Raw genomic sequence first — 114,734 nt, forward strand, 5'->3', positions numbered from 1 at the left:
TCGGGTTTGTGGGGGATCGGTTGGCGCCGCATATGGTTCCGGCGGCGGTGGTGGTGGTTGATGGGGTGCCGGTGACGCCGAACGGGAAGGTTGATCGGGCTGCGTTGCCGGCGCCGGACTTCGCGGCCAGGGCGGGATTTCGGGCACCGAAGGAAGGCCGTGAATCCGCCGTGGCGGCCGCGTTCGCGGCCCAGCTCGGTGTCGAGAGCGTCGGCGCGGACGACAACTTCTTCGCCCTGGGCGGCAACTCGTTGACGGCCACCGGGGTGGCCGCGCGACTGCGGGAATCGATCTCCACGGAGGTGCCGGTCGAGTGGATCTTCACAAATTCGACGCCCGAGTCGCTGGCACACCGGATCGAGGCGCGTGAGGCGGACACCGTCGAGAACGACGGCGCCGGTTCAGCGGTCGCCGTTCTACTTCCCCTGCGTGCCAACGGAAGTAGGACTCCGCTTTTCTGTATCCACCCGGCCATCGGCCTCGCCTGGTGTTTCAGCGGCTTGGTGCAGTACCTCGACGACGACCGGCCGGTCTACGGAATCAACTCACCCGCGCTGACCGATCCGAATGTACGTTTCGAGTCGCTCGACGATCTTGCGCACCGCTACGTCCGGGAGATCCGGGCGGTGCAGCCACACGGTCCGTATCACCTGCTCGGCTACTCGGTCGGCGGCCAGATTGCGCACGCGATGGCGGTCCAACTTCGCCGAGACGGCGACGACGTGCGCACCCTGTCGATGATGGACACCCGCGTGCCGACCGATGCGCCGTTCGACGATGCGATGCCTACTGTTGCAAGCCTCCTCGCCGAGTTCGGCGGCGTGGAGGCGGTCGATGAGGGGGAGTCGACCATCACGGCCGAACAGGCAGCTCGGCTGCTGCGTGCGAAGGGAGGACTGTTCGCATCACTGACCCCCGATCACCTCGAGACCCTTTACCGGGAATACCGCGAGCTCGTCCATGCCGCTCGCGCGCATCGGCCGTCGACCCTCGAGGGTGCCGCGGTCGCCTACTTCAGCGCGGCGACGGATTCGCTCGACGATCACGACCGTGGGACCTGGGCGGCCGACTGGACCAAGTACAACATCGGTGAAATACACGAGTACCGCATCCCGACGCGGCACGAGCAAATGACAAGTCCGGAAGGCCTTTCGGTCGTGGGCCCACTCCTGAACCGGCACGTGAACCTAGCCGATAGAGAGCGCGCGCCCGAGTAGTGTGCCGCAGAACACAGACCGCGCATTCGTTGCTCGACTCCTCGGCGCGGACTACCGTGGAGACGTCGAGCGGGCCTGAACGGACGTCAGGTCGCGCTCGCCGATCCCCCGGCTGCCCCGGACCCGGTAGTCCCATTGGAGGACAGCGCTTCCGAGAGGGTTCCCTCAGGACTTCAGCTACTCGCGGCACTCGTCGACCACCGCGCTTCTGGTGTGACGTGGGGCGCCGTCGCCCTCTCCCTCTCGCCGGCACCTTCCCGCGTCGGATGAGCGTGCGATGCGAAACGGGCAGGAGGAGAAGTGACCGCTATCCCACTCGAGAAACTGTTCGGTACGGGCACGGGCACGGGCACGGGCGCCGAGCACCGGTGCTCCGAGGTGCTCCGGAGGTGGGTGTGTGACTATCTGATCCGACCGCACGCAGATCTCGGCAGATCGGGTCCGGTCTGCCCGTTCACGCGTCCGTCGATCTCGCGGGGATTGTTCTGGGTCGGATTCATCGATGGCCGCGACGTCGATCGCCAGCAGATGACGGAGGCCGTGGACGAGGTATTCGGCGCCTTTCCCGAGTTGCCGCCGGTTGACGGCGACGACGCGCTCCTGAAGGCCGTACTCCTCGTGTTTCCCGACGTCTCCGACTACTCGCTGATCGAGGAGGCGCAACGAGAAGGCAAGTCCAAGTTTGTGCGGGAAGGACTCATGCTCGGCCAGTTCTATCCGGGATGTACGACGCCCGGGTTGCGGAACACGGCGTTCCCGGCACTGGATGCGCCCCTGCCGATTCTGGCGGTGCGCAATATGGTCGGCTCCGATTTTCCGTTCCTGGCGCAGGAGAGCGAATGGGTCGACGCCTACCTGAAGAAGTTTGCGAACCGGATCCCCGGTCCGGTCAGGAGCAGCATCACGGAGATGATTGCCGGGGAGTTCGCCACGGACCCGAGTCGGGAGCAGTAGACAGAACAGTTCGGGTGCGACGGTCACTGCCGCGACGCGGTGACCGGGCGGCACGGCCTCGCATTACCGCACAGGATGCTGCGGCAGCGATGCATCGATTCGGAAGCGTTCGTCATCGACGTGCTCGACGCGCGGTGTCAAGCTCACCAAGCGGGTCACCACGACGACCGCCATCCGCTGACCCTGGCCCGAGGGCCAGCCCTTCGGGGGCTCGGGGGATCAGCAGTCGTCGGGGGCGAGCTTGTCGAGGATGCGGCCCAGCTCGGCGCGGTCGCGGTCGTCGAGCGGGGAGAAGAAGTCGGCGGCCTGGGCGTCGCGGGCGGCGGACATCTCGTCGAGGAGCTTGCGGCCGGTGTCGGTGAGCCGGACGCACACGGCGCGGCGGTCGACGCCGTCGGCGACACGTTCGACGAGGCCGTGCTTCTGCAGACGGTCCACCACCTCGGTGGCCGAGCGGGGAGCGATGCGCAGGGCCTTGGCGACGTCGCCGAGGCGGGGGCGTCCGTCGGCCTCGCGGTCGATGACGCGCAGCGCACGGAACTCGTGCGGGGACAGCCCCCACGGTTCGAGGGCTGCGAACCAGCGTCGGCGCAGCCCTCGCGACGTGGACATCACGAGGTCGCGTAGCTGCTCGGCCGATACGTCCGTCATACGGCGGAGCCTACCTCACTTGACAGCTACCTCATGTTGAGGCAACCTCAGTAAAGGCTTGCCCCGACATCTGAGAGGGGTGGTGCAATGACAAGCCCTCCATTCGGCGGACCCGGCGGTGGTCCGATGCGTACCCGCAAGGTCGATCCCGCCGACCGTGCCCAGCTCGAGGAATCGCCCGTCAGCCTGCGCCGGATCGGCGCGCTGTTCGCGCCGTACCGGTGGCAGATCGCCGTGGTCGTCGCGCTGATCGCGGCGTCGTCGACGATCTCGCTGGCCAACCCGTTCCTGGTCCGCGAGGTCATCGACCGGGCGATCCCCGAACAGGACGTGACACTGCTCGTGTGGGCCGTGCTCGGCATGCTCGCGATCACCGTCGCGGGTTCGGTGTTCGGGGTGATCCAGACGTGGATCTCGACGACCGTCGGGCAGCGGATCATGCACAACCTGCGCACCCGTGTCTTCACGCACCTGCAGCGCCAGTCGCTCGGGTTCTTCACCCGCACGCGCGGCGGCGAGATCCAGTCGCGGCTCACCAACGACATCGGCGGCATGCAGACCGTGGTGACGTCGACCGCGACGTCGATCGCGTCCAACGTGACCACGGTGATCGGCACCGCGATCGCGATGGCGGTGCTGAGTTGGCGGCTGTCGCTGCTGTCGCTCATCGTGCTGCCGCCGGCGATCTGGCTCACCCGCAAGGTCGCGCTGATGCGGCGCGAGATCACCGCGCAGCGTCAGAAGGCGCTGGCGGACATGCAGACCCAGATCGAGGAGAGCCTGTCGATCAGCGGCATCCAGCTGGGGAAGACGCTGGGTGCCGGGCCGGCGATGTCGGAGCGCTTCGCCGAGACGTCCACGCGGCTGGTCGATCTCGAGGTCCGCTCGCAGCTGTCCGGGCGGTGGCGGATGGCGACGATGAGCATCATCTTCTCGGCGATCCCCGCGCTGCTCTACCTCGCGGCGGGGCTGCCGGCCACGTCGGGCGGGATGACGATCGGCACCCTGGTGGCGTTCACCGGACTGCAGACGACGTTGTTCCGGCCGCTGATGGGCCTGCTCGACGTCGGGGTGTCCGTGACGAGTTCGCTGGCCCTGTTCAGCCGGATCTTCCAGTACCTGGACCTGCCGGTGCAGATCGACGACCCCGAGAAGCCGACGCCGATGCCGCGCGAGCGGGTCGACGGTGCGGTGCGGTTCGAGCGCGTCGGCTTCCGCTACGAGAACGCCGACCGGGACGCCCTGTCGGACGTCACGATCGACGTGCCGGCCGGGTCGTCGCTCGCCCTGGTCGGCGAAACCGGCTCCGGCAAGACCACTCTGGCGTCGCTCGTCGCGCGTCTGCACGACCCGACGTCCGGCCGGGTGACGATCGACGGGGTGGACCTGCGCGACATCCGGCTCGCGGAGCTGTCCGAACTGGTCGGCGTCGTCTCGCAGGAGACGTACCTGCTGCACGCGACGATCCGGGAAAACCTACGGCACGCCCGCCCGGCGGCGTCGGACGCCGAGATCGAGGCGGCGGCGAAGGCCGCACAGGTGCACGAGCTGATCTCGTCGCTGCCCGACGGCTACGACACCGTCGTCGGCGCGCGGGGGCATCGGTTCTCCGGTGGCGAGAAGCAGCGCATCGCGATCGCGCGAACCCTGTTGCGGGACCCGCGGATCCTGGTGCTCGACGAGGCCACCAGCGCCCTCGACAACGAGACCGAGCGGGCCGTGCAGTCCGCGCTCGACGTCGTCAGCCGCGGCCGGACCACGATCACGATCGCGCACCGTCTCTCCACGATCCGGGACGCGGATCAGATCGCGGTCCTCGACCACGGCCGGGTCGCCGAGCGCGGCACCCACGAGGAGTTGCGCGCGCTCGGCGGTCGCTACGCCGCGCTACTCGCCCGAGGCGGCGACACCCGCGCGGCGGCCGAAGAAGGTGCCGTCACCGAGCGAGGTGCCGCTGATGTAGCCCCACGAGTGCAGGCCCGACGTCGCGCGACCGGCAGCGAAGAGGCCGGGGATCGCGTTCCCGTCGAGGTCTAGGACACGGCCGTCGACGGTGGTGCGCAGGCCGCCGATGGTGAACACCTCGGCGCCACCACCACCGGTGCCGCCGTCGCCGTACTCCGGCGGGGCCATGCCACGCTGGACGTCGATCGCGGCGAACGGCGACTGCAGCGGACGCAGCCAGCGCGAGGACTTGTGGAAGTACGGGTCCTCGCCGTGCTCGGCGAATCGGTTGTACTCGCCGACCGTGTTCTGCAGCGCGCCCTCGGGCATGCCGATCTCGCGCTCGAGTTCCTGGAGCGTCTCGGCGACGAAATGTGGTTGCACGCCCCAGCGTTCGTCGACCGGAACCTCCTCGTACGCCTGCTCGTCGAGGATCACCCAGACCTTCAGGTTGTGCTTGAACAGCGCCGCCTGCCCGACCAGGCCGGGGTAGACGTCCTCGTTGATGAACCGCTGGCCGACGCTGTTGACGATCATGCCGCGCACCATCATTCCGGGCACCAGCGAGATGCCGACCTGGCCCGCCGACATGTGCTTGACCGCCGCGCCGACGGCCTGCGCCATCACGATGCCCCGGCCGTCGTCGCCGCCGTCGCTGTTGACGCCCAGTCCGACGAGTTGCGGTGCGTGCTGTGCGAGCATCTCCTTGTTGTCCGCGAACCCGCCGGTCGTGATGATCACGCCACGCCGGGCGCGGTAGCTGACGGTGTCGTTGAAGTGCCGTGCCACGACGCCGACGACACGGCCGTCCTCGACGATCAGACGCAGCGCGGTGGTGTCGGCGTGGACCGCGATGTCGGTCTTCGCGACGGCCTCGCTCAGCACCGCCATGAGCACCTTGCCGCCGAAGCCGTCGGAGGTGACGCGGTGCCCGCGCGGGGCCGGTTCGGCGATCTCGTAGAACGGATAGGCGTTCTCGCCCATCCACATCAGGCCGTCGTCGGTGGGCGGAACCCAGGTGGGGGAGTCCCACAGCGACGGCTTGAACGGCACGCCGTGGTCGACGAGCCACTGGTAGTGGTCGACGCTCTCGCGGCTGTAGAGGCCCACCTTCTCCTGGTCGGCATCCGGGCCGAGCGCGGCCAGGAGGAACTTCTCCATCGCGTCGGCGCTGTCGGTGAACCCGCACGCCTCCTGGATCGGGGTGCCGCCACCGAGGTACATCTCGCCGCCGGACAGCGCCGACGATCCGCCGCCGCCGCTCTGACGCTCGAGCAGGATCACCTCGGCGCCCGCGGCGTTCGCCTCGAGCGCGGCCGAGGCGCCGGCACAGCCGTAGCCGATGATCAGCACGTCGGTCTCGTGGTCGTAGGTGGCGATCTCCGCGGCGTCGATCGGGGTGACGGGTACGCGTGCGCTCATCCGGTTCTCCTGTCGTGACACTGGGCATGACTGTGGTGCCGGTCACAGTAGGATCGCGATGCCGGGCCGAGAAGACGGTTTTCCGGTCAGCGGGAACACGGCCGGACCGGACCTCCAATCCTCCTGGGCGGTACCGCTACCGGGGGTTCAACCGCAGCGGCAGGGATCGGTGCCGGCGCACGAGCAGGCTCGGTACCCACGCGGCGCCGTCGGCCATCGTGAACGACGTCGTGCGCTCGAGCAGCACGGTGAGGGCGGCGAGGGCCTCCATCCGCGCGAGCGCCGACCCGATGCAGAAGTGCAGACCCTTGCCGAACGCGAGGTGACCTTTGAGGTTCGGGCGGTCCAGCACGACGTCGTCCGGGTTCTCGAACGCGGCCGGGTCGCGGTTGGCGGCGCCCCACAGCAGCAGGACGTGGCTGCCGGCGGGCAGGTGGACTCCGCCGAGGGTGGTGTCGGCGACGACGTGCCGGTGGTGTCCGCGGAACGGCGATTCCAGCCGGAGGGCCTCGTCGAGGAACGGATCGACCAGTGTCGGGTCGCGGCGCAGCCGGTCCTGCAACTCCGGTCGGGTGGCGAGGATGCGCGCCCCGCCGGCGATCAGGCCGGCCGTCGACTCGCCGCCCGCACCGACCAATTGCACCAGGACGAGGACCGCGACGTCGTCGGTGAGTGCACCCTCGTTGCACGCGTGGGCGAGCACTCCCAGCAGATCGGTCTGCGGATCCCGCTTGGCGGCGGTGAATTTCGCCTGCAGGTAGCCGGCGAGCTCGGCCGCGGACGTCACGACCCTGCCGAGTCGGTCCTCGGTGACGACGCCGCCGACCAGTTCGGTGCTGTCGTATGCCCACGCCAGCAACCGCGGGACGTCCTCTCGCGGCAGCCCGATCAGGCTCGCGACGAGCGCGAGCGGCAGCTTGTCGGCCAGGTCGCCGGCCCACTCGAACGAGCCGTCCGGTCCCAGCCCGGCTTCCCAGAGTTCGTCGACGAGCGCGTCGACGGTGGGGCCGAGCGTGCGGATGCGCTTGGCGAGCGTGGCGAGGACGAGTTTGCGATGCAGCGCGTGTGCGGGGTCGTCGGCGGTAGCGAGGACGTGGACGGCTCGGCCGCCGCCGTCCATGTCGAACGTGACGGGCGGACCATCGGGTTGCCGAACCATCACGCCGGTCAGGTTCGACGAGAAGTCGTCGGGTCGGCCCAACGCCTCGGTCACCAGTGCCCACGACGACACCAGGTGGAAGTCGGTGCCGGGCACCCGGTACACGGGGGCGTGCTCGCACAGCGCGGCGTACAGCCGGTACGGGTCGTCGATGTGCTCCGGATCGAAGACGTCGAGGCCGTCCAGTGGTGTCGTGCTCACGGGCACATCCCTTCCCAGTGGTGGAACGCGTTGCAGTCCGCTCACGGTCCCCGGCGCCACCGGCGGGTGTCAAGGGCGCGGCGGGAAGTGAGAATCCGCGATTCACCTGCGGGTTCCTGGTGTCTCGGCGCCCTGCGCGGCGGTACCCGTCCGTGCTGGTGGCGGCCGATTCTCGACTCGATCCGTTGTAGACGAATCGGCGACGGTGTCTCACACTGAGACGGACTCGGAAGCGTGATCGGAGGGCCCATGGCCGGGGGAGCGGACGACTGGTTGGCGGGCGGGAGTCGCCGCGCGCTCGCGGTCGAGCGGATCACAGCGGCGGCGACCGACCTGTTTCTCGAGCGCGGGTTCGATCGGGTGAGTGTCCTCGACGTCGCCGAGTGCGCGGGGTGTTCACGGGCGACCCTGTATCGCTACGTCGGCGGCAAGCCGGCGTTGGTGGGGGCGGTCGTCTCCGCAGCCGCGGCGGGGGTCGCCGACCGTGTGGTGCAGGCGGTCGACGGGTTGGACGGCGCCGATCGGGTCGTCGAGGCGATCCTGACGTCGGTGGCCGCGGTTCGCGCCGATCCGACGCTGTCCTACTGGTTCACCCACACGCGCACCGGCGCGGCCGACGGCTACCTCGCCGCGTCACCCGACCTGACCAGGCTCGCAACGACGCTGACCGGGATCACGGCGGACGATCAGGCGGGCCAGTGGATCGTCCGTTCGGTGCTGACGCTGCTCTCCTGGCCCGGCCCGGACGCGGACGCGGAGCGACACATGGTGCGGCGCTTCGTCGCTCCGGCGTTCGCCACATAACATCGTCCAACATGAGCCACTGCGTCTTCTGCGCCATCATCGCGGGCGAGGCCGAGTCCAGCGTCGTCTACGACGACGAGCACACGATCGTGTTCATGGACATCCGGCCGTTCACGCCCGGTCATCTGCTCGTGGTGCCCAAGACGCACGCCGCGAACCTGGCCGAGCTCGATCCCGCCGACGGCGGTCGCCTCTTCCAGGTGGGGCAGCGGGTGGCCGCGGCGGTGCGGGAGAGCACGGTGGCTGCGGACGGGATCAACTTCTTCCTCGCCGACGGTGTGGCGGCCGGCCAGGAAGTGTTCCACGTACACCTGCACGTGGTGCCGCGGACCGCCGGCGACGGGTTCGGTCTGCGTGGGCGACCCGGCGCGGCGCCGCGGCCCGACCTCGACTACCTGGCGGGCTCGATCCGCGGACGGCTCGGTGCCCAGGATGCGTGACGTGACCACCACACCACCCCAACTGCATCGACGCTTCCCGGAACTCGTCGACTCCCTTCCGCACGTCCGCCTCGGGGAATCGCCCACCCCGGTCCGGAGGCTCGAGGGACTCGGAACCCGAAACCGGATCTGGCTCAAGGACGACAGCGTGTACGGGTTCGGCGGCTGGGGCGGCAACAAGGTGCGCAAGCTCGAGTGGATCATCCCGGACGTGATCGCCCGCAAGTCCAAGCGCATCATCACCGTCGGCGGCCTCGGCACCAACTGGGGCCTGGCGACGGCGGTGTACGCCAAGCAGTTCGGTATCGAGACCGCCGTGGCCCTGATCGACCAGCCGGTGGACGACCATGTCCGTGCTCAGCTCGGGCGGTTGGAGCGATCCGGCGCCGCGCTGCACTTCACCAGGAACAAGTTCCGCACCTTCGCGGCCGCGCCGTTCCTGATGCTCCGCAACGTCCGTGGTGGCCGGCTGCCGTACTACCTGCCACCGGGCGGGTCCTCGCCACTGGGCGCGCTCGGCTATGTCGAGGTGGGACTGGAGTTGGGTGCGCAGGTGGAGGCCGGCGAGATCCCGGAGCCGGCCCAGATCGTCGCCCCGGTCGGGTCCGGCGGAACCGTCGCGGGGCTGTTGCTCGGTCTGCAACTGGCCGGCCTGCGCACCGGTGTCGTCGCGGTCGTCGTCAACGACACCCTGCCGCTCGGTCCACGCGAGATCCGCGACCTCGCCGGTCGCACCGAATCGCTGCTGCGTCGACGGGGCGCGAAGTTCGACGACATCGATCTCGACGAGGCCGAGCTCACGGTGACCCGTGAATACCTCGGTCCCGGATACGGGTACGCCACCGCGGAGGGGCGAGCGGCACAGCGCGTCGGCACCGAGTACGACGTCCCCCTCGACCCGGTCTACACCGCGAAGACGTTCGCGGGCCTGCTCGAGATCGAGGCCAAGTCGAGGGGAGACGACCGGCCGATAGTCATGCTCGACACCTTCGGTCCGCGCCCGGACTGACCACCGCGCACTACCGCCTCGGCGGACGCGGTTGGTGGACACCTGTACAGAAATCGCCGCCGAAACCGCCCGGACATGCGGCACCGCGTGGTAGAACACGTTCCAGTTAGTTGCATGTCCGTGGTGGGCGCGGCCGAGTGGCCAGTGCTGTGCCGACCGCGCCCACCGAAGGATTTCGATGCACTGGTACACCGGTAACACCGTCTACGACTCCGTCCTGACCTGCGCGTTCGCCTTCGCGGCGTTCGTGATCATCGGCGGGTTCTTTGCGCAGAGTTCGTACGGCCGCTTCTCGTCGACGAATCTCGGCTTCAACCTGAACCCGAAGCTCGGGTGGTGGCTCATGGAGATCCCCGCGACCGTCGTGTTCGCGATCTTCTACCTCACCGGCCCGAACCGGTTCGAGCCCACGTCGATGGTGCTCGCCGCGGTGTGGCTGCTGCACTACGCCAACCGGGGATGGTTCTTCCCGCTGTCGATCCGGCAGGTTCCGGGCAAGCGCAGCACTTTCAACATCTCGGTGATCGCGATGGGCGTGATCGTCACTTCGATGCACGGCTACCTCAACGGTGCGTTCTTCAGCCACGACTACATGAACCAGTACGACACCGCGTGGCTCACCGATCCGCGGTTCCTCGTCGGCCTGGTGGTCTACCTGTGCGGCTTCGCTCTGTTGGTGAACTCCGAGTCGATCGTCCGCAACCTGCGGGACAAGAAGAATCCGGGTGCCACCGAGTACCGCGTCCCCATGGGTGGCGGATTCCGATTCGTCTCCAGCCCTGCATATCTCGGCGAGCTGATCGCCTGGGCCGGGTTCGCGCTGCTCACCTGGTCGCTCGCCGGCGTCGTCATTTTCCTCATCACCGCGGGCAACCTCATCCCGCGAGCACTCGCCACGCACAAGTGGTACCAGGAGAAGTTCGACGAGTACCCGAGCGACCGCAAGGCGCTCGTCCCCGGCGTCGTCTGAACCGGGCCGCTCCCGCGTCCACGTTGACCTCCCGCCCCCGTAATCGCGCGGGCGGGAAGTCGGTCGGGAGCGGGAGGGCTGGCGGGCCGTTTGGTCGTCAGGCCCGGTACAGCCGCCGGATCAGCTTCCGCGCCCGGTCGGTGTAGGGCGGGTAGACGAATCGGGGATCGGGCTTGAACGGCTTGAGCAGCACAGCCTTTCGGTGACTCGCTTCCTCGAATCCGGACCTGCCCTTGTAGCGCCCCATCCCGCTGGCTCCTACACCGCCGAACGGTAACTGGGACGCCAGGTGGTGGTAGACGAGGTGGTTGACCACCGCTCCGCCGGAGCTGACCTCGGCGAGCACTCGGTGGCGGGTCCGCGCCGATTTCGTGAAGACATAGGCGGCCAGGGGTTTCGGTCGCGCGTTGACGAAGCGGATCGCCTCGTCCAGTGAGTCGACGGTGAGCACCGGCAGGATCGGTCCGAATGTCTCCTCCCGCATGAGGGGTTCGTCGGGGCTCGGGTCGACCAGCACGGTGGGCTCGATCGTCAGCGTGGCCGGATCGGAACCGCCCCCGAGCGCAACCGTCGCCTCGGTGCTTTCGAGATACCCGGCCAGCCTCTCGAACTGGCGCTCGTCGATGATTCGGAGGCCCCGCGGAGATCCGTCCGAGCGGAACTCCTCGAGACTGTGGACCAGTCGATCGACCAGCTCGTCCCGGACGGTGCGGGCTGCCAATACGTAGTCCGCCGCCAGGCAGGTCTGTCCCGAATTGAGCACCTTCGTCCATGCGATGCGACGAGCGGTGGCGGCGAGGTCCGCGTCCTCCATCACGATCGCAGGGTTCCTGCCGCCGAGTTCGAGGGTCACCGGGGTCAGGTGCGGTGCCGCCCCGGCGAGTATCTTCCGGCCGATTTCGGTGCCGCCGGTGAAGAACGCGTGGTCGAAACCCTGTGCGAGCAGGGCTTGGGTGGTGTGGCCGTCGCCCTCGACCACCGCGACGGCCTCGGCGTCGAGGTACTCGGGGATGAGTCGTGCCAGCAGCCGCGACGACGCGGGGGCCAGCTCCGACGGCTTGACGACGGCGCAGTTCCCCGCCGACACGGCGGCGACCAGCGGTTCCAGGGTGACCGAGAGCGGAGCGTTCCAGGCCCCGATGACGAGTACCAGTCCCAGCGGCTCGTACTGCACCCACCCCAGCGCGGGCATCTGCGTCAACGACAGTAGACGCGGGCGATTGCGCATCCATCGGCGCACCCGCTTGCGTGCGTGGGCGGCCTCGATCTTGGTGGGGAGGATGTCGAGCAACCAGGATTCGAAGGCGTCGCGTCCGAGATCCTTTGCGAGGGCGCGGGTGATCTCGTCCTCGCGCTCGTCCAACATGCGCTCGATACCGCGCAACTGCTCGATCCGCCACTGCGCGGGCCGGGTTCGTCCACTGGCGTGTACCCGTCGCAGTCTGGCGACGACGCCGGCGATCGCGTCGGCGGGGGTGGTGTCCGAATCGATTGCACCGGTTTCTACCTGATGGGTGGTCATGGCTGTCAGCTCCGTTGCAGTTGCACGGCTGTCTCAGTGCGTGCCGACACGTGACGTGGGTCGGCCCGTTGACGGGTAGCGAGCCTCCTCGATGTCGTCGAGCCGGGCCCTATCAAGGTCGGTACAGCCGTCGCATCAGCTTCCGTGCGCGGTCGGTGTAGGGCGGGTAGGCGATCCGGAAATCGGGCGTGAACGGCTTGACCAGCACCGCCTTTCGATGGCTGAGTTCGTCGAACCCCCACTTGCCGTGGTACCGCCCCATCCCGCTGGCTCCGACACCTCCGAACGGCAGCTGGGGCGCAACGCGCTGGTAGACGAGATGATTGACCACCGCGCCGCCGGAGCTGACTTCGGACAGGACCCTGCGGGCGGTCCGGGTGGACTTCGTGAAGACATGGGCGGCCAGGGGTTTCGGTCGCGCGTTGACGAAGGCGATCGCCTCGTCCAGCGAGTCGACGGCGAGCACCGGCAGGATCGGCCCGAAGATCTCCTCCCGCATGACCGGTTCGTCGAGGCTCGGGTCCACCAGCACGGTGGGCTCGATCGTCAGCGAGGCTCGATCGGAGCCGCCACCGCGCGCAACCGTCGCCTCGGTGCTCTCGAGGTACCCGGCGAGACGGTCGAACTGACGCTCGTTGATGATTCGCACGCCCCGTCCTGGTGGATCCGCCTGGAACTCGTTGATGCTGCGGACTATTCGATCGACCAGCTCGTCCCGGACGGTCCGCTCGACCAGCACGTAGTCCGCCGCGATGCAGGACTGGCCGGAGTTGAACATCTTTGTCCACGCGATGCGACGAGCGGTGACGGCGAGGTTCGCGTCCTTCATCACGATCGCCGGATTCTTGCCTCCGAGTTCGAGGGTCAACGGCGTCAGATGCGGCGCCGCCCCCGCCATGATCTTCCGGCCGATCTCGGTCCCGCCGGTGAAGACCGCGTGATCGAGGCCCTGCGCGAGCAGGGTCTGGGTGGCGCGCCCGTCTCCCTCGACCACGGCGACGGCCTCGGCGTCGAGGTACTCGGGCAGGAGCCGGGCCAGCACGCGCGACGATGCGGGCACCAGCTCCGACGGTTTGATCACTGCACAGTTTCCCGCCGCCACGGCGGCGATCAGCGGTCCGAGCGTGATTGTCAGCGGAACGTTCCACGCCCCGATGATCAGCACCACCCCGAGTGGTTCGTACTGCACCCATCCCAGTGCCGGCATCTGGTGCAGTGGCAGTGGCCGCGGCCTGCTGCGCATCCACCGGCGCACGTGTTTGCGTGCGTAGGCGGCCTCGAGCTTGGTGTCGAGGATGTCGAGCATCCAGGACTCGAAGGCGTCTCGCCCGAGATCCTCGGCGAGGGCGCGGGTGATCTCACCCTCGCGTTCGTCGAGCATTCGTTCGATGCCGCGCAGTTGTTCGATCCGCCACTGCGCGGGTCTGGTGCGTCCGCTCGCGTGGACCTCTCGTAACCCGGCGACGACGGCAGCTACGCCGTCGGTGGTGTCCGAATCGATGGCACCGGTTTCTACCTGATCGGTGGTCATGGCTGTCAGCTCCGTCGTGCAGTTGCACAGCTGTCTCACTGCGGCCGACGCGTGATGTGGGTCGGCCGGTTCACGGGATGTGGTGCACCCGAACATGCCTGTGATCAAGCCTGGTCGCTGGTCGGGCGACCGTCAAGCCCCCCGAACTCAGTCGTTACGTGCCCGGTCCGCGTGCCCCAGATCGCGGTCCGGTACGACGGCGTCGCGCACCAGCTTCTTGAGCGTCACGATGTCGGGAAAACCGCCGTCACGCTTGCGATCCCACACCACGTCCTCACCGGCGGTGACGTGGAAGATGCCGCCGGTGCCGGGGATCAGGGCCACCTCGCCGAGATCGGTTCCGAAGGTGTTCAGCAGTTCCTGGGCCATCCAGCCGGCGCGGAGCAGCCAGTTGCACTGTGTGCAATACGTGATGGTGACGCGGGGCACGGTGGTCGTCATGACTCCATGGTCGCAGACGCTTCGGTGTCTGCAATTCCGATCGCATTCAGCCAGAGGATGGTCAACTCCTCCGCAGCGTCGTGCAGGTCTGGCGCCTCGCCGAACACGAACCAGATGTAGGCGCACCGTTCGGTCATGGCGCCGAGCATCGACGCGGTCGCGTCGATGTCGAGGTTCGCGTCGATGAGCCCCTCGTCCTGCCAACGGGCGAAGGCGCGTCGGGTCCGGCCGTGGTAGTACCGCCGTCGGTCGGTCAGGGCGCGGCGCGCCTCCGGGCTGGACAGTGCCGCCTCGCCGAGAACCTTCCAGAAGTCGGCGTTACGTTGAAACGCTTCGAGATACAGGAGGTTGGTCTCCGCAATGCGGGCTCGCGGTCGATCCGCGCCGACTCCGGGGGAGGACAGCTCGCCGTAAACCTCGTCCTCGACTTCGACGATCAGATCCTTGAACAGTTCGTTCTTGTCCGTGAAGTAGCGATAGAACGTGCCTACGGAGACACCGGCTTCGGTGGTGACGTCCGCGACCCGCGTCTGGTGGAATCCTCGATCCGAGAAGACGCGGCGAGCCGCGCGCAGGAGCGTGCGACGGGTACGCATTCCTTGGCGAGTGATTGCCGTCCTGTCGCTCACTGTGCCTGTCCTTCGGTGCGGGAACTGCGGAGCACTCGGCACCACAGGTCTGTCAGTTGGTCCACCGCGGCGTCGATCGCGGGCGTGCCTTCCTCGAGCACGAACCACTGGAAGGCGCATTGCTCGGTCGTGGCGACAAGCGCCAGCGCGGTGACGTCCGCGGAGACACCGGGGCTGACCAGCCCGGCGTCGACCCAGGTACAGACCGTGTCCTGCACCTGCGCGACGTAGACCTCTCGACGTGCGGCGAGCATCCGACTGATGCCGCGATTACCGAGAGCCGCCTGCTCGACGCGTCTCCAGAACGGCGCGTGGCTCCCGAATTGCTCGAGGTAGTGCCTCGCATTCGTGCACACCCACTCCCGGACGCCGTCCGTCGGGGACCAAGGCGCCGGCATGATCGCGGCATCCAACTCGTCGAGCATCGCTTCGAAGACGAGTTCCTTCGAATCGAAGTACGTGTAGAAGCTCCCCGATGCGACCCCCGCAGCCTCGGTGATGTCGGTGATCCGAGTGTCGAAGAAGCCGCGCTCGATGAAGACGTCTCGGGCAGCCGTCACGATGAGAGTTCTCGTCGGCGTCGATCCTGCGGATTCGACCGCCCGGGAGCTGCGCTTGTTTTCCATTCCCCGCCCTGGGTTTGCGCCCCTCGTAGCGGGGCGTGGTCTGTTGCCGGAGCCCGATATTACTCGGTGGTTGCCTCCGTGGCGCGCAGCCGGGTTGGCTGTAGGTGAGCGACTATTCAGTGTCGACCGCGACCTCCGTTCAAACCCTGTTCGGGACGCTTTCTCCCTCGAACATCGATGTTTAGCACAGTAATTCGTAGAAGAGCGCGGGATCTGCTCGAATCCGCCAAGTCGTTGACAACGATCGAATCCAGGTGGATAGTCGCCTCACCTGAATGGTTCTTCAATCGCTTGGTGGCACTGGATGTGAGGGTTCAATTGAGAGATCTAGAGGGGTCCATCGCGGTGGTGACGGGCGGAGCCCGCGGTATCGGTGCGGCCATTGCGATGCGCCTGGCCTCGGCCGGCGCGGATATCGCCATCTGGGACGCGCCCGAGTGGTCCGACCCACCACTCGACTACGCGCTGTCCGACGAGGGAAATCTGCGCGAGACAGAAGCCGAGATCCGCAGGCTCGGACGTCGCGTACACGTGATCGCGGTCGATGTCCGTGACCCGGCGGCGGTCGACGCGGCGGTCGCCGAGACCGTGTCCGAACTGGGCGCGATCGACACCCTCGTGTGCGCTGCGGGGATCCGAAGCGCGGTGCCGGCGGCGGAGATGACCGATGAGCAGTGGGACTCGGTGATCGACGTCAATCTGCACGGCACCTACCACTGCGTTCGGTCCGCACTCGGGTGTCTCGAGTCGTCGGGCACCGGCCGCGTGGTGATCGTGGCTGCGGAGGAAGGCCGGCGGGGAGCCGCAGGTCTGTCCCACTACGCGGCGGCGGCGTGGGGGTTGATCGGCCTCGCGAAGTCCTTGGCACTCGAGTCGGCGCAGTTCGGGCTGGGGGTCAACGTCATCACCCCCGGCCCCGTCGACACCGCGATGTCGCGCAGCCTCGGCTACTGGGCGCTGGTTCAGGCGGGACGCGCCGGTGGCAACCCCGTGGGAGACGTGGGCGAAACCTCCGCGCGCCGAGCTCTCGAGGCGATCCACCCCAGCGGTGCCGCATACGTCTCGATCGAATCTGTGTGTGATGCAGCAATGTTCGCGATCGGATCGACAAATCTCGACATGACGGGCTCGGTTCTCGATGTCTCGGCCGGTCTGGCCGCGACGAATACGGCGTGAGGAGTGGTGATGAGGAGCTTCGAAGGACAGGTCGTCGTCGTAACCGGGGCCGGCAAGGGTCAGGGTCGATCGCATGCGCTCTCCTTCGCGCAGCAGGGCGCGTCGCTGGTGCTGTGCGATCTAGGACGCCAGATCCCCTGCGCGTCCCCGATGTCGACCCCCGAGCAGCTGGCGGAGACGGCGCGAATGGTCGGGTCGATAGGCGCTCAGTGCACCACGATGCTGGCGGACACGCGTTCGAGCGCGGACATGGACAAGCTCGTCGGAGCGGCCGTCGAACGCTTCGGCAAGGTCGACGTCTTCGTGGCGAACGCGGGCCTCGCCTCGTTCGGGCCGCTGCGTGACATGCCGTACGACGTCTGGCGTGACGTGGTCGACGTCAATCTCACCGGCGTCGCCACCAGTATTCGGGCCGTCGTCCCGCACATGATCGAGCGAGGGTGCGGACGGATCATCGCCACGTCCTCGTCGGTCGCTCGGGAAGGCGGTCCGAACAACGCCAACTATGCCGCTTCGAAGTGGGGCGTCATCGGATTCGTCAAGTCGTTGGCGATCGAACTCGCACCGCACAACATCACGGTCAACGCGTTCTCGCCGATGTCGGTCTCGACGGACATGTGCCACAACCAGTTGACCTACCGACTGTTCCGGCCGGACCTGCCCGAGCCGACAGCCGACGACGTGCGCGACGTGTTCGCCGGGCTCAATCCCATGGGCGTTCCGTGGCTCGAGGTAGCCGACGCGAGCGCCGCGGTCCTCTTCCTGGCCTCGGACGACGCACGATACGTCACCGGCAATGCCTTCGACGTCGCGGCCGGCTGGAACGCCTTCCACGTCGCCTGATCTGCACCCGGACCACTCATTTCACCCATGCACCCCCACAACGAAGGAGTTCTACGATGACAATCGACCCGACGCATCTCCTGTCGGATCTGGCTCAGGATGGTCCGGCGCTGTTCTTCCCGGACCCGCCCGCCGCGGTCACGTTCAATTTCGACCAGGGAATCGCCGCCGAGGAAACATTCCCCATCGACGACTTCAAGCAGATGATGGGCGATGTCCTCGACCGTGACGGCGGGCTGGCACTGGAGTACATCTCGTTCGACTACGACAAGTCGAACGACCAGATCGTCTACCTGCCCTCCTACATCGAGCTGATGCTCGGTCACACCGGACTGCGCGCGGAGCTGGCGTCGTGGTTGCGGAGCACGCAGGGCATTGGCGGTCTGACCGCCGACAACTTCATCCTGACCTCGGGATCGGTCCAGGCGATCGCACTGGCGGTCAACGCGTTCGTCAACCCGGGCGACGGTGTTCTGGTCGAGGCCGCAACCTTCCCGTACGCGATGCGGTTCATGCAGATGCGTGGTGCCGACATCCGCACTGTGGACATCGATCAGGACGGGCTCGTCATCGAATCGCTGGAAGCGCGCCTCGAGGAGCTCCGTCGAGACGGTGTCAAACCCAAACTGCTGTATGTCATTCCGACGTTCCAGCTCCCCACGTGTGTCGTGATGCCGGAGGAGCGTCGCCGCCGACTGCTCGAGATCGCGGAGAAGTGGGAACTGATCGTCCTCGAAGACTCGATCTATGCCGACCTCCGCTACAGCGGGGAGACGGTGCCATCCCTGCGGAGCATGGATACGTCGGGGCTTGTCATCCAGTCGCACGGGTTCTCGAAGGTCTTGGCGCCCGCGTTGCGACTCGGGTGGATGTGCGCTTCGGAAAAGATGATTCACGCGTTGGCGTCGGTCCGGCAGGACCTCGGCGTCAGCCAGTGGATGTGCCGCATGATGGCCGACTACCTCGCCCAGGGCAAGCTCGATCCACACATCGAGAAGGTCAACGCGGTCTATCGACGCAAGCGTGACATCGCGGTGGCGGCAGTGCACGCCCACTGCGGCGGTCTCGTCGACTTCGAGGTACCCGACGGCGGCTTCTACCTCTGGTTGCGGATCGACGAATCCGTGGACTGGGACAGAGCCCAGCATGCAGCGGCCATGAGTGGTGTCTTCTGCCGACCGGGGGAGAAGTTCCTCGGGAAGGAGGCCGGACAGGGGTATCTGCGCCTGGCCTACAGCCATGCCCCGGACCACGAGATCGAACGCGGGATCAAGGCGCTCGGTGACGCCATCACATCAAACGTCCGGGTGACCACGTAGATCGCAACCGGCGCAGAGTGCCCGGTTCGCCTCGAGCACGTCTCGAAACCGAGTGGAAAGGGGAAGACATGACCAAATCGACAACACGTGGATCCGCGCGAGGTCGACTGGCGAGGGTGGGTCTCGGCGTGCTCGCGGTGATCACCGCGAGTGTCGTGGTCGTCGGTTGCGCTGGTGCCGGAGGCGATTCCGCGAGCCCTTCGGGCACCGATCCAGCAGGCAGTGCCTGGTTGACCGCCGCGGAAAGTGCCGCCGAGGCCGCCACCACCGTGCCCACCGTCATTCGTGCGGCGGAGCTCGGGCCGGTGACGCCGCCGTCGACACGCACGATCTTCTTCGTCGGCTGCGACCAGTCGATTCCTGGTTGCGTTGCGCAGGTGACGGGTGTCCAGGAGGCGGCCGCCGCTCTGGGATACACCGTGAAGATCTGTGATGCGAAAGCCGACGTCGCGTCGTTCCAGAACTGCATGAGTCAGGCGGTGAACGCCAAGCCCGATGTGATCGTCAACAACGCGCGACCCGCGGCGGACGCCGCCGAGGCCTACGCGGATGCACATGCCGCCGGAATTCCGGTCATCGGTCAGTTCACTTCGGAGATGCCGGACCCTGCCAAGGGGAACACCGTCGAGGTCGGCAACGTCTGTCGCCAGGAAGGTGAGATGCTCGGCAACTTCATCGTCGCCGAGAGCGGAGGCAGGGCAGAAGTGGCGGTGTTCGCCGACACCGTCTACGGATGCAACGGACAGCGGGCAGAAGGAATCGAGGCAGCTCTCGACAAGTGCGACTCCTGCAAGGCCACGGTCAAGCGATTCTCCGCAGCCACGGCACAGACGGACCTGCCACCGGCGCTGCAAGCAGCGATCCAGTCGAATCCGAAGTTGAACTGGATCGTCGGGACTCCGGGCTTCTCCGGATTGATGGCATCGGATGCTGTCCGGCAGGCCGGCAAGGTGGACTCGATCTCGGTCGGAACCTTCGACGGTGACGAACCGTCGCTCGCACTGGTGCGAAAGGGCGACATCATCAAGGCCGACGTGGCGTCGGGCGTTTACGAGAACGGCTGGACCGTGGTCGATGCTGCAGTGCGGCTCGCCGCCGGCCAGACCATCCCGGACGGGATCTCCAACCCGACCCAGCTTCTGATGACCGAGTCCAGCGTTCCCCAGAGCGGAACCTACGAGGGTGCAACGGGTTTCCGTGACCAGTTCAAGCAGCTGTGGGGTGTCGCATGAACGTGACCGCGCCCTACCAGGGTGTGTGAGCGATGACCACACTCGAACTCTCCGCCATCTCCAAGACCTATCCGGGGCAACGTGCACTCGACAGCGTGGACTTTGCAGTCGCCGCCGGCGAGATCCACGCGTTGCTCGGTCACAACGGCTCGGGAAAGTCGACTCTCATCAAGGTAATGTCGGGCTACCACACGCCGGACGCGGGATCCGGAGCGTTCTCGGTTGCCGGCAGAGCAATCAGATTCGGTGACGTCGCGGGCATTCACAATGCGGGAATGCGGTTCATCCATCAGGACATCGGGATGATCGAAGGGCTGACGGTTCTCGAGAACCTACGGCTCGGCGTCGGCAACTACGACGCCCGTCGACTCGGGCGCATCAGGTGGGGTCGCGAACGAGAACTGGCGAGGCGCAGTCTCGCGGAACTGGGACTGGACCATATCGATCTCGATGCCCCGCTCGCGGATCTGTCCGCTGTGGAACGAACCGAGGTCGCGGTGGCGCGAGCCCTCGGAGATCAAAGTGCCGTGACGGTACTGGTGCTGGACGAGGCGACTGCGGCGATGCCCGCGGAACAGGTTGGCAATCTGTTCCACCTGATCCGCCGCCTGGTGGAACGTGGCGTGGGCGTCGTCTACGTGACTCACCGGCTCGAGGAGGTGCTCGACATCGCCGATCAGGTGACCGTGCTCAGGGACGGCGAAGTCGCGCTGCGATCGAAGGTCGCCGATCTGACCGGTCCGGAACTCGCGCGCGTGATCGCGGGAACCGAGATATCGCCCGTGCGAACTCGGGAAGCCGCTGGGAAGCGCGACGGTGAGACTCGGCTCGAGTTCGTGGACGTTGTCGCGGGGCGGGAACTCAAGGGTGCCAGCTTCAGTCTGCGGGCCGGCGAGGTCGTCGGGATCGCCGGACTCACTGGATCGGGAGTGCACGAGGTCGTGCGGTTGTTGCAGGGCGCCGCACCCGTGACATCGGGCGAGGTCAGGGTCGAGGGACGAGTTGTGCAGCGGTTCGGTACGCGGCCGATGCGTGAGCGCGGTGTGGCCGTGCTGCCCGGAGAGAGGCGCCTGAAGGCGATCTTCACGATGTCGGTGGCCGAGAACATGACGATCTCGAAGCTCGGAACGCTCCGACGTCGCGGGATCCTCAGCCGTCGGGTCGAGACGAAGGAGGTGCTGGGCGGGATCGATCGTTTCGATATCCGACCTCGGGACCCCGACCGCCCGATCGAACTCCTCAGCGGAGGCAACGCACAGAAGGTGTTCGTGCTCAGATGGCTGCGAATCGAGCCGCGCGTCCTGGTGCTCGAGGAACCCACGCACGGCGTCGACGTCGGAGGATCTGCCGAAATCCTCCGGGTCATAGCCGAATCCGCTGCCCGGGACAACGTTGCGGTCCTGCTCTGTTCGTCTGACACCGACGATCTTGCTGCAGCATGCGACCGCGTCCTCGTATTCCGGGACGGCGTTGTCCAAGCCGAGTTACAGGAGGAGGAGATCACCCGTGAAAGAATCGTTGGACTCTGCTACGCCGCGTCCTGACCTGTCGGAGCCGAACGCCGGCCCTCCGCTTGCCCGGCGGGCGTCCGTCAACTCTCTCGCCTCGAAATGGGCGGGGCCGCTGTTGCTGCTCGCCATGATCATCGGATTCACGATCGCCCTCCCCGGTGTTTTCCTGACCAGCAGCAACCTCGTCGCGGTGGTGAACAACCAGGCGATTGCCGCGATCGTCGCTCTGGGCCTCCTGTTCCCCCTCGCAGCGGGCGTCTTCGACATCTCGATCGGCGGTGTGATCACGCTGTCGGTCATCTCGTCCGCGTCGATGTTCCAGGCAACCTCTGGCCGGATGCCTGTCATCGCCGTCATCGTCATCACTTTGCTGGCCGGGTCGTTGGCGGGCTTCGTGAACGGAATTCTCGTTGTTCGACTCCAGATCGACCCGTTCATCGTGACTCTCGGCACGGGCTCTGTCTTTCTGGGGATCTCACAGCTCATCGCGAACGGAAAGGCTGTCTCCGAGGACATTCCGACAGCCTTCACCGACCTCGGACGGGGCGAGGTGTTCGGCATACCCAACCCCATCGTGTGTGTCGTCGTCCTGGCCGTTGTCGTCTACTACGTCCTCGAACACACGCCGCTCGGACGGATGATCTATGCGACCGGAGCCGGGCGGGAGGCATCGAGGCTGGCGGGAGTCCCCACGGAACGCATTCTCTACCTGGCATTCTGTGCGTCGGCCTTCTGCGCTGCGCTCGCCGGTCTGGTCTACACGGCACGCATCGGAACCGGTCAACCCGATGTCGGTGGGCAGTACCTGCTGCCTTGCTATGCGGCGGCCTTTCTCGGATCGACCATGATCAAGCCGGGGCGATTCAACGTCGCGGGACTACTCGTCGGACTCGCAATCATCGCGGTCGGAATCAACGGTCTGCAGCTCTGGGGAATCCCGTTCTGGGTGATCTCCACGTTCCAGGGTGGGGCTCTCGTCCTGGCCGTGGTCCTGACCAAGATCCGCAAGACCTCGAAGTCGACCTGACTCGGAGCGCGGAACCAACCAAGGAGAACGCCATGGCCAATTTGGCCGGCAAGGTTGCATTCGTTACGGGAGCTGCACGCGGGCAAGGGCGTTCGCATGCGCTCACCCTGGCGCGGGCAGGTGCCGACGTTGTCGTGACGGACATCTGCCGCGACGTACCTTCGATCCGATACCCCCTCGCCACACCCGACGATCTCCAGGAGACCGTCCGCCTGATCAAGGATCTCGGTCGAGAATGTCTTCCGTTCGTTCTCGATGTGCGAGACAGCGCCGCGCTCGACGACGCGGTCGCGAACACGGTCGACCGGTTCGGCGCGCTCGACATCTGCGTCGCGAACGCGGGAGTGTGCGGGCACGGAAAGTTCTGGGAAATAACCGATTCGATGTGGGACGAGATGATCGGCATCGATCTGACGGGCGTATTCAAGACGCTGCGCGCCGTGACGCCCACGATGACGACGCAGGGCAGTGGTCGGATCGTGGCGACTGCGTCGATGGGCGGTCGTATGGGTAACCCGAACCTCGCGCACTACGTCGCTGCCAAGTGGGGCGTGATCGGACTGGTCAAGTCCCTCGCGCTCGAAGTGGCGCGATACGGGATCACTGTGAACGCGGTCTGTCCGGCCACGGTCGACACGGAGATGGTGCACAACGCATCGATGTACGAATTGTTCTGTCCGGAACACGATTCGCCGACTCGGTACGATGTCGAGCAGGTCTATGCGCAGATGAGTCCGATGCGGGTTCCCTGGGTGGACCCGCAGGACGTCGCGGACGCGGTGCTGTATCTGGTGTCGGAGCGGGCGCGCTACGTCACCGGATCCACGTTGGATGTCTGCACGGGTGCGACGGCGGGAATGCCCTGATGGCAAAGGTATCCGACGCTCACCAGGCAGTCTATCGCGGGTTCAACCCACCGCATCTGACGTTTCCGGGAATGTCTCAGGCCGTGCGCTGCGGCGAACTCGTTCTGGTTTCCGGTCAGGTCGCACTCGGCGAACACGGACACGTGATCTCCGCCGATCCCCGCGAGCAGGCTGAGCAATGCCTAGCCAACCTCGAATCGGCACTCCAACTCGCCGGCGCGGGTGTCCGCGATGTCGTCAAGCTGGTCTGCTACCTCACCGATGCCTCACAGTTCGGCGCCTACAGCGCGGCGAGGGCGCAGCGTTTCGGTGACCTTGCACCTACCGGTACGACCGTCGTCGTGGCAGGTCTGCTGGATCCGGCGATGCTGATGGAGGTGGAGGCATGGGCCGTGGTGCGGCCACCCGGGGGATAGCCGGGATGCGCTCACCCGCGGCGTGCGCACTGTCGTCGCGTCCCGGCCCACTCGGCGATCGGCCGACCAGCTACGAGATGCTCGTCGACGAACCGCTCGACGCGGTCGGCGCGCATCCCGGCGTACCAGGTGTCGTCCGGGTACACGGCGACGACGGGCGCCTGCGAGCACGGGAACATGCAGCCGGTCTGGGTGACGAGGACGTCGTCGTCACCGAGACCGCGTGCCTCGAGCGCGTCGTCGAGGGCCGCCGCGGTTTCCGGGCCGCCGCGGGCCGAGCAGCGCGGGCCGCGGCACACCAGCACGTGGCGGGCGAAGCCGGGCACCTCGTCCCAGGCGGGGGAGGTGAGGGGAGCGGTGGTGGTGCGGGCGGGCGTCGTCGGCCCGTTGACCGCGGCGGCCAGCAGGTCCGCGTAGTTCGCGGTGTCGGTGAGCGGGCCCGCGATCCGGACGTCCGGCGCACCGGTTCCCCTCTCGCGCAGCCAGTGTCCGATCACGCGGCGGAACCACGCGTCGATCTTGCGGTCGAGCACGGTCTGTGCGCTGATCACGACGACCTCGGTCGCGCCCGCGTCGGCCGCCTCGTCGAGGACCACGGCGATCGCGGGACCGGATCCGCCCAGGACCGCGGTGCGGAACTCGGTGTCGGGGTGACGCGCCCGCAGGGCCGCCAGTGCGCCTCCCAGTTGGTCGCGGGGATCGTCTCCACGGTCGGTGGGCGCGGTGAGAATCACCCATCGGTCGGGTCGGATCGTGTTCATGACAAAGACCTTTCGGTGTCCGTGGCGGGACTGCACAGCACCACCAGGGGGCGCCCGGTTCGGGGGTGCGTCTGCACCAGCGCATCGAGTCCGTAGACGTCCGCGAGCAGTTCCTCGGTGAGCACGGCCCCGGGCGTGCCTTCGGTGACGACCCGGCCGTGTTGGAGGACCACCAGGTGGTCGCAGTACATCGCCGCCAGGTTCAGGTCGTGCATCGCCGCGACGGTGGTGAGGCCACGGTGACGAATCAGGTCGAGCAGGTCGAGCGACGCGGAGACGTCCAGGTGGTTGGTGGGCTCGTCGAGCAGCACGACACAGGGGCGCTGCGCGAAGGCCCGGGCGAGCTGTGTCTTCTGCTTCTCGCCCCCGGACAGGCTCTGCCACAACCGGTGTCGCAGTTCGGTGATCCCGGCCATCGCCAGGCTCTCGGTGACCACGTCGGCGGTGCCGATCGCGGCCGGTCGGGCCCAGCCACCACGGTGCGGGATCACGCCGAGTTCGACGATCTGCTCCACCGTCAGTTCCAGTTCGGTCGCCGAATGCTGTTCCACCAGTGCAACGGTCCGGGCGAACTCGCGACGATTCATCTCGGTCGCAGGCTCGTCGCCGATCATCACGCGCCCGCTGTCGGGGCGGGTGAGGCGGGCCATCGCCGACAGCAGCGACGTCTTGCCGGAGCCGTTGGGGCCGATGAGTCCGGTGACCCGTCTGGACGGGGCGTGGCACGTCACGTGGTCGAGGATGGTGGTGCCGTCCACCGACCACGACACGTCCTCGACACGGATCTCGGGCGAGTGGTGACTCACGAGCGTGCCCCCCGGCGTCGCAGCAACACCACGAACACCGGCACGCCGACGACGGCGGTGACGATGCTGATCGGCAGTTCGCGGCCCGGCATGACGGTGCGGGCCGCGATGTCGGCCCACACCAGCAGCACCGCGCCGACGAGTGCGACGACGGGTAGCAGGCGAGCGTGCAACGGGCCGACGAGCATTCGGGCGGCGTGGGGGACGACGAGTCCGACGAACCCGATCACGCCGGCCTGCGCCACGAGGGCCGCCGTGCACAGCGACGCCACGCCGTAGAGCACCCAGCGGGACCGTTCGACGTCGGTGCCCAGGCTCGCGGCGACTCGCTCGCCGAATGCGAACGAGTCCAGCACCCGGGCGTGCGCCAGCATCACGACGGTGGTCACCGCGACCACCACGGCGAGGGTGACCAACCCCGGCCAGCGCACCCCGGCGACGGATCCGAGTGTCCATTGCAGGACGCGGTGCGCGGCGTCCCGGTCACCCAGCAGCACCAGCGCCGAGGTCACGGCCGCCGCGAACTGGCCGACCGCGATGCCGGCGAGAACGAGGCGTCCGGGCAGGAGGGCGCCCGAGCGGGACGTCGAGATGAGGAACACCAGCAGCAGGCTGGCCAGGGCGGCGACGAACGCCGCCGCCGACACCGCGCTCAGTCCGAGGAAGCCGATCGTCCCGACCCCGGCGGTCAGCGCGAGCACCGCACCCAGCGACGCGCCGCCCGACATGCCCAGCAGATAGGGGTCGGCCAGCGCATTGCCGGTGAGCGACTGGAGGACGGCGCCGCACAACGCCAGGCCGGCGCCGACGAGCGCCGCCGCGAGCACCCGCGGAAGCCGCAGGTCGACGACGATGTGCGTCGTCAGCAGGTCGGTGCCGGGGCCGATGCCGAGACGTCCGGCGATGGCGTCGACGACGGTGCCGATCGACAGGTCGGCCGCGCCGATCGCGACGCCGGCCGCGCAGCTCACCAGGAGCAGCGCGGCCAGCGCCACCGACCAGGCGGTGGCGGTCGTCGACCGTACCCGGGCGGGAACCCGGGTGCTCACGCTCATGCCCGGCCGCCGCCCAGCTGCTCGCTGACGAGGGTCGCACCCTCGATCAGGCGCGGACCGGGAGTGCTCGCCGAGAACGGGACGACGACGAACGCGTTGTCGCGCACCGCCTTCAGATCCTTCAGTGCGGGATCGTTGCGGAGGTAGTTCTTCTTCTCCTCTGCGGTGTCCCACGACGCGTCGGCCAGGACGATGACGTCCGGGTTCGCGGCCAGTACCGTCTCCCAGCTGCCGTCCAGCCAGGCGCCATTGGAGTTCGCGAAGACGTTGGTGCCGCCGACCGCGTCGATGATCAGCTGCGGGCCGCCCGCGTTGCCGCCGACGTACGGGGTGTCGGTGTTGCTGTCGTACCAGAAGATCGTCTTGCCCTTCGCCGGAGCGGCGGACTCGATGCCGGCGAGGGTGGTCCGCATCTGCGCGACGACGGCGTCGGCCTCGGTCTCGCGGCCGAACAGGGTGCCGTAGTCGGTGATCTCGGTGGCGATGGAATCCCACGCGACCGGCGGGCGCGTCGACTTGTCCTTGCAGCCGAACGGCGAGACGTACGTGGCGATGCCCAGTTCGTCGAACGACTCGTGCGAGCCGACGGCCTTGTCGTCGAACGCGCTCGAGTACGACGCCAGCACCAGGTCCGGCTTGGTCTCGAGCAGCGCCTCGCGGCTCGGGTAGTCCTTCTCGTCCAGCGCCGGAATCTGCGCGTACGTGGCCTGCCACTGCGGGGCGACGGTGTCGTCGAGGTACGCGGTGCCGACCATCTGCCCCTCGGCACCGATCGACAGCGCCGACTCGGTGGCGCCCTGGTTGAGGGTGACGGCCCGCTCGGCCGGACCGTCGAGCGTGACGGTGCGGCCACAGTTCTGCAGGAAGATCGACGCGGCGTCGGCGTCGGAGTCCGACGATCCGCCACACGCGGAGAGAGTGAGCGCGGCAACGATCGACACCGCCGCGGAGGAGATGACTCGGCGAGATACAAGGGTGCGCAAAGCGACCCGCCTTCCATGACTCGTGGAAAACGTGCAGTTCTGCGTCACGGCCGGTCTCCTGGCTCGGCAGGGATGACCGCCGACTACGCCTTCCCGGATGCGCGTGCATCCAGTGGCTGGGGTCGAGCCCCTAGTAGTCGACGTACCTGCCCACAGTGGCGAGTACCGCGCCGGCTTCAACCGGACTTCCCGAACACCGTGACGACATCGTGAAGAATAGACGACCGGTCAGGCGGCGCTGCCCGCCTTGTCTGCTTTCGCGGACCGCGGCATCAGCGCCGACGACAGTGTCAGCAGCACCGCGACGCCGACGATGCCGATGAAGACGAGGTGGATCGCGTCGGCGAGATCCGTCGGATCCGGCTCCGCGGCGTCGCCGACACGTGAGTTGACGAGGGCGCCGAACACCGCGATCCCGATGGCGCTGCCGATCGAGCGGGCGAACATGTTCGTCGACGTCACCACCCCGCGTTCGCTCCAGTCGACGCTGGACTGCGCCGCGATGAGCGTCGGCGTGGCGATCAGGCCGAGGCCCGATCCGATGACGAAGCTGACGGCACCGACGTGCCACACGGCGGACGCGGACGACAGCAGCGTCAGCAGCACCGAACCGACGACCACCAGGGCGCTGCCGATCAGCGGGGTGGTGCGGAAGCCGACTCGCAGGTACAGCCGCCCGGCCTGGGACGCCGCCAGCGGCCAGCCGATGCTGAGCACCGCCAGCGCGAACCCCGCGACCAATGCGCCCGTGCCGAGCGCACCCTGCACGAAGGTGGGCACGTAGGACGTCAGACCCGTGACGATCGCGCCGACCGCCATCGACGCCAGGCTGCTCGCGACGACGACCCGGCGGGTGAGCATGTGCAGCGGCAGGATCGGATCCGCCGCGCGGCGCTCGACGAGGACGAACGCGCCGAGGAGAACAGCGCCGACGACGAAGACACCGATTCCGGCCGGGGACACCCACGCCCACGCCTGGCCGCCCTCGAGGAGTCCGAGGATCACCAGCGTCGCGCCCGTCGTGAGCAGCACCGCGCCCGCGTAGTCGGTGCGCCGGCGGGTGCCGGTCCCGGTTCTCCTCGTCGTGGTCTCGGAGAACCGGCGCTGCAGCATCCACGCCGCCAGCGCACACAGCGGGAGATTGACCAGGAAGATCCAGCGCCACGACAGGTATTCGGAGAACACACCGCCGAGCGTCGGGCCCAGCACCGCGGACATGGCCCACACGCTGGCGATGTACGCCTGGACCTTCGCGCGTTCGGCCACGGTGTAGATGTCGCCGGCGATCGTCATGCTCATCGGCTGTACCGCGCCGGCGCCCAGACCCTGGATCGCCCGGAACACGATCAGTGCGGGCATGCTCCAGGCCACGCCGCACAGCAGCGACCCGACCGCGAACAGCGCGATACCCAGGTGCATGATCGGCTTGCGGCCGAAGACGTCGGCGAGTTTGCCGTAGACCGGCACCGACACGGCCTGCGCGAGCAGATAGATCGAGAACAGCCACGGGAACTGCGTGAAGCCGCCCAGGTCGCTGACGATCGTGAGCACCGCGGTCGCGATGATCGTGCTGTCGAGCGCGACGAGGGACGTGCTGAGCATCAGCGACAGCAGGATCGGGCCGCGCTCCGAACGCAGTCCCACCGATGCCCTGGCTGCGACGGTCGTGCCGGTCATCCACCCTCCCGCCGATCGATCGCTAGGTCTGGAACAAGACTAATGATCTCCGGCCGGGACCATTTCCCGCCTCCACCCACCCCGCGTTTTGCGCACTTGCCGCGCTTTCCCGGGCCGATTCCGGGCGACAAGTGCGCAAAACGCGGGAGCGGGGGTAATAGAGCAGTCACGTGCTGTGGGGTGCGCCGATCGGGGCGACCGATAGGGTTGAGGACGTGCGTCCTTCACTCGAGTCCTACACCCACCTGGCCGGCGGCAAGGTCCGCGATCTGTACACGATCGACGACGAGCACCTGCTGCTGGTCGCCAGTGACCGGATCTCGGCCTACGACCACGTGCTCAGCACGCCCATCCCGGACAAGGGTCGCGTGCTCACCGCGATGAGCGTGTTCTTCTTCGAGAAGCTCGGCGGCACCAACCACCTCGCCGGCGACCCGCTCGACGAGCGCATCCCCGAGGAGGTTCTCGGCCGCGCGCTGGTGGTGCGCAAGCTGAACATGCTCCCGGTCGAGTGCGTGGCCCGCGGCTACCTCACCGGGTCGGGCCTGGCGGACTACAACAGCACCGGCGCGGTGTGCGGTGTCGCGTTGCCGGAGGGTCTGGTCGAGGCCAGCCAGCTGCCCGAGCCGATCTTCACCCCCGCCAGCAAGGCCGACCTCGGCGACCACGACGAGAACATCGACTTCCAGACGGTCGTCGACAAGGTCGGCCAGGATCTCGCGGTCAAGCTGCGGGACGACACGCTCGACATCTACTTCCGGGCCGCCAGCTTCGCGCGGGACCGCGGGATCATCCTCGCCGACACCAAGTTCGAATTCGGGCTCGACGCCGACGGCAACCTGGTCCTCGCCGACGAGGTCCTCACGCCCGACTCATCGCGCTACTGGCCGGCCGACGGCTACGAGCCCGGCAAGGTGCAGCCCAGCTTCGACAAGCAGTTCGTGCGCAACTGGCTCACCAGCCCGGAGTCCGGCTGGGACCGCGCGTCGGACACGCCGCCCCCGCCGCTGCCGCAGGACATCGTCGACGCGACCCGTGCGCGCTACATCGAGGCGTACGAGCGCATCTCCGGTCTGTCGTTCGAGGATTGGGTGGGCTGAGATGACCGTGCCCCCGATGCTGACTCCGCCCGTCGCCAAGCGGGTGCCGTTCGAGCGGACCCATCACGGGGACACGTTCGTCGATCACTACGAGTGGTTGCGGGCCAAGGAGGACCCGGAGGTCATCGAGTACCTCGAGGCCGAGAACGCCTACACCGCTCAGCAGCTCGAGCACCTGGAGCCGTTGCGGGAGAAGGTCTTCCAGGAGATCAAGTCGCGCACGCAGGAGACCGACATGTCGGTGCCGACGCGACTGGGTGACTGGTGGTACTACGCGCGCACCATCGAGGGCAAGCAGTACGGCGTCAACTGCCGGTGCCCGATCTCCGGGCCCGACGACTGGACGCCGCCCGAGCTGTCGGCCGACACCGCGATCGAGGGCGAGCAGGTGCTGCTCGACGGCAACGTCGAGGCGGAGGGACACGAGTTCTTCTCCGTCGGAGCGTTCTCGGTGAGCCACGACGGCACACTGCTGGCGTACTCGGTCGACGTCGTCGGCGACGAGCGCTACACGCTGCGGTTCAAGAACCTCGCCACCGGTGAACTGCTGGCCGACGAGATCCCGAACACCGCGCCGGGCGCGACGTGGGCCGTCGACCACCGGCACATCTTCTACCTCACGGTCGACGAGTCGTGGCGGCCCGACACGGTGTGGCGGCACAAGCTCGGCACCGGGCAGGACGAGGACGTCCAGGTCTTCCACGAGCCGGACGACCGCTACTGGGTGGCGGTCGGCTCGACGCGCAGCGAGAAGTACCTGATGATCTGGCTCGGCTCGAAGGTGACCACCGAGGGCTGGATCCTCGAGTCGGCGAACCCCGAGGGCGAGTTCCGGGTGATCCTGCCGCGCCGCGAGGGCGTCGAGTACTCGGCCGAGCACGCCGTGATCGCCGGTGAGGACCGCTTCCTGATCCTGCACAACGACGTGGTCGACGGCGAGAAGGCCGAGAACTTCGTGCTCGCGCAGGCCCCCGTCGCCGATCCGAGCGCGATGGAAATCCTTGTCCCGCACCGCCACGACGTGCGGCTCGAGGACATCGACACCTTCGCCGATCACCTCGTGCTCAGCTACCGCCGGGACGTGCTCACCCGGGTGGCGATCTGGCCGCTCACCCCCGAGGGCTACGGCGAGCTCACCGAGATGGAGTTCGACGAGGAACTGTTCTCGGTCGGCCTCGGGTCCAACCCGGAATGGGAGCAGCCGACGCTGCGGATCGGCTACACGTCGTTCATCACGCCCTCGCGCGTGTACGACTACCGCCTGGCGACCGGCGAACTGCTGCTGCGCAAGTCGCAGCCCGTGCTCGGCGGGTTCGACCCGGCCGACTACGAGCAGCACCGCGAGTGGGCCGTCGCCGACGACGGCACCCGCATCCCGCTCTCGATCGTGCGGCGCAAGGGACTCGGCGGCGATCCGGCCCCGACCCTGCTGTACGGGTACGGCTCGTACGAGGCCAGCATGGATCCCGCGTTCTCGGTCGCACGCCTGTCGCTGCTCGACCGCGGCATGGTCTTCGCCGTCGCGCACGTCCGCGGCGGCGGTGAGATGGGCCGGCACTGGTACGAGAACGGCAAGACCCTCACCAAGAAGAACACCTTCACCGACTTCGTTGCGTGTGCACGGCATCTCGTCGACGAGGGGCGTACGACGCCAGATCAGTTGGTGGCCGACGGCGGCAGCGCGGGCGGTCTGCTGATGGGTGCGGTCGCGAACCTCGCCCCCGAACTGTTCGCGGGCATCCTCGCGAACGTGCCGTTCGTGGATCCGCTCACGTCGATCCTCGACCCGGATCTGCCGCTGACGGTGATCGAGTGGGACGAGTGGGGCAATCCGCTCGCGGACCCGCACGTGTACGAGTACATGCGCTCGTACAGCCCGTACGAGAACGTCGAGGCCAAGGACTACCCGGCGATCCTCGCGATCACGAGCATCAACGACACCCGGGTCCTCTACGTCGAACCCGCGAAGTGGGTTGCGGCCCTGCGGTCGACGAAGACCGGCGACGCGCCGCTGCTGCTCAAGACCGAGATGAGCGCCGGTCACGGCGGCGTCAGCGGGCGGTACGAGAAGTGGAAGGAAGTCGCGTTCGAGTACGCGTGGGTGCTCGACACGGCCGGCGCCGTGTAACGACGCCGGCTCAGCGTGACGGGGAGGCCGCCCAGGTGTAGCGCACCTGCGGGCGGCCCGCCCGACCGTACTGCGTCTCCCGAGCCAGCGCGCCGTCGTCGGCGAGGCGTTCCAGGTAGCGCCACGCGGTCACCCGGGACACCCCGACGGCGGCGGCCACCTCGGCCGCCGTCACCGGTCGGTCGGCGTCGCGCACGCACGCCCCGATCAGGTCCGCAGTCTGCGGGGCAACGCCTTTCGGGGTGGTGGCCCGTTCGTCGGCGCTGCGCAGCACCGCCATCGCCCGATCGATGTCACGCTGGCTCGCCGCGGACCCGCCCGCGGACAGCGCGTCCCGGAACTCGCGGTAGTGCTCGAGTTTGTCGCGCAGCGCCGCGAACGTGAACGGCTTGAGCAGATACAGCACCACCCCGCGGGTGACGGCCGTCCGCACGACGTCGAGGTCGCGGTCCGACGTGACGGCGATGATGCCGGGAGTGGGGCGCAGGCCGCTCAGCGCACCCGCGAGGTCCAGTCCGCTCGCGTCGGGGAGGCCGATGTCGAGCAGGACCAGGTCGATCGGTGCGTCGGACGTGGCGGCCTCGGCCACTGCCCGCAACGCGTCGCCGGCGGTGTGCGCGACCGCGTGCACCGAGAAGCCCTCGATGCGTTCGACATACGAGCGGTGCGCCTCGGCGATCAACGGTTCGTCCTCGACGATCAGCACGCGGATCATCGGTCGCCGTCCTTCCCGGTATCGTCCCGCCCCGTCGCAGTCGACAGTGGAATCTCGATCACCAGCATGCCCGCCAGCGAGGGTTCGGTGCGAAGTCGCCCACCGTGCCGGGCCACCACCTGGGCCACGAGCGCGAGACCGAGGCCGCGCTGGCGGGCCGGGCGCCCGTCCACCGGTTTGGTCGAGTAGCCGTGGGTCGTCGCCCGCGCGAGCGTCTCGGGATCCATGCCGGGTCCGCTGTCGGCCACGCGGATGACGAGTTTCGAATCCTCCTCCGCCACGGTCACTTCCACCCACGGGTTGTCCTCGTCCGAGGCGCGTGCCGCCTCGATCGCGTTGTCGATCAGATTTCCGACCACGGTCACGAGCTCGAGCGGGCTGAGCGCACGGGTGGGGCCGAGCGCGGTGTCCTCGGTGACCGTCAGCTCGACGCCCTGCTGGGCCGCCTCGGTCGCCTTGCCCAGCAACAGCGCCGCGAGCGCGGGCTCGTGCACGGCGGCGGTCAGGCGGTCGATCAGCTGCTGCGACGTCGCCAGTTCGGCCGTGGTGAACGCGACCGCCTCGTCGCTGCGGCCCAGTTCGACCATCGTCACGATCGTGTGCAGCCGGTTCGCGTACTCGTGGGCCTGCGCGCGCAGCGACTCGGCGACGCTGCGCGCGGAATCGAGTTCGCCCAGCGCGCTCTGCAGTTCGGTGTGGTCCCGCAGCGTCACGACCGTGCCGATGCGTCGACCCTCCCACAGCACGGGCGCGCGTCCGACGATCAGCACCCGGTCCGCCGTGACGTGCACCTCGTCGTGTTCCTCGTCGGCGTCCGGCCCGATGCGGCGCAGGGTCTCCGGCAGCTGGTCCGGGATGATCGGGCCGTCCGGCAGCCACAGCAGCCGGCGGGCCTCGTCGTTGATCACGTCCACCCGGACCCGGCCGTCCCGGTCCCGGCCGAACACGATCAGTCCCTCGGAGATCGATCGCAGCACCGCGTCGTGGTGCTCGTAGAGGCGGCGCAGCTGATCCGGGTCGAGGCCGAGCGTCTGCCGCCGCAGCCGGTTGCTCACCAGGACCGAGCCGAGTGCGGCGATCCCCACCGCGATCCCGAAGACCCCGATCAGCGGTGGCAGCCCGTCGGCGAACTGCTCACCGATGCGTTCCCGGGTCACCCCGACCGACACGAGACCGAGCAGTTGCCCGTCGGCCTGCACCGGCGTGACCGCGCGGATCGACGGACCGAGCGAACCCGAGTACGTCTCCGTGAACGTCTCGCCAGCCAGCGCCCGCTCGATGTGCCCCTCGAAGCGCTGCCCGATCAGCGCCGGGTCGGGGTGCGTGTAGCGCGTCCGGTCGGGCGCCATGACGACGATGAAGTCGGTGCCCGTCGCCTGCCGGATTCGTTCGACCTCCGGTTGCAGGGCGGCAGTGGGGTCGGGGGAGCGCAGTGCCGCGATCGTGGAACCCGACAGCGCGAGGGTCTCTGCGATGCCGGTCACTTCCCGCCGGGTCGCCTCGTCGGAGTCACGGCGCTCGTCGACGATCGTCAGCGCGGACAGCGCCGTCACGACCAGCGTCAACACCACCAACTGGAGAATCAGCAGTTGCCGCGCGACGCTCAGCGGTTTGCGGGACACGGCCCGAGCCATGCCAGTCCTTCCGTGAAACTTATGAACACAAACTTCTCCGGTGCCTGGATCGGTACCAGCATTCTCCCGGGCGGTACGGCGTGATCGCAGTCACTCGACGATCACGCGCTCCGCCTCCGAGAATCCCCCGAGCCAGAGGACACCTCATGAGCACGAGTGCAACAGGGACGCTGGGCGCGGCGCAACCCGCCCAGCGCGGGAAACCGCGGGACAAGACGCACTGGCTGTACGTCGGCGTCATCGTCGCCGTGATCGCCGGCGTGCTCGTCGGGTGGCTCGCGCCCGAGGCCGGCAAGTCGCTCGGCGTGCTCGGCACGATGTTCGTGGACCTGATCAAGATGATGATCAGCCCCGTCATCTTCTGCACCATCGTCCTCGGCATCGGATCGGTGCGCGCGGCCGCGAGTGTCGGCAAGGTGGGCGGGCTCGCGCTCGCGTACTTCATCGGCATGTCGACTGTCGCGCTCGGGATCGGCCTGGTCGTCGGCAACCTGCTCGATCCCGGCAGCGGACTCGAGATCAGCGCCGACACCGCGAACACCGGTGCGGCGCTTGCCGAGAAGGCCCACGCCGCCGGCGGCACCATGGACTTCATCGCGTCGATCATCCCCACGACGATGCTGTCGTCGCTCACCTCCGGCAGTGTCCTGCAGACCCTGTTCGTCGCGCTCCTCGTCGGTTTCGGCCTGCAGGCGATGGGCAAGCAGGGCGAGCCGGTCCTGCGCGGCATCGGACACGTGCAGAAGCTCGTGTTCAAGGTGCTCTCGATGATCCTGTGGCTCGCCCCGATCGGCGCCTTCGGCGCGATCGCCAACGTCGTCGGCCAGACGGGGCTCGGCGCCGTCGTCCAACTCGGCGCGCTCATGCTCGGCTTCTACCTGACCTGCCTGATCTTCGTGTTCGGCGTGCTCGGCAGCATCCTGCGTGCGGTCGCCGGGGTCTCGATCTTCAAGCTCGTGCGCTACCTCGCCCGCGAATACCTGCTGATCTTCGCGACGTCGTCGTCCGAGTCGGCCCTGCCGCGGCTCATCGCGAAGATGGAACACATCGGCGTCGAGCGCACCACGGTCGGCGTCGTCGTGCCCACCGGCTACTCGTTCAACCTCGACGGCACCGCGATCTACCTGACGATGGCGTCGATCTTCATCGCCGACGCGATGGGGCAGCCGCTGTCGCTGCCCGAGCAGGCGTCGCTGCTGGTCTTCATGATCATCGCGTCCAAGGGCGCGGCCGGTGTCAGCGGTGCCGGACTCGCGACGCTCGCGGGCGGCCTGCAGAGCCACCGCCCCGAACTGCTCGACGGCGTCGGCCTGATCGTCGGTATCGACCGCTTCATGTCCGAGGCGCGTGCGGTCACCAACTTCTCCGGCAACGCGGTCGCCACGCTGCTCGTCGGGACCTGGACCAAGTCCGTGGACACCGAGCGGGTCCAGGCGGTCCTCTCCGGTGAACTGCCGTTCGACGAGACGACCATGGTCGACGACCACGACGCGCCGAGCGAGGCGGACCGGCCGAAACCGGCGCCCGCGACGACCGTCGAGCGAGAATTGGTGGACGCCTGATGTTCGTGGGGCGGATGGCATTTCCGACGCACGGGGCCCGCGCGTGGGACAAGCACGAGTCCGACGGCTTCGCTAGGTTGGTGCGCATGACGACCCCGCTGCAAGACATCACGATCAACACCCTCGGCGGCGTGCCGACCAGCCTGGGCGAGTACGGCGGCCGCGCCGTCCTCGTGGTGAACGTGGCCTCCAAGTGCGGCCTGACCCCGCAGTACACGGCGCTCGAGAAGCTGGCCTCCGAGTACGCCGAGAGTGGGCTGAGCGTCATCGGCGTCCCCTGCAACCAGTTCATGGGCCAGGAACCGGGCACGCCGGAGGAGATCCAGACCTTCTGCTCCACCACGTACGGCGTCACCTTCCCGCTCATGGAGAAGGTCGAGGTCAACGGCGAGAACCGGCATCCGCTGTACGCCGAGCTCACCCAGGTCGCCGACGCCGACGGCGAGGCGGGCGACATCCAGTGGAACTTCGAGAAGTTCCTCGTCGCGCCCGACGGCACGGTCGCGAACCGCTTCCGTCCGCGCACCGAACCCGACGCCCCCGAGGTCATCGCGGCCATCGAGGCCGTGCTGCCCCGCTAGGAACGCACCACCCGGCGGCGCCCGCAGCGCATTCGTCCATCGAATGTGCGTGCGGGCGCCGTCTGCCGTTCACCTGCGGCTGCCACCCTCGAAGCCATGACCGGACAGGTGATCGTGTCGGTGTCGGGGATCAGGGACGAGACGGTCCAGGTGGTCGCGGACTTCGCGGCCGAGATGGACCGCAGATCCGTCCCGCTCTCGCTGCTGGTCGCGCCGCGCCTCAAGGACAAGTACCGACTGGTCTCGGATCCCGTCACGCAGGACTGGCTGCGCGAGCGGCGCGACCGCGGCGACGCGATCGTCCTGCACGGCTACGACCAGGCGGCCACGAAGCGCCGCCGCGCCGAGTTCGCGGTGCTGCCCGAGCACGAGGCCCGGCTGCGCCTGCTCGCCGCCGACCGTGTCCTCGAGGAGGTGGGCCTGCGGACGCGACTGTTCGCGGCACCGCGCTGGGTCGCGTCCCCGGGCGCCGTCTCGGTGCTGCCGAGCAGTGGGTTCCGCCTGCTCGCCGGCATGACCGCGATCCGCGATCTCGCCCACGACACCAGCGTGCGCAGCCACCTACTGGGACTCGGCGACGGCTTCCGCGCCGAGCCGTGGCGCTGCCGGGCGATGGTGCTCGGCGCGTCCCGCGGCGCCCGCCGCGGACGACTGGTGCGCCTGGCGATCTCCGCGAAGCAACTCGGGCGGACCGGGCCCCGCCAGGCGCTGCTCGACGCCGTCGACCTCACGCTGCACCACGGGGCGCAGCCGACCGTCTACCGGTGGCCGCTTCAGGAGGGCGCGCGCGAGGTGGCGTGAGGCGGCGCGTCTACTCGTCCGCCGCGCTGCTCTCCGTTGCCTGGACCAGGGACTCCAGAGCGTCCAGCACGCGGTCCAGTCCGAACGCCCAGGCGGCCGCGGGGCTGTACGTCGTGTTCATGGCCTGACCGGCGGCGCCGCCGACGCGCTGCGCGAGCGGGAAGTCGTCGCCGAGATACGCGGCCAACCGTTCACTCGAGGTCGCCCAGATCTCCGCCATGTCGGCGGCGCGTGGGTCGGGGCGGCGTGCCCGCGCAGAGGCGCGGACGAAGTCCGTGACGAACGTCAGCGCGGCGTCGCGCTCCACGTCGTTGATGCCCGTCCCGTCGAAGGCGTGCAGTTCGTGGTCGTACTTCGCGATCGTTCCCGGGCCGAACGCCACGCGCTGGTCGGCCACGTCCAGTAGCCACCAATGCTTCGCGCAGAGCGCCATCTCCGCCTCGGCGACCTGGCGGACACGCTCCCGCCAGTCGTCACCGGCGTATGCCGCGCGGGCCCGACTGCCGTGCACTTCGTCGACCATGAGGACCAGCAGGTCGTCGCGGGAGCCGACGTGTGTGTACAGCGCCATCGCGGAAGTGCCCAGGTCGGCGGCCAGGCGCCGCACCGTCACGGCGTCCAGTCCCTCGGCGTCGGCGATCGCCACCGCGGCGCGGACGGCCTGGGTCGTGGTGACCTTCGCGCGCGGCCCGCGAGTGCCGCCCCGCGGCGCGTCGGGGTGGTCGCGCCACAACAGGTCGATCAGCTGACGGGCCACCGGATGCCTCCGAGGGTGGGAACAAAGGAGCGACTGCTGTACTTTATACAGTGCATAAGGTTTCTCTCGATCGTGGAGGTGCGTATGAAGATCACCGGTACGGCCCTGTCCCTGAACGTCGCCGACACCGACGCCTCGGCCGAGTTCGCCAAGACCCACTTCGGCTTCACCGAGGCGATGTCGGACGACGGCTTCGTGTCCCTCTCGCACCCGGACGCCGGGATCAACGTGGTGTTCCTGCGGACCGGTCTGGGGACCTTCAAGCCCGCCGCCATCGCCGGCCCGGCCGGTCAGGGCTTGTTGATCGCGTTCGTCGTCGAGGACGTCGATGCCGAGTTCGCGCGCATCGCGGCCGGCGGGGCCGCCGTGGTCACCGCTCCGGAGACCGAACCGTGGGGAGAGCGCTACTGCCAGTTCGCCGACCCCAACGGCATCGTGTGGCAGCTCGTGCAGTGGGTGTGAGCCGCGGAACGGCTCAGGACACCTCGACGCTCGACTCCTCCGGGAGGACGCGGAATTCCGTTCCGCCCGGGCCCATTTCGGTGAGTCGCCCGTAGTAGATGCCGCGGGCCTCCTTCGCCACCACGCCCTGGTGGATCGGGACCGCGACCCGGGGGTGCACGGCGCGCAGGTAGTCGACGGACTCGGAGATCTTCAGCCACGGTGCCGCGGCCGGGATCGCGAGGACGTCGACTTTCTGCTCCGGCACGAACAGCGAGTCGCCCGGGTGCATCAGCTTGGCCGGGTTCTCGGCGTCGCCGAGCAGGTAGGCGGTGTTGTCGATCAGCGGGATCTCCGGGTGGATCACCGCGTGCGTGCCACCCGTGCCGGTCACCTGCACCTCGCCGACGTTGAACACGTCGCCCGGGTACACCGCCGTCCACGCCTCACCGAGCAGCGCCGTCGTCTGCGGATCCGCGTACAGGCCGGCCCCGGGGTTGGCCTCGACCAGTGCCGGCAGCCGCGCGGGGTCGGCGTGATCGGGATGCTGATGGGTGATCAGGATGGCGTCGAGACCGGTGATGCCCTCGAACCCGTGGGAGAAATTTCCCGGGTCGAACAGGATCTTTGCACCGTCGAGTTCCACCAGGACACAGGAATGGCCGAAGTGCGTCAGTCGCATGAGACGAGTATGCGGGATCACACCCGGCGGTGGGGGTGGCGTCCGACGTCACTCGGTGCGGGAGCAGGGCAGGCAGCCCGGTAAACTCCTGGATGCCCGGTGCGATCCCGGGCGGAAACCAGCCATAGCGAGGAGCAGCACGTGGCCCGTGTCGTTGTCGATGTCATGCCCAAGGCCGAAATTCTCGACCCGCAGGGGCAGGCCATTGTCGGGGCGCTGTCCCGACTCGGTCATGCCGGTGTGTCGGAGGTCCGCCAGGGTAAGCGATTCGAGCTCGAGGTCGACGACACCGTCAGCGACGACGAGCTCGCCACCATCGCCGAGTCGCTGCTGGCGAACACGGTGATCGAGGACTGGAAGGTCACCCGAGTCCAGTGAGTGCACGCATCGGAGTCATCACGTTCCCGGGCACGCTCGACGACGTCGACGCGGCCCGCGCGGTTCGTCTCGCCGGCGGCGAGGCCGTCAGCCTGTGGCACGGCGACGCCGACCTCAAGGGCGTCGACGCGGTCATCGTTCCCGGTGGCTTCTCCTACGGCGACTACCTGCGTTGCGGTGCCATCGCCCGCTTCGCGCCCGTCATGGGTGAGGTCGTCAAGGCCGCCGAGGGCGGCATGCCGGTCCTCGGCATCTGCAACGGCTTCCAGGTCCTGTGCGAGGCCGGTCTGCTGCCGGGTGCACTGACCCGCAACGCCGGCCTGCACTTCATCTGCCGCGACCAGTGGCTCAAGGTGGAGTCCACCAGCACGGCGTGGTCGTCGCGCTACGAGGCGGGCGCCGAGATCCTGGTCCCGCTCAAGTCCGGCGAGGGCCGCTACCAGGCGTCCGAGCAGGTGCTCGACGAGCTCGAGGGCGAGGGCCGCGTGGTGTTCCGCTACGCCGGCGACAACCCGAACGGCTCGCAGCGCGGCATCGCCGGCATCGCGTCGGCCAACGGCCGCGTCGTCGGCCTCATGCCGCACCCCGAGCACGCCACCGAGGCCCTCACCGGCCCGAGCGACGACGGGCTCGGCATGTTCTACTCCGTTCTCGAGAGCGTCCTGACGGCCTGATCCGTCGGTACCCACCGAGACCCGAAGGGACCCTTCGGTCGCCGCGAGCGACCGGAGGGTCCCTTCGTCTGTCTGAATCGTCTGTGCGGAAGTGGGTACGCGAACCCCGAACGTTCGCTAGCGTGCCGCGCATGATCACCACCGTCGTCTGGGGCACCGGCAACGTCGGACGCGCGGCGATCCGCGCGGTGCACGCCAACCCCCGGCTGGAACTGTCCGCGGTCCTCGTCCACGATCCCGCGAAGGTGGGCCGCGATGCGGGCGACCTGGGCGACGTCGGCACGGACGTCGGCGTGCGGGCGACCGACGACGTCGACGCGGTCCTCGCCGCCCGCCCCGGCGCAGTCGTGTACGCGGCGTCCGGTGAGATCCGCCCCGACGAGGCCGTCGCCGACATCGTGCGGATCCTGCGCACCGGGGCCGTGGTGGTGACGCCGTCGGTGTACGCGCTGTACGACCACCGCAGCGCCCCGCCCGACATGCGCGCACCGATCGTCGACGCGATCAAGGCGGCGGGCGGGTCGCTGTTCGTGTCCGGCGTCGATCCGGGTTGGGGGAACGACGTCCTGCCGCTGCTGATGAGCGGGCTCGGCTCCACCGTCGACGCGATCCGCTGCCAGGAGATCTTCGACTACTCCACCTACGACCAGCCGGATTCGGTGCGCTACCTCGTCGGCATGGGGCAGCCGATGGACTACGAGCCACCGATGATCGCGCCCACCGTGCCGACGATGGTGTGGGGTGGGCAGATTCGGCTGATGGCGCGGGCGCTCGGCGTCGACCTCGACGAGATCCGGGAGACCGTGCAGCGCCGTCCGCTCGACGCCGACGTGACCACCGCGACGATGGGCGACTTCGCGGCCGGGACCCAGGGCGCGCTGCGCTTCGAGGTGCAGGGCATCGTCGGGGGAGTGCCGCGGATCGTCGTCGAGCACGTCACCCGCATCCACCCGGCGTGTGCGCCGGACTGGCCGACGCCGCCCGACGGTGGCGCCGGGGCGCACCGGGTGATCATCGAGGGGCGCCCGCGCATCGAGGTGTCCGTCGAGGCCACCGACGAGGGCGGCAGCCGGGCCGCCGGCGGCAACGCGACCGCGGTCGGACGGCTGGTCAACGCGATCGACTGGCTCGTCGCGGCCGAACCGGGACTGTACGACGCCCTCGACGTTCCGCTGCGGCCCTCGCCGTCACTGGGATTTTCGGCCCCAGGCGCGGTCGCGGCGGGCACACTGGGGGAGACCGGAAGGATCCAGCAATGAGAATCGACATCCCCGAGGGCAAGGACCCCGTCGGCTACGTGTGGGGCGAACTGGTGCCCGCCATCGGCATCCCCGCATCCAAGCTGTCGCTGGCCGTCTACTCCGAGTCCACGCTGGGGCTGCGCGAGTTCGAGGCCGCGCGGTTGCGGATCGCCCAGATCAACGGCTGCATCGTCTGCATGGACTGGCGCACCGAACGCGACGGCGAGAAGGTCGAGGACACGTTCTTCGAGGCTGTCGAGAACTGGCGCACCACAGACGCTTTCGATGACCGGACCCGTCTGGCCGCCGAGTACGCGGAGCGGTACGCGCTGGACCACCACAACCTCGACGACGAGTTCTGGGAGCGGATGGCCGCGCAGTACAGCCAGCGCGAGATCGTCGAGCTGAGCATGTGCATCGGGTCGTGGATCGCCTCCGGGCGCCTCAACCACGTCCTCGGTCTCGACTCGGTGTGTGCGCTGCCCGCGCTGCCGGAACGCTGACGTCTGTCGGACCCCCGCGCTAGCGTCCGGGCATGGCACTGACACTCGGCATGATCACGATCGACTCGACCGACCCGGGCCCGCTCGCGAAGTGGTGGGCGGAGCAGACCGGCGGCGTCGTCGAGCAGGAGAACGACGGCTGGTTCTACATGGTCGGGGTCCCCGGCTGGGGGCAGAAACTCGGCTTCCAGAAGGTTGACGACCCGACGCCCGGCAAGAACCGTCAGCACATGGATCTGGCGTCGCCGGACCTCGACGGCGAGGTCGCGCGGCTGGTCGCGGCGGGGGCGAGCGAGGTGCATCGGGAGGACATGGACGGCTTCCGCTGGGTGGTGCTCGCCGACCCGCAGGGCAACCAGTTCTGCGTCTCCGGAGCGCACTGAACCCGGTGCTGCATGATGGTTCCATGCCATCGATTACGCAGGCCGACGCCCAGGGATTGTGTGCTTTCGTCGACGCGTCGCCGTCCCCGTTCCACGTGTGCGCGACGGTCGCGGCCGAGCTCGCCGAGAACGGGTTCACCGAACTGCGGGAGACGGACGCATGGCCGTCGGCGCCGGGCCGGTACTACCTGGTCCGGGGCGGATCGCTGATCGCGTGGAGCACCGAGGGCCCGGCGGGGGACGGTCCGTCCGCACCATTCCGGATCGTCGGCGGCCACACCGACAGCCCCAACCTGCGAGTCAAGCAGCGCCCCGACCTGGTCTCCGCCGGTTGGCAGCTGGTCGGTCTCGAGCCGTACGGCGGCGCGTGGCTCAATTCGTGGCTCGACCGCGACCTGGGCGTCTCCGGGCGGCTCAGCGTCCGATCCGGTGACGCGGTCGAGGAGGTGCTGGTGCGGGTCGACCGTCCGATCCTGCGGGTGCCGCAACTGGCGATCCACCTGTCCGAGGACCGCAAGGGCGTGCAGTTGGACCCGCAGCGGCACGTCAACGCCGTGTGGGGGAGCGGCGGCGAGCCGCGCTCGTTCATCGGGTTCCTCGCCGGCGAGGCCGGGGTGGACGCGGGCGCGGTGCTCGGTTGGGAACTGATGACGCACGACCTGGCGCCGTCCGCGGTGGTGGGTGTCGACTCGTCGCTGGTGAGCGCCCCGCGCCTCGACAACCAGGGCACCTGCTACGCCGGCACCCAGGCGCTGCTCGCGGCCGTCGCTGAACCCGGTGACGGCACGCCGGTGCTCGCACTGTTCGACCACGAGGAGGTGGGCAGCATGTCCGACCGCGGTGCCTTCTCGGACCTGCTCAATTCGGTGCTCGAACGCATCGTCCTGCTGCGCGGCGGCGGGCGCGAGGACTTCCTGCGCGCGATGTCGGGTTCGGTGTGTGCGTCCGGCGACATGGCGCACGCGACCCACCCGAACTACCCGGACCGACACGAGCCCGCACACCGCATCGAGATCAACGGCGGGCCGGTACTCAAGGTCAACCAGAACCTGCGCTACGCGACCGACGCCAGCGGGACCGCCGAGTTCGCCCTGGCCTGCGACCGCGCGGGGGTTCCGCTGCAGCGGTACGTACACCGCGCCGACCTGCCCTGCGGAACGACGATCGGGCCGATCACCGCGTCGCGGACCGGGCTGTCGACCGTCGATGTCGGCGCGCCGCAGTTGGCCATGCATTCCGCTCGGGAACTGATGGGCGCACAGGACGTTCGCATGTACGCGGACGCGCTGGCGGCCTTCCTGACGCCGGTCCGGTAGCGCGGGTTTTCCCGTTCTCCTGCGGAATTGGACGGCAGTCCAGTAGAAAGGTTCGCGGCTGTACTCGCGTCGACTCGCACGGGTCGACCAGGGCTGCGCTTGCGCTGACTGCGGGGATGTTCGGCACACGGCCGCGGCTCTTCACGGATCGAATGGAGAACTCTGCATGTCTCGTACTTCCCTGCGCCGCACCGCGGCGGTTGTCGCCTCCGCGGCACTCGTCGCCGGCGGTGTCACCGTCGGGGTCGGCCTCAGCGCCGGAACCGCCTCCGCCGCGCCCGTCTGCCAGCAGTCGTCGAACACGACCAAGCAGGACCTGTCGACTGTGGGTGTCACCCACACATACAGCAAGACCGTCGACGTCACGGAGGCGGCCGCCGGCAACGAGGTGACCTACACGACGGTCGTGGGCACCACCGGCATCGGCAACCCCTACGTCCAGTCGATCACCGACTACCCGCCGGCCGGATTCGGCGATCCGGTGAAGGCAAAGGTGACCGCCTACCATGCGGTCGGGGGACAGATCGCGGAGACGGTGACGCCGATCAAGAGCGGTGCCGGGTGGAAGGTCTCGAGCACCGGGTGGTTCGTCAACGCCGGTAACCCCGTCACCCTCGAGATCACCTACACGGTCCCGGACGGCGTGAAGGGCGGCAACCCGGTCACCAGCGGCGGCATCTCCACCATCGGCACTGTCGGCGTGGGCGCCGACTTCCCGAGCCTGACGTCCTGCTTCACCGCCCGCGGCAAGAACGCCGGTGAGGCCGTGATCGGCAGCCTCGACGTTGCCGGCCTCGGCTCGGCCGACGGTCAGCTGTCCGCGACCGGATCGATCAGCGACGTCCTCGGTGACTCGATCACCCGGGTTCTGGAGAACGGCAGCTAGCACGTCCGTCGAGCGCGCCCTCGGGCCGCGCGTCGGTTCGTGACGACAAGGACCTCCGGTTCGATGGTCGTGTCTGGGACACGATCATCGAACCGGAGGTTTTCTCGTTCCTGCGCGGTGTCTCGATCTCCCGGCGAGCGGGCCCTACGGATCACAGTTGGCTGCGAAGCAGCTTTCCCGTGACGGTTCTCGGCAGCGCGGACACGAACTGAACCTCACGCGGGTACTTGAAGGCGGCCATCGAACGGCGGCCGTAGTCGATGAGGTCGAGCTCGCTGATGTCCGCACCGTCCCGGATCACGACGAGGGCCTTCACCGACTCTCCCCTGTAGTCGTCCGGAATGCCCACCACCGCGGCTTCCTTCACGTCGGGGTGGGTCAGCAGCACCTCTTCGACCTCGCGCGGCCAGATCTTGTACCCCGACGCGTTGATGACGTCGTTCTTCCGGTCCAGCACGTAGAACCAGCCGTCCCGGTCCATGAACCCGACGTCGCCGGTCGGGAAAGTGGTTGTGCCGAGGTCTGTTTCGCTGTCGATCGTGCTCGGCCAGTAGCCGGGCACGACCTGCGGCCCGGTGGTCACGAGTTCACCGACGTCGCCCACGGGGACGTCACGACCCGACTCGTCGACGACGCGTACGTCCGTGTTGTACACCGGTATTCCCACCGACAGCACCCCAGTCTCGGGGTCCACGGGTGCGCGGCGGCCGAGCGGTACGGCGTGCGACGGCGAACTCGTCTCGGTCTGGCCGTACATGTTGTGGACGTACTTGCCGAACGCGGATTCGAGTCGGGTCAGCACGGTGGGGGAGACCGGCGCCCCGCCGGAGTAGAGCACGGACAGCGAGGCGAGATCGGCGGCGTCCGCCCCGGCGTCGGCCAGCGCAATGTAGGCGGTGACGGCGGCCATCGCGAACGTCGGCCGGTGCTCGCGAACCGAATCGAGCATCACCTCCGGGTGGAACCGGTGCGAGAGCACCAGCGGCGCGCCCAGCAGGAAGCCCACCATCACGTGCCCGACCAGTCCGGAGATGTGGAACAGCGGCGAGAGTCCCAGCACGCTGTCGCGGGGACCCAGTTGCGCCCAGTCCCGGTACACCTGCGCGCTGAACGCGAGGTTGCGATGAGACAGCATGGCGCCCTTCGGAACACCGGTGGTTCCGGAGGTGTACATGATCATCGCCAGGTCGCCCGGAGCGGGGCTACCGGTGGCGGCCGGCCGGCGCCTGCGGTCATGCGCGGCAACCAGTTCGTACAGGTCCGTGGCACCCGTCGGGACCCGGTTACCGGAGGCGAACAGGCGCGGATCGTTGCGGCTCTGGCCGTCGAGCGCCGACACGGTGACGATGCTGCCGATGGGGATCTCGCGCAGAGCCGCCGGCGCGACCGCCTCGAACACGTCCTCGAGGATGAGCAGTGCCCGAGGGCGGCAGTCGGCGACGAAATGCGCGAACTCGCGTTCCTTGCACATGGGGCTGAGCGCGACGGCCGTGCCGCCCGCCCGCCACGCCGCCACGACACCCATCAGGAAGGCAGGGTTGTTCTGCGTGCACAGCGCCAGTCGGTCGCCGGGGCCGAAGCCCACTCCTTGGAGGTGGCAGGCCAGGGCGTCGGCCGCGGCGCTCAACTCGCGATAGGTGACGCTGCCGTCGAAGTAGCGGATGGCGACCTGCTCGGGTGCCCGCTGTACGGCGGCATCGAACATCGCCAGCGCATCGTCGAAGTCGGGAGTGATCGAATCGGGCTGCCCGACGGGGAAACTGGCCAGCCACGGCCTCTTCGGGGACGTCACCTTCTCACCTCTCTCGATCCCGCGCCGCGTGCCGCCCCGGAGGGCGCTCGGCGAAACGGAGTAAACCCTACGACACGAGGCGTGATCGAACTCGGCGGTCGGGTCGCTACGATGTTCAGTATGGCTGAACAAGCTGCCGTCACGGTGGGCCCGAACGTGAGGCGCGAGCGAAACCTCGCGGGCCTGACCCTGCGCGATCTGGCGGCGGGTATCGGTGTGAGCGTGGGAACGATGAGCGCGATCGAGAACGACAAGGTCTCGCCCACGCTGGCGCGCCTGCAGGAGATCGCCGACGAACTCCGGATTCCGATCAAACGGTTGCTCAGCGCGCCGGTCGGTGACTTGTCGCCGACCGCCGGGGGCCCGGTTGTCATAGCCGAGGGCACGTGGCGCGAGTTCGCACCGTTGTCGGTGGATCCGGTGTTGCGTTCGGCGATAGACGTATTCACCGAGACCGGCTACCACGCCGCGACGATGCGGATGATCGCCGACGGCGCCGGTATCAGCGTGGCGGGCGTCTACCACCACTACCGCAGCAAGCAGAGCCTGCTGGTCGCCATCATCGACCTGATCGTCGAGGAATTGCGGGCCCGGTTGATCCGGGCCCGCGACGACGGCGGATCGGATCCGGTCGCCCGCTACTCGAACATGGTGGAGGCGTTGTCGCTCTACTACGTGGTGCGCAGCGACATGGCGGTGGCCGGCACCAACGAGACCCGCAGCCTGGAGGAACCGGCGGCGGGTCGCATCCGCGCGGAGCGCCGCGCGTTGCAGGGACTGATGGACACCGAACTGGACCGGGCGGCCGCCGCGGGAGCGATAACCCATCCCCGGCCGTACACCACCGCCCGGGCCATCACGACGATGTGCACGGCGCTGCCCCAGTGGTTCGACCCGAACGGACCGCTGTCCCCGGAGCAGATCGCGCAGGAGTACGCCAGCCATGCCCGCGCGATGCTCGGCATGCGACCGGCGTACTCCTAGCCCCGATCAGTCGACAGCGGCGTCGGTGGCGCGCCGGTGTCGCTGCATGCCGGAGATCCAGCGATCGATGTCCGCGGACTTCCGGGCACGGAAGTCGGCCACCTCGGCGTGGGGGAGGACCAGGAACTGATCGCGGGCGACCCCGTCGATCGCCTGGCGGGCAACCTCTTCCGCAGTCATCACGTCCCCCGCGCGGGTGATCGTGGCGGCGGCCGAGCGCATCTGCCGGTCCGACGACTCGGCGGCGTCCCCGATCATCGCGGTCGCGATGCCCATCGGACACACGCAGGTCACCGACACGCCCAGGTCCCCGTAGGTCACGGCGAGCCACTCGGCGAAGCCCACGGTGGCGTGCTTGGTCACCGAGTACGTCGGCGACCCCAACTGTGTGAGCAGGCCCGCCGCCGACGCGATGGCCACGAAGCGCCCGCCGCCCCGCTCCAGCCACGACGGGACGAGCAGGCGCGCGGCGCGCACGTGGGCCTGCACGTTGACCTCCCACGACGTGGCCCACTGCTCCTCCGAGGCGTCCAGTCCGAAGCCCTGGAACACACCGGCATTCGCGACGTACAGGTCCACCGGCCCGAATGCCGACTCCGCGAGCGCCACCGATCGCTCGATGTCGCGTGCGTCGGACGCGTCGCCGGCGACCCACCTGACCCGATCACCGTGTTCCCCGCGCAGCGTCTCGCCGGCCGCGCGCACGCCGTCCTCGTCCCGGTCGGCCAGCACCACGCGGCATCCGCGGCCCAGCAACTCGCGGCCGAGTGCGAACCCGAGTCCGTGGGCGGCGCCGGTGACGACGGCCACCGATCCTGACAGTTCGGCTCCCATCACTGCGCTCCCGCCGCCGGAATCCCGTTGTCGCGCATCGCCCGACGCAGGATCTTCCCGGTCGCGGTCTTCGGCAGGTCGGAGACCACCACGATCGAGCGGGGGTACTTGTACGCGGCCATGCGCTCGCGACAGAACTCGATCAATTCCTCCTCGGTCGCCGACGTGCCGGGGGCCAACGACACGAACGCCTTGACGGTCTCGCCCCGGTACTCGTCGGGGACGCCCACGACCGCGGCCTCCCGCACGGCGGGGTGCCCGTACAGCACGTCCTCGACCTCGCGCGGCCACACCTTGTAGCCGGACGCGTTGATCATGTCCTTCTTGCGGTCGACCAGATAGAACCAGCCGTCCGCGTCCATGAAACCGACGTCCCCGGTGCGCAACTCGCCGCCCGGCATGGACTCCGCGGTCGCTTCCGGGTTTTTCCAGTAGCCGGGTGCGACCTGCGGCCCGGTCGAGGCGAACTCCCCGACCTCGCCGACGGCGACCTCGTTGCCCTGCTCGTCGAGCACCCGGACGACGGTGTTGAACACCGGCACCCCGACCGAAAGCGCCCCGGAGTCGGCGTCGACCGGGGCGCGCATCCCCGCGGGCACCGCGTGCGTGGGGGAACTGGTCTCGGTCAGCCCGTAGATGTTGTGGATGTACGTCCCGAACATCGATTCCAGGCGGTCCGCGACCGCCGGCGCCACCGGTGCGCCGCCCGAATAGACCGCGCGCAGCGACGAGAAGTCGTCGGGGCAGGCGCCGTCCGCGCCGGCCAGCGCGATGAACGCGGTGATCGCGCCGATGGTGAACACCGGACGGTGCTCACGGATCGAGTCGCGCATGACCTCCGGTTGGAAGCGGTGCGACAGCACGACCGGCGACGCCGTCAGGAACGCCACCATGATGTGCCCGACGAGTCCGGAGATGTGGAACAGCGGGGCGATCCCGAGCACCGGTTCGCCGTCCCGCAGATGCGCCCAGTCCCGGTACGTCTGGGCATTGAACGCGAAGTTCGCGTGAGTGTTGATCGCGCCCTTCGGCTTACCGGTCGTTCCCGACGTGTAGGTGAGGATCGCGAGGTCGTCACCCGCCAGGACCACCGGGTCGGGCTTGCGCCCGTCGTGGTCGCCGATGATGGTGTACAGGTCGTCGGTGGCCAGGCCCCGTCGGGTCAGTCCACCGAACACGCGATCGTCGTCGCGTCGCTGCCCGTCGAGCGCGGATGTCGTCACGACCAGTTCGACCGACGTCTGCTCCTGTCCCAGCACGGGTTCCGCCACCGACTCGTACAGGTCGTCGAGGACGAGCAGCGCTCGCGCGCCCGAGTCCTGCAGCAGATACGTGACCTCGCGTTGCTTGTTCATCGGATTGACGGCGACGCCGGCACCGCCGCACTTCCATGCCGCCAGCAGGCCGATGACGAACGCCGGGTTGTTCTGGACGAACAGCGCCAGACGGTCGCCGCGGCCGAAGCCGCCGCGCTGCAGATGGTTCGCCAGCGCGTCCGAGGCGGCGTCGAGGTCGCCGTAGGTCATCGTCCCGTCGAAGTACCTGATGGCGGGCATGTCCGCGGCGCGCCGCACCGCCGACGCGAACACGTCGAGACAGTTCCGGAACTCGGGGGTGATGTCGGGGCCGAGTCCCTCCGGGTAGAGACGCAGCCACGGGCGGTCCCGGTAGGTCATTTGATCACCACCGGGTTCACCGGGGCGCCGGTGGCCTGATGGATCTTCAGCGGGGCCGCGACGTAGAAGAACTCGTAGGTTCCGTCCTCGGCGCAGTCTGCGGCGAGGGCCTCGAGATCGCAGATCTCGGTGAAGGCGACGCCGAGGTTGCGCATCAGGGCGTTGTGCAGGACCAGCGCCATCCCGTTGTCGGGATCGGTGGTCACCTCGTTCGCGATGGTGTCGGTGACCAGGTTGGGAATCTCCTTGTCCTGGAACCACTGAACCAGTTCGGGGGAGTAGGCCAGGCCGGGCTCGCAGAAGTCCGCGTAGAAGGCCTCCCGGTCGCGGAAGAACATCTCGAGATGGTTGGTGCGGATGATGATGATGTCGCGGTTGCGGATCTCGATTCCCTGGCGTTCCGCGCAGGCCTCGAGGTCCTCGTGGTCGAACGTCTCGCGCTGGCCGAGGTACTCCTTGTCGAAGTGTCGCGCCATGTCGAGCAGGATCGCCCGACCGACGACGCCGCGCTGGGCGATCGGTTCCACGCTGGCCTTGGACATGCCGCCGACCGTGCTGCGGGCGTCGTAGCCGTTCCAGATCTTGCCGTCGTACCAGACATGGCCGAGGGCGTCGTACTGCGTCGAACCCTGCAGGAAGGCCTCGATCTTGTCGTCGGCGTAGTGGAGTCCGCCCGGGAAGCAGGGGCCCGAACCACCTTCGTCCCAATCCGATTCGTCGTAGATCATCTCGCGCTCGGCCGGCTCGCGGCCGGGCCACACCGGATCGCCCTTCGGGTCGCCGATCAGTCGCTGCAGGGTGAAGACCGACCCTCGCCGGATCAAGGCCGCACCGGCGAGGACCTGCTCCGCGGTCAGGTAGTTGAGGCTGCCGACTTCGTCGTCGGCCCCCCACTTGCCCCAGTTGCTGGGCGATGCCGCCAGCAGATCCGTGAGATCTGACAGTTCGATGTCGGTGGACATGCGCTTCCCTTCCTCCCAATGAACTGAACCGAGCGAGCGTTCAGGTGGTTCAGTGAGAGGGTGGCAGGCGGAAGGTGGCGTAGTCAACCCCCAAATGGGTGTACGGACCGACCGGGTCGGGTGGCGTGTTCAGTCAGAATGAACAAGAGGGGGCCGCCTGCTCGCTTCGGAAGGGGCGGAACCGTGCAGTCGCCCGGGCGGTCAGGGCCGCTCCTGGTTCGATTCTGCTTCAGGGTGACGAGAATCGTTGCAGCAGGGGAGATCCGCATCCGTGCCGCATTTCGTGTCGTGCCACGATGGCCGCCGTGCCCGGCGCAACGGCCGGCCATTCCGCGCGACTCCTTTAACGCGAGCGGGTCCTGAGCGCACAGGTCACCGGGACGACGCCTTCAGCGCAGCGCTACGCCTCGCGGACCGTGACACGCGCGAGGAGCCGATCGCCCCCGGCGCCGAAACGGTCACGGAATTCGCGGGCGAGTTCGGGGCCCTGCAGGGCGGCAAAGCTGCGCGCGTCGAGTTCGGGGTCGGCGTCGTCCGCGGAGTGCAGCCAGATCCACACGTCGTTCCCCGCGGCATCGCGAAGCTCGCCATCGGCCTGCATTCGCTGGATCGCACGCACGATCCGGTTCTCGTAGTGCAGCCGGAGGGCATCGTAGGCATCTGCCTCGAGCTGTTTGCCCGTCCCGTCGATCATTGCCTGGGTGCCGGAGAGCGCCCAGATTGCGCTCGTCACCCGCCCTGGCGCGGCATCGTCCGGATCTTCAGCGCCGAGCGGCCACTCCGAGGGACACCAGGCCCACTGCGCCTTGTCCGCGCTCGGCCCCTCGAGCCCAGCGGCCCAGGTCGCACCGGCCCCGGCAACGAAGAACCCGGTGAGGTCTTCGACCATGCCGCAGGCCACCATCGCGAGCGAGTCGTCGGCATCGCGGAGTTCCGCGACGCACGCGCGGAGCGTAGTGAGGATCGCCGCGTCGAGGCTGGCAAAGTCGAACACGGGCCCACCGTAACACCGGGAGACGGCGCCGAGCCTGACGCCGGCCCCGCCGCTGCGAACGGCGCTCCCCGACTGCAGGCCGGCAGCGGGACAACCACCGCGGGCACTCGGCACCCACGTGAAAATCTGCCGACTCGCCTGACGATTCGCAGTTGCGCGCCGTCTCCGGCTGTGAATCGCCATCGTAGTTGGCATTTCCCGGAGCTCTGACCTGCGGTGTGACATTCGCGGACGACGTATCCGGTGTCCTTGGCGACCGATCGACGCACTGGCCACTGTGCGAGCCTGCGTTGTATCCTTCTGAACCATGCAGGGACACCTCCACTCCACGACGACGCCGGACACTGCCGGCGCCTTCGTGATGGACTGACAGCCCTCAGACATCTCAAGCCCCGGAGCAGATCCGGGGCTTTTCTCTTTCCCGTCTGCTCTGGCACGAAACAGCAGGAGTAGACACCCATGATCATCGACCACCGAGATCTCAACCACGACATGGCGATCTTTGCCACCGATCCGCTCGCCGGATCCGGTCTTCCGATGTGGCTTCCAGCCGGCGCCGTCGTCCGGGACGAGTTGCAGAAGTTAGCCAAGGAGCTGGCGTCGACCGATGGATGCCTCGGAGTGTTCTCACCGGTACTCGGGAAACGAGCGCTGTACGAGCGCTCCGGCCATCTGAGCAAGTTCAGTCAGGACATGTTCCCCGCCATGCGCATTGGCGAGGACGAGGTGATGCTGCGGCCGGCGAATTGCCCCCATCACGCCCTGATCTACGCCTCCAGCAAACGCTCATACCGAGAGCTGCCGCTTCGATTCAACGAACTCGCCTCCATGTTCCGGGCCGAGCGCTCTGGGGTCCTGTCCGGTCTGAGTCGCGTCCGGCAGATCAACCTCGACGACACCCACGTCTTCTGCCGACCGGACCAGGTCCTGCACGAAGCCGAGCTGGGGTTGCGGGCTGCGCTGCGCGCGCAGGAGATTCTGGGACTGCCCGTTGATCACGTCCGACTGTCGATGCGCGACGGTTCCGACGCGTGGCTGGGCACCGAAGCGCAGTGGGAGCGCGCCGAGGAGCAACTGCGCGCTGCCGGGCAGTCGGTGCTGGACGAGCAGGGGCTGAAGCTGGTCGAAGCCCCGGGCGAGGCCGCGTTCTACGGTCCCAAGTTCGATCTGCAAGTTCGGGATGGGCGTGGTCACGAGGAGACCATCGCCACGGTGCAGCTCGACTTCAACCAGCCCGAACGATTCGACCTCACCTATGTCGGCGCCGATGGCCGCGAACATCGACCGGTGATGATTCATCGGGGGACCGTCGGGTCGATGGAGCGCGTGACCGCGGCACTGCTCGAACGCTATTCGGGTCGCCTGCCGTTCTGGCTGGCTCCCGTCCAGATCGCAGTCCTGCCTGTCACTGCAGACCAGGATGCTGCGGCGCGCGCGTTCGCGGACGAAGCACGCCAGCGGGGACTTCGCAGCCGAGTCGATCATGACGGATCACTGGGGGCACGCGTTCGGAACGCCCGCAGAACCAGAGACCATCTGATCGCGGTCATCGGACAGTCCGAGGTCACGCAGAAGAGCGTTCAGGTCACCGACGTCGCCAGCGGTGTCCGAACCCAAATCGCTCGAGAAGAGCTTCTCGGGTTGATGGGAGACGCTTACCAGCACCGTAGAGCAACCCTTGATTGGCGCCCTTGACGCAGGAGAGGACCGTCCTGCGTCAAGAAGTTTGGCAGGATCTGTGTCCTGGCTTAGCGCGTGGATCTGAATACTGCGGGTGAATAGTATTGACAGACAGTTACATTGACGTCCTCATCGGTGATGAGGGTTGCGTACTGCGTATGCCAGTCGCGGTCGTAGTCTGCGACGAATTGTGCGGATCTCGCGGAGATCGTCGTCGATGGTCGGCGAAACTGTGGTCGTGAGTTCGAGCGGCGGGTAGGTCGGCGGCTGTGCCATCGTTGTCGGAGGTTGCGGGGAGGGCGTCGGAGCCTGTCTCTCGCGTTGTGCACGCCGCCGACAGGAGCAGTGCGGTCAGGAGTCGCAAGGATGGCCGACTTACGCCTATCGCCAACGCAGTTATCCGAATGTCTTGGCACGTCATCGTTCAGCGGTTGGGGCGGGGGGGTCGGTGAGAAACGGGTCGGGCGCGTAAGGAGCGCAGGCCTGGTCGCGTTCGGCTGTGTACTGGGGAAGGTTGAGGGGGAGTCCATGACCGGTGCGGAGCCAGCGTGGATCAGTGGTGATGGTGCCGTTGGCGTCAGGTGCGGTGGTCCACGCGAGTTCGTAAACGTATGCCGCGTACCTGATTTCAGGGTCGGCGGGAAAGCGCTCGAGTGTGCCGTCATCTCTGGGGGTGTAGATGCCGGGTGAGTAGTACTCGCAGACGGTGACATCGACGGTGCCGGGTCCGGTGGGTTCGACAGCGGTTGCAGTGTAGATGGCCGCGCCCGTTTCAGGTGTCGGCGGGACGGGCTCGGTGGGCCAATCGGCGTAGACGTTTTCGCGAGTCATCCGGGTGTACATGCTGGCGACGACTGCTGGGTCGCGTAGGGCGAATATCTCGTCTCGTTCGAGCTCGACAGCGAATTGTGCGGCAGATCTGAGGTGCTCGTCCAGCTCGACAGCAATCGAAGTGGTTCGCTCCGCGGGCGGGTAGGGAAACGGGGCGGGTCGTGCACTGGTCGGCTCTTCGATGGAAGTTGTGGAGCACCCTGTCGCAGCTGCGATGATTGCGAGGACTGCTGCGGCGGTGTGTCGTTTCGGTGACGGTATGCTCATCGGGTCCCCTCGGAGTCATATGCATCGCGCTGATCCGACACGTAGCGGTTGATGTACTCGGTAAGCCCACGGTCCTCGATGAATACCCTCAGGGCCTTCGCGGCATCACTATTGGGTTCAATGTCTTTCGAATTCAGTGGAATCCCCTCCGGCATGAGGCGCGGATCGAGGGTGCCGGACTGGTAAGCCGCCTGGATGAGCCGGTCCTTGACCTCGGTACGCTCGTTAGCGGCCAACTGGTATTCATCGGGCATCTGCACGGTCCGATACTCGGGCTGATCGAGGTACGACTTGACCGTGAGGTCCAGCAGCGACTGCCCCGCGGACTTCACGCCGTCGCCGGGAACGGCTCCGAGGCCGGCTGCCGGGGCCAACAGCATGTCGCCGGCGACTTTGATGCCGATGGTCTTGGCCTGGTAAATCGCAGCGGCCGAGTCGTTGTACTCGGTGACTCCCAGTTGATCGGTGTAGGTGACCGCGTTGACCATCTGGCGTTCGAGGCGCCCGGCGAACAAACCGTCGGACACTTGCGCGAGAGCACTGGAAAGGTCACCGGGCCGGCCGTCCGCCGCGTCCTCCGCGAACAGCGCGGCCAGGTCGTCATTGGCACGCTGGGTGACGGTTGCTGTCAGCGTTGACCGACCCTCCGCCGACAGGCTGGCGAGTTCCAACAAGTGATTCGAGTCAGTGACATTCAGCAACGGACCGCCCTCTAGATACCGCGTCGACCCTGTCCATCCGTCCGGGGACCCGGCCGGGTCGATTGCGTCCATGTTCGCGGAGAGTGCGCGGCTGAGCGCGGAAGCGAGTTCGGGACTGCGAGCGAAGCCTTCGCGGTGGATATCGAAGACGTCGCGACCGCCTTCCTCGGCGAACCTTCTGCCACCCTCTGTGTTGTAGTCCGGCGCAGCGTCGGTGGGGGCCAGCAGCTCGGGCAGATATGTGAGGGCCCTGCGGGCCTGCTCCCCGTCAGGATCGCCCGCCGGGTAAGCCGAGTCGTCGGCGATCCACTGGAACAGCGATGCCGCGCCGAGTCCTCCGTCGGTTGCCGACCAGTCGTGCCTGACCAGGCTGCTGACCGTGTACGAGGGGTCGTAGCCCTCGTGCATCCCGTCGCCGGTGAGGATCGCGTTGGCGGCATCGTGGTTCCGGCCTGCGGCATCGGCGAAGCTCGCCGCGGCCCAGTCGTACGCCGACAGGTCCTCGCTCTGCGAGTACCGCATGGCGTCCACCGGTGTCTGCATCATGTCGCCGGCCTTCTGGTACAGCTCCGTGCCGAACTGCGTTCCCGGGGCGAAGGCCGGATTCGCTTCCCGCACAAGGCTGCCGAATTTCGAAAGGTCCGAGATGTAGTCGGGATCGGTCTCCGTCGAGAACGGGTCGTCACCGACTCGTGGCCGTGACGACAGCAGATCGCGGAAGGAGTCCGGGACGTGGTCGTAGCCGCCCGCGCCGATCAGTGTGCCGTCGGCGCCCAGGTCGGTGCCGACCTTCTCGTTCGAGATCACCATCAGCCCGTTGGCGAGCGTGTCCAACGAGGCGGCCGCGGCCGGGTCCCCGCCCGACTCCCGGTCCCGGAGATGGTCGGCGAGCGCGAGGATCCCGTCTTTGCCTGCCGCCCGGTACAACTCGCGGTAGTAGTCCTGGGTGGCCTGGGGGAGCGTCGAGATCGGTTCGCCGCGCAGCATCCGGTCCAGTGACGCCTGGTCCAGGTCGAGGCCGCGCAGGTCCGCCGCGACCCGCTCGAGCACCTCGCGCTCCGGGTCGTCGGCGAGCGCGTTGCCGTCGCGGTTGCCCTCCTCGGCGTCCCGCGACGTCGGGCCGTCTGCAGCGCCCGACCCCATCCCGACCCTGTCGCCTATATCGCGCAAGCAGGAGACCGCGTCGACGATCGCGTCGTGGACGCGACGGTCCTCCTCGGTGAGAGCGTTCACGGCGTCGCCGAGCATCGACTGCAGCACCGCGGCGCGGTCGGTCCGCGCGGCGAGGTCCTCGGCGCTTCCGTACACGGTGACGAGGACCCGCCAGTCGTCGGTCACCTCGAACCCCTGGGCGTGCGCGTCGTTGACGCGCGCGATAACCACGGTGCGTTGCGACGACAGGCTCGCCTCTGCGCGTTCGAGCGCCTCCGCCACGCTGTGGACCGCGTCGGCGACCCGGGCGCCGCCGGTCCGTTCGTCGTGTGCCCGGTCCAGCGCGGCGTCGTACGCGCGCCCGGACCAGTACTCGGACGATTCCGTCATCGTCGACACGACGCGATCCAGCCGGTCGCGGAACTCGTCGTTCGTGGTGCGGAGCGTGCTCGCGGCCGAGCGGAGATCGCTCGGCCGCCACGACTCCACCTGTGAGCGGGTGGCGGTCACGACTGAACCCCCATGCCGTCCATGCGCTCGGCCAGTTCGCTCATGTTGTGGGCATAGTCGGTGTCGGACCGGTCGTATCGGTCGGCGGTCGCCTCCGCCAGCTCGCCCATGTCGCGCAGACGCTCGGCCACCCGCAGGTAGGCGCCCTCGACCCGCAGGCCGATGTCGACGAGCGCCTGTTGTGTCGCCGATCCCGGCAGCGATCCGTCGAGCCCCGACGTCCCGGTGATCGCGTCGAGGTCGTCGACCTCGTCGCCGAAACTGCGCAGCGTCAATCCGAGCGTCAGCAGCGACTCCCTGCTGACGCGCAACTCATCCCCCATGTGGTCCCCCACGTTGTTTCCCTTGTGCGCGCGAAACCGGGCCAGGCTAACCCACCGGCGAGCACTGGGTGCACGGTGCGTCGACGACCCCGGCTAGACTTTGCCCTGGCAGTGCGCCGCCCGGCCTGCCGATTCGATCCCAGAGGGAAGGGACCACACGCCCCGTGTCTCCGCAGGTAGATACCGTCACCAACGCTTCCGCGACTCCCGACGTCGCTCAGCCGTTCAAGGAACTGGGCCTCAAGGACGACGAGTACGCCCGCATCAAGGAGATTCTCGGCCGCCGTCCCACCGACGCCGAGCTCGCGATGTACTCGGTGATGTGGAGCGAGCACTGCTCCTACAAGTCCTCCAAGGTCCACCTCAAGTACTTCGGTGAGACCACCACCGACGAGATGCGCGCCTCGATGCTCGCCGGCATCGGCGAGAACGCGGGCGTCGTCGACATCGGCGACGGCTGGGCCGTGACCTTCAAGGTCGAGTCGCACAACCACCCGTCGTACATCGAGCCCTACCAGGGCGCGGCGACCGGCGTCGGCGGCATCGTCCGCGACATCATGGCGATGGGCGCGCGTCCGATCGCGGTCATGGACCAGCTGCGCTTCGGCGCCGCGGACCACGCCGACACCCGCCGCGTCGTCGACGGTGTCGTGCGCGGCGTCGGCGGGTACGGCAACTCCCTCGGCCTGCCCAACGTCGGCGGCGAGACTGTGTTCGACGCCTCCTACCAGGGCAACCCGCTGGTCAACGCGCTGTGCGCGGGCGCGATGCGCGTCGAGGACCTGCACCTGGCGTTCGCGTCCGGCGCCGGCAACAAGATCATCCTGTTCGGTGCGCGCACCGGCCTCGACGGCATCGGCGGCGTCTCCGTCCTCGCGTCCGAGACGTTCGACGACAGCGCCGGCGGCCGCCCCAAGAAGCTGCCCGCCGTCCAGGTCGGCGACCCGTTCACCGAGAAGGTACTCATCGAGTGCTGCCTCGACCTGTACCGCGAGAAGCTCGTCGTCGGTATCCAGGACCTCGGCGGTGCCGGCCTGTCCTGCGCGACGTCCGAGCTCGCGGCGGCCGGTGACGGCGGCATGCACATCGACCTCGACCTGGTCCCGACGCGTGCCACCGGGATGACCCCCGCCGAGGTGCTCTCCAGCGAGTCGCAGGAGCGCATGTGCGCGGTCGTCACCCCCGAGAACGTGGACGCGTTCATGGAGGTCTGCAAGAAGTGGGACGTCCTCGCCACCGTGATCGGTGAGGTCACCGACGGCCAGCACCTCGTCATCGACTGGCACGGCGAGACCGTCGTCGACGCCCCGGCGCGCACCATCGCCCACGAGGGCCCCGTCTACGAGCGCCCCGTCGCGCGCCCCGACACGCAGGACGCGCTGATCGCCGACACCACCGCGAACCTGAAGCGTCCGGAGACCGCGGACGAGATCAAGGCCACGCTGCTGAAGATGATCGCCTCGCCGGCGCTGTGCAGCCGCAAGTGGATCACCGAGCAGTACGACCGCTACGTGCGCGGCAACACCGTGCTCGCGGAGAACGCCGACGGCGGCGTGGTCCGCATCGACGAGGAGACCGGGCGCGGCATCGCGCTCGCCACCGACGCGTCGGGCCGCTACACGATGCTCGACCCGTACGCCGGCGCGCAGCTCGCGCTGGCCGAGGCGTACCGCAACGTCGCCGTCACCGGTGCCACCCCGAAGGCCGTCTCCAACTGCCTCAACTTCGGTTCGCCGGAGGACCCGGGCGTCATGTGGCAGTTCCAGCAGGCCGTGCGCGGCCTGGCCGACGGCTGCGCGCAGCTCGGCATCCCGGTCACCGGCGGCAACGTCAGCTTCTACAACCAGACCGGATCCACCGCGATCCTGCCGACGCCGGTCGTCGCCGTCCTCGGCGTGATCGACGACGTGCACCGTCGCATCCCCACCGGCCTCGGCCTCGAGCCCGGCGAGACGCTGATCCTGCTGGGCGAGACCCGCGACGAGTTCGACGGCTCCATCTGGGCGCAGGTCGAGCACGGCCACCTCGGCGGCGTCCCGCCGAAGGTCGACCTCGAGCGTGAGCGCCTGCTCGCCGACATCCTGCTCGCCGGTTCGCGCGACGGCCTGATCTCGGCCGCGCACGACCTGTCCGAGGGCGGCCTCGCGCAGGCCGTCGTCGAGGCGGCGCTGGCGGGCGAGACCGGCTGCCGGATCCTGCTGCCGGAGGGCGAGGACCCGTTCGTGACGCTGTTCTCCGAGTCGGCCGGACGTGTGCTGGTCGCGGTGCCGCGCACCGAGGAAACCCGCTTCACCGGCATGTGCACGGCCCGTAACCTCCCGTGGGTGCGTATCGGCGTGGTCGACGAGGGTTCCGACTCCGTCGAGATCCAGGGTCAGTTCTCGGTCACGATGGCCGAGCTGCGGGAGACGTTCGAATCGACCCTCCCGGCACTGTTCGGGTGATGTGTGACGGACTCTGGGGGCGAAGGGGAGGCGGTCGCTGAGCTGCGGGAGGACCCGCAGCCGTCGACCCCTGCCGTCGCCCCCAGGTTCGACGAGCGGCATCCGTTCGTCGTCTGGGCGTGGAGCCTGCTGAAGCTCGACTTCACGGGAATCGCCTTCGCGTCACTGTTCTTCTGCTGGTCGCTGACGCCGTCGCTGCTGCCCCGCGACTGGCTCTACCAGGGCCTGATCGGCGGCATCAGCGCCGCGATCGGCTACGCGGTCGGCACCGCGATCGGCTGGCTGGTCTGGGAGTTCGGACTTGCCCGCCGGTCGTGGTGGCCGCTGCCCGACCGGATCATGCTCGCCGTCAAGGTGACCGTTCCGGTGCTTTCGGTGGTCGCGGCGCTGATCATGCTGACCTACTCGGCCGGCTGGCAGCGCGAGTTGGCGTCGCTCATGAACGCCGAGGGCACCACCACCACCGGCTACATCCGCACACTCGGGCTGAGCCTCCTCGTCGCGGCCGCCATCATCTCCCTGTGGCGGGTGCTGAGAGACCTGGTCCGGTTCGTGGCGCGCCAACTCAACCGTCTGCTCAAGATCCCGCCGCCGGCCGCGTCGGCCGCCGGCCTCGCCGTCGTGCTGGTGCTGGTGTTCATGCTGGTCGACGGCATCCTGCTCCGCGTCGGCTACGCGGCCGTCAACTCGGCGTTCAGCCTCCAGAACAACGAGACCCGCCCCGGCGCCGTGCAGCCCCTCCTACCCGAGAAGTCGGGCAGCCCGATGTCGCTGGCGCCGTGGGACACCCTCGGCTTCGAGGGGCGCAACTTCGTCTCCGGCGGCATCCACGCCGACGAGTTGACCGCCACGAACGGCAAGCCCGCGAAGGAACCCATCCGGGTGTACGCGGGTCTCGAGACCGCGGACGACACCGCCGCCCGGATGGACGTCGTGCTGGACGAACTCGAGCGCACCGGCGCCTTCGAACGCAAGACGCTCGTCATCATCCCCACCACCGGCACCGGGTGGGTCAACCCGACCGCCGCGCAGACGATCGAACTGGTCGAGAACGGTGACAGCGCGCTCGTCGCCGCGCAGTACTCGTACCTGCCCAGCTGGATCTCGTTCATCGCCGACCGCGGCAAGGCCGCAGTCGCCGGCAACGCGCTGATCCGGGCGGTGCACGATCGATGGCTCACCAAGCCCGAGGCCACCCGTCCGGAGCTGTACGTGTACGGCGAGAGCCTCGGCACCCAGGCCGGGGAGGGGGCGTTCGACGGCCTCGCCGACATCCGCGAGAGCGTCGACGGTGTGCTGTGGGTGGGGCCGCCCAACTCGAACCCGCTGTGGCAGGCGCTGACCGAGCGCCGCGATCCCGGGACTCCCGAGGTCCAACCCGTGTACGCCGACGGCCTGGTCGTCCGGTTCGCGGACGCCGCCGCCGCCATTCCCGGGGTGCCCGGACCGTGGCTCGAGCCGCGTGTGCTGTACATCCAGCACCCGTCCGACCCGGTCGTGTGGTGGTCCACCGACCTGATCTTCAAGCGCCCGGACTGGCTGTCGGAACCCCCGGGATTCGATCGGTTGCCGTCGATGAAGTGGTTCCCGTTCGTGACGTTCTGGCAGGTCAGTGCGGACCTGGCGAACGCGGCCGGCGTCCCGGACGGGCACGGGCACAACTACGGCACCACGATCCTCGACGGCTGGGTCGCGGTCACCGACCCGGACGGCTGGACACCCGCCGACACCGAACGCGTGCGTGCCAAGCTCGAGGACCTGCGCGGGCACGACGGGCCCGAGAAGTGAGAGGGGCGGCGGCGCTGGGCTTCGGGTCGGTGCTCGTCGCCTGGAACAACGGGGTGCTGCCCGCGCTGCGACTGTCGTCGCGGCATCGGGCGACCGCCGGAACCCTCATGGCGTCGATCGCGACCGGGGCCGGGTTGGCGAGCGGTCTGCACCGTGACGAGTTGGGGCTCGGCAACATTCGCGCCGGGCTGGTGTGGGGGAGCGCCGCCGCCGCGGTCCCCGTCGTCGGCTACGCGGCCGCGCTGGCGATCCCGTCGCTGCACCGCAGGCTCGCCGTCCCCGACGAGGTGCGCCACGACTTCGCCGAGTGGGTATCGGCGCACATCCCATTCGGCACCGTGATCACCGAGGAATTGCTGTTCCGCGGCGTGCTGACCGCGCTCACCGAGCGGGCGTGGCCCGCGCCGGCGGCGGCCGCGGTGCGCGCGGCCGCCTTCGGTCTCTGGCACGTGCACCCGGCGTACGTCGCGAACGACTCGGTGCCCGGCACCGTCGCCTTCACGGCGTCGTCGTCGCTCGTCTTCGACTGGCTGCGCGCCCGCAGCGGCAGCGTGCTCGCACCGGCCCTGCTGCACCTGGCCGTGAACGTCGGTGGCGCACTGCTGCTTCGTCGCATCCAGGTGACCACCGGTGTCGACGAGGCGCCGCTGCCGCCGGTGTGAGCGAGTTGTCAGGGCAGCTGGGCCATGCCGTACACGCGGTCGGCGTGGACCCGCAGCACCTGACGGCGCTCTTCGACCATCGCGCGGCGGAACTCTTCCCAGTCCTCGCGCTCGTGTCCGGTGGCGGCGCGGTAGGTCTCGACGAGTTCGTCGACCGCGGCGTCGTGCGGGTCGGCCGCGACCGCCGACAGTTCGGCGCCCCCCTCGAGGACGGCGTAACTCCAGAAGTCGTCGGCGCTTACGTGCAGGGACACCCGCGGATCCCGCGCGGCGTTGCGGGTCTTCGCGCGGTCCGCGGTCACCGAGACCTTCGCGGTGCGGGTGTCCGGATCCCAGGCGTAGAGGACGTTGGACAGCTGCGGTCGGCCGTCGCGCTTGAGGGTCGCGAGAATGGCCTTGTTGTGTGACGCAACGAGATCGAGAAGTGGACGCTGCGTGTCGACGTCGGTGCTCATGGCTCGTGCAACCGCGGCGTTCGCGGGGTTGTTCCTGGGTCGGTGGATTCCGTTAGATTCCATGCTCATGCCCGCCCGTCGTGCCGTCGATCCCGCCGAACTCCGCCGCGCCCTGCTCGCGGTGGGGCCGTGGCTGCGGGGCGAGGACGACGCGAAACCTGCCCGCCCCGCGCTGGCGGCCGCGGTCCGCCTCAGCGCCCGCACCCTCGAGCAGGTCGCGCCCGGGTCGAGCGTCGAGGTGCGGGTACCGCCGTTCGTCGCGGTGCAGTGCATCGAGGGGCCCCGGCACACCCGTGGCACGCCGCCGAACGTCGTCGAGACCGATCCCCGGACCTGGCTGCTGCTGGTGACCGGACTCCTGGGATTCGACGACGCGGCCGCCACCGGATCGCTCGACGCGTCGGGTAGTCGAGCAGGGGAGATCGGCCACTGGTTGCCGCTGCTGCGCCTGTGACTTTCCTGTGACATGGGTCGCATCGGGGTGATCCGGCGCACCGACCGTCGAACCTGCGCCGAGTGGTAGTTAGAATGGGGCACGCCCCCCGCACCGAATCCCCTTAGGGAGCGCCAGCCGTGACTCGTGCCGAACTGTCGGTCAACAGTCGGAACCTTCTCGCTACGACCGCACCGGACGAGGACGAGAACGAACCTCGTGAGGAGTGTGGCGTCTTCGGCGTCTGGGCGCCGGGCGAGGACGTCGCCAAGCTCACGTACTACGGGCTCTACGCCCTTCAGCACCGCGGCCAGGAGGCAGCCGGCATCGCGGTCGCCGACGGCTCGCAGGTGCTGGTCTTCAAGGATCTCGGCCTGGTCAGCCAGGTGTTCGACGAGCAGACCCTCGGCGCGATGCCGGGGCACGTCGCCGTCGGCCACTGCCGCTACTCGACCACCGGGTCCACGACGTGGGAGAACGCGCAGCCGATCTTCCGCACCACCGCCGCCGGCACCGGCGTCGCGCTGGGCCACAACGGCAACCTCGTCAACACCGCCGAGTTGGCGCAGCGTGCCCGCGAGGCCGGACTGATCAACGAGAAGCGCCCCGGTGCGGCGACGTCGGACTCCGACGTCGTCGGCGCCCTGCTGGCGCACGCGGCCGCCGACAGCACGCTCGAGCAGGCCGCGATGAAGCTGCTGCCGACGCTGCGCGGCGCGTTCTGCCTCACCTTCATGGACGAGCACACGCTGTACGCGGCGCGTGACCCGCACGGCATCCGCCCGCTGTGCCTGGGCCGCCTCGACCGCGGCTGGGTCGTCGCGAGCGAGACCGCCGCCCTCGACATCGTCGGCGCGTCGTTCGTCCGCGAGATCGAGCCCGGTGAGCTGCTGGCCATCGACGCCGACGGCGTCCGGTCGTCCAGGTTCGCCAACCCGGAGCCCAAGGGCTGCGTGTTCGAGTACGTGTACCTGGCCCGCCCGGACAGCGTGATCGCCGGACGCTCGGTGCACTCGACCCGCGTCGAGATCGGCCGCCGCCTCGCCAAGGAGCACCCCGCCGAGGGTGATCTGGTGATCCCGGTGCCGGAGTCCGGTACGCCGGCCGCGGTCGGGTACGCGCAGGGCTCGGGCATCCCGTACGGCCAGGGCCTGATGAAGAACGCCTACGTGGGCCGCACCTTCATCCAGCCGTCGCAGACCATCCGCCAGCTGGGTATCCGCCTCAAGCTGAACCCGCTCAAGGAAGTCATCCGCGGCAAGCGCCTGGTCGTCGTCGACGACTCGATCGTGCGCGGCAACACGCAGCGCGCCCTGATCCGGATGCTGCGCGAGGCAGGGGCGCTCGAGATCCACGTGCGGATCGCGTCCCCGCCGGTCAAGTGGCCCTGCTTCTACGGCATCGACTTCGCGTCGCCCGCCGAGCTCATCGCGAACGGCGCCGAGGGCAGCGGGGTGAACGACACGTTCGACGAGATGCTCGAGGGCGTGCGCCGTTCCATCGGCGCCGACTCGCTCGGCTACATCTCGATCGACGGCATGGTCGCCGCCACCGAGCAGCCGTCCTCCCGCCTGTGCAAGGCGTGCTTCGACGGGACCTACCCGATCGCGCTGCCGAGCGAGGGCATGGGCAAGAACGTCCTGGAGGGGATGCTCGAGTCCGCAGCCGGAGCCCAGCTCTCGCACGACAACGACAACGCGGACGCGCTGTCGCGTCCCTAGTTCGCAGCACGCTACCGGTGTGCCCCGGGCACTCCGGTAGCGTAAGGGCGCAATCGAGGTGATTGCGCGTGTACACCCATGCGCGACGACGGCTGGCGCCGAAGTCGACGTTCACCGAAATCAAGGCTGGAGCCAGAAACCGATGACCGAGGACAGTACCCGCACGCAGGGCGCTTCGTACGCCGCCGCCGGAGTGGACATCGAAGCGGGCGACCGGGCAGTCGAGCTGTTCGCCCCGCTGGCGAAGAAGGCCAGCCGCCCCGAGGTCATGGGCGGCCTCGGCGGCTTCGCCGGTCTGTTCTCGCTCAAGGGCGACTACAAGGAGCCGCTGCTCGCGGCCTCCACCGACGGCGTCGGCACCAAGCTCGCTGTCGCGCAGGCGATGGACAAGCACGACACGGTCGGCCTCGACCTCGTCGCGATGGTGGTCGACGACCTCGTCGTGTGCGGTGCCGAGCCGCTGTTCCTGCAGGACTACATCGCGGTCGGCCGCGTCGTGCCGGAGCGGGTCGCGGAGATCGTCGGCGGCATCGCCGAGGGCTGCATCCAGGCCGGCTGCGCGCTGCTCGGCGGCGAGACGGCCGAGCACCCCGGCGTGATGGCGGACGGCGACTACGACCTGTCCGCGACCGGTGTCGGTGTCGTCGAGGCCGATCAGGTTCTCGGGCCCGACCGCGTCCGTCCGGGCGACGTCGTGATCGGTATGGGCGCGTCGGGCCTGCACTCCAACGGCTACTCGCTGGCCCGCAAGGTGCTGCTCGAGATCGACCGCATGTCGCTGACCGGTCACGTCGACGAGTTCGGCCGCACCCTGGGCGAGGAACTGCTCGAGCCCACCAAGATCTACGCCAAGGACTGCCTGGCTCTCGCTGCCGAGACCGACGTGCGCACCTTCTGCCACGTCACCGGCGGCGGTCTCGCGAACAACCTCGCGCGCGTCATGCCGAAGGGCCTCGTCGCGGAACTCGACCGCGGCACCTGGAGCCCGGCACCGATCTTCACGATGATCGCGCAGCGTGGTCGTGTCGAGCGCGCCGAGATGGAGCAGACGTTCAACATGGGCGTCGGCATGGTCGCGATCGTCGCGCCGGAGGACGTGGATCGTGCGCTGGCGGTCCTCACCGCCCGCCACATCGACTGCTGGACGCTCGGCAGCATCAAGAAGGCATCGGACGCCGACGCGGCACGCGCGCTGCTCCTGGGCGATCACCCGCGCTTCTGACGTCTGCACCGACTGACGACATCGTCCCCGGGATCCGTCTGGATCCCGGGGACGATGTCGTCATGCGTCGGTTCCCGACACGGGACTGCGACAGCCGGATACCACGAATGAGGGGGAGCCGTCAGGCTCCCCCTCATGTCGAGGTATGTCAGGTGACGTCAGTACGACAGTCAACGACGCCAGTCGTCGTAGTCGTCCTCGTCCCAGCGCGAGCGAGGCTCCTCGTCGGCGCGCTTGTCCGCGATCACTCCGCCGTTGCGGGGCGAGCCCGGTGCTCCGCCGTTCGAGAGCTCTCGTTGCAGGCTGTCGAAATCCGTGGACGGCGAGCTGTACTTGAGCTCCCGTGCAACCTTGGTCTGCTTTGCCTTAGCCCGGCCGCGGCCCATGGCTGACCCCCTCGCGCTTTCGCGGGGCGGCCTGGGGAATTTGGCGGCCCCGCGTGAGTGTTGAATGTTTTCCTGCTCAACACTCTAGCGTGGAAAAGTCACTTCCGCTCCCACGTCCCATCCCCGGCGGTGTCTGATTTGTCTCACAGGTACCGTGAGCTGGCGTTATGTCGGATTTCTGCAGGCTAGAACACACCGGGAACGGCGCGTACGGTCCCGACCCGGGTGCCGCCGCCGAGGACAGGCTGTGAGGCCAGTGCGGCGTGGTCCTCCGACCACGTGACACCGAGCCGGTGCAACAGCGCCGCAGTCAGCGGGAGACGCGCCCGCTCGTGCCCGTCGTCGATTTTGAACGCGAACGCGGTGCCGTCCGGCAGGGCGCCGGCGTGGACGCCGTCGGCGCCGGCCTTGCACAGCAGCCCCGGCACCGCGGGCATGAGCCGGGCGTCGTCGCGACCGGTCCCGGAGATCACGTGCGGGTGCGCGCGGATCGCGTCGGCCACGGACCGCTCCGCGGAACCGGGCGCGGCGGTGACGAGCTTCGAGAACGCGCGCGCCAGATTGCTCAGCGACACCGGGATGATCGGCAGTCCGCAGCCGTCGATGCCGAGCTCGGTCTCCGGCTCGCCGCTGAGCTCGGTGACCGTCTCGATCACCGTCCGCTGCAGCGGATGTCCCGGATCGAGGTACGTGTCGGTGGGCCAGCCCTTTGCGGCGCACGCGGCGAGCATGGCGGCGTGCTTGCCCGAGCAGTTCATGTAGACCGTGCGCGCGGGATTGCGGGACGCGAGGACCTCGGCCCGGGCCAGCTCGTTCGCGGGCAGGTCCGGCGGGCACTGCAGATGCGTCTCGTCGAGCCCCACGCGGTCCAGCAGCTGCTCGACCAGCTCGACGTGCCCGGCCTCGCCCTCGTGTGACGCCGCCGCGATCGCCAGCTCCTCGCTCGACCGCGGCACGAACCCGCTGCGGAGCAGCGCCACCGCCTGCATGGGCTTGTTCGACGACCGCGGGTAGATCGGGGTGTGCACCTCGCCGAGCGCGAGCGTGGGCGTGCCGTCAGGCGCCAGCACCACCAGCGACCCGCGGTGCACGCACTCCCGGAACCCGGATCGGACCACTTCCACCAGTTCGACGCTCACGGCGACACCTGCTCTTCCAGTCGGCTCAGGAACTTCCGGACACGGGCCTGCGCCCCGTCCGCGAGATCGGGTTGCTCGGCGAGGAGGACCCGCAACCGGTCGGGGTCGGCGCCGGTGAACACGTCGCGGATGGTCACCCCGTGCGCCGGCACCGACAGCACCTCCACCGGGTCACCGGCCCGCAGGCGCCCGGGGACCAGCACCCGCAGGTAGGCGCCGACGTCGGCGCGCTCGGTGAAGCGCTTGACCCACTGCGGTTCACCGGCCCAGTGCGCGAACGTGCCGCACGGCACCCGCGGTTCGGTGACCTCGAGTTCGGTGGTGCCGATCCGCCAGCGGGTCCCGATCACCGCGTCGGTGGTCGGGACGCCCGCAACGCGGAGGTTCTCCCCGAACCAGCCCGGCGCGAGGACGCGGCCGAGGTCGTCGCCCCACCGGTCCGCCTCCTCCGCGGCGTACGCGTAGACGGCCTTGTCGCGGCCGCCGTGGAACTTCGTGTCGCACACGTGGTCACCGGTGACGCCGCCCGCCTCGACCCGCACGGGACCGTCGACGGGCCGCTTGTCGATCGCCGTACGGGGTGACCGTCGGCTCGGGGCGTCGCGTTCGGCGAACACGACGCACACCGCCTCGACGCGCCCCGTCACCGGCGGCCGCGCAACCGGTCGACGGCCTCCCGGCCCGCCTGGACCTCGTCGTGCCGGGGCACGGAGTCCTCGTCGATCGACGCGGCGCACGGCCCGGTCACGAGCGCGGTGTCCGCGGGCACGGTCCGCTTCACGAGCGCGAGCGCGATGGGCCCCCACTCGAAGTGGTCGACGACGGTGCCGAGGCGTCCGACGGCGCGGCCGTCCGCGGTGACCGCCTCGCCCGGTTCGGGGCGACCCTCGGCGGATCCGTCGAGGTGCAGCATCACCAGGTGCCGCGGCGGCTTGCCGAGGTTGTGCACGCGGGCCACGGTCTCCTGGCCGCGGTAGCAGCCCTTGTCGAGGTGCACGGCACCGTGCTCGGCGGGGCCGCCGATCCAGCCGGCCTCGTGCGGGATGGTGCGGTCGTCGGTGTCGACGCCGACGCGTGGCCGGTACGCGGCCACCCGCAGGGCCTCGAACGCCCACGATCCGGCCGGTCGCACCCCGGCCTCGGTGAGTGCGGTCCACCATCGGGGCAGGTCCGATCGCGGCACCAGGAGGTCGAACGAGTCCGCGGTGGGCCACGGCATCCGGCGCAGGAATCCGCCGCCCTCCAGCGGCACCGCCTCGTAGACGCCCGGCAGTTCGGTGACGCCCAGCGCCGCGAGCACCGCGGGCGCCTGCGCGTCGGGGCCGATCAGGCTCAGCACCGCCATGTCGTTGCCGTCCCGGGGTTCGGCCTTGGACCAGAACACCATCTTTTGCAGGAAGCCAAGCAGGTCGGGGCCGCGGTCGGCCTCGGTGTCGATCCACGTGACGCCGTCGATGTCGGTCTGCACCCAGTGGTGCTCGATCCGGCCGTTGAGGTCGAGGCTGAGGTTCTCGGCGCTGGTGCGGTCCGGCAGGGCCGCCACGTGTTGGCTCGAGATCGTGTGCAGCCAGGTCAGCCGCTCGTCGCCGGCGATCGCGATGACGAACCGGTGGGAACGGTCGACGACGGCGACCGCACGGGTGGCGGCGCGCTGCTCGGCGAACGGGTCGCCGTAGTGCCAGGCGACGCCGGCGTCGGGTGATCCCTCCGGCGGCGGAACGGCGCCGGGCGTGGAGAGCAGTGGACTGGGTGTAACGAGCGGAGAGTCGGCCACGGGGCCATTCTAGGAGCGGGGATCGGGCATGCCGCGCGAAGCGGTATCGGAACTGCAGGTAGTGCCAGGTTTTGGCTATGGTGGGCGCATGGCAGAGCAGGTGCTGGTGACGCTGGACGGGCAGGTGCGCGACGCGGGCGTGCCGCTCCTGCACGTCGACGATCTGGCCGTGGTCCGTGGCGACGGCGTCTTCGAGACGCTGCTGGTGCGCGACGGCAGAGCGTGCAAACCGGCGCTGCACCTGGATCGGCTGGAGTCGTCGGCGCGCGCCCTCGAGTTGCCGTGGCCCGGACGGGGGCTGTGGTCCCGAGCGATCGAGACCGCGGCCCGGGAATGGGGCGGCGACCACGAGGGGTGGATGCGCCTGGTGCTCAGCCGTGGCCGCGAGGGCGGCGGCCCGCCGACCGCGTTCATCACGGTGGGCCCGGTGGCGGAGCGGGTGCGGCAGGCCCGCCGCCACGGCGTCTCGGCGGTGACCCTGCGCCGTGGGTTCTCGGTCGACCTGTCGGCGACCGCTCCGTGGCAACTGCTCGGTGCCAAGACCCTGTCGTACGCGACGAACATGGCCGCCCTGCGGCACGCACAATCGCACGGCGCCGACGATGTCGTGTTCACGAGCAGCGAGGGCCGCGTTCTGGAAGGGCCGCGCTCGACCGTCGTGATCGCCCGGGGTAAGACGTTGATCACTCCGCCGCCGGAGCAGGGCATCCTTCCCGGCACCACCCAGAAGGCCTTGTTCGAGGTGGCGCCGGACAAGGGGTACACGTGCGAGTACGCACCCCTATTTCCTTCTGATCTCATTGCGGCAGAGGGTGTTTGGTTGATGTCGAGTGTCACGCTCGCGGCCCGGGTGCACACCTTGGACGGGCTCGGGTTGCCGTTTCCTCCGGCGGCCGAGGACGTGGCCTCGCTGGTCGAGTTGGCGGTGGAGACGGTCGGTTCCAACTGACCCCGGCTAGGTTTGAACCGGGAGGTCTACTACATTCCGTAGTAGCAATCAGCTGCGGGGAGGTTCGCCCCGCAGTAGCTTTGTGAACAGGGATCGAGCGGACGCCCACGTCTCGACCCCGAAGCCTGTCCTACGGGCCGACTTTTCGGAGTAGCCATGGATGTCTTGGATGTCTCCCGGTGGCAGTTCGGCATCACCACCGTCTACCACTTCATCTTCGTTCCCCTCACGATCGGACTGGCCCCGCTGGTCGCGATCATGCAGACGATGTGGGTGATCACGAAGAAGGATCACTGGTATCGCCTCACCAAGTTCTTCGGCAAGTTCTTCCTGATCAACTTCGCCATCGGCGTCGCGACGGGCATCGTGCAGGAATTCCAGTTCGGTATGAACTGGAGCGAGTACTCCCGCTTCGTCGGCGACGTCTTCGGCGCCCCACTCGCGCTCGAGGGCCTCGTCGCGTTCTTCCTGGAGTCGACGTTCCTCGGCCTGTGGATCTTCGGCTGGACCCGGCTGCCGAAGGGCGTCCACCTGGCGACGATCTGGCTGGCCGCGATCGGTGTGAACGCCTCTGCGTACTTCATCATCGTCGCCAACTCGTTCATGCAGCATCCGGTCGGTGCGCGGTACAACCCCGAGACCGGACGCGCGGAACTCGAGAGCATCTGGGCGCTGCTGAGCAACAACACCGCGATCGCCGCCTACTTCCACGCGGTGGCGGGCGGGTTCCTGACCGCGTCGACATTCGTCGTCGGCATCGCCGGTTGGTGGATGGTGCGCAGCATGCGCAAGTCCAAGACCGCCGAGCCGGCGGAGGCGGAGACCCTCGTCCAGGACGCGCGCGGGATGTTCCGGCCCGCTGCGCGGATGGGCATGCTCGTGATGATCATCGCCGGTATCGGCCTGATCTACACCGGTGACGTCCAGGGCAAGCTCATGTTCCAGCAGCAGCCGATGAAGATGGCGTCTGCGGAGTCGTTGTGCCACACCGAGACCGACCCGGATTTCTCGATTCTCACGGTCGGCACCCACAACAACTGCGACAGCGTCACACACGTCCTCAAGGTGCCGTACGTGTTGCCGTGGCTCGCCGAGGGCAAGTTCGAGGGCGTGACGCTGCAGGGCGTCGAGGATCTCCAGGCCCAGTACGAGCAGCAGTTCGGTCCCGGTAACTACCGCCCCAACCTCTTCGTCACGTACTGGTCCTTCCGCGCGATGATCGGCCTGGCCGCCGGGTCGCTGGCGCTGGCGCTGGCCGGGCTGTGGGTCACCCGCAAGGGGCGGGTGCCGGACCAGAACTGGTTCAAGTGGCTGTGCCTCATCGCGATTCCGACACCGTTCCTCGCCAACAGCGCCGGCTGGATCTTCACCGAGATGGGCCGGCAGCCGTGGGTGGTCCACCCGAATCCGACCGGCGTCGACCTGATCCGGCTCACCGTCGACCAGGGCGTCTCGGACCATTCGGTGGGGCTGGTGTGGACGTCGCTGATCGTGTTCACGCTGCTGTACGGCGCGCTGGGTGTCGTGTGGTTCTACCTGATCCGCCGGTACGCGATCGAGGGGCCGTCGCCGCACGATCTGCATCCGCCGGTCGCGGGCCCGAGACCGAAGACCGGCGGCCCGGGCGAGCCGGGCGAACCGGAGCCCGAAGAGCAACTGTCGTTCGCGTACTAGGAGACCGTCATGGGACTGCAGGAATTCTGGTTCATCCTCATCGCGGTGCTCTTCACGGGCTACTTCGTGCTCGAGGGCTTCGACTTCGGTGTCGGCATGCTGATGCCGGTGCTCGGCAAGACGGACACCCGTCGTCGTGTCCTCCTCAACACGATCGGGCCGGTGTGGGACGGCAACGAGGTGTGGTTGATCACCGGTGGCGGCGCATTGTTCGCGGCCTTCCCGGATTGGTACGCGACGCTGTTCTCCGGGTTCTACCTACCGTTGCTGCTCATTCTGGTGGCGCTGATCCTGCGGATCGTCGCCATCGAGTGGCGCGGCAAGATCGACGACGACAAATGGCGCTGGCGGGCCGATCTCGGCATCATGATCGGCTCCTGGGTGCCGGCGGTGCTGTGGGGCGTCGCGTTCGCGAACATCGTCCGCGGTGTCGCGATCAACGCCGACAAGCAGGTGACGTCCAACTTCTTCGAGTTGCTCAACCCGTACGCACTGCTCGGCGGCATCACGACGGCACTGGTGTTCGCCCTGCACGGTGCGGTGTTCGTTGCACTCAAGACCGCCGACGACGTGCGGATCGACGCCGCGGACATCGCGAAGAAGCTCGCCATCCCGACCGTGCCCATCGCGGGCGGATTCGTGCTGTGGACCCAGCTGGCCTACGGCAAGGGCTGGACGTGGATCCTGGTGGCGTTGGCGGCAATCGCCGTGATCGCGGTGGTGGTGCTGACCCGATCCGAGCGCGAGGGTTGGGCGTTCGCGTTCACCACGCTGGCGGTGATCGCGACCAGCGTGCTGTTGTTCGCGTCGCTGTACCCGAACGTGATGCCGTCGACGACCGATCCGGCGTACAGCCTCACGATCGAGAACGCGTCGTCGAGCCACTACACGCTGACGGTGATGAGTTGGGCGGCAGTGATACTCACGCCGATCGTGCTGATCTACCAGGGCTGGACGTACTGGGTGTTCCGTAAGCGGATCTCCACCAAGCACATCCCGCCGTCGATCGGTCTGCCGCGCAAGGCCGGATCCTCGAAGGTCGGATGAGTACAGCGACCGATCGCCCCGCCCGAGCGCGCCGACGGGCGGGGCGACGCGCAGGAGGATCCAGGGGTCCGGTCGACCCCCGCCTGTGGAAGTACTCGGCGTCGGCGCGTGGCTACCTGATCCTCACGGTTGTGCTCTCGGCGGTCAACGTCGCGATGGTGATCGTCTCGGCCGTCCTGATCGGCACGATCCTGGCCGGGGTGATCACCTCGGACCGGCGCAGCATCGCGGACTGGCGCACCGACCTGATGTGGCTGGCGGCCGCCGTGGCGGTGCGGGTGCTGGCGGCGTGGCTGCACGCGCGCTACGCGCACCGGTCGGCCAATCGCGTCGTCTCGGAGCTCGAGGTCGAGGTCCTGCAGGCCGCGGTGCAGATGCCGCCCCGCACGCTCGACCCGCGGCGTGACGAGATCGCGACCGTGCTCACGCGGGGAGTGCGGGCGATCGCGCCCTATCTCACCGGCTACCTGCCCGCGCTGATCCTCGCGGCCACCCTCACGCCGGCGACGTTCCTGGTGATCGCCTTCCAGGACCTCACCGCGGCGATGATCGTCGTGATCACGTTGCCGCTCATCCCGGTGTTCATGATCCTGATCGGGCTGCTCACCAAGGGGAAGTCCGAGCAGACGCTCGCCGCCCTCACCCGGCTGTCGGCGCAACTGCTGGACCTGATCGCCGGCCTGCCGACGCTGCGTGCCCTGGGCCGCGAACACGGCCCGGCCGCGCGGGTCCGCGAGCTGGGCGACGCACACCGCAAGACCACGATGTCGTCGTTGCGGGTGGCATTCCTGTCGTCGATGGTGCTCGAGCTGCTCGCGACGCTGTCGGTGGCGCTCATCGCCGTCAGCATCGGCCTGCGCCTGGTGTTCGGCAACATGGAACTCGAGCCCGGCATCGTCGCGCTCATCCTTGCGCCCGAGGTGTACCTGCCGCTGCGCATGGTCGGCACCCAGTTCCACGCCGCCGAGGACGGGCTCGCCGCCGCAGGCAAGGCGTTCGGTGTGCTCGACGAGGCGCCGCGCCGGGACGCGTCCGGCACCGGGGAGGTGGTGGCGGACGGCGCCGTCGTCGAACTCGACGGTGTGAGTGTGCGATCCCGGTCGGGGACGGCGCCGCACCGGCTCGACGCGCGGTGCGTCCCCGGCGAGGTGACGGTGCTGACCGGTGCCAACGGGTCCGGGAAGTCGACTGCGTTGCAGACGGTTCTGGGCCTCACCACCCCCGACGAGGGATCGGTTCGCGTGTCCGGCGTCGACGTCGCGGACCTCGACCCGTCCGGCTGGTGGGCGCAGATCGCCTGGCTTCCGCAGCATCCGGTGCTCGTTCCGGGAACGCTGGTGGAGAACCTCGCGCTCGTCGGCGACGTCGACCCCGACTCCGACGAGGTCCGGCAGGCCTGCCGGGCAACCGGATTCGACGCCGTGCTGCGGGAGTTGCCGCGTGGCTGGGACACCGAGGTCGGCGCCGGGGGACTGGGACTGTCACTCGGCCAGCGGCAGCGGCTGGCCCTCACCCGTCTGCTCGCGTCGCCGCGGCCCGTGTTGCTGCTCGACGAACCGACCGCGCACCTCGACGACGACACCGAACGGACGGTGTTGACGTCGTTGCGGGCACTCGCCCGAACCGGCCGCACGGTTGTCGTGGTCGGTCACCGGCCGAGCGTGATCGCCGCCGGGGACCGGGTGCTCGAGGTCGAGGCCCGTCAGGAAGTCGGTGCGCCCCATGAATCGTGATCTGTTGCGGGCGATACGCCTCCTGGATCTGCAGCCGCGGCGCGTGCTCGCCGCGATCGCCGCGGGCGTGGCGACGCTCGGGAGCGCGCTCGCGCTGGCGGCGCTGTCGGCCTGGCTGATCACCCGCGCGTGGCAGATGCCGCCCGTGCTGGACCTGTCGGTCGCGGTGGTCGCGGTGCGTGCTCTCGGTATCTCCCGCGGCGTCTTCCGCTACCTCGAGCGCCTGGCGACGCACGACGCCGCGCTGCGCGGCACCACGTCGGCGCGGACGATGATCTATCGCCGTCTCGCCGACGGCGATCCCGCCGCCGCGGCGGGTCTGCGCCGCGGAGACCTGCTGGCGCGCACCGGCGCCGACGTCGATGCGCTCGGCGACGTGGTGGTGCGGGCGATCATCCCGATCGCCGTTGCGGTGATCCTGGCCCTGTCCGCGGTGGTGCTGCTCGGGTTGATCTCGCCGGCCGCCGCGGTGGTGCTCGCGGTGGCGCTCGCCGTGTCGGGGGTGCTGGCGCCGTGGCTGTCGGCGCGGGCCGCGAGCCTGGCGGAGTCGGAGAGTGCCGCCGCGACGGCACTGTTCAGCGAGACCGCGGTGACCGCGCTCGACCATGCCGCCGAACTGCGGGTGGCCGGCCGGTTGGACGACGTGCTGGCCGGCGCCGAGAACGCGAACCGGGACGCCGTCCGCGCCACCGACCGGGCCACGATGTCGGCGGCGTTCGCGGCGGCCGCGACGCCGCTCGCGATCGGGGCGAGCGTGCTGGGGTCCCTGCTGATCGGCATCACGCTCTACGGACCGGACGGCGGGGCTCCGGGCGCGATGACGCCGATGTCGCTGGCGATCCTCGTGCTCGTTCCGCTCGCAGCGTTCGAGGCGACGGGAACGCTGCCCGCGGCCGCGATCGCGCTCACCCGGGCCCGGATCGCGTCGGGGCGGATTCTCGCCCTCCTCGACCAGGCCGGTGAACCGCAGCCCGCAGGTACCGAGGTGCCGGCCGGTCCCGGTCACCTCCGGGCCCGGGAACTGCGCTGCGGCTGGCCGGGCAGCGAACGCGTGACGGCGGCGCTCGACCTGGACGTCTCGCCGGGCAGCCGGATCGCGGTCGTCGGGGCCAGCGGCGCCGGGAAGACGACGTTGCTGATGACCCTGGCCGGGCTGTTGCCGCCGGTCGACGGGACCGTGTCGGCCGACGGTGTGCCGATCGAGCGGTACCGGCCGGACGACCTGCGCCGCCGGATCGGCTTCTTCGCCGAGGACGCCCACGTGTTCGACACGTCGGTGCTCGAGAACCTGCGCGTCGCCCGCGGCGACCTCACGGAGGATGCGGCGCTCGACGTCCTGGGGACCGTGGGGCTGGGGGAGTGGGTGTCCCAGCTCCCGCGCGGGGTGCACACGTCGTTGGGCGGCGGGGCGCGGGCAATCTCGGGCGGTCAGCGTCGACGGTTGCTGCTGGCGCGCGCGCTGGTCTCGCCGGCGCAGGTGCTCCTGCTCGACGAACCGACCGAGCACCTCGACGCCGCGGACGGGTCGGCGATGCTGTGCGCGCTGCTCGATCGCGACTCCACTCTCGTCGACGCGGACCGCACCGTGGTCCTCGTCACCCACCAACTGCCGCCGGTGACGCGCGCGGACAGGGTGGTGACGGTCGGCGAAGGGCAGGGAGGACCGGTGGATCGTGTCAGCGAACACGTCGGGTTCGACCCGGCGCGACACTCCTGACCACGGCTAACGAGCCAACCGGTCCCGATGCGCGGATACTGTAACGCGTTCTACTTTCGGCCGATAATCGTAGAGACCACGTCGGCTGTTACATATTTCGACGCACAAAATGTGCTGCTACCTGCTGCCCTACATCTTTGGACGAACGTCCGAAATGGTGGCATCATGTGATCGCATTCACCGAAATGTGCGAGGTATGCGCATTTTGGTGGGTCGAATCTGGAACGTGTTCTACCTGATCCTGATTTCCCCCTCGTCAGGACGAACGAAGGAGATTGGTACATGTCTCGACCTCTGTCTCGCCGCGTCGCGGCCTCCGTTGCCGCCGCGGCCGTGATCGCGGGTGGTGTCGGACTCGGAGCGGGCACGGCCGTCGCCGCGCCGGCAACCGGTTCGCTCGGTTCGCTCGGTTCGCTCGGGTCGCTCGGATCCGGTAGTTCGGCGGCCCCGGTATCGGATGGTGTCGTGCCCCAGCCGGGGAAGAGCTACCCGCAGGAAGGCACCGGCGACACGTCCAACATCCGTGTCACGAAGCGCGTCGTGGGTGACGGCACCGTGGCCCCCGGGCAGGTCGTCACCTACCGGACCACGATCTCCACCACTGGTCATCCCGAGCGCTACATCAACAAGATCACCGACTACCACCCGGCCGGCTTCACGTACGTGCAGGGCAGCGCCCAGGTCACCGCATGGCACGCGATCGGCGGGCAGAAGACCGAGAAGGTCACGCCCCAGGTCAACGCGAACACCAACTCGGTGACCGTGTCGGATGCGGGATGGCTCATCTCGCCCACCGGCAGCAAGACGCTGACCTACGAGGTGTCCTACCTCGTGCCGCGCAACCTCACGGTCGGCAACGTCCACAACAGTGGTGTCGCATTCGACGTCTCGCTGTTCGGGAGCTCCCAGAACTTCAATCCCATCAACGCGTGGGTCAAGATCCGCTCGCAGAACCCCGGTGAGGCGGCCGCGACCGGTTCGGCCGACCTGGGCTTCGGTTCGTCCAACCCGGAGGGTGGCACCACCGGTTCGGCCGGCTCGGCGATCATCAACGACCCTGCCGGCTTCATCGGCGACATCATCGGCAACGCGCTCAAGAGCGCCAGCTGATACCCCCGAACGGGAATTCACGACACGGTCCGACCGCGAAAACGTGCCGTGAACTCCCGTTCAGGGCATTGCAGCAAGGAATCGAGCCCCGTCCTGGAAGCGTCCAGGACGGGGCTCGTTCGTTCCGTGGGTCACTTCCGCCGAAAAAACCCGTTGCCGACTGTTCGGGCCGGGCGTAGCTTCGGGCGTACACGAGGAAGGAGGTGGTCTGAAGTTGAATGACAAACGGACACGTGAGGTGGCTGTCAGCTAGCCACGATGCTCTCGGAATTCGCGTGAGCGGAGCCTGCGGAGTGAGCCATCGGCTCTGACCGCACCGCGGCTGGCGAATCCCAGGCAGCTACCCGACCCCCGAGCCCTCCGATCACGTCCAGGTCGGAACCCCCACAAAACGAAGCCCCCGGGCATCGTCGAGTGGACGGGCCCGGGGGTCGCTGCTGTGTATGGGGTGTCAGCCGACGTAGCGCTGGAGTCGCGCGGAGAAGCGGGGCTCGAGGGGCCCGTCGGCGACGACACGCTCCTCGACGTAGGCCAGGTCGCCGCCCTCGACGATGCCGTAGAGGCGCTTGGCGCCACCGATCAGTTCGCCGGACTCGCTGCGGATCACGACGTCGGTGGCGAGTTCCCACGACGACTGCGTGAGCGCCTGGCCGTAGAACAGTTCGACGACGCCGGAGGCGTGCGTGAGGAGGAGTTCGATGACCTCTTCGTTGGTGCTGCCGGGGATGCCGTCGCCGGCGACCCGCCAGTAGCCGCTCTCACGCTGATCGGGACCCACGTACGCGCCGTCGGCGTCGAGGCGCCAGGAACGGGACTCCCAGGCCAGGTAGTTGCCGCCGTCGTGCGAGACGACGATCTGCTGGCCGAACGGATAGTCGCCGGTCTCCGGATCGTGGCCCTCGCCCTCGCCGCGCCACACGCCGACCAACGGCAGCAGCGCGAGCATGCCGGGATGCAGGTCGGGCCCGAACCGCAGGTTCGCGGTGTCGTCGGGAAGCGGCAGGTCGGGCAGGTTCGCGATGTTGCGACCCGCCGTCTCCTTCGCACGCTCGACGGCGCCGGCTACTGCCCGGTCGCCGCTGCCTCGGGCAACGTGCGACTGGGAGTCGTCAGGCTGCGCAGGCGTCGAATCGGGGCCCGCGTCCGGATCCTGGCTCACGGCTTGTCGGTGACCAGCCGGTACACCACGTACAGCGAGAACCAGGTGATCAGGATGGCGGCAAGGACAAGAAGAACCTCGAAGAAAATGACCACGGGGTCATCTTAGACCCGACCCCCGGATCGTCTGAAATCGGTGGTCCGCCCTGCCATCTGGGTGAATACCGATCGATGCCCCGATCGCGGTAGTACGGTGCTCCCGAAACAACGAATGAAACGTGCACTGTCACACCTGCGTGGGTGCACACAGTCGGAGGTGTCGATGGGTCGTCGGGGGATGGTGGCCGCGCTGGCAGGGGCGGTCGCCGCGGCGTCGCTGTTCGTGACGGCGGTTCCCGCCGCCGCCGAGAGCGCCGGCTCGTCGGGTTCGGGTTCGGGTTCGGGGCAAGGTCCGGTGAAGAACCCCGACAACTACGGCGACGGCTGTCCCGACGTTCTCGTGCTCGCGGTGTCCGGGGCCACCGACTCGACCGTGGACCGCGATCCCTTCGACGACAAGGAACGCGTCCCCTGGGCCAACTGGCTCTCGAACGTCACCGTCCCGCTCGGTGAGGCCAACCGGGACCAGCCGGGCACCGTCGGCTGGATGTACGTGCCGTACCCGTCGACGTACGGCGTGGGTGTGCTCGAGGACGTGCCGACCTATCAGGACTCGATGGCGGCGGGTGTGGCGTCGACGAACCGCATTCTCGACGAGAAGAAGGCGCAGTGCGGCGACGCCACCCGGTTCGTCCTGCTCGGGTACAGCGTCGGTGCCGAGGTCGCCGAGCGGGTCGCCCGCGAACTCGGCCACCGCGACGCCTCGGCGACGGTCACGGCCGACGACATCGCGGGTGTGGCGCTCGTGGGCGATCCGTACCGGCCCGCCGGCACCCCGTCGCTGGGGGAGCCGGGACCGCCCGGCGGCGGGTTCATGTCGTCGGAGCCGGCCGACTACGGCGCTCTCGAGGGCAAGATCCTCTACGACTGCCGTCCGTACGACATCGCGTGCGACGCCCCGCCGGACATCGCGGTCCTCGAACTCGCGCTCGGGGTCCTCGGACAGATGCGGTTCACGCTGCTCAACCCGGTGCAGACGTTCGCCGACTTCGGTCGCGTCGTGTCGGACATGTCGGCCCGGGCGATCGCGCACATCGTCACGCGCGAGAACTGGTTCACGTCCGACGAGTCGCTGCTCGACGTGCTGCGGATGGTCGCGGACCAGACGTATCGCGACGACGCCGCGACGGCGGCGGCCACGCCCGAGCGCATCGCGGCACTCGACGCGTGGGCGCGCGGCCCGGGTGCCGACGTCGTCCGCGCGAAGCTGGCCGCGGAGGGCGCCGGATTCGTCGAGGACAACCGGGGGCTCGTCGACCTCGTGCTGGGGCCGTACATCTTCCTGGGCGCGGTCCAGCACCTGTTGTACTGGCTTCCCGGCCCCGAGCCGTTGTTCGGGGACAGCGAGCGGCTCGTCGACTGGATCAGCGGTCTGGCGACCGAGGACACCCCGCACACCCCGGCACCGGCCGGTTCGGGCGGATCGTCCGGCTCCTGACGAAACGACGTGGGGCCCACTCCGATTCGGAGTGGGCCCCACGGGTATTCGGGCGTCGGCCTACTTGGCGACCGTCACGTCGACGGCGTAGACGCCGGCGCTGTCCGGGCTGATCGTCACGTCGCCGTTGCCGGTGCTCGACAGCGCACGGACCTTCCAGGTGCCGGGTGCGGCGAAGAAACGGAAGTCGCCGGTCGCGGACGCGACGACCTCGGCGGTGAACTCGTCGGTGCCGTCGAGCAGGCGGACGAAGGCGCCGCCCACCGGCTGGCCGTCAGCGGCCAGGACGCGGCCGGTGATGACGGTTTCCTTCTCGACGTTCACGCCCGCGGGCAGGGTCTGGGTCTGAACAGGTGCTCCGCACATAACTCTCTATGCTCCCAACTCGATCGGTGCGCCGACCAGTGAGCCGTACTCGACCCAGCTGCCGTCGTAGTTCTTCACGTTCTGCTTGCCGAGGATCTCCTGCAGCACGAACCAGGTGTGGCTCGAGCGCTCGCCGATGCGGCAGTAGGCGATGGTGTCCTTGGTCTCGTCGAAGCCCTTGTCCGCGTACAGCTTCGCGAGGTCCGCGTCGGACTTGAAGGTGCCGTCCTCGTTGGCGGTGGTGCTCCACGGGATGTTGATGGCGCCGGGGACGTGGCCGCGCTGCTGCGCCTGCTCCTGGGGCAGGTGCGCCGGAGCGAGGATCTTGCCCGAGTACTCGTCGGGGGAGCGGACGTCGACCAGGTTCGCGGAGCCGATCGCGGCGATCACGTCGTCACGGAAGGCGCGGATCGAGGTGTCGGCGGCAGCGGCCTTGTACTCGGTCGCCGGACGGGTGACGGTCTCCTTCGACAGCGGACGGCCGTCGAGTTCCCACTTCTTGCGGCCGCCGTCGATCAGCTTGATGTCCTTGTGGCCGTACAGCTTGAAGTACCAGTACGCGTACGCGGCGAACCAGTTGTTGTTGCCGCCGTAGAGCACCACGGTGTCGTCGTTGGCGACGCCCTTCGCGGACAGCAGGGAGGAGAACTGCTCCTGGTTCAGGAAGTCGCGGCGGACGCCGTCCTGCAGATCCTTGCGCCAGTCGAGCTTGATCGCGCCCTCGATGTGGCCACCGTCGTACGCGGCGGTGTCCTCGTCGACCTCGATGAAGACGGTCTTGGGGGCGTTGAGGTTCTCTTCGGCCCAGTCTGCGGAGACCAGGACGTCGGAGCGAGCCATGGGTTGTCCTTTCGGGTTCGGTACGGCGTGCGAGACAAGCGTGGGAACGCTGCGCGGGTGTGAGACCCGTGCGGGTGGAGATGCTGTGGTGCCGGTCAGGCCGGGTGCGGCGTCGCGCCGCGGAGCCGTGCGACCAGCGGATAGATCTGGCAGCCGAGGCAGATGCCGAACGCGGCGTTGAGCAGTGCCGCGAACAGTGCGAAGCCGGTGGCGATTCCGCCGACCACGCCGGCGCCCAGGAGGAACGCGATGGTGCCGACGGCCGCGAAGGCCAGGCCCACCAGCTGGGCGAACCGCAGCGGCGGGACGGGCTCGCGTTCGACGGTCGGGCCGAGCCGCGGTGCGACGAGGCGCGCGAACAGCTGCCCGTACGGGCTGCGACGCGGTCCGGCGACGGCGCCGACGGCGAACACGACGGCCTGAACGGCCAGCAACAGCCCGGCGGCGAGGGCGGAGACCGTGGACAGGGCCAGCACGACGACGAGAACGGCGGTGGTGATCCACGCGGCGAACCGCGGGCCGCGCACGTCGACCTGCTGAATCTCGAGTGTGGGTGTGGACATCGGAAGTGCTCCTGCGGGTTACCGAGTGCTGTGACATGCCGGTGCGACGACGCGGCAAGGACCGGATTTCGGGATTTCACCGATCACGGACGGGGACCGTCAGCGAGAACGCTGGTACAGAGAGGAATCGACCGTCTGTGTGATCAACAGCAGGGACAGCAACAACCACCGAGGCGGCACAGGTCGACTGCGCGGCGACGGGTGAGCATCAGCTCGTGGTTGGCGTACACGTGGTGCAGCGTACCTGGTTTTTCAGGATTTGGGGTGCCCGGATTCGAGGAGGGGGGCGAGGGCCGCCTCGAGGTCCGCGGCCGACGGCACGCCCGAGATGCGGAAGCGTTCGGTCAGTTCGCCGTCGAGGATGAACGTGGTCGGCAGCGACAGGACGCCGAGAGTCTTTGCCAGGGAAGGATTCTCGTCGATATCCAGTTCGATTTCGGTGGCCGCGTGGCGCCCCGAGTCGTCGGCGACGCCCGCGTCGAGCTTGGTGAGGACCTGCCCGATCACCCGCCGCACCGCGGCGCACGGGCCGCACCAGTCCGCGGAGAAGTGGAGCACGATCGGTCGCCCGGTTGCGGTGACCCCGGCCTCCGCGAGGCGAGTGAGACGCTCGTCGTCGACCGCCGCGGTCGGAACCGGAGCGGACGCCCGGACCTTGCCCGAGCGGCTGCGCAGGGCGAGTCCGACCGTGAGGGTGGCGACCAGCGCGACGGCCAGGATGAGGAGAGCGGTCACAGCTGCGCCTGCAATTCGTCCAGGTTGATGACCAGGTTGTCGCCCGATCCTTCGATCACGATCCGCGAGCCCTCGGCGTACACGTCGGTGGGCATGACCCCGAACGGGAGCGCCTGCGGGTCGATCGTCTTCGTGAAGAGGTCGAGCACACCCTGCCGCAGCGGCGTGGGCACCGTGAAGTCGGCCTCGCCCTCGGGACCGAAGTAGAAATCGGTCGCGACGATCATCAACTGCTCACCGCGCAGCACCAGGTCGGCCTGCACGCTCACCGTCTTCTGCAGCGGACCCACCGGCACGGTTCCGGTGAACACGATGCCGCCGGTGGTCGGGGATCCGGATCCGCCGGACCCGCCGGTGCCGTCCGACTTGTCGGCCGGCGGCGCGGAAACCTGCAGGTCGGGGATGCCGAGGAACTTGCCCAGGTCGGTGGCGTCGATCATCAACCGGCCCTCGAGATGCTCGACGGGAACCTCGTGGACGGAGCCGTCCAGCAGCGACGACGCCGGAACCGACACGCCGTTCAGCGTCGCCTCGATCGTCACATCACCGATCATGTCCTGCGGCACCTGTCCGGCGCGGACCTCGATGTTGTCGTACTTGCCGTTCCAGGCCTGGGTCAGGAACGGGAAGCCGTGGATGGTGACCTCGGGGTCGGCCGGCAACGAGCCGCCCTCGCGCAGGGCACGCGAGACGCGGTATTCGGAATAGGCGGCGGCGCCGAAGTCGACGACGACGGCGAGTCCGACGAGGCACACCAGTCCGATGATCAGTTTCCGCACCACACCATTCTTACCGGCGCTGCCAGGGACCGGTGCGGCGGTAAGGTGCGATCTCGCGCTAATCTGTGCGCGAACAAGAACGTCGGTCCACTCGGTGTCGGCCCTTCGCCGGCATTCGCGGCGCAAGAGAGGGAGGTTGAGTGGAGCTGCTGCTTCTGACCTCCGACCCCAATCCGGAGACGGTGCTGCCGTCGTTGGCGTTGCTGGCGCATTCCGTGCGCCCGGCACCGACGGAAGTGTCATCCCTGCTCGAGGCAGGGTCCGCGGATGTGGCGCTCGTCGACGCGCGCACCGATCTCGCGGCTGCCCGCGGCCTGTGCCGGCTGCTCGGCAGTACCGGGTCCGCGGTCCCGGTCGTCGCGGTGCTCACCGAGGGCGGTCTGGTCGCGGTGAACTCGGACTGGGGCCTGGACGACATCCTGCTCCCGACGACGGGGCCGGCCGAACTCGATGCGCGACTGCGGCTGTTGGTCGGCCGCAACGGCGGCGTGGCCAGTCCGGAATCGGCGGGCAAGATCACGCTCGGTGAGCTGGTGATCGACGAGGGGACGTACACCGCACGACTGCGGGGTCGTCCCCTCGATCTGACTTACAAGGAGTTCGAACTCCTCAAATACCTGGCACAGCACGCCGGACGGGTGTTCACCCGCGCGCAGCTGCTGCAGGAGGTGTGGGGCTACGACTTCTTCGGCGGCACCCGCACCGTGGACGTCCACGTACGACGGCTGCGCGCCAAGCTCGGCTCGGAGTACGAGTCGCTCATCGGGACGGTCCGCAACGTCGGCTACAAGGCGGTGCGCCCGGTGCGCCCGACGGGCCGCTCCGGCGGTGCCGTCGAACCCGACGAGACGGACTCGGACGACCCGGACCTGACACCCACCAACGGATCGGCGTATTAGATGGACACGCAGCAGCTCGACTGGATCGATTCACCGCCGGTCGAGGCCGTTCACGGCGTCATCGCGCGGGCCGCGACGGCCGACGGCACCGCTCCGGTATCCGAGCAGGCCGTGCACGCGGTGGCCGGGACCGGGGCCGCACGGCACCTCGTCTGCACCGCCGACGGCTCCGTCGTCGGTTACGCCCAGCTCGAGCCCGGCCACGGCGAGCACCCGGCCATGGCGGAGGTCGTCGTGGACCCGGAGTCGCGCGGGCTCGGGATCGGTACCCGGCTGGTGGCCGAAGTGCTGCGGGCCGGCGGCCCGGGGACCCGCGTGTGGGCGCACGGCAATCTGCCGGCGGCGTCCGCCGTCGCGCGTCGGCTCGGTCTCGTCGGGGCGCGTGAACTGCTCCAGCTGCGGCGATCTCTGACGACCCCCGAGCTTCCCGACGTCGTGGTGCCGGACGGCGTCATGCTGCGGACGTATCGGGGCCCCGAGGACGACGCGGAGCTGTTGCGGGTCAACGCCGCCGCGTTCGCGTGGCACCCGGAGCAGGGCTCGTGGACCCAGCGCGAGATCGACGAGCGTCGGGCCGAGCCGTGGTTCGACCCCGAGGGGCTGTTCCTCGCGTACCCGTCGGAGGACGCGGCCGGGGACTCGAACCATCTCCTCGGATTCCACTGGACCAAGGTGCACGCGCCGGAGAACGGCAACCCCGCGCTCGGGGAGGTGTACGTCGTCGGGATCGACGCCGACGCGCAGGGTCGCGGTCTCGGTCGCGTTCTCACGCTCGCGGGCCTGCACCATCTGCGCGACCGTGGGCTCGGCACCGTGCTGCTGTACGTCGAGGGCGACAACACCACTGCTCTGCACACGTACGAACGGCTCGGGTTCGAGCGGTTCCACGTCGACGTCGCCTACGCCGCCGGGGACTGATCGGGCCCATTCCGGCCTGTGTGATCCACGCCTCCGAAGATTTCTGCTGGGAGTTCATCTTCCGTTCACCGAACGGGGTCCAGTTGGCTACCGGGCGCCCCTAGCTTTCTGGCTTGGGTGGCAGATGGCCGCCCGGCGCGATCCGGTCCGGAGCCGCGCCTCCCATGCCGCCCGACCACGGGCGAGACGCTAGAACAGCGGAGGACAAGGGTGAATCTCGAGCGTAAAGGCGCACTGCTCGGAGTGGTGGCCGTCGGAGCCGTGACTGCCATGTCCCTCACGGCATGCGGCAGCGACAACAACGCCGCATCCACGACCGTCGACACGTCGGCTTCGACCGCGTCGTGCGAGGGCAAGGACAAGCTCTCCGGCGCCGGTTCGTCCGCCCAGAAGAACGCGATGGACGAGTTCACCTCGACCTACATCGCGGCGTGCCAGCAGAAGAGCAAGTCCGTCAACGTCGCCTACAACCCCAGCGGCTCGGGTGACGGACGCACGCAGTTCATCGCGAACCAGATCGACTTCGCCGGCTCCGACTCGGCGATCAAGGGTGACCAGGCCGAGCAGGCCAAGCAGCGCTGCGCCGGCAACGACGCGTGGAACCTGCCGCTCGTGTTCGGCCCCGTCGCGATCGCGTACAACCTCGACGGCGTCGACGACCTGGTGCTGAACGGCGAGACCACCGCGAAGATCTTCAACGGTGGCATCACCAAGTGGAACGACCCCGCCATCGCGGCACTCAACCCCGGTGTCTCGCTGCCGGACGAGAAGATCAGCCCGATCGTGCGTTCGGACTCGTCCGGCACGAGCGACAACTTCCAGCAGTACCTCGAGGCGTCGTCCAACGGGGCGTGGACCCAGGGTGCCGGTTCGGACTTCAAGGGTGGCGTCGGCGAGGGCGCGAAGGGCTCGGCCGGTGTCGCGCAGGCCGTCGCGTCCGCGCCCGGATCGATCACCTACGTCGAGAAGTCGTTCGCGGATCAGCAGAAGCTGCCGGCCGCGCAGATCGACACGGGTGCCGGCCCGGTGAAGCTGACGCAGGAGACGGCGTCCAAGGCCATCGCGAACGCGTCCTTCAAGGGCTCGGGCACCGGTGACCTCACCCTCGACCTCAAGTCGATCTACGGCACCAAGGAGGCCGGCGCCTACCCGCTGGTCCTGGCGACCTACGAGATCGTCTGCTCCAAGGGCTACGACGCCGCCACCGCCGCCGCGGTGAAGTCGTTCCTGACCAGCGCCGCGAACGAGGGCCAGCAGACGCTCGCCGACCAGGGCTACGTGCCGCTGCCGGAGTCGTTCCGCGCCAAGATCAACGAATCGATCTCGGCGATCGCCTGATCGGAACCATCGCCACTCGGACCGCCCATCTATATTCAGACAGAGAATGTGAGCGCAGATGACTGACGCGAGCACACGGTCGACACCACGCGCCTCCGGCCCCGCGGACGGCGGGGCCGGGGTGGGCGGTCCGAATGGCATTCCGGAGGCCCCGATCACTTCCCCACAGGAAACGAAGAGCAAGACGGTCACCCGTCCGGCGGACCGGATCTTCGGCTCGCTGGCGTCCGGGTCCGCGGTCTTCATCACGCTGCTCGTCGCGGCCGTCGGTATCTTCCTGATCTGGCGCGCGGTCCCGGCGTTGCAGCGCAATGAGGCCAACTTCCTCACCAGTCGGGTGTGGGACACCACCGACATCGACAACATGGCGTTCGGTGTGCTGGACCTGTTCATCACGACGGTGAAGGTCTCGGTGTTCGCGCTGATCCTCGCGATGCCCGTCGCGTTGGGTATCGCGATCTTCCTCACCGAGTACGCCCCCAAGCGGCTGGCACGCCCACTCGCCTACGTCATCGATCTGCTGGCCGCGGTGCCGTCGATCGTCTACGGCCTGTGGGGTCTGCTGGTGTTCGCGCCCGCCGCCGCGCCGGTCGCGATGTGGCTCAACGAACATCTCGGCTGGATCCCGTTCTTCTCGGACGGCACCGGTTCGATCCGCGGCGGTGGCACCGTCTTCACGGCGGGCATCGTCCTGGCGGTGATGATCCTGCCGGTCATCACCGCGGTCACCCGCGAGGTGTTCGCGCAGACCCCCAAGGCCCACGTCGAGGCCGCGCTCGCGCTCGGCGCAACGCGCTGGGAAGTGGTGCGCACCACAGTCATTCCGTTCGGCAAGTCCGGCTACATCAGCGGTTCGATGCTCGGTCTCGGTCGCGCGCTCGGCGAGACGATGGCGCTCTACATGATCCTGCGGACCACGTCGGCGCCGGCCTCGTGGCTCTCGCTCAACGATTCCGGATCGACGATCGCGTCGAAGATCGCGCTCGGATACGCCGAATTCAACAACGACATCCAGGCGGGCGCCTACATCGCCGCCGGCCTGGTCCTCTTCGTGCTCACCTTCGTGGTCAACGCGGCCGCACGCGCCGCGATCGCCGGAAAGCGGGACTGACCGATGACCAGCGTTCTCGACAAGCCGATCAAGGCGCCCGCGTTCCAGGGCGTCGGGTTCCGCCGCCGGTTCACCGACCTCACCGCGACGGTGCTGGTCACCCTGTCCGTGCTCATCGCGCTGGTCCCGCTGGTGTGGGTGCTGTGGACGGTGATCGCCAAGGGCCTGCCGGCCATCACGTCGCAGACGTGGTTCACGCACTCGCTGAGTGGGCTCTCCGCGTCCGCCGAGGGCGGCGGCATCTACCACGCCCTCATCGGCACCCTGATGCAGGGCCTGGTGTGCGCCGTGCTCGCGGTTCCGCTCGGCCTGTTCGTCGCCGTCTACCTCGTCGAGTACGCCGGCAACTCGCGTCTCGGCAAGCTCACGACCTTCATGGTCGACATCCTCTCGGGTGTCCCGTCGATCGTGGCCGCGCTGTTCATCTATGCGCTGTGGATCGCGACGTTCGGCTTCCCCAAGTCGGCCTTCGCGGTCTCGCTCGCCCTGGTCCTGCTGATGGTCCCGGTCGTCGTCCGCAGCACGGAGGAGATGCTGCGGATCGTGCCGAACGACCTGCGCGAGGCGTCGTACGCGCTGGGCGTGCCGAAGTGGAAGACCATCGCGCGCATCGTCGTTCCCACCGCGCTGCCCGGCATCATCACCGGCGTCATGCTCGCCCTGGCCCGCGTGCTCGGCGAGACCGCACCGTTGCTGATCCTGGTGGGCTACGCGCCGTTCATCAACTTCAACCTGTTCGGTGGAGAGATGGGCACGCTGCCCGGCGTGATGGTCGCGGAGATGAACAATCCGACCGACGCCGGTTCCAACCGGATCTGGGGTGCGGCGCTGACGCTCATCCTGCTGATCGCGATCCTCAACATCGTCGCGAAGGTGATCGGTCACTTCACCACGGTGCGCAACAAGTGAGCACCGAACGCGCGGCGATCCACGCAATCACCGCACACCCCGAACCTCGCAAGCAGATACTCGAGCTGACGCTCACACCAGTAGGGAGCCGTTGAATGGCCAAGCGTCTGGATCTCAAGGACGTCAACATCTACTACGGCAAGTTCCACGCCGTCGCCGATGTCGGGCTGTCGGTGCCCCCGCGCAGCGTCACCGCGTTCATCGGCCCCTCGGGCTGCGGCAAGTCCACGGTGCTGCGGTCGCTCAACCGCATGCACGAGGTGACGCCGGGTGCCCGGGTGGAGGGCTCGGTTCTCCTCGACGGCGAGGACATCTACGGCTCGAACGTCGACCCGGTCGGCGTCCGCAAGACCATCGGCATGGTGTTCCAGCGGCCCAACCCGTTCCCCACGATGTCCATCCGCGACAACGTCGTGGCCGGGCTCAAGCTCCAGGGCGTGCGGGACAGGAAGAAGCTCGACGAGATCGCCGAGCAGTCGCTGCGCGGCGCGAACCTCTGGAACGAGGTCAAGGATCGCCTCGACAAGCCGGGCGGCGGCCTGTCGGGCGGTCAGCAGCAGCGTCTGTGCATCGCCCGCGCGATCGCGGTCTCGCCGGACGTGCTGCTCATGGACGAGCCGTGCTCGGCGCTGGACCCCATCTCCACGCTCGCGATCGAGGACCTCATCACCGAGCTCAAGCAGGACTTCACGATCGTCATCGTCACGCACAACATGCAGCAGGCGGCGCGCGTGAGCGACCAGACGGCGTTCTTCAACCTCGAAGCCACCGGCAAGCCGGGTCGGCTCATCGAGATCGACGACACCGAGAAGATCTTCTCCAACCCCACGAAGAAGGCCACCGAAGACTACATCTCCGGCCGCTTCGGCTGATCCCGTCCCGGAACCCCTCCGGCTACGCTGGCTGCTCCGGCTGGAGGGAGGGGTGGGACGGTGTCGTCGAAGAGCGGGGTGGGACGGGTCGCGGCGCTCGGGTGCGCTGTCGTGATCATGGTCGTCGTGGGCCTGGTCTGGTGGGCGCCGTGGCGCGGGGGTGCCATCGTCGGCGCCGAACTACGGTCCTTCCCGACGGTCGACGGGTCCGCCCTCGACCCCACCCGGGCGCGGATAGTCGACGTCGTGCGAACCGAGTTCGACGCGCAGCCGTCCGGAACGAAGTACTCCGAGGGCGCCGAGGAATCGTGGTGTGCCGACTTCGTCAGTTGGACGCTGCGCGAGGTCGGGGAGCCCTTGTCGAACCCGAATTCGGGGTCGTGGCGGATTCCCGGGGTCTACACACTGCAGGAGTACTACGAATCGGTCGGGCGCTTCCGGCCTGTCGACTCGGGTTACGTCCCGCGGACCGGCGACGTCGCGTTGTACGCGCCGTCGAGCCCTTTCGGGCAGCACACCAACTTCGTGATCGACTACGACGCGGGCACCCTCACCACCGTCGGCGGTAACGAGGCCGACGCGATCAAGGTGCACCGCTTCGCGGTGGCGGACGTGCCGGAGCTCCTCGGCTACGGCGTGCTCTGAGCGGCAACAGGATTCGTCAGGCGGACGTCGACCACCAGCCCGTGGTGGTCGGAGCCGGCGATGTCGATGCGCTCCAGCCTGGTCGCGACCGCCCCCTTGGTGATCATCCGGTCGATGCCGATCAGCGCGGGGATCCGCCGACCGGCCGGCATCGTGGGCACCAGTCCGGCGCCCAGTTGGTCTGCGGCGTCGGCGTATCCGTCGGTGAGCAGCGCCCGGTACTGGCGCTGGGTGTAGCTTGCGTTGAAGTCCCCGCTCACGACGACGTTGTCGCGCACGGCGCTCGACTCGAACTCGGAGTGCAGTTTGCGTAGCTCGGCCGCCCACACGGGTGCGGGGAACAGGTAGGCGGGCGCGGGATGAACGGCGAACAGGACCAATGGTTCTCGCAGTCCGACGTCGAGGTCCGCGGACAGGTTGGCGGACAGGAAGCTGTCGAGATTGCGGGTGTTCGACAGCGGTAAGCGACTGTAGATCCCGCCGCCCTCCCCGCCGGGCCCGTACGACACCACGAACCGGTGCGGCAGGAGGTCGTCGAGTCCGGCCGCGTGCAGTCCCGCGATGGACTCGTCGGTGAGTTCCTGGACGGTGAGGACGTCGATGTCCCGGTCGCGGACGGTGCGCACCAGCGCCGACGGATCCGCCTGTCCCACTTTGATGTTGGCTTGCATGACGCGCACCGTCGGTCCCGTCGCGGTGTCGGGTGAGATGCCGGGGGCACCGGGAATGTAGAGCGGGCTGAGCATCCAGGCGCCCAGCGCGCAGACGACGAGGCACGCCGCCTCGGCGATCCACCGTTCGGCGAACGCGGCGACGACCGCGCCGACCATCGCGATCACCAGTAGTAGCGGTGTCTGCGCGGCCAGCAGGACGACGAAGCGGTTCTCCACGTTCACGATCGAGGCGACGAGGCCCGCGGCGCCCAGCCCACAGCAGGTCGCGGCGAATACTCCGGCCGTCGTCCGGGCCGTCCGGCTGTCGATCACCACTCGATCATGCCCGCTTCCGGACCGAGGGGCGCGGTCTCGTCGAGCGGGTAATTGACAGGTAGCTAGAGGTGTGTCAACCAGCTGATCGACAGGTGGCTGGACGGGTGTCAGCCACCTGATTGACAGGTGGCTGGGCGGGTGTCAAAAGAGCTAATTGACAGGTAGCCAGGCGGGCGTCAACCGGTGACTTGTTTCCCTGCCGGGCTGGTCTACCCGGACCTTCGTGTGATTGTCTGAATCGCCCAAACATTGCTCAAAGTTTGATTACGCTCGTGCAGCAAGCTGGACGGGACGCCGAGCGACGCCGAGGGGAACGGCGTAGCTGGACGGTCGCGACTTTGTCCGGATGTGCAGCGCCTATCGAGAAGGACATCACGTGAAACTGAAGAACCTTGCTCCGGCCATTGCCGCCCTCGCCGCCGTCGGCCTCGTCGCTTCGGGATGCAGTGACGACAGTTCCGCCGACCCGGCCCAGAATCCCGCGACCGGCGAGCCGATCAAGGTCGGTCAGATCCTCTCGATGCAGGCCGGCGGCCTGTCGGTAGCGAACATGGGTGCCGGCATGACCGCGTCGATCGAGGCGCTCAACAACCGCGGTGGTGTCTCCGGTCGCCCGCTCGAGCTGGTCCAGTGCGACTCGATGGGCGACCCCAACAAGGAGGTCGACTGCGCCAACAAGATGGTCAGCGAGGGCGTGACCGCCACGCTCGCGGACTTCACGGTGGCCTCGCCGGAGTCGGTGTCGCAGATCCTCACGACGGCCGGCATCCCGCGGATCGGCATGAACCCGATGAACATGGCCGACTTCACCTCGCCCAACGTGTTCACCCCGTTCTCGGGTTCGCTGCTCACGCTGTACGCCAACGTCGACGCGCTGGTCGCGCAGGGTAAGACCAAGCTGTCGCTGATGCGTCCGGACGTCCCGGTCGCCGCGATGCTCAGCCAGATGCTCGCCCCGGCCGTGCAGGCGAAGGGCGCCGAGATCGTCAACGAGGTGGCGGTGGGCCCCGGCGCCACCGACTACACCCAGTTCGTCGCCGCGGCCGAACGCAACGGTGCGCAGGGCGTGCTGATGGCGTTGACGGCCACCGAGTCCAACCAGGTCGCGGACGCATTCGAGCAGCTCGGCTCGAAGCTGTCCTTCGCCATGCCCGCCACCAACTTCACGCAGGCCGACCTGCAGAACCTGGGCACCTTCGCCACCTCGTCGATCTACACCAGTCCGGTCCCGGCGCCGTCGTCGAGCACCGACGATTTCCCGGGTCTGGTTCCGTTCCTCGACGACATGTCCGCGTCGGACCAGGAGGACCTGGCACGCGAGAACCTCAACGGCACCGAGATCTTCTCGTGGCTGTCGGTCCGCGCTTTCGGTGAGGTCGCCAAGACTCTCGGCACCATCGACGCACCGTCGGTCATGCAGGGCTTCCAGAACGCCAAGGACATCGACATGGCCGGACTGGTGCCCGCGTGGACGCCGAACGCCGTGGAGCCGTTCGGCATCTTCCAGCGCGTGTCGAACTCGATGATGTACAAGATGTCGTTCGACGGCGACGTCGTGGTGACCGATCCGAACATGTTCGACCTGCGCACCCAGTAGTAGTCCCGTCGATGCGGGGTCCGGCTCCGTCAGCCGGACCCCGCTTCGGTCTCCCCGGAGGTTTGCATGACGGAACTACTGCAGTTCGCCATTCTCGGTCTCGGTGCCGGATCGGCGTATGCGCTGCTCGCTCAAGGCGTCGTCCTCGTCTACCGAGGTTCCGGCGTGGTCAACTTCGCCCAGGGCGCGATCGCGATGGTCGCGGCCTACGTCTGCCTGGAAACCCTCCAGCGCAAGCAACATTGGTCGCTCTGGCCCGCGTTCGTGGTGGCTGTCCTGGTGGCCGCCGCGATCGGATTCCTGTTCCAGCAGCTCGTGTTGCGCTGGTTGGCGACGGCAGCGCCGATCGTCCGGCTCGCTGCCACGCTCGGTCTGCTCGTGATCCTGCAGGCCGGAGTCCAGCAGTACTACGGATCGAAGTCGATTCGGGTGCGCGCCTTCCTGCCGAACGACGCCTACCACTGGGGCGGCATCGTCGTGCAGCAGGACCGCTTGATCCTGTTGGGGATCGCAGTGGTGACGACGGCGGTGCTGTGGGCGGCGACCCGTTTCACGCGGGTCGGCCTGGCGATCACCGCGGCGGCCGAGAACGAGCGTGCCACAGCGGCTCTGGGATGGTCGCCGCAGCGACTGGCGTCGTTGACGTGGACGGTCGGTGGCGGCCTCGCGGGCGCGGCCGGCGTCCTCGTCGCGCCGCTCACGGGGTTGACGCCCAACGCGTTCGTCGTCATCGTCACCGTCTCGGCCCTCGCCGCGGCGCTGCTGGGCGGCTTCCGCTCCTTCCCGCTCACCCTGCTCGGCGGACTGCTACTGGGCGTGGGGGAGAGCGTGGTGGTGCTCTACCAGGACGACATTCGTGACCTGCTGGGGATGGAGACGCTCACCGGCATCAACCGTGCGGTCCCCTTCCTGGTGATCCTGGTCGTGCTCGTCGTGCGTGGTAAAGGCTTGCCGCTGCGCAGCCACGTCGCCGACCGACTCCCTCGGTTGGGCACCGGCCGCATCGACTGGCCACTGCTCGCCGTCGCGGTCGCCGTGGTCGCGGTGGTGGTGCTCGTGTCCGGTGGCGACTGGCTCCGATCCTTGACCGCCACGCTCGCCGCGGCGGTGTTCCTGCTCTCGATCGTGGTCCTGACCGGATTCGCGGGTCAGCTGTCGTTGGCGCAGTACACCGTCGGTGGACTCGGCGCCCTGGTCTCCGCCCGGCTCATCGGGCAGGCCGGCTGGCCGTTGATCCCGGCCGCGCTCGTGAGCGTCGTCGGGGTGACCGTGGTGGGTGTGCTGTTCGCGTTGCCCGCACTGCGCACCCGTGGCGTGAACCTGGCCGTCGTCACACTCGGTCTCGGATTCACGGTGCAGGAGATGGTGTTCAACAACCCCACCTTCACCGGCGACAAGGTGCAGGGCGCGGTGCGGATCGACGAGGTGAGCCTGCTGGGCTTCGACGTCTCGGCGACCAACCACCCGGAACGCTGGGCGTTGCTGTGCCTCGTGGTACTCGTGGTGAGTGCGTTGATGGTGGCGAACCTGCGACGATCCCGCACCGGCCGACGCTTGATCGCGGTGCGGACCAACGAGCGGGCCGCCGCGTCGTTGGGTATCAGCGTGTTCGCGGTCAAGCTCTACGCTTTCGCCGTCGCCGCGGGACTCGCTGCGGTTGCGGGAATCCTGTTGGGATTGCGCAACATTGCGGTCACCTACTTCGAGTTCAACGTCTTCTCGTCGATCAACGCCGTCGTCCAGGCCGTCACGGGCGGTCTGGGATTCGTCATCGGCGCGGTGGCCGGTGCCCTGCTGGCACCCGGCGCGCTACTCAGCCGACTCATGGAGAGCGGTGAGGCAACCGGCGTGATCTCGACGCTGATCGGTGGCGTCGTGTTGATCGTGATCCTCCTGACGAACCAGAACGGCCTCGCGGACATGCTGTCTCGGCTGGGCGGCGCGCTGAGGCGTCGCCTGCGTCCGAACCGACCGCACCGTCACCGCCGCGCACACGAACTGTCGCCCGTGCGGGACTTCGACCTCGATCCGGTGCCTGCGCTCGCTCTGTCGGTGCGAGACCTCACCGTGCGGTTCGGTGGTGTGACGGCGGTCGACGGCGTGTGTCTGGATGTGGAACCCGGTCAGGTGGTGGGGCTCATCGGCCCCAACGGTGCCGGTAAGACGACCGTGATCGACGCCGTGACGGGGTTCGTCACCCCGGCGAATGGCCAGGTGCTGCTGGGCGACGACGACGTGGTCGGATGGAGTGCAGCACGACGGTCTCGAGCGGGCCTGCGGCGGTCGTTCCAGTCGCTCGAACTGTTCGAGGACGTCACGGTTGCCGAGAACATCCACGCCGGCGCGGACGACGCGGGTTGGCAGACGTGGGTGACCGACCTGATCCGCCCGGGACGACATCCGTTCTCGCCGACAGCGTCTGCCGCGGTGGCCGACTTCGAGCTTTCCCCGGATCTCGATGCATTTCCGAGTGAATTGTCCTACGGCAGACGGCGACTCGTCGGCATCGCCAGGACCGTCGCGTCGGGGCCGTCGGTGGTGTTGTTGGACGAGCCTGCGGCGGGCCTGGACGAGGTGGAGAGCCGCGAACTGGCGGACGGCATCCGGATGCTCGCGGATCGACGTCGCGCGGGTGTGCTGCTGATCGAGCACGACATGGACCTGGTGATGTCCGCGTGCGACCGGGTCGTGGTCCTCGAGGCCGGCCGTGTCATCGCCGACGGGACGCCGCAGGAGGTGGCCGCCGACGAGCGCGTGCAGGCGGCCTACCTGGGAACGCACGCCGACAGTGCAACGACGGAGGTGACGACGTGACGACGACCGTGCAGACAGCGATCGAGAATCGGACGACAGTCCTCGAATACGACGGCGTGAGTGCCGGATACGGTGGGGCCGCGGTGTGCCGGGACCTGAACCTGACGGTCCGCGCGGGCGAGGTGGTCGCACTGATCGGTGCCAACGGCGCCGGGAAGTCCACGACGATGCTCACGGCTGCGGGCGAGCTGGCGCCGATTTCCGGGACCGTCCGAGTGCTCGATCAGACGAAGCGGATGTCGTTGGCGCAGTTGTCGAAACGCGGCCTGAGCTATGTCACCGAGGAGCGTTCGGTGATCATGGGGCTGACTACCGCGGAGAATCTGCGACTGGCCGGGGTTTCCGCGGACGCCGCGTGCGCGATCTTCCCGGAGCTGCGCCGTCTGTTGCGCCGGCAGGCGGGCCTGCTGTCGGGCGGAGAGCAGCAGATGCTCACGCTCGCCCGCGCCTTGGCCCGCAAACCGAAACTGCTCCTGGCCGACGAGCTCTCGCTGGGCCTGGCGCCGCAGATCGTGGCGCGTTTGCTCGCCGTCGTGCGGGACGCTGCGACCACCGAGGGTGTCGGGGTGTTGCTGGTGGAGCAGCACGTCCGCCAGGTGCTCGAGGTGGCCGATCGGGTCTACGTCATGCGTCGCGGGCGGGTCATCCTCGAGGGCCCGGCGGCCGACATCGCGGCCGATCTCGACGCCGTCCAGCGCGCGTACCTGTCCGGTGAGGGCGCCTGACACCTCGCCGGGAAGGCCGAGCACCGGGGGCGCGTACGCCCCCGGTGCGGCTCTACAGTTCGGGGTAGGTGGTCAGGTCGTCGGCGTCGCTGCGCGGTTCCTCGGGCATCTTGCCGGTGACGAGGAAGATGACCCGGCGCGCGACCTCGACGGTGTGGTCGGCGAAGCGCTCGTAGAAGCGGCCCAGCAGGGTCACGTCGACGGCGGCGGCGACACCGTGCTGCCACTCGCGGTCCATGAGGACGCTGAACAGGTGCCGGTGCAGGTCGTCCATCGCGTCGTCTTCTTCGCGGAGCTTGGCGGCACGCTCGGGGTCCCTGGTCTCGAGCACCTCCCTCGCGCCGGCACCGAGCGAGACGGCGATGCGGCCCATCTCGGCGAAGTAGCCGTTGACCTCTTCCGGGAGGACGTGGTTGGGGTGGCGGCGGCGCGTGATCTTGGCGACGTGCAGCGCGAGCGCACCCATGCGGTCGATGTCGGAGACGATCTGGATGCCGCTGACGACGGAGCGCAGGTCGCCCGCGACCGGGGCCTGCAGCGCGAGCAATGCGAACGCCCGCTCCTCGGCGACGACGCTGAGCTCGGTGATCTTCTCGTGCTCGCCGATCACTTGCTCGGCCAGCTCGAGATCGGCATGGAGGAGCGACTGGGTGGCCTTTTCCATGGCCGCCCCGGCCAAGCCCGCCATCTCGCCGAGGAGATCCGCGAGCTCGGTCATCTGTTCGTTGTAAGCGACGCGCATGAGGTCACAGCCTACGGCGTGGCGGAAACCAAGTCACCACGGTCAGGTGAACGGCGGGTGAATGCCCGGCGCAGTTCAGGGCTTCGCGCAAGGATTGTCGGTCGCGTTCGTCACTGCGAGGTCCGCGGGCAGCTCGACATCCTCGGCCTCACCGATCCGGGCGGAGCTGACGTCGAGTGGCGAACCGGCCACGGCAGGGGCCGTCAGCGTGCGGTCGAATGCGCTGCCGAGGACCACCTCGACGATGGTGCCGAGCCCGGACGTCTGCTCGAGCACCGCCCCGGGAATCGACGACGCCACGGTCGCGGCCTCCGCCTCGAGCCCGGGGGAGAACCGCACGATGGTCTGGCTGCTGGTGCCGCTGTAGTTGCCGACGCTGTAGATCTGGAACCCGTAGGCGGCGAACTGGTCGGCGGTGGTGGCGGCCAGCCCGGACACGCCCGAGCCGTTGGACACTTGCACGCTCACCTCCTCCGGGCTCACCGCGAGCTGGCTCGGTGCCGGCGGCGGGGGCGTCGTCGACGTGTCCTTCGGGTCGTCGGTCCGCTTCTCGCCCGGCAGGGGCTCGTCGTCGATGATCGCCCGGAAGATGTCCTTGATGTCGTCGAGGCGGGGGATCTCGTTGCCCCAGTCGTTGGTGCCGGCCGTCGGGACGGTGATGAACGTGACGGCGCCGGCGTCGACGTTGCGAAGCGACTGACCGAGGGTGATCAGCGACTTGGTGTCGATGTTCTCGACGAACGTGGACTGGGTGAACGCGTTGATGAAGCTGTTGAGCTTGCCCGGATCGAACAGCACCTTGCTCGACATCGCCTCGCGGAGCAGCGCCGACAGGAACAACTGCTGCCGTTTGATCCGGCCGTAGTCGCCGTTGCCCTCCGCCTCCACGTGGCGGGCACGCACGTAGTCGAGTGCCTTCTTGCCGTCGAGGGTCTGGGTGCCGGCGGTCGGCAGGATCGTGCCGAGTTCGCCGTCGACCAGGGGCTGCGGGACGCACACCTCGACGCCACCCACGCCGTTGACCATGCTCTCGAAGCCGGCGAAGTCCATGCCGACGAAGTGGCGGATCTTCACGCCCGAGATCTTCTGGATGACCTTCACCAGGCACTTCGGTCCGCCCAGCGCATAGGTGGCGTTGAGCTTGTCGCCGTCGGCGGCCGGATACGTCTCGTCGGTGTAGGTGCCGGTCTGGTTGTCCCAGCCCTGGCACTCGGGGCGCTCCACGTCGAGGTCTCGCGGGAAGGAGACCGCGACGACGCGGCTCCGGTCGGCGGGTACGTGCACGAGCATGACGGTGTCCGACCGGGCGCCCTCGGCATCCTCGACTGTGCCCGCCCCGACCGCGCCGGATGCGCCGGCACGCGTGTCGGTGCCGACGATCAGATACGTCTCGTCGCCGGTCTGGCCGCCGGGGTCGATGATGTCGGCGGAGTCGGTGTCGAGCGCGGCGATCTGCGCGAAGCGGCCCTCGGTCGTACGCAGGTAGCCCCACACGCCGCCGGTCACGACCAGTGCCATCACCGCGATGAATGCGACCGTGGAGCGCCCGAGCATCAGCAGCTTGCGGCGTTTGCGGTCCTTGCTGGCCGCCAGTCGGGTCTGGTTGGGGCTGCCGACGGCCTGCGGCGACGCGGTGGTCGCCTCTTCCACCCAGTCCGGGTTGCCGGGTTCGTCGTCGTCGTAGTCGTCGTCGTAGCGGTCGTCGGTGACGGCCGGAATGATCTCGGTGGCCGCGTCGGGCCCGGTCGAGGGTGGCCCGGAAGGCTCGTACCCGTACCTGTAGTCGTACTGAGGCTCGTAGTCGGGCTCGTCCGAGTGTTCGCTCCGGCCGACCGCGGGCGGCACCGGCCGGCCCATCTTCTGCATCAGTTCGGCGACGGACAGGCGTTCGCTGGTGTCGATGGGCTCGGGTTCGGACTCGTGGCGGCCGCGTCGTGCCTGTTCCTCGCGGTATCGACGATCGGCTAGCGGGCGCTCCCAGGGGGCTCGGCCGTCCGGCGCGGAGTGGCCGGGATTGCGCTCGTCACCCACCGATTGGCCCTGACCTCTCCGCCTCCAAATAAGTACCGTCGCACGACGACGTCGCAATGATACTTATCTGTGACCCTGGCGGCATCAGACTGCGCGCTGTAGAAGTGTTGTCGCACTTCACGCGGTGACGTGTCGCGGGTCACCGTGTGGTGTGCCACCGCTGCGGGTCGCATTCGAGCGCGGCGCGGTCCCAGTCCGCGTTCCGGGCCTCGGCCTCGTAGGTGGACTGCAGGAAGCGCTGCAGGGTCGCGTCGGGATCGGCGGCCGTTCGGACGGCCTCGTAAGGGAGTAGGAACTGCCGGAACTCGGCGCTGTAGAACGCCTGTTCGGGCTCGACCGGGTGGGTCGAGAAGCCGTCCGGCTCGGGGTAGGCGTACGCGTAGAAGGCGCCCTCCGTGCCGCCTCCCGGCCAGAACCCGCAGCTCGACAGCTCGTGCGAGTAGCCCTCGACCATCACCCAGTCGCCGCAGTTCGGGGCGCCGCCCGGGTGCTCGGGCGCTGTCCGGCCCGAGAAGCGGGTGCAGGCCAGATCGAACGACCCCCAGAAGAAGTGGACCGGGCTGACCTTGCCGATGAAGCGGGACCGGAACTCGTGCAGGCCGCGGTCGGCCTGGATGAGCTGCTTCCAGAACAGGCTGGCGGCGGACGGGTCGTACGACGCGTGGACGGTGTCCTCGGCGAACGGGATCGCGGTGGCCACCTCGTTCGGCGTCGGCTCGATGTGCGTCTCGATGCCCAGTTCGTCGAGGGACTTCATGATCCGCTCGTAGAAGTCGGCGACCGGCATCGGCTCGAGCGGGAACTCCCGGTGCGCGCCGTTGCTGTCGCGGATCGTCAGTCGGTGGGCGGACAGGTCGAACTCGATGTCGAAGACGCGGGTGCGGTACGGGATCGCCGACGTGGTCAGCCCCCGCGCGCTCACGTAGAACGGCACCTGCCACCAGTGGTTGACCAGCGGTGCATGGGCCAGGCGCACCTTCCCGACGACCTGCGTCCACATGTGCAGGGTGTCGCGGGTGGGTTCCCAATCGGCGACCCTCAGCGCGGGCCAGGCGTTCGAATCGGCTGGTGAAGCGGCCACGACGTCTCCCTCCGGAAGAATCCTCGAGGAACTGCAGGCTTCTTCGGAGTCTAGGCGCGGGCCGCGGTGGGCCAGACGCTATCCGCCGGAATGCATGATGTCCGCGCCGGCCGGCACGAGGGTGTCCTCGGGGTCGTCGAGCCATCCGTCGGGCAGTGCGACCGTGCCCGGCGAGCCCTGGCGGCCGCGCGGGCCCTCGGCGTCCTTGGGGAACGGCACCGACGGATCGAGCTGGCCGAGGAAGCCCTCGAGTTCGGCCAGCGACGACACCCGGGCCATGCCGTTGCGCAGTTCGGAACCCGCGGGGAAGCCGCGCATGTACCACGCGATGTGCTTGCGCATCTCCCGCATGCCCTTGTCCTCGCCGTGATGGTCGGCGAGGAGGCGGCCGTGCCGCATCATGATCGCGGCGACCTCGCCGAGATTCGGCGGGACCGGCATCTCGGTGCCGTTGAGGGCGGCGCTGAGCTCGGCGAACAGCCACGGCCGGCCCAGGCACCCGCGTCCGACGACCACGCCGTCGCAGCCGGTCTCCGACATCATCTTCTCGGCGTCCTCGGCGGCGAAGATGTCGCCGTTGCCGAGCACCGGGATGTCGGTGACGTGCTCCTTGAGGCGCGCGATCTCGGACCAGTCGGCCTGTCCGGAGTAGCGCTGGGAGGCGGTGCGGCCGTGCAGCGCGACGGCGGCGGCGCCCTCGGCCGCGGCGATGCGTCCGGCGTCGAGGTGGGTGTGGTGGTCGGCGTCGATGCCGATGCGCATCTTGACGGTGACCGGGATGTCCGTGCCCTCGGTCGCCTTGACCGCGGCGGCGACGATCTGCCCGAACAGCCGGCGCTTGTACGGCAGGGCCGACCCGCCGCCCTTGCGGGTGACCTTGGGGACCGGGCAGCCGAAGTTCATGTCGATGTGGTCCGCGAGGTCCTCGTCGACGATCATCTTCGCGGCGGCGTACGTGACCTCGGGGTCGACGGTGTACAGCTGCAGCGAGCGCGGCGTCTCGGTCGGTCCGAAGGTGGTCATGTGCATCGTCACCGGGTGGCGCTCGACCAGGGCGCGGGCCGTCACCATCTCGCACACGTACAGGCCCGACGTGCTGCCGGCGCGCTCGAGTTCCAGTTCGCGGCACAGCGTGCGGAACGCGACGTTCGTGATGCCCGCCATGGGGGCCAGCACGACGGGGCTGCCCAGCTCGAGCGAACCGATGCGAAGGGGTGACATGAAGACCTCGGGATAATTCTTCGGGAGAAAAGACTGTGCCCGGTACCGAATCCGGTACCGGGCACAGGATAGCCGCAACGGGCCAGGTGGTGACCCGTCAGGAGGCCTTCTCGGCGCGCGCGGCGTCCCGCGCGAGCGCGCGGTCGCGCATCTCCTCGAACTTGGTGGCCTGCTTCTCGAGGGTCTCGAGGAAGGCCGCGAGCTCCTCGCGGGTGTCCTCGCCGCGGGCGGTGAAGTCGGTGCGGTCGAAGACGTTCCACTTGCGCAGCACCGGCATCACCACCTCTTCGAGGTGCTGGCGCAGGTCGTAGATGCCGTGCTTGGCCATCAGCACACCGTTGCGCCGGAAGTTCGGCATCCCGGCGCCGGGCATCTCGAAGTTCTTGATGATGTCGGTCACGGCCTTGAGCGTCTGGTCCGGCGCGATGTCCATCGCGGCGCCGCAGATGTTCCGGTAGAAGATCATGTGCAGGTTCTCGTCGGCGGCGATGCGCTGGAGCATCTTGTCGGCGATCGGGTCCTGGCACGCCTTGCCGGTGTTGCGGTGCGAGACGCGGGTCGCGAGTTCCTGGAACGTCACGTACGACACGGAGTGCAGCAGGCCGACGCTGTCGCCGGCGGGGGAGCTGTAGCCGTTCGTCATGTGGATCATGCGGGCGTTCTCGAGTTCGACCGGGTCGACGCCGCGGGTGACGACGAGGTAGTCGCGCATCACGATGCCGTGGCGGTTCTCCTCGGCCGTCCAGCGGCCCACCCAGGTGCCCCACGCGCCGTCGCGGGAGAAGTTCTCGGCGATCTCCCGGTGGTACGACGGCAGGTTGTCCTCCGTGAGGAGGTTGGTGATCATCGCGGCCTTCGCGACCTCGTCGAGCCGGGACTGCTCGGGATCCCAGTCCTCTCCGCCCATCGCGGCGAAGTTGCGGCCCTCGTCCCACGGGACGTAGTCGTGCGGATGCCAGTCCTTGGCCATGGAGAGATGTCGGTTCACGTTCTCTTCCGCAACAGGCTGCAACTCCTGCAGCAGCTCGAGCTGAGTGAGATCCCTCGACATCGGTTTCTGCCTCCATGAAAGTCGGTGACGCTGAATGACGTTGACGTGCGCTTCAGACCGTGCTGCGAACCTACGCTACCGTAGGTTTGCAGATCGAGGGGAGGCTTCGGCTCGTGCCGCCGCCACAGGTCCCCCCGGTCCCCGCCCGTCCGCGGGCCCGGCTGCTGTGGTGGGAACACCGCGCCGAGTGTGGCGGACGTTACACGTCGGTGACCTTCGTGGGAGCTGTTTCCCCAGGTTTGTCCTGCTGTGAATCGGCTGTGAATGTGAGGAAGCGCTCGGCGGCGGCCGGCAGTTCCCGGCCGCGCGCCCAGACGAGGCCGATGTCGCGTCCGGCCCCGCGTAGCGGGACGAGCGTCACACCGTCGGGCCACCCGTGCGGTTCCTGCCAGGGCATCACCGCCACACCCAGCGACGCGGACACCAGGCCGCCGATCGTGGCCAGTTCGCTGGACTCGAAGACGACGTTCGGTACGAAGCCCGCCTCGGCGCACAGTTCGTCGAAGATGCGACGCATCCCGTAGTCCTCGTGCATGACGATGAACGACTCGTCGGCGGCGGCCGCGAGGTCGAGCGACGTTCCGTCGCCGAGCGGGTGTCCGGTCGGGAGGGCGAGCGCGAGCCGCTGGTGCGTGATCGGCGCCCACCGGACCAGCGGGGTGCGGGGCCGCGGGGAGACGAACGCGAGGTCGTCGCGGCCGTCGACGACGCGATCGACGAGGGCCTGTGCGGCGTCCTGGTACAGCGTGAACGACACCCGCGGCCGCTGCTCCCGATAGGCGCGCAGGACCTGCGGAATCAGCCAGGTCCCGAACGAGTGCAGGAAGCTCAGCCGCACCGTCCCGCGGTCGGGGCTGTCGAACGACGCGATCTCGTGCTGCGCGGCGGACAGTTCCGCCGCCGCGCGCCGTGCGTGCTCGAGGAGCACCCGGCCGCGGTCGTTGAGTTCGAGGCGCCGGCCGTGCCGGTCGAACAGGTCGGCGCCCAGGTCGCGTTCGAGCCGGGCCAGTCGGCGCGACAGCGTCGGCTGGGAGATGCGCAGCATGTCCGACGCGGCGGTGACCTGCTCGGTCTCGGCGAGCGCGATGAACCACCGCAGGCCGTCGATCAATTCCACTCCACCAGCTTATGCGCGCAACGCATCAACAGCTGTGCATGAATGCATTTCCTTTGTGCTCGGGGGCTCGTCAGGATGGCTGACGGAGGCAGTGGAGGTGGTGGCATGAATCGCGGAGTCGTGGATCGCGCGGATGAGGCGATCGACTGCCGGACCACCCGGGGTTCGCGCGAGTACCGCACCATCACCGTCGCGCTGTTCGCGGCAGGACTCACGACGTTCGTCTCGATGTACTCGGCGCAGGCCCTGCTGCCGGCGCTGACCGAGTCGTTCGGGGTGGCGCCGGCCGTCGCGGCGCTCTCGGTGTCGGTGACGACCGGACTGGTGGCGGTCGCGATCATCCCGGCGAGTGTGCTGTCGGAGCGCTACGGCCGAACCCGCGTGATGGTGACGTCCGCGGCGGTGTCCAGCGTGCTCGGTGTCCTGCTCCCGTTGAGCCCGAACATCGGCGTGCTACTGGTCGGGCGGGCGCTGCAGGGCATCGCGCTCGCCGGCATCCCGGCGGTCGCGATGGCGTACCTCGCCGAGGAGATCCATTCCCGCGACCTCGGCTCCGCGATGGGCCGCTACGTCGCGGGCACGACGATCGGGGGACTGATCGGCAGGCTCGTCCCGTCGACGGTCCTCGACGTCGCCTCGTGGCGCTGGGCGATGGAGGCCGCGTCGATCCTGGCGCTGGTGCTCGCGGTGGTGATGACGCGCACGCTCCCGCCCTCGCGCAACTTCCGGCCGCAACGCGTGCACCCGCGCATCGTCCTCGCCAATCTCGCCGGGCACCTGCGGAACCCGGCCCTCGCGATGCTCTTCGCACTGGGCTTCCTGCTGATGGGCGGATTCGTCTCCGCCTACAACTTCCTCGGCTTCCGCCTCCTCGACGCCCCGTTCTCGCTGCCCGAGGCACTGGTGGGGCTGGTGTTCCTGATGTACCTCGCCGGCACCTACACCTCGGCTGCGGCAGGATCCGCCGCCGACCGGTTCGGCCGGCCGGTGGTGCTCCTCGGCGCGGTGACGACGATGGCGCTCGGGCTGGCGATCACACTGGCCCCGCTGCTGCCGCTCGTGCTGCTCGGCATGCTGCTCTTCACCGGCGGGTTCTTCGCCGCGCACTCGGTCGCCAGCGGATGGGTGGGTCGCCTGGCGACCGATCACCGGGCCGAGGCGTCGGCGATGTACCTGTTCGCGTACTACCTCGGGTCGAGTGTCGCGGGCGCGTGCGCCGGTGTCGCCTACGCCTCAGGCGGGTGGCCGGCGACGGCCGCCTTCATCGGCGTGCTGTTGGTGGTTGCTCTCCTCGCGGCGGCGTGGCTGTTCGGCAAGTCGCGCCACCCCGATCGGATCCCTTCTCATCTGCACGAGGGTCGCCGCCGCGGCCAGCAGCAGACATGACCCCGCTCCGGCGCCGGTGACGGTGCTCGGTGCGACGTCGGTGGTGAGACCGACGATCAGCCCCACGCCGGCGACGGCGGTGACAGCCGAGGCGAGCGGCACGAGCCACAGGTCGGGGAAGAGGCCGGCGAGGGGCAGGAAGTGCAATCCCACACCGGCACATATCCACACCGCGGTCCAGTCCGTCAGCCCGGCGGCGGCAAGGATCACCGAACCGACCGCCAGCACTGCGAATTCGGCCGCCACGATCGTGTTGTAGCGCCGGCGCATCTCCGGGTCTGCCATCGGAGTGCGCTCACCCCGGCTGCGGATCACGGTGGCGATTCCCGCCACGACGACGAGTGCCGCCCCGGCCTGTCCGACATGCAGAATCCAGGTGAGCCACGGCGCCGCCTGGGCCGTGCCCCAACCGAACCACGCGAGCGCGAAGAATCCCTCGATGACCGCGGTGATGCCGCGAGTGCGGTTGTTGGTGGGCTCCGGTGACCGCGTCATCGCGCAATTCAAACATCGAAGTTCGCCATCGGCTCGCCGAAAGTCTTGCGGCCGTGGAAGTCGGATGCACACAATCGCGCCATGGTCGCCAACATGAGCCGGCTGGAACGGATCGTCGACGAACTGCCGGAAGCGCAGCGGGTGGACATCGAGGAGTGGGGCGGGCACCCCAGCTTTCGCGTGCGTGGCAAGAACTTCGTGTTCTCGGACGTCGACGCGACCAGTCTGTCCTTCAAACTCACCAAGGACGAAGCGGCTGCTGTCGTCGCGACAGAACCCGGCGCCGAACCTGTCGGCTACGGGCTGGGGCGGCACGGGTGGGTCTCGGTACCGGTGCCACGCGACGGGACCGACGAATGGTGGGACCAACTGAGGGAGTGGGTGCGGACGTCGTACACGTTGATCGCGCCGAAAACCCTGGCGCGTGTCGTCATTGCAGAGGACACGGAGTCCACGACGGGAGGACGACCATGAGCAACACCTCGATGCCCGCGTCGCAGAAGGCAGGGATGCCGGCCTGGGCGAAGAAGACGATCTGGGGCGCCGTGATCGTGGTGGCGGTCGTCGTCACCTACTTCGTGCTCGCGGCGTTCCTGCCCCGGTGGTGGTCGCAACGGGTGGGTTCGATGTCGTCCGGCAGCTTCTCGCGCGGCATCACGTGGGGCCTGCTGTACGGCATCGTATGCACGACGATCCCGTTGCTGCTGTTCTACTTTGCGTGGCGGTCGCGTCGGCGCGAGCACGCCAGGGTCTGGGTGATCGGCAGTGTGGTCCTCGGTCTCCTGATCGCGATCCCGAACCTGCTGACCCTGACGGTGGTCCTCGGGACCAACAGCGCCGCCCACGCCGGGGAGCGCACGATGGACGTCGACGCGCCCGGCTTCCGCGGTGCCTCGCTGTGGGGCGCGATCATCGGCGTGCTGCTGTTCGCCGCCGCGGTCTTCCTGCAGCGGCGGTACCGCAAGCGCGGCGAAGAACTGTCCAAGCTCCGCAACGATCTGCACCAGCGGGAGCCGCAGTCGCCGGGAGAGTCGCCGGCCCCCGAGATGTGACGGGCCTTGTCACCGCGCGGGACGTCGGCGCAGGCTGAGACAGGGCTGCACAAATCGAGGTGAACCGTGGACACCGACGTCACAGAGATCGCGCCCGACATCTTCCGGCTCTCGACCTTCCTCGACGAGGCCGATCTGCCGATGAACCAGTTCCTCCTGCTCGGCGAGGAGCCGCTGCTCTTCCACACCGGGATGCCGATGCTGTTCGAGTCCGCGTCGGCGGCCGCCTCCCGCCTGATGCCGCTCGACCGGTTGCGCTGGGTCACGTTCGGGCATGTCGAGGCCGACGAGAGCGGGGCGATGAATCGGTGGCTCGCGGCCGCCCCCGACGCCGAGGTGGCACACGGGGCGATGGGTTGCGCCGTCCAGATCGGGTTCCTGGCCGACCGGCCCCCTCGGCCGCTGCAGGACGGCGAGGTGATCGACATCGGTGGGCGCCGGGTGCGACACATCGACACCCCGCACGTTCCACACGGCTGGGATGCGGGGCTGATGTTCGAGGAAACGACCTCGACACTGCTGTGCGGCGACTTCTTCACGGCGTTCGGCAAGCCGCCCGCCGTCACCGATCGCGACATCGTCGCGCCGGCGTTGGATGCGGAGGATCTCGCCCGTGCGACCGCCCTGACCCCGGCGCTCGGAGCGACGCTGCGCTCGCTGGCCGACCTGGAACCGAGGGTCCTGGGGTTGATGCACGGGCCGGCCTTCCACGGTGACTGCCCCGCGGCACTGCGGGAACTCGCGGCCGAGTACGACGTGCGCTTGGACGCCGAACTCGAGCGGTGGCGGACCTGAGCCGCCACCGCTCGGGCCGGGGACCTTCGTCCCTGGTTCGGGGGTCCTTGCTCCTGACATCACGTCGAACCCTTTCGCGCGCAGATGCGTTGTGGTGATCTGGTGATGCCTCCTTGCGCGGGGGTGGATCGTCGGTTCCGGGTGCTGCCGTCGATTCCGCTGGACGCCCCGTCAGTCTGGAGGCGGGGCGTCCACCAGTTCGTCCGACCTTTCGTCGGGCCCTTCGGGGAGGGCGACTGTCGGCGCGCCGGTATCACACCCCACCCCTCACCGGTGCGCCGACGGTCGGACGCTCCTTCGAATCCTCGTCCGCGACCAGCGTTGTCGGGGCCGAGGTTTCCACGATCGTCCCGATCCCACTAGACTGCTGGCCGCACGCCCCTATAGCTCAGTTGGTAGAGCTACGGACTTTTAATCCGCAGGTCGTAGGTTCGAGCCCTACTGGGGGCACGTGCCGACCCCCGTCAGGATCATCCTGGCGGGGGTCTCGTGTCTTCGGCGGTCGGTCGGTGATCGGAAGATCGAAGATCGCTTGTCGCCACGCCCCGCTACTCTCCTGCCGGCTGTGATCGACAAGGTCGGACTCGTGGAGGAATGGAGCGACGATGGGCAACCAGGGATGCGGCGAGAGCGGAACCCCCAGTGGTGAAGACGCTGCGGTGACGAGCGTTCCTGCACCGCTGCTTCGGGATTACCGCCACGTCGGGGGAATCGAATCGATCGAGGTCGACGGCGCTCGGTACTTCTTCGGTTACGACTACAGCGAGGATCTGGTGCTCTCCCCGCTCATCGACGACCGCGAACTGATGTCGGTCTTCGCGGAGACGCACATGGAGCAACGGGACGGCCTGCACGATCGCGCGTACTGGCGGGATCTCGTTGACGGATCACTCGAAGATTCGGGGTTGGCGGAGCCGGAGTCCTGCTCCTTCGAGTCCGACCAACTGCGGTCGATCGTCACCTCGCTGAAGAGCATTGCGGAGACCGGAGTCCCGGTGCCCGAGTTCGACTACCCCTATCACCTCAGATTCCTGTTGTCCTCCGCCGGGCGGTGGGAAGAGCAGTTCACCGCCGCCGAGGAGGGCATGCGGGCCATCAAGGGCACCGAGCGCCCTGCCGAGGGGACCACGGTCGAACGGATCGCCGGGGACGTTCTCCGTGAGACTCGGAACGCGCTGAATGTTGCTGCGGGGAACTGGGCAGAGGTGCTCGGCGCACTCGCCCCGTGACATCGCGCGGCCCGCTCCGAATGCGGAGCGGGCCGCTGACGTGTTCCCGGGCGGACGGTTTCCGGATCAGGAACCGAACGGCAGATTCGACGAACCGCTCGTCGGGCGCCGCCACGGTCCGCGGATCGCGAGGGTCAGTCCCGGCGACTGGATGTTCGCGTACAGGGTCTTGCCGTCGGCGCTGAACGCCGGACCGCAGAACTCGCTGTCGTTCAGTTCGTTCCGCGCGATCGGGAACGGCACGCCGTTCTCCGTCACCCCGATCAGGTGGTTGACGCCCTCGCCGTCCTCGGCGAGGATCACGCCGCCGTGCGGCGACACGGTGATGTTGTCGGGGCCGTCGTAGTTGCCGGTGTCGACGGCCGGATCCGGGTTCACACCGAAGAGGGTCTTCAGCTCGATCGTCTGGGCGACCGGGTCGTGGAACCACACCTGTCCGTCGTGTTCGGCGACGCTGCCGTCGCTGGTGCGGGCGTAGCTGGCGACGAAGTACACGCCGCCGTCGCCCCACCACTGCCCCTCGAGCTTGCGGCTGCGGGTGACCTGGTCGTTCGTGAACTGCTTGCGCACCGAGGTGGTCTTCGCGTCACGGTCGGGGACGTCGACCCACTGCACCGTGTAGCGGACGCCCGGTTCCGTGGCCTGCGACAGGTCCGGCACGTGGACGTCACCGGAGAAGCACGTCATCGCCTGCAGGGTGCCGGCGGTGTCGCCGCCCGGCGACTGGGCGAGGGCGTGCAGCGCACCCGGGCCGCCCTGGAAGCCGGTCGGCGGGGTCCACCGGTAGTACAGGCCGTTCGGGCCGGACGCGTCCTCGGTGAGGTAGATCGCGCTCGACGCCGGGTCGACGGCGACCGCTTCGTGCGCGTACCGACCGAGGAACTTCAGCGGGATCGGACTCTTGCCGACGTTCGCCGCCTGGCCGGCCGGGTCGACCTCGAAGACGTACCCGTGGTCCAGGGTGAAGCCCTTCGACCCGGCGCGGGCCTCGGTCTCCTCGCAGGTCAGCCACGTGCCCCACGGGGTGATGCCACCGGCGCAGTTGTTCACCGTGCCGGCGACGCTGACGTACTGGCCCTGACGCGCGCCGCTCGGCCCGATCGTGGTCGTGGTCGTGCCGCCGCGCGCGCCCGGGTCGTAGGTGAGGCCGGCGGCGGCCGGGACGCCGAAGGGTTCGTCACTGCCGACCTCGTGGTTGGTGACGATTGTCGTGCCGTGGCCGTTCGCGAACACGCCGTTCGCGTCGGGGTCGCTCGGGACGGGGGAGCCGTCGTCGAGGTGCGTTTCTCCCGAACGGGAGACGATCGCGTAGGAGAACCCCGCGGGCAGCGCCAGGATGCCGTCGGGGTCGGGAACGAGCGGTCCGTAGCCGATCGCGCGGCCGGGAGTCGCGGACGCGAGCGAGGGCTGGAACAGGGTGCCGACACTGCCCGCGAGCGTCACCCCGAGTCCGGCGAGGGCGGTGCGTCCGAGGAAGGTGCGGCGATCGAGCGGTGAGGTTGTCACTTGGGGATTCCTCCGTTGGTGGGCAAGGACGCGAGGACGATAGGTCCACGACCGCAACGACAGGGTGCCCCTGGATGTCGTGTCGATGAATCGGCCCGGAACATTCCCTCGCGCGCGGGTGCGTGCGCCGAACGGTGAAAGCGCCTCCACGTCAACCCGTTTCGGGCATCGGGTGGGGGATCCGACGCGGAGGCGTACGCCTTCCGGACCCGCACCGGCCGACGGTTCGGCAGGTGCTCCCAGCCGCGGTGGCGGATGTAGGCCATGATCGAGGTCGTGAGTGAGACCGCGCAGCAGGACGGCGACCGCGTCGATCGGCGGGACCGGGACGCGCAGGTGCGTTGCGCGCACCGCAGCCGGCTCTATCGGGGCGGGGTACTCACCGCGTCCGATCTTCCGCTCATCGAACTCTCGGAGCATCGCGGCGAGCCCGACGCGCTGATCTGGGTGGACCTGCTGGCGCCGACGTCGGCCGATCTGCTCGCGCTCGCCCCGCTCGTCGGCGGGGAGGTGGCACTGCACCCGCTGGCGATCGAGAACGCCGCGGCAGGCAGCCAGCGACCGCGACTGGTGCGGTATCGCGACCACAGCCTGCTGCATGCCCGTGCCGTCCGCGTCGACCCGCGGACCGGAACGCTCGTGCCGACGCGGGTGGCCGCGTTCATCCTCGACCGGGTGCTGATCACGATCCGCTCGGACGACGGCTTCCCGCTCGGGCCGCTGCTCGCGGAGTGGGACGACATCGGAGCCCTGACCGAGCGCGGTGTCGGGTTCCTCGTGCACTCGCTGCTGGACCAGCTGGTGGACGGCTACTTCGAGGTGCTCGACGACCTCGACGAGCGGATTCAGTCGCTCGAGGACGAACTGCTGGAGGGGACGGGGCCGACCCGGGCGATCCAGCTGCAGAGCTTCGCGCTGCGCAAGGACGTGGTGCAGCTGTCGCGGGTGGTGCTGCCGATGAACGAGGCGCTCAGCGCTCTGCTCCGGCCCGGCGTGCACGCGGCGTACGCCGAGATCGTGCCGTACTACCAGGACGTCTACGACCACGCGTTGCGCGCGACCGAGCGGATCGACGGACTGCGGGACACGATCGAGTCGATCCTGTCGACCAGCCTGGCCATGCAGGGCAATTCTCTGAACGAGATCATGAAGAAGCTCACCGCGTGGGCCGCGATCATCGCCATCCCGACCGGCGTGACGGGGTACTTCGGGCAGAACATCCCGTATCCCGGCTACGCGGAACCGTGGGGCTTCTGGCTCAGTGCGGTGATGCTCGTGGGGCTCGCGTCCGGGCTGTGGATGAGCTTCAAACGTCGCGGTTGGCTCTGATGAGGATGGCGAGTGCGCCGGCGCTGGACGTCGCCGCGGCTCACCGGAAGTGTGGAGGCTCGGGTGCGCACCCCCTGCAGCACACCCGAGCCGCGTAAATATACCACTTGGTGTGTTTCTCTTCGCCGGAGTGTCGAAGGCCGAGCTCAGAGCGCTGATGTTTCGGGATGTGCGACAAGGGGACTAGTCTGGTTTTCGGGCGGGTGGCAGCTGGCCGAGTTGATCGGCGAGTGTTACGGCTTTCGGAGGCGACTAGCGCAATGGCACGTCAACAGGAGCGTGCGCGTCGGACCCGCGCTGCGATCGTGGAAGCGGCTGCAGTCGAGTTCGGTAAGCGCGGATATGCGGCAGCGTCGGTGAACGCGATCCTCGAGGGATCGCACGCGACCAAGGGCGCAATGTACTTCCACTTCGAATCGAAGGAGGAACTCGGGCGCGCGGTGCTCGCCGCGGCGCTGGAGAAATTCAAAGCGGTGACGGATCGGTGGATGTCGCGGACCGACCTCGATCCGTTCGAGATTCTGCACGGGCTCATCGACGACGTCGCCAGGATGTTCCTGTCCGACCCGATCGTCCAGGCCGAGTTCCGTCTGATCATCGAGCCGGAGTTCTATGCGGACGTCCAGAACGGCGGCGCACGCGTGTGGGGCAATTCCGCACGCGATTTGGTCCAGCGGGCGAGCCGCGAGGGCCTGGTGCGCGACGGCGTCGACACGGAGAAGTTCACGCGGGTGCTGGCCGCCAGTCTCGCCGGCCAGCGGTACATGTCCGACCTGACGGCTCAGCAGGTCGATCTGCGGGCCCGGTTCGAGGAGTCGCTCGAGGTGGTCCTCGCGGGGATGGCCTCGGACGAGTGGCTGGCGAAGTGGCGGCGCGAGGGATGGCCGGCGCCACCCGCGGTCGTCGAGGCGGAATGATTCGACGTTTACGCACTCTGATCAGGCGATTTGTGGTTTGTGAAATCGGTGACCTAAGCTATCCAAGCTCCCAACGGAACGCCGTTGAGGGTACTGGCCGGAGCGATTCGGCGGGCCCCCTTCGTCTAGCGGCCTAGGACGCCGCCCTTTCAAGGCGGTAGCGCGGGTTCGAATCCCGTAGGGGGTACGCTTCACTCGTTGAGGTGTCAGTACAGTTTAATAGCAGTAACAGCAAGGCCCTGTGGCGCAGTTGGTTAGCGCGCCGCCCTGTCACGGCGGAGGTCGCGGGTTCGAGTCCCGTCAGGGTCGCTTTGCCCCACTGGAAACGGTGGGGCGCGATAGGCATTCGGTTCGGGTGCCGTCCGGCCAGGTAGCTCAGTTGGTACGAGCGTCCGCCTGAAAAGCGGAAGGTCGCCGGTTCGATCCCGGCCCTGGCCACCACATGAAGCCGATTCGGCTTCGGTGAAAGCAGTACAGTTCCACATGCAGTAACAGCAAGGCCCTGTGGCGCAGTTGGTTAGCGCGCCGCCCTGTCACGGCGGAGGTCGCGGGTTCGAGTCCCGTCAGGGTCGCTCTCTCGAGTCGGAAACGTCTCGATGCGATAGGCATTCGGTTCGGGTGCCTTCCGGCCAGGTAGCTCAGTTGGTACGAGCGTCCGCCTGAAAAGCGGAAGGTCGCCGGTTCGATCCCGGCCCTGGCCACCACGGCCTCCGCGCCTTCCGTCTTTCCTCTCTCAATTTCTCTGACGTCGGCTCTGCCGCTGCGGGTCCTACTGGATCCGCTTCCTGCGCGTCAGTTCTCGGCGAGCCGCTCCGACATCATCCGGGTGACGCCCGCCAGCAACGGCAGCACCCGACGCAACTGATCCGTGTGCACCCGGCCGCGCAACGAGACACAGCTCAGCTGGATCTGATCGCCGTCGCCGGATCGAACGGCCGCGGCCGCCGACGAGACGCCGCGCGGGTCCGTCTCCCACGTCCGACCGCTCTGCATGCGGATCTGCCCGAGTCGGCCGTGCAGATCCGTCATGGCCTCGGGGGACAACACGCCGCGAAACAGCACATCGACCTGCTCCGGGGCGACCAACGCGAGCATCGCCTTGCCCTCGGTCGTCAGGTCCGCCCGGCTGCGTCCGCCCACCCGCGTCGCGATGGTGTCGGCGCACCGCCCGCCGATCTTGTCCAGCCACACGACATCGCGGCCGTCGAGGACGGCCAGGTGGGCGATCAGGCGGGTGCGGAGGTGGAGTTGATGCAGGTGGGGGGCGGCGACTGCTCGCAGTTCGTCGCGCTCGTTGCTGCGTCCGAGTGCGATGGCGCGCCATCCGAGCCGGTACCCGAACCGGTTGTGGCGAAGCCAGTTCAGCTGGGTCAACTGGTCGAGAATCCGGTGGGTGGTGGACCGGGGGATCCGGGTGAGCTGCACCAGGTCTTCCGCGGTGAGCCGGGTGTTGGCGCCGTCGAACTGGTCGAGGATCAGCGTTATCCGCTCGGCCATGGTCGGCGGCACGCCGGCGGCCGCGACGTCCACCATGTCGTTGTCGATGACGGTCACCGGGCCTCCAATCCCCGGCGGAGTCGCTGCCGGTCCACTTCGGTTATACCTACCCAACCGCCGCCGCAACAACCCCACGCGAAACCACCCGGGGTTACCCGTCGGTATGCAGGGCGTTCGAAACATGGTTCGAGCAAGAGCGTTTCATCGAGAATGAGAACGATGTTTCCATTTCTCCGGTCGGGACGCCGGGGCTGTGGATCGGTCGCCCCGGGTATCGTGTTCGCGGTGCGAGCCGGTTGCGATACCCCGAAGGCCATCACGGACATGACCGCGAGTCAGCGGGAACGCCGTGCCGCGCTCACCGACGCGGTGATCGCGATGCTGCAGGAGATGGAGCCGGAACGGATCCAGATGCGTGAGGTGTCCGAGCGGTCCCGGGTCGCGCTCGGCACCCTGTACCGGTACTTCCCGACCAAGTCGCACCTGCTCGCCGCGTCGATGGTGGCGTGGAACGATCGCCTGTCGCGCAAGCTCGAGGCCGAGAGGTGTCGGGCCC

The 114,734-nt window shown here is 68.5% G+C and carries 106 protein-coding genes, 6 tRNA genes, 1 pseudogene and 1 riboswitch (1 of these 114 running past the window's edge); of the genes and pseudogenes, 67 read left to right on the top strand and 46 right to left on the bottom strand.

What is annotated here, in order from left to right; translation table 11 throughout:
- Positions 1-1,217, top strand: a 1,217-nt coding sequence (locus tag EGT67_RS20755; RefSeq protein ID WP_241566155.1) for a thioesterase domain-containing protein, incomplete at its 5' end; no start/stop codon positions are given.
- A gap of 393 nt (positions 1,218-1,610) precedes the next feature.
- Complete coding sequence (locus EGT67_RS20760) at positions 1,611-2,171, top strand: DUF6875 domain-containing protein (protein WP_127918001.1); 561 nt, start codon at positions 1,611-1,613, stop codon at positions 2,169-2,171.
- Between the two features lie 219 nt (positions 2,172-2,390).
- On the opposite strand, the gene EGT67_RS20765 is transcribed toward EGT67_RS20760, so the two are convergent.
- Positions 2,391-2,822, bottom strand: coding sequence for a MarR family winged helix-turn-helix transcriptional regulator (locus EGT67_RS20765; protein ID WP_127918002.1), 432 nt, complete (start codon positions 2,820-2,822; stop codon positions 2,391-2,393).
- Positions 2,823-2,909: 87 nt separating this feature from the next.
- Between EGT67_RS20765 and EGT67_RS20770 the strand changes: the two genes are divergently transcribed.
- The gene (locus EGT67_RS20770; RefSeq protein WP_338324885.1) at positions 2,910-4,859 is read left to right on the top strand and encodes an ABC transporter ATP-binding protein; all 1,950 of its coding nucleotides are present in this window, start codon (positions 2,910-2,912) and stop codon (positions 4,857-4,859) included.
- On the opposite strand, the pseudogene EGT67_RS20775 reads toward EGT67_RS20770, so the two are convergent.
- Positions 4,779-6,188 (bottom strand): annotated as a pseudogene (locus EGT67_RS20775) (FAD-dependent oxidoreductase); the annotation flags it as partial. The gene EGT67_RS20770 and the pseudogene EGT67_RS20775 overlap by 81 nt on opposite strands.
- A 136-nt stretch (positions 6,189-6,324) precedes the next feature.
- Positions 6,325-7,548: a cytochrome P450 gene (locus EGT67_RS20780; protein ID WP_127918004.1), complete on the bottom strand. Its 1,224-nt coding sequence runs from the start codon at positions 7,546-7,548 to the stop codon at positions 6,325-6,327.
- 249 nt (positions 7,549-7,797) lie between these two features.
- Between EGT67_RS20780 and EGT67_RS20785 the strand changes: the two genes are divergently transcribed.
- The 4 genes from EGT67_RS20785 to EGT67_RS20800 all read left to right on the top strand — a co-directional run bounded on the left by EGT67_RS20785 (position 7,798) and on the right by EGT67_RS20800 (position 10,771).
- A complete protein-coding gene (locus EGT67_RS20785) occupies positions 7,798-8,352 on the top strand; it encodes a TetR/AcrR family transcriptional regulator (RefSeq protein ID WP_127918005.1) in 555 nt (184 codons plus the stop codon).
- 11 nt (positions 8,353-8,363) lie between these two features.
- Positions 8,364-8,792, top strand: coding sequence for an HIT family protein (locus tag EGT67_RS20790; RefSeq protein WP_127918006.1), 429 nt, complete (start codon positions 8,364-8,366; stop codon positions 8,790-8,792).
- On the top strand, positions 8,785-9,801 hold the full coding sequence (locus tag EGT67_RS20795; RefSeq protein WP_127918007.1) for a 1-aminocyclopropane-1-carboxylate deaminase/D-cysteine desulfhydrase: 1,017 nt from the start codon (positions 8,785-8,787) through the stop codon (positions 9,799-9,801). The genes EGT67_RS20790 and EGT67_RS20795 overlap by 8 nt, the downstream gene beginning before the upstream one ends.
- Positions 9,802-9,979: 178 nt before the next feature.
- Positions 9,980-10,771, top strand: a complete 792-nt coding sequence (locus tag EGT67_RS20800; protein ID WP_127918008.1) for a phosphatidylethanolamine N-methyltransferase family domain-containing protein — start codon at positions 9,980-9,982, stop codon at positions 10,769-10,771.
- Positions 10,772-10,868: 97 nt separating this feature from the next.
- Here the strand turns inward: EGT67_RS20800 and EGT67_RS20805 are convergent, their stop codons facing one another.
- From EGT67_RS20805 to EGT67_RS20825, 5 genes are all read right to left on the bottom strand, one after another.
- Entirely contained in the window at positions 10,869-12,293 is a 1,425-nt protein-coding gene (locus EGT67_RS20805) for an aldehyde dehydrogenase family protein (protein WP_127918009.1), read from the bottom strand.
- Between the two features lie 112 nt (positions 12,294-12,405).
- On the bottom strand, positions 12,406-13,824 hold the full coding sequence (locus EGT67_RS20810) for an aldehyde dehydrogenase family protein (RefSeq protein ID WP_127918010.1): 1,419 nt from the start codon (positions 13,822-13,824) through the stop codon (positions 12,406-12,408).
- A gap of 147 nt (positions 13,825-13,971) precedes the next feature.
- Positions 13,972-14,265, bottom strand: coding sequence for an Rdx family protein (locus EGT67_RS20815; RefSeq protein ID WP_127918011.1), 294 nt, complete (start codon positions 14,263-14,265; stop codon positions 13,972-13,974).
- Complete coding sequence (locus EGT67_RS20820; protein ID WP_164877624.1) at positions 14,262-14,894, bottom strand: TetR/AcrR family transcriptional regulator; 633 nt, start codon at positions 14,892-14,894, stop codon at positions 14,262-14,264. The genes EGT67_RS20815 and EGT67_RS20820 overlap by 4 nt, the downstream gene beginning before the upstream one ends.
- A complete protein-coding gene (locus EGT67_RS20825) occupies positions 14,891-15,454 on the bottom strand; it encodes a TetR/AcrR family transcriptional regulator (protein ID WP_206612454.1) in 564 nt (187 codons plus the stop codon). Before EGT67_RS20825 ends, EGT67_RS20820 begins: the two co-directional genes overlap by 4 nt.
- A gap of 384 nt (positions 15,455-15,838) precedes the next feature.
- Here EGT67_RS20825 and EGT67_RS20830 point away from each other — a divergent pair, with 384 nt between their 5' ends.
- The 8 genes from EGT67_RS20830 (at position 15,839) to EGT67_RS20865 (ending at position 23,910) form a co-directional block, all read left to right on the top strand.
- On the top strand, positions 15,839-16,696 hold the full coding sequence (locus tag EGT67_RS20830) for an SDR family NAD(P)-dependent oxidoreductase (protein WP_164877625.1): 858 nt from the start codon (positions 15,839-15,841) through the stop codon (positions 16,694-16,696).
- A 9-nt stretch (positions 16,697-16,705) separates the two neighbouring features.
- A complete protein-coding gene (locus EGT67_RS20835; RefSeq protein ID WP_127918015.1) occupies positions 16,706-17,539 on the top strand; it encodes a mycofactocin-coupled SDR family oxidoreductase in 834 nt (277 codons plus the stop codon).
- 56 nt (positions 17,540-17,595) lie between these two features.
- A complete protein-coding gene (locus EGT67_RS20840; protein ID WP_127918016.1) occupies positions 17,596-18,858 on the top strand; it encodes an aminotransferase-like domain-containing protein in 1,263 nt (420 codons plus the stop codon).
- 68 nt (positions 18,859-18,926) lie between these two features.
- Positions 18,927-20,090, top strand: a complete 1,164-nt coding sequence (locus EGT67_RS20845; protein WP_127918017.1) for a sugar ABC transporter substrate-binding protein — start codon at positions 18,927-18,929, stop codon at positions 20,088-20,090.
- 32 nt (positions 20,091-20,122) lie between these two features.
- Positions 20,123-21,634 (top strand): sugar ABC transporter ATP-binding protein, encoded by a 1,512-nt coding sequence (locus tag EGT67_RS20850; protein ID WP_127918018.1) that lies wholly within the window; start codon positions 20,123-20,125, stop codon positions 21,632-21,634.
- Positions 21,597-22,628 (top strand): ABC transporter permease, encoded by a 1,032-nt coding sequence (locus tag EGT67_RS20855; RefSeq protein ID WP_127918019.1) that lies wholly within the window; start codon positions 21,597-21,599, stop codon positions 22,626-22,628. Before EGT67_RS20850 ends, EGT67_RS20855 begins: the two co-directional genes overlap by 38 nt.
- Before the next feature lie 32 nt (positions 22,629-22,660).
- Positions 22,661-23,494: a mycofactocin-coupled SDR family oxidoreductase gene (locus EGT67_RS20860; protein ID WP_127918020.1), complete on the top strand. Its 834-nt coding sequence runs from the start codon at positions 22,661-22,663 to the stop codon at positions 23,492-23,494.
- A 71-nt stretch (positions 23,495-23,565) separates the two neighbouring features.
- Positions 23,566-23,910, top strand: coding sequence for a RidA family protein (locus tag EGT67_RS20865; protein ID WP_164877626.1), 345 nt, complete (start codon positions 23,566-23,568; stop codon positions 23,908-23,910).
- Positions 23,911-23,921: 11 nt separating this feature from the next.
- On the opposite strand, the gene EGT67_RS20870 is transcribed toward EGT67_RS20865, so the two are convergent.
- The 5 genes from EGT67_RS20870 to EGT67_RS20890 all read right to left on the bottom strand — a co-directional run bounded on the left by EGT67_RS20870 (position 23,922) and on the right by EGT67_RS20890 (position 29,192).
- Complete coding sequence (locus EGT67_RS20870; RefSeq protein ID WP_127918022.1) at positions 23,922-24,671, bottom strand: (2Fe-2S) ferredoxin domain-containing protein; 750 nt, start codon at positions 24,669-24,671, stop codon at positions 23,922-23,924.
- On the bottom strand, positions 24,668-25,477 hold the full coding sequence (locus tag EGT67_RS20875; protein WP_127918023.1) for an ABC transporter ATP-binding protein: 810 nt from the start codon (positions 25,475-25,477) through the stop codon (positions 24,668-24,670). The genes EGT67_RS20870 and EGT67_RS20875 overlap by 4 nt, the downstream gene beginning before the upstream one ends.
- Entirely contained in the window at positions 25,474-26,532 is a 1,059-nt protein-coding gene (locus tag EGT67_RS20880; protein ID WP_127918024.1) for a FecCD family ABC transporter permease, read from the bottom strand. Before EGT67_RS20880 ends, EGT67_RS20875 begins: the two co-directional genes overlap by 4 nt.
- Complete coding sequence (locus tag EGT67_RS20885; protein ID WP_127918025.1) at positions 26,529-27,473, bottom strand: ABC transporter substrate-binding protein; 945 nt, start codon at positions 27,471-27,473, stop codon at positions 26,529-26,531. Before EGT67_RS20885 ends, EGT67_RS20880 begins: the two co-directional genes overlap by 4 nt.
- Before the next feature lie 73 nt (positions 27,474-27,546).
- Positions 27,547-27,731, bottom strand: a riboswitch (cobalamin riboswitch).
- Positions 27,732-27,743: 12 nt separating this feature from the next.
- Positions 27,744-29,192, bottom strand: a complete 1,449-nt coding sequence (locus EGT67_RS20890) for an MDR family MFS transporter (RefSeq protein WP_127918026.1) — start codon at positions 29,190-29,192, stop codon at positions 27,744-27,746.
- A gap of 215 nt (positions 29,193-29,407) precedes the next feature.
- Between EGT67_RS20890 and EGT67_RS20895 the strand changes: the two genes are divergently transcribed.
- Together EGT67_RS20895 and EGT67_RS20900 are read left to right on the top strand one after the other, a co-directional pair.
- Positions 29,408-30,292: a phosphoribosylaminoimidazolesuccinocarboxamide synthase gene (locus EGT67_RS20895; RefSeq protein ID WP_127918027.1), complete on the top strand. Its 885-nt coding sequence runs from the start codon at positions 29,408-29,410 to the stop codon at positions 30,290-30,292.
- A 16-nt stretch (positions 30,293-30,308) separates the two neighbouring features.
- The gene (locus tag EGT67_RS20900; protein ID WP_241566156.1) at positions 30,309-32,420 is read left to right on the top strand and encodes a S9 family peptidase; all 2,112 of its coding nucleotides are present in this window, start codon (positions 30,309-30,311) and stop codon (positions 32,418-32,420) included.
- Between the two features lie 10 nt (positions 32,421-32,430).
- Here EGT67_RS20900 and EGT67_RS20905 read toward each other — a convergent pair whose 3' ends face one another.
- On the bottom strand, positions 32,431-33,135 hold the full coding sequence (locus tag EGT67_RS20905; RefSeq protein ID WP_127918029.1) for a response regulator: 705 nt from the start codon (positions 33,133-33,135) through the stop codon (positions 32,431-32,433).
- The gene (locus EGT67_RS20910) at positions 33,132-34,769 is read right to left on the bottom strand and encodes a sensor histidine kinase (RefSeq protein ID WP_127918030.1); all 1,638 of its coding nucleotides are present in this window, start codon (positions 34,767-34,769) and stop codon (positions 33,132-33,134) included. Before EGT67_RS20910 ends, EGT67_RS20905 begins: the two co-directional genes overlap by 4 nt.
- A 146-nt stretch (positions 34,770-34,915) precedes the next feature.
- On the opposite strand from EGT67_RS20910, the gene EGT67_RS20915 reads away from it, so the two are divergent.
- From EGT67_RS20915 to EGT67_RS20925, 3 genes are all read left to right on the top strand, one after another.
- Positions 34,916-36,331, top strand: coding sequence for a cation:dicarboxylate symporter family transporter (locus tag EGT67_RS20915; RefSeq protein WP_127918031.1), 1,416 nt, complete (start codon positions 34,916-34,918; stop codon positions 36,329-36,331).
- Between the two features lie 86 nt (positions 36,332-36,417).
- Positions 36,418-36,912 carry a glutathione peroxidase gene (locus EGT67_RS20920; protein ID WP_127918032.1) on the top strand — a complete coding sequence of 165 codons (495 nt, stop codon included), beginning with the start codon at positions 36,418-36,420 and terminating at the stop codon, positions 36,910-36,912.
- Between the two features lie 96 nt (positions 36,913-37,008).
- Positions 37,009-37,713 carry a DUF2334 domain-containing protein gene (locus EGT67_RS20925; protein ID WP_127918033.1) on the top strand — a complete coding sequence of 235 codons (705 nt, stop codon included), beginning with the start codon at positions 37,009-37,011 and terminating at the stop codon, positions 37,711-37,713.
- Positions 37,714-37,723: 10 nt separating this feature from the next.
- Here EGT67_RS20925 and EGT67_RS20930 read toward each other — a convergent pair whose 3' ends face one another.
- Complete coding sequence (locus EGT67_RS20930; RefSeq protein ID WP_127918034.1) at positions 37,724-38,470, bottom strand: TetR/AcrR family transcriptional regulator; 747 nt, start codon at positions 38,468-38,470, stop codon at positions 37,724-37,726.
- 84 nt (positions 38,471-38,554) lie between these two features.
- Here EGT67_RS20930 and EGT67_RS20935 point away from each other — a divergent pair, with 84 nt between their 5' ends.
- Entirely contained in the window at positions 38,555-38,932 is a 378-nt protein-coding gene (locus EGT67_RS20935; RefSeq protein ID WP_127918035.1) for a VOC family protein, read from the top strand.
- 13 nt (positions 38,933-38,945) lie between these two features.
- Here EGT67_RS20935 and EGT67_RS20940 read toward each other — a convergent pair whose 3' ends face one another.
- A complete protein-coding gene (locus tag EGT67_RS20940) occupies positions 38,946-39,593 on the bottom strand; it encodes an MBL fold metallo-hydrolase (RefSeq protein ID WP_127918036.1) in 648 nt (215 codons plus the stop codon).
- 141 nt (positions 39,594-39,734) lie between these two features.
- Between EGT67_RS20940 and purS the strand changes: the two genes are divergently transcribed.
- The 7 genes from purS to EGT67_RS20975 all read left to right on the top strand — a co-directional run bounded on the left by purS (position 39,735) and on the right by EGT67_RS20975 (position 44,974).
- Positions 39,735-39,971: a phosphoribosylformylglycinamidine synthase subunit PurS gene (purS, locus tag EGT67_RS20945; protein ID WP_127918037.1), complete on the top strand. Its 237-nt coding sequence runs from the start codon at positions 39,735-39,737 to the stop codon at positions 39,969-39,971.
- Positions 39,968-40,645 carry a phosphoribosylformylglycinamidine synthase subunit PurQ gene (gene purQ / locus EGT67_RS20950; RefSeq protein ID WP_127918038.1) on the top strand — a complete coding sequence of 226 codons (678 nt, stop codon included), beginning with the start codon at positions 39,968-39,970 and terminating at the stop codon, positions 40,643-40,645. Before purS ends, purQ begins: the two co-directional genes overlap by 4 nt.
- A 131-nt stretch (positions 40,646-40,776) precedes the next feature.
- Positions 40,777-41,904 carry an NAD(P)H-dependent amine dehydrogenase family protein gene (locus EGT67_RS20955; protein WP_164877627.1) on the top strand — a complete coding sequence of 376 codons (1,128 nt, stop codon included), beginning with the start codon at positions 40,777-40,779 and terminating at the stop codon, positions 41,902-41,904.
- Positions 41,901-42,389: a carboxymuconolactone decarboxylase family protein gene (locus EGT67_RS20960; protein ID WP_127918040.1), complete on the top strand. Its 489-nt coding sequence runs from the start codon at positions 41,901-41,903 to the stop codon at positions 42,387-42,389. Before EGT67_RS20955 ends, EGT67_RS20960 begins: the two co-directional genes overlap by 4 nt.
- Positions 42,390-42,421: 32 nt before the next feature.
- Positions 42,422-42,772 (top strand): VOC family protein, encoded by a 351-nt coding sequence (locus tag EGT67_RS20965; protein WP_127918041.1) that lies wholly within the window; start codon positions 42,422-42,424, stop codon positions 42,770-42,772.
- A gap of 23 nt (positions 42,773-42,795) precedes the next feature.
- Positions 42,796-44,088 (top strand): M18 family aminopeptidase, encoded by a 1,293-nt coding sequence (locus EGT67_RS20970; RefSeq protein ID WP_127918042.1) that lies wholly within the window; start codon positions 42,796-42,798, stop codon positions 44,086-44,088.
- A gap of 166 nt (positions 44,089-44,254) precedes the next feature.
- Positions 44,255-44,974, top strand: coding sequence for a hypothetical protein (locus tag EGT67_RS20975; RefSeq protein WP_127918043.1), 720 nt, complete (start codon positions 44,255-44,257; stop codon positions 44,972-44,974).
- A 151-nt stretch (positions 44,975-45,125) separates the two neighbouring features.
- Here EGT67_RS20975 and EGT67_RS20980 read toward each other — a convergent pair whose 3' ends face one another.
- Complete coding sequence (locus EGT67_RS20980) at positions 45,126-46,766, bottom strand: class I adenylate-forming enzyme family protein (protein WP_241566157.1); 1,641 nt, start codon at positions 46,764-46,766, stop codon at positions 45,126-45,128.
- Positions 46,767-46,886: 120 nt separating this feature from the next.
- Here EGT67_RS20980 and EGT67_RS20985 point away from each other — a divergent pair, with 120 nt between their 5' ends.
- On the top strand, positions 46,887-47,750 hold the full coding sequence (locus EGT67_RS20985) for a TetR-type transcription factor C-terminal domain-containing protein (RefSeq protein ID WP_127918044.1): 864 nt from the start codon (positions 46,887-46,889) through the stop codon (positions 47,748-47,750).
- Between the two features lie 6 nt (positions 47,751-47,756).
- Here the strand turns inward: EGT67_RS20985 and EGT67_RS20990 are convergent, their stop codons facing one another.
- From EGT67_RS20990 to EGT67_RS21005, 4 genes are all read right to left on the bottom strand, one after another.
- Positions 47,757-48,584 carry an SDR family oxidoreductase gene (locus EGT67_RS20990; protein WP_127918045.1) on the bottom strand — a complete coding sequence of 276 codons (828 nt, stop codon included), beginning with the start codon at positions 48,582-48,584 and terminating at the stop codon, positions 47,757-47,759.
- Positions 48,584-50,260: a class I adenylate-forming enzyme family protein gene (locus EGT67_RS20995; RefSeq protein ID WP_127918046.1), complete on the bottom strand. Its 1,677-nt coding sequence runs from the start codon at positions 50,258-50,260 to the stop codon at positions 48,584-48,586. Before EGT67_RS20995 ends, EGT67_RS20990 begins: the two co-directional genes overlap by 1 nt.
- Positions 50,257-51,222, bottom strand: a complete 966-nt coding sequence (locus EGT67_RS21000; RefSeq protein WP_127918047.1) for a cyclase family protein — start codon at positions 51,220-51,222, stop codon at positions 50,257-50,259. The genes EGT67_RS20995 and EGT67_RS21000 overlap by 4 nt, the downstream gene beginning before the upstream one ends.
- 400 nt (positions 51,223-51,622) lie before the next feature.
- Positions 51,623-52,216, bottom strand: a complete 594-nt coding sequence (locus EGT67_RS21005) for a hypothetical protein (RefSeq protein WP_127918048.1) — start codon at positions 52,214-52,216, stop codon at positions 51,623-51,625.
- A gap of 459 nt (positions 52,217-52,675) precedes the next feature.
- Between EGT67_RS21005 and thrS the strand changes: the two genes are divergently transcribed.
- Entirely contained in the window at positions 52,676-53,911 is a 1,236-nt protein-coding gene (gene thrS, locus EGT67_RS21010) for a threonine--tRNA ligase (protein ID WP_127918049.1), read from the top strand.
- 402 nt (positions 53,912-54,313) lie between these two features.
- On the opposite strand, the gene EGT67_RS21015 is transcribed toward thrS, so the two are convergent.
- From EGT67_RS21015 to EGT67_RS25165, 3 genes are read right to left on the bottom strand one after another with little or no spacing between them, the layout of a single operon-like run.
- A complete protein-coding gene (locus EGT67_RS21015) occupies positions 54,314-54,994 on the bottom strand; it encodes a hypothetical protein (protein WP_127918050.1) in 681 nt (226 codons plus the stop codon).
- Positions 54,991-57,357: a WXG100 family type VII secretion target gene (locus tag EGT67_RS21020; protein WP_164877628.1), complete on the bottom strand. Its 2,367-nt coding sequence runs from the start codon at positions 57,355-57,357 to the stop codon at positions 54,991-54,993. Before EGT67_RS21020 ends, EGT67_RS21015 begins: the two co-directional genes overlap by 4 nt.
- Positions 57,354-57,680, bottom strand: a complete 327-nt coding sequence (locus EGT67_RS25165) for a hypothetical protein (RefSeq protein WP_164877629.1) — start codon at positions 57,678-57,680, stop codon at positions 57,354-57,356. The genes EGT67_RS21020 and EGT67_RS25165 overlap by 4 nt, the downstream gene beginning before the upstream one ends.
- Before the next feature lie 164 nt (positions 57,681-57,844).
- On the opposite strand from EGT67_RS25165, the gene purL reads away from it, so the two are divergent.
- Genes purL through EGT67_RS21035 form a run of 3 tightly spaced genes read left to right on the top strand, consistent with a single transcriptional unit; the run spans position 57,845 to position 62,574 of the window.
- Positions 57,845-60,124, top strand: coding sequence for a phosphoribosylformylglycinamidine synthase subunit PurL (purL, locus tag EGT67_RS21025; RefSeq protein WP_127918052.1), 2,280 nt, complete (start codon positions 57,845-57,847; stop codon positions 60,122-60,124).
- A 3-nt stretch (positions 60,125-60,127) separates the two neighbouring features.
- Positions 60,128-61,912 (top strand): alpha/beta hydrolase, encoded by a 1,785-nt coding sequence (locus tag EGT67_RS21030; protein ID WP_127918053.1) that lies wholly within the window; start codon positions 60,128-60,130, stop codon positions 61,910-61,912.
- On the top strand, positions 61,909-62,574 hold the full coding sequence (locus EGT67_RS21035; protein WP_127918054.1) for a CPBP family intramembrane glutamic endopeptidase: 666 nt from the start codon (positions 61,909-61,911) through the stop codon (positions 62,572-62,574). The genes EGT67_RS21030 and EGT67_RS21035 overlap by 4 nt, the downstream gene beginning before the upstream one ends.
- An 8-nt stretch (positions 62,575-62,582) precedes the next feature.
- Here the strand turns inward: EGT67_RS21035 and EGT67_RS21040 are convergent, their stop codons facing one another.
- Positions 62,583-63,029 (bottom strand): PPOX class F420-dependent oxidoreductase, encoded by a 447-nt coding sequence (locus EGT67_RS21040; RefSeq protein ID WP_127918055.1) that lies wholly within the window; start codon positions 63,027-63,029, stop codon positions 62,583-62,585.
- A 67-nt stretch (positions 63,030-63,096) separates the two neighbouring features.
- On the opposite strand from EGT67_RS21040, the gene EGT67_RS21045 reads away from it, so the two are divergent.
- The 3 genes from EGT67_RS21045 to purM all read left to right on the top strand — a co-directional run bounded on the left by EGT67_RS21045 (position 63,097) and on the right by purM (position 66,405).
- Positions 63,097-63,483: a sterol carrier family protein gene (locus EGT67_RS21045; RefSeq protein WP_127918056.1), complete on the top strand. Its 387-nt coding sequence runs from the start codon at positions 63,097-63,099 to the stop codon at positions 63,481-63,483.
- Between the two features lie 119 nt (positions 63,484-63,602).
- Positions 63,603-65,183 carry an amidophosphoribosyltransferase gene (purF, locus tag EGT67_RS21050; protein WP_127918057.1) on the top strand — a complete coding sequence of 527 codons (1,581 nt, stop codon included), beginning with the start codon at positions 63,603-63,605 and terminating at the stop codon, positions 65,181-65,183.
- A 142-nt stretch (positions 65,184-65,325) separates the two neighbouring features.
- A complete protein-coding gene (gene purM / locus EGT67_RS21055) occupies positions 65,326-66,405 on the top strand; it encodes a phosphoribosylformylglycinamidine cyclo-ligase (protein ID WP_127918058.1) in 1,080 nt (359 codons plus the stop codon).
- Between the two features lie 170 nt (positions 66,406-66,575).
- Here purM and EGT67_RS21060 read toward each other — a convergent pair whose 3' ends face one another.
- From EGT67_RS21060 to ygfZ, 4 genes are all read right to left on the bottom strand, one after another.
- Positions 66,576-66,791, bottom strand: coding sequence for a DUF3073 domain-containing protein (locus EGT67_RS21060; protein ID WP_127918059.1), 216 nt, complete (start codon positions 66,789-66,791; stop codon positions 66,576-66,578).
- A 185-nt stretch (positions 66,792-66,976) separates the two neighbouring features.
- Positions 66,977-67,930: an asparaginase gene (locus EGT67_RS21065; RefSeq protein WP_127918060.1), complete on the bottom strand. Its 954-nt coding sequence runs from the start codon at positions 67,928-67,930 to the stop codon at positions 66,977-66,979.
- Complete coding sequence (locus EGT67_RS21070; RefSeq protein WP_127918061.1) at positions 67,927-68,577, bottom strand: MOSC domain-containing protein; 651 nt, start codon at positions 68,575-68,577, stop codon at positions 67,927-67,929. Before EGT67_RS21070 ends, EGT67_RS21065 begins: the two co-directional genes overlap by 4 nt.
- Positions 68,574-69,704 carry a CAF17-like 4Fe-4S cluster assembly/insertion protein YgfZ gene (gene ygfZ, locus EGT67_RS21075; protein ID WP_127918062.1) on the bottom strand — a complete coding sequence of 377 codons (1,131 nt, stop codon included), beginning with the start codon at positions 69,702-69,704 and terminating at the stop codon, positions 68,574-68,576. The genes EGT67_RS21070 and ygfZ overlap by 4 nt, the downstream gene beginning before the upstream one ends.
- A gap of 88 nt (positions 69,705-69,792) precedes the next feature.
- Between ygfZ and EGT67_RS21080 the strand changes: the two genes are divergently transcribed.
- The 6 genes from EGT67_RS21080 to EGT67_RS21105 all read left to right on the top strand — a co-directional run bounded on the left by EGT67_RS21080 (position 69,793) and on the right by EGT67_RS21105 (position 77,934).
- Entirely contained in the window at positions 69,793-70,653 is an 861-nt protein-coding gene (locus EGT67_RS21080) for an aminodeoxychorismate lyase (RefSeq protein ID WP_127918063.1), read from the top strand.
- A 156-nt stretch (positions 70,654-70,809) separates the two neighbouring features.
- Positions 70,810-72,327, top strand: coding sequence for a cytochrome ubiquinol oxidase subunit I (locus EGT67_RS21085; RefSeq protein ID WP_127918064.1), 1,518 nt, complete (start codon positions 70,810-70,812; stop codon positions 72,325-72,327).
- Between the two features lie 9 nt (positions 72,328-72,336).
- The gene (cydB, locus tag EGT67_RS21090; RefSeq protein ID WP_127918065.1) at positions 72,337-73,374 is read left to right on the top strand and encodes a cytochrome d ubiquinol oxidase subunit II; all 1,038 of its coding nucleotides are present in this window, start codon (positions 72,337-72,339) and stop codon (positions 73,372-73,374) included.
- Positions 73,371-75,107, top strand: coding sequence for a thiol reductant ABC exporter subunit CydD (gene cydD, locus EGT67_RS21095; RefSeq protein ID WP_127918066.1), 1,737 nt, complete (start codon positions 73,371-73,373; stop codon positions 75,105-75,107). Before cydB ends, cydD begins: the two co-directional genes overlap by 4 nt.
- Positions 75,097-76,824, top strand: a complete 1,728-nt coding sequence (gene cydC / locus EGT67_RS21100; protein WP_127918067.1) for a thiol reductant ABC exporter subunit CydC — start codon at positions 75,097-75,099, stop codon at positions 76,822-76,824. Before cydD ends, cydC begins: the two co-directional genes overlap by 11 nt.
- Before the next feature lie 282 nt (positions 76,825-77,106).
- Complete coding sequence (locus tag EGT67_RS21105) at positions 77,107-77,934, top strand: hypothetical protein (RefSeq protein ID WP_127918068.1); 828 nt, start codon at positions 77,107-77,109, stop codon at positions 77,932-77,934.
- Positions 77,935-78,385: 451 nt separating this feature from the next.
- Here the strand turns inward: EGT67_RS21105 and EGT67_RS21110 are convergent, their stop codons facing one another.
- Positions 78,386-79,093, bottom strand: coding sequence for a heme-binding beta-barrel domain-containing protein (locus tag EGT67_RS21110; RefSeq protein ID WP_127918069.1), 708 nt, complete (start codon positions 79,091-79,093; stop codon positions 78,386-78,388).
- 261 nt (positions 79,094-79,354) lie between these two features.
- On the opposite strand from EGT67_RS21110, the gene EGT67_RS21115 reads away from it, so the two are divergent.
- Entirely contained in the window at positions 79,355-80,629 is a 1,275-nt protein-coding gene (locus EGT67_RS21115; protein ID WP_127918070.1) for a cutinase family protein, read from the top strand.
- A 60-nt stretch (positions 80,630-80,689) separates the two neighbouring features.
- On the opposite strand, the gene EGT67_RS21120 is transcribed toward EGT67_RS21115, so the two are convergent.
- From EGT67_RS21120 to EGT67_RS21140, 6 genes are all read right to left on the bottom strand, one after another.
- Positions 80,690-80,995 carry a DUF1416 domain-containing protein gene (locus EGT67_RS21120; protein WP_127918071.1) on the bottom strand — a complete coding sequence of 102 codons (306 nt, stop codon included), beginning with the start codon at positions 80,993-80,995 and terminating at the stop codon, positions 80,690-80,692.
- A 6-nt stretch (positions 80,996-81,001) separates the two neighbouring features.
- Positions 81,002-81,835, bottom strand: a complete 834-nt coding sequence (locus tag EGT67_RS21125; protein ID WP_127918072.1) for a sulfurtransferase — start codon at positions 81,833-81,835, stop codon at positions 81,002-81,004.
- A gap of 95 nt (positions 81,836-81,930) precedes the next feature.
- On the bottom strand, positions 81,931-82,398 hold the full coding sequence (locus EGT67_RS21130; protein ID WP_127918073.1) for a DUF4395 domain-containing protein: 468 nt from the start codon (positions 82,396-82,398) through the stop codon (positions 81,931-81,933).
- 143 nt (positions 82,399-82,541) lie between these two features.
- Positions 82,542-82,628, bottom strand: coding sequence for a putative leader peptide (locus EGT67_RS25640; RefSeq protein ID WP_350317252.1), 87 nt, complete (start codon positions 82,626-82,628; stop codon positions 82,542-82,544).
- A gap of 22 nt (positions 82,629-82,650) precedes the next feature.
- Entirely contained in the window at positions 82,651-83,133 is a 483-nt protein-coding gene (locus EGT67_RS21135) for a TlpA family protein disulfide reductase (RefSeq protein ID WP_127918074.1), read from the bottom strand.
- Positions 83,130-83,912, bottom strand: a complete 783-nt coding sequence (locus EGT67_RS21140; RefSeq protein ID WP_127918075.1) for an LmeA family phospholipid-binding protein — start codon at positions 83,910-83,912, stop codon at positions 83,130-83,132. Before EGT67_RS21140 ends, EGT67_RS21135 begins: the two co-directional genes overlap by 4 nt.
- Positions 83,913-84,052: 140 nt before the next feature.
- On the opposite strand from EGT67_RS21140, the gene EGT67_RS21145 reads away from it, so the two are divergent.
- From EGT67_RS21145 to EGT67_RS21175, 7 genes are all read left to right on the top strand, one after another.
- On the top strand, positions 84,053-84,811 hold the full coding sequence (locus EGT67_RS21145; RefSeq protein ID WP_127918076.1) for a winged helix-turn-helix transcriptional regulator: 759 nt from the start codon (positions 84,053-84,055) through the stop codon (positions 84,809-84,811).
- The gene (gene mshD, locus EGT67_RS21150) at positions 84,812-85,729 is read left to right on the top strand and encodes a mycothiol synthase (RefSeq protein WP_127918077.1); all 918 of its coding nucleotides are present in this window, start codon (positions 84,812-84,814) and stop codon (positions 85,727-85,729) included.
- 210 nt (positions 85,730-85,939) lie between these two features.
- Positions 85,940-87,067 (top strand): phosphate ABC transporter substrate-binding protein PstS, encoded by a 1,128-nt coding sequence (pstS, locus tag EGT67_RS21155; RefSeq protein WP_127918078.1) that lies wholly within the window; start codon positions 85,940-85,942, stop codon positions 87,065-87,067.
- Between the two features lie 58 nt (positions 87,068-87,125).
- On the top strand, positions 87,126-88,178 hold the full coding sequence (gene pstC, locus EGT67_RS21160) for a phosphate ABC transporter permease subunit PstC (protein WP_127918079.1): 1,053 nt from the start codon (positions 87,126-87,128) through the stop codon (positions 88,176-88,178).
- 3 nt (positions 88,179-88,181) lie between these two features.
- Complete coding sequence (gene pstA, locus EGT67_RS21165) at positions 88,182-89,087, top strand: phosphate ABC transporter permease PstA (protein ID WP_127918080.1); 906 nt, start codon at positions 88,182-88,184, stop codon at positions 89,085-89,087.
- Positions 89,088-89,182: 95 nt separating this feature from the next.
- On the top strand, positions 89,183-89,959 hold the full coding sequence (gene pstB / locus EGT67_RS21170; protein WP_127918081.1) for a phosphate ABC transporter ATP-binding protein PstB: 777 nt from the start codon (positions 89,183-89,185) through the stop codon (positions 89,957-89,959).
- Between the two features lie 60 nt (positions 89,960-90,019).
- Entirely contained in the window at positions 90,020-90,604 is a 585-nt protein-coding gene (locus EGT67_RS21175) for a CHAP domain-containing protein (RefSeq protein WP_241566158.1), read from the top strand.
- Here EGT67_RS21175 and EGT67_RS21180 read toward each other — a convergent pair.
- On the bottom strand, positions 90,589-91,590 hold the full coding sequence (locus EGT67_RS21180) for an endonuclease/exonuclease/phosphatase family protein (protein ID WP_241566159.1): 1,002 nt from the start codon (positions 91,588-91,590) through the stop codon (positions 90,589-90,591). The two genes, EGT67_RS21175 and EGT67_RS21180, sit on opposite strands and share 16 nt — an antisense overlap.
- 379 nt (positions 91,591-91,969) lie before the next feature.
- On the opposite strand from EGT67_RS21180, the gene EGT67_RS21185 reads away from it, so the two are divergent.
- From EGT67_RS21185 to EGT67_RS21195, 3 genes are all read left to right on the top strand, one after another.
- Entirely contained in the window at positions 91,970-93,190 is a 1,221-nt protein-coding gene (locus EGT67_RS21185; RefSeq protein WP_164877630.1) for an ABC transporter substrate-binding protein, read from the top strand.
- A gap of 66 nt (positions 93,191-93,256) precedes the next feature.
- Positions 93,257-96,004: an ABC transporter permease subunit gene (locus EGT67_RS21190; protein ID WP_127918084.1), complete on the top strand. Its 2,748-nt coding sequence runs from the start codon at positions 93,257-93,259 to the stop codon at positions 96,002-96,004.
- Entirely contained in the window at positions 96,001-96,729 is a 729-nt protein-coding gene (locus EGT67_RS21195) for an ABC transporter ATP-binding protein (protein WP_206612455.1), read from the top strand. The genes EGT67_RS21190 and EGT67_RS21195 overlap by 4 nt, the downstream gene beginning before the upstream one ends.
- A 52-nt stretch (positions 96,730-96,781) precedes the next feature.
- On the opposite strand, the gene phoU is transcribed toward EGT67_RS21195, so the two are convergent.
- The 6 genes from phoU to EGT67_RS21225 form a co-directional block, all read right to left on the bottom strand.
- Complete coding sequence (gene phoU / locus EGT67_RS21200; RefSeq protein ID WP_127918085.1) at positions 96,782-97,471, bottom strand: phosphate signaling complex protein PhoU; 690 nt, start codon at positions 97,469-97,471, stop codon at positions 96,782-96,784.
- A gap of 75 nt (positions 97,472-97,546) precedes the next feature.
- Positions 97,547-99,502 carry an LCP family protein gene (locus EGT67_RS21205; RefSeq protein WP_127918086.1) on the bottom strand — a complete coding sequence of 652 codons (1,956 nt, stop codon included), beginning with the start codon at positions 99,500-99,502 and terminating at the stop codon, positions 97,547-97,549.
- A 139-nt stretch (positions 99,503-99,641) separates the two neighbouring features.
- On the bottom strand, positions 99,642-100,583 hold the full coding sequence (locus EGT67_RS21210; protein ID WP_127918087.1) for a DUF5996 family protein: 942 nt from the start codon (positions 100,581-100,583) through the stop codon (positions 99,642-99,644).
- A gap of 78 nt (positions 100,584-100,661) precedes the next feature.
- The gene (gene dusB, locus EGT67_RS21215; RefSeq protein ID WP_127918088.1) at positions 100,662-101,804 is read right to left on the bottom strand and encodes a tRNA dihydrouridine synthase DusB; all 1,143 of its coding nucleotides are present in this window, start codon (positions 101,802-101,804) and stop codon (positions 100,662-100,664) included.
- Between the two features lie 97 nt (positions 101,805-101,901).
- Entirely contained in the window at positions 101,902-102,855 is a 954-nt protein-coding gene (locus tag EGT67_RS21220; RefSeq protein WP_127918089.1) for an acyl-ACP desaturase, read from the bottom strand.
- Between the two features lie 199 nt (positions 102,856-103,054).
- Entirely contained in the window at positions 103,055-103,972 is a 918-nt protein-coding gene (locus tag EGT67_RS21225) for a LysR family transcriptional regulator (protein ID WP_127918090.1), read from the bottom strand.
- A 105-nt stretch (positions 103,973-104,077) separates the two neighbouring features.
- Between EGT67_RS21225 and EGT67_RS21230 the strand changes: the two genes are divergently transcribed.
- The 6 genes from EGT67_RS21230 (at position 104,078) to EGT67_RS21260 (ending at position 108,929) form a co-directional block, all read left to right on the top strand.
- The gene (locus EGT67_RS21230; RefSeq protein WP_127918091.1) at positions 104,078-105,358 is read left to right on the top strand and encodes an MFS transporter; all 1,281 of its coding nucleotides are present in this window, start codon (positions 104,078-104,080) and stop codon (positions 105,356-105,358) included.
- A gap of 576 nt (positions 105,359-105,934) precedes the next feature.
- Positions 105,935-106,327 carry an MmcQ/YjbR family DNA-binding protein gene (locus EGT67_RS21240; RefSeq protein ID WP_127918092.1) on the top strand — a complete coding sequence of 131 codons (393 nt, stop codon included), beginning with the start codon at positions 105,935-105,937 and terminating at the stop codon, positions 106,325-106,327.
- Entirely contained in the window at positions 106,324-106,905 is a 582-nt protein-coding gene (locus EGT67_RS21245) for a hypothetical protein (RefSeq protein WP_127918093.1), read from the top strand. The genes EGT67_RS21240 and EGT67_RS21245 overlap by 4 nt, the downstream gene beginning before the upstream one ends.
- Positions 106,906-106,971: 66 nt before the next feature.
- Entirely contained in the window at positions 106,972-107,700 is a 729-nt protein-coding gene (locus EGT67_RS21250; RefSeq protein ID WP_127918094.1) for an MBL fold metallo-hydrolase, read from the top strand.
- 377 nt (positions 107,701-108,077) lie between these two features.
- A tRNA-Lys gene (locus EGT67_RS21255) sits at positions 108,078-108,150 on the top strand.
- A gap of 155 nt (positions 108,151-108,305) precedes the next feature.
- Entirely contained in the window at positions 108,306-108,929 is a 624-nt protein-coding gene (locus EGT67_RS21260; protein ID WP_241566160.1) for a hypothetical protein, read from the top strand.
- 66 nt (positions 108,930-108,995) lie between these two features.
- Here the strand turns inward: EGT67_RS21260 and EGT67_RS21265 are convergent, their stop codons facing one another.
- Positions 108,996-110,435: an alkaline phosphatase PhoX gene (locus EGT67_RS21265; protein WP_127918096.1), complete on the bottom strand. Its 1,440-nt coding sequence runs from the start codon at positions 110,433-110,435 to the stop codon at positions 108,996-108,998.
- Positions 110,436-110,711: 276 nt separating this feature from the next.
- Between EGT67_RS21265 and EGT67_RS21270 the strand changes: the two genes are divergently transcribed.
- The 7 genes from EGT67_RS21270 to EGT67_RS21300 all read left to right on the top strand — a co-directional run bounded on the left by EGT67_RS21270 (position 110,712) and on the right by EGT67_RS21300 (position 113,385).
- Positions 110,712-111,764 carry a magnesium transporter CorA family protein gene (locus EGT67_RS21270; protein WP_241566161.1) on the top strand — a complete coding sequence of 351 codons (1,053 nt, stop codon included), beginning with the start codon at positions 110,712-110,714 and terminating at the stop codon, positions 111,762-111,764.
- A gap of 260 nt (positions 111,765-112,024) precedes the next feature.
- Complete coding sequence (locus EGT67_RS21275; protein WP_127918098.1) at positions 112,025-112,681, top strand: TetR/AcrR family transcriptional regulator; 657 nt, start codon at positions 112,025-112,027, stop codon at positions 112,679-112,681.
- Positions 112,682-112,795: 114 nt separating this feature from the next.
- A tRNA-Glu gene (locus tag EGT67_RS21280) sits at positions 112,796-112,868 on the top strand.
- A 48-nt stretch (positions 112,869-112,916) separates the two neighbouring features.
- A tRNA-Asp gene (locus EGT67_RS21285) sits at positions 112,917-112,990 on the top strand.
- Between the two features lie 55 nt (positions 112,991-113,045).
- Positions 113,046-113,122: transfer RNA gene (locus EGT67_RS21290), tRNA-Phe, on the top strand.
- 57 nt (positions 113,123-113,179) lie between these two features.
- Positions 113,180-113,253, top strand: a tRNA-Asp gene (locus EGT67_RS21295).
- A 55-nt stretch (positions 113,254-113,308) separates the two neighbouring features.
- Positions 113,309-113,385, top strand: a tRNA-Phe gene (locus EGT67_RS21300).
- An 88-nt stretch (positions 113,386-113,473) separates the two neighbouring features.
- Here the strand turns inward: EGT67_RS21300 and EGT67_RS21305 are convergent.
- Positions 113,474-114,235, bottom strand: a complete 762-nt coding sequence (locus EGT67_RS21305) for an IclR family transcriptional regulator (protein ID WP_127918099.1) — start codon at positions 114,233-114,235, stop codon at positions 113,474-113,476.
- 267 nt (positions 114,236-114,502) lie between these two features.
- On the opposite strand from EGT67_RS21305, the gene EGT67_RS21310 reads away from it, so the two are divergent.
- Positions 114,503-114,734: the beginning of a TetR family transcriptional regulator gene (locus EGT67_RS21310; RefSeq protein ID WP_127918100.1), read on the top strand. It continues 356 nt past the right edge of the window; the window shows 232 of its 588 coding nt (coding positions 1-232); it begins with the start codon at positions 114,503-114,505; the stop codon falls past the right edge of the window.

The sequence above is a fragment of the Prescottella agglutinans genome, assembly GCF_004011865.1.
GTDB classification, from domain to species: domain Bacteria; phylum Actinomycetota; class Actinomycetes; order Mycobacteriales; family Mycobacteriaceae; genus Prescottella; species Prescottella agglutinans.

Coding starts and splice junctions, on each gene's coding strand:
- EGT67_RS20765 (WP_127918002.1), bottom strand. CDS start 2,822: ATGACGGACGTATCGGCCGAGCAGCTACGCGACCTCGTGATGTCCACG.
- EGT67_RS20770 (WP_338324885.1), top strand. CDS start 2,910: ATGACAAGCCCTCCATTCGGCGGACCCGGCGGTGGTCCGATGCGTACC.
- EGT67_RS20785 (WP_127918005.1), top strand. CDS start 7,798: ATGGCCGGGGGAGCGGACGACTGGTTGGCGGGCGGGAGTCGCCGCGCG.
- EGT67_RS20790 (WP_127918006.1), top strand. CDS start 8,364: ATGAGCCACTGCGTCTTCTGCGCCATCATCGCGGGCGAGGCCGAGTCC.
- EGT67_RS20795 (WP_127918007.1), top strand. CDS start 8,785: ATGCGTGACGTGACCACCACACCACCCCAACTGCATCGACGCTTCCCG.
- EGT67_RS20800 (WP_127918008.1), top strand. CDS start 9,980: ATGCACTGGTACACCGGTAACACCGTCTACGACTCCGTCCTGACCTGC.
- EGT67_RS20805 (WP_127918009.1), bottom strand. CDS start 12,293: ATGACCACCCATCAGGTAGAAACCGGTGCAATCGATTCGGACACCACC.
- EGT67_RS20810 (WP_127918010.1), bottom strand. CDS start 13,824: ATGACCACCGATCAGGTAGAAACCGGTGCCATCGATTCGGACACCACC.
- EGT67_RS20815 (WP_127918011.1), bottom strand. CDS start 14,265: ATGACGACCACCGTGCCCCGCGTCACCATCACGTATTGCACACAGTGC.
- EGT67_RS20835 (WP_127918015.1), top strand. CDS start 16,706: ATGAGGAGCTTCGAAGGACAGGTCGTCGTCGTAACCGGGGCCGGCAAG.
- EGT67_RS20840 (WP_127918016.1), top strand. CDS start 17,596: ATGACAATCGACCCGACGCATCTCCTGTCGGATCTGGCTCAGGATGGT.
- EGT67_RS20845 (WP_127918017.1), top strand. CDS start 18,927: ATGACCAAATCGACAACACGTGGATCCGCGCGAGGTCGACTGGCGAGG.
- EGT67_RS20850 (WP_127918018.1), top strand. CDS start 20,123: ATGACCACACTCGAACTCTCCGCCATCTCCAAGACCTATCCGGGGCAA.
- EGT67_RS20860 (WP_127918020.1), top strand. CDS start 22,661: ATGGCCAATTTGGCCGGCAAGGTTGCATTCGTTACGGGAGCTGCACGC.
- EGT67_RS20865 (WP_164877626.1), top strand. CDS start 23,566: ATGTCTCAGGCCGTGCGCTGCGGCGAACTCGTTCTGGTTTCCGGTCAG.
- EGT67_RS20870 (WP_127918022.1), bottom strand. CDS start 24,671: ATGAACACGATCCGACCCGACCGATGGGTGATTCTCACCGCGCCCACC.
- EGT67_RS20880 (WP_127918024.1), bottom strand. CDS start 26,532: ATGAGCGTGAGCACCCGGGTTCCCGCCCGGGTACGGTCGACGACCGCC.
- EGT67_RS20890 (WP_127918026.1), bottom strand. CDS start 29,192: ATGACCGGCACGACCGTCGCAGCCAGGGCATCGGTGGGACTGCGTTCG.
- EGT67_RS20900 (WP_241566156.1), top strand. CDS start 30,309: ATGCTGACTCCGCCCGTCGCCAAGCGGGTGCCGTTCGAGCGGACCCAT.
- EGT67_RS20905 (WP_127918029.1), bottom strand. CDS start 33,135: ATGATCCGCGTGCTGATCGTCGAGGACGAACCGTTGATCGCCGAGGCG.
- EGT67_RS20910 (WP_127918030.1), bottom strand. CDS start 34,769: ATGGCTCGGGCCGTGTCCCGCAAACCGCTGAGCGTCGCGCGGCAACTG.
- EGT67_RS20915 (WP_127918031.1), top strand. CDS start 34,916: ATGAGCACGAGTGCAACAGGGACGCTGGGCGCGGCGCAACCCGCCCAG.
- EGT67_RS20920 (WP_127918032.1), top strand. CDS start 36,418: ATGACGACCCCGCTGCAAGACATCACGATCAACACCCTCGGCGGCGTG.
- EGT67_RS20925 (WP_127918033.1), top strand. CDS start 37,009: ATGACCGGACAGGTGATCGTGTCGGTGTCGGGGATCAGGGACGAGACG.
- EGT67_RS20935 (WP_127918035.1), top strand. CDS start 38,555: ATGAAGATCACCGGTACGGCCCTGTCCCTGAACGTCGCCGACACCGAC.
- EGT67_RS20940 (WP_127918036.1), bottom strand. CDS start 39,593: ATGCGACTGACGCACTTCGGCCATTCCTGTGTCCTGGTGGAACTCGAC.
- EGT67_RS20955 (WP_164877627.1), top strand. CDS start 40,777: ATGATCACCACCGTCGTCTGGGGCACCGGCAACGTCGGACGCGCGGCG.
- EGT67_RS20960 (WP_127918040.1), top strand. CDS start 41,901: ATGAGAATCGACATCCCCGAGGGCAAGGACCCCGTCGGCTACGTGTGG.
- EGT67_RS20965 (WP_127918041.1), top strand. CDS start 42,422: ATGGCACTGACACTCGGCATGATCACGATCGACTCGACCGACCCGGGC.
- EGT67_RS20970 (WP_127918042.1), top strand. CDS start 42,796: ATGCCATCGATTACGCAGGCCGACGCCCAGGGATTGTGTGCTTTCGTC.
- EGT67_RS20975 (WP_127918043.1), top strand. CDS start 44,255: ATGTCTCGTACTTCCCTGCGCCGCACCGCGGCGGTTGTCGCCTCCGCG.
- EGT67_RS20985 (WP_127918044.1), top strand. CDS start 46,887: ATGGCTGAACAAGCTGCCGTCACGGTGGGCCCGAACGTGAGGCGCGAG.
- EGT67_RS20990 (WP_127918045.1), bottom strand. CDS start 48,584: ATGGGAGCCGAACTGTCAGGATCGGTGGCCGTCGTCACCGGCGCCGCC.
- EGT67_RS20995 (WP_127918046.1), bottom strand. CDS start 50,260: ATGACCTACCGGGACCGCCCGTGGCTGCGTCTCTACCCGGAGGGACTC.
- EGT67_RS21000 (WP_127918047.1), bottom strand. CDS start 51,222: ATGTCCACCGACATCGAACTGTCAGATCTCACGGATCTGCTGGCGGCA.
- thrS (WP_127918049.1), top strand. CDS start 52,676: ATGATCATCGACCACCGAGATCTCAACCACGACATGGCGATCTTTGCC.
- EGT67_RS21015 (WP_127918050.1), bottom strand. CDS start 54,994: ATGAGCATACCGTCACCGAAACGACACACCGCCGCAGCAGTCCTCGCA.
- EGT67_RS25165 (WP_164877629.1), bottom strand. CDS start 57,680: ATGGGGGATGAGTTGCGCGTCAGCAGGGAGTCGCTGCTGACGCTCGGA.
- EGT67_RS21040 (WP_127918055.1), bottom strand. CDS start 63,029: ATGAGCACCGACGTCGACACGCAGCGTCCACTTCTCGATCTCGTTGCG.
- EGT67_RS21045 (WP_127918056.1), top strand. CDS start 63,097: ATGCCCGCCCGTCGTGCCGTCGATCCCGCCGAACTCCGCCGCGCCCTG.
- purM (WP_127918058.1), top strand. CDS start 65,326: ATGACCGAGGACAGTACCCGCACGCAGGGCGCTTCGTACGCCGCCGCC.
- EGT67_RS21060 (WP_127918059.1), bottom strand. CDS start 66,791: ATGGGCCGCGGCCGGGCTAAGGCAAAGCAGACCAAGGTTGCACGGGAG.
- EGT67_RS21080 (WP_127918063.1), top strand. CDS start 69,793: ATGGCAGAGCAGGTGCTGGTGACGCTGGACGGGCAGGTGCGCGACGCG.
- EGT67_RS21085 (WP_127918064.1), top strand. CDS start 70,810: ATGGATGTCTTGGATGTCTCCCGGTGGCAGTTCGGCATCACCACCGTC.
- cydB (WP_127918065.1), top strand. CDS start 72,337: ATGGGACTGCAGGAATTCTGGTTCATCCTCATCGCGGTGCTCTTCACG.
- cydD (WP_127918066.1), top strand. CDS start 73,371: ATGAGTACAGCGACCGATCGCCCCGCCCGAGCGCGCCGACGGGCGGGG.
- cydC (WP_127918067.1), top strand. CDS start 75,097: ATGAATCGTGATCTGTTGCGGGCGATACGCCTCCTGGATCTGCAGCCG.
- EGT67_RS21105 (WP_127918068.1), top strand. CDS start 77,107: ATGTCTCGACCTCTGTCTCGCCGCGTCGCGGCCTCCGTTGCCGCCGCG.
- EGT67_RS21115 (WP_127918070.1), top strand. CDS start 79,355: ATGGGTCGTCGGGGGATGGTGGCCGCGCTGGCAGGGGCGGTCGCCGCG.
- EGT67_RS21120 (WP_127918071.1), bottom strand. CDS start 80,995: ATGTGCGGAGCACCTGTTCAGACCCAGACCCTGCCCGCGGGCGTGAAC.
- EGT67_RS21125 (WP_127918072.1), bottom strand. CDS start 81,835: ATGGCTCGCTCCGACGTCCTGGTCTCCGCAGACTGGGCCGAAGAGAAC.
- EGT67_RS21130 (WP_127918073.1), bottom strand. CDS start 82,398: ATGTCCACACCCACACTCGAGATTCAGCAGGTCGACGTGCGCGGCCCG.
- mshD (WP_127918077.1), top strand. CDS start 84,812: ATGGACACGCAGCAGCTCGACTGGATCGATTCACCGCCGGTCGAGGCC.
- pstC (WP_127918079.1), top strand. CDS start 87,126: ATGACTGACGCGAGCACACGGTCGACACCACGCGCCTCCGGCCCCGCG.
- pstA (WP_127918080.1), top strand. CDS start 88,182: ATGACCAGCGTTCTCGACAAGCCGATCAAGGCGCCCGCGTTCCAGGGC.
- pstB (WP_127918081.1), top strand. CDS start 89,183: ATGGCCAAGCGTCTGGATCTCAAGGACGTCAACATCTACTACGGCAAG.
- EGT67_RS21190 (WP_127918084.1), top strand. CDS start 93,257: ATGACGGAACTACTGCAGTTCGCCATTCTCGGTCTCGGTGCCGGATCG.
- phoU (WP_127918085.1), bottom strand. CDS start 97,471: ATGCGCGTCGCTTACAACGAACAGATGACCGAGCTCGCGGATCTCCTC.
- dusB (WP_127918088.1), bottom strand. CDS start 101,804: ATGTCACCCCTTCGCATCGGTTCGCTCGAGCTGGGCAGCCCCGTCGTG.
- EGT67_RS21220 (WP_127918089.1), bottom strand. CDS start 102,855: ATGTCGAGGGATCTCACTCAGCTCGAGCTGCTGCAGGAGTTGCAGCCT.
- EGT67_RS21230 (WP_127918091.1), top strand. CDS start 104,078: ATGAATCGCGGAGTCGTGGATCGCGCGGATGAGGCGATCGACTGCCGG.
- EGT67_RS21240 (WP_127918092.1), top strand. CDS start 105,935: ATGGTCGCCAACATGAGCCGGCTGGAACGGATCGTCGACGAACTGCCG.
- EGT67_RS21245 (WP_127918093.1), top strand. CDS start 106,324: ATGAGCAACACCTCGATGCCCGCGTCGCAGAAGGCAGGGATGCCGGCC.
- EGT67_RS21260 (WP_241566160.1), top strand. CDS start 108,306: ATGGGCAACCAGGGATGCGGCGAGAGCGGAACCCCCAGTGGTGAAGAC.
- EGT67_RS21275 (WP_127918098.1), top strand. CDS start 112,025: ATGGCACGTCAACAGGAGCGTGCGCGTCGGACCCGCGCTGCGATCGTG.